This is a genomic window from Streptomyces sp. NPDC043680, assembly GCF_056436685.1.
The window spans coordinates 168,663-284,005 of the sequence record NZ_JBWKCE010000008.1 but is presented as its reverse complement, the minus strand read 5'-3'; the positions used below and the strand labels follow the sequence as shown (position 1 = coordinate 284,005).

The following is a 115,343-nucleotide window of genomic DNA, read 5'->3' as shown; positions in this document are numbered from 1 at the left end:
CAGCGCGTGCAGGCAGAGGCGCAGGATGCGGGATACGGGCGTGAGGGGGCGCGGAGCGGGGGAATCCGGAAGAGCCATGGCCCGACCAGCGTACGTGCGAGCCCGCGGGCACCGGTCAATCGAAAGTTTGATGTCGGGATGCGTCCTTCGATACCGGGTTCGCCACCGTGGCGCGATGCCCCGCACCCCCGGCGAAGACCAAGGTGGGGGCATGTTCGTCGCATGGAGAGATCTACGGTTCGCGAAGGGCCGCTTCGCCCTCATGGGTTCGGTGGTCCTGCTCATCACCCTGCTGGTGGGCCTGTTGTCGGGGCTCACGGCGGGGCTGGCCCGGGAGAACACCTCGGCCGTCACCGGCCTGCCCGCCTCGCACCTGGCCTTCGCCGCACCTGCCGGGGGCCGGGAGGTGTCCTTCACCCGGTCCCAGGTGCCCGAGAAGGCCTGGCAGGCCTGGCGGGCGCAGCCGGGCGTACGGTCGGCGGAGCCGCTCGCCATCCGGACCACCGATGCCGCGGCGGGCGGGCGGACGGCCGCCGTCTCCGTCTTCGGCGTCGACCCGGCCGGCCCCCTGGCACCGCGCGGGGCCGGCCTCGCCCGGGGGCGGGTCGTCCTCACGGAGAAGGCCGCGAAGGAGCTCGGCGGCCTCACCACGGGCGCGCGGCTGAGGATCGGGCCGCTCGACCTGACCGTGGCGGCCGTCTCCGGCACCGCCGCCTACAGCCACACGCCCGTCGTGTGGACGGACCTGGGCGACTGGCAGCGCCTCGGCAACCCCGCCGCCGCGGACACCCTCGCCACCGTGGTCGCCCTCGACGCGCCGGACGCGTCCGGCGCCGCCCTCGCCGCCGGCGACCGGGCGGCGGGCACCGCGGCCCGGACCGTCGACGAGGCGCTCGGCGCCATGGGGTCCTACCAGGCCGAGAACGGCTCGCTCCAGCTGATGCGCGGCTTCCTCTTCGCCATCTCCGCCCTGGTCATAGGGGCCTTCTTCACCGTGTGGACCATCCAGCGCAGTGCGGACGTCGCCGTGCTGAAGGCCCTCGGCGCCTCCACCCCGTACCTGCTGAAGGACGCCCTCGGCCAAGCGGTCGTGATGCTCGCGATCGGCACCGGGCTCGGTACGGCGCTCGCCGCCGGGTTCGGCGCGCTGATCAGCGGCGGCGACGTGCCCTTCGTCCTCGCCACCGCGACCGTGCTGGCACCCGCCGGGATCATGATCGTGCTCGGTGCCCTCGGCGCGGCCCTGTCCATCCGGCGGATCACCGCCGTCGACCCGCTGACCGCCCTCGGGAGCGCCCGATGACCCTGCTCGTGCACGACGTCACGCTCACCTACCCGGACGGCGAGGGCCGGCTCACCGCCCTCGACCGGGTCCGGCTGGAGGTGCCCGCGGGCACCCTGACGGCGGTGATCGGGCCGTCCGGCTCCGGCAAGTCCAGCCTGCTCGCCGTCGCCGCCACCCTGGTCACCCCCGACTCGGGGCAGGTGGTGGTGGCGGGCCGGGACACGGCCCGGCTCAGCGCCGCCGAGAAGTCGGCCCTGCGCCGCGAGGAGATCGGCATCGTCTTCCAGCAGCCGAACCTGCTGGCCTCGCTCACGGCGGCCGAGCAGCTCCAGGTGATGGCGCACCTCTGCGGCCGCCCGGCGCGGGCGCTGCGCCGCCGGGCCCTGGAACTGCTCGACGCGGTGGGCCTGGCCGACAAGGCCGACAAGCGCCCCCACCAGCTCTCCGGGGGCCAGCGCCAGCGGATCAACATCGCCCGCGCCCTGATGAACGAGCCGGCGGTGCTGCTGGTCGACGAGCCCACCAGCGCCCTGGACCACGAGCGCGGAGCGGCGGTGCTCGACCTGCTCGTCACCCTCACCCGGGAGCGCTCCACGGCCACGGTCCTGGTGACCCACGACCACGCCCACCTGGACCGCATGGACCGCACCGCGACGATGGCGGACGGCCGCCTCACGCTGCCGGACAGGCAGCCGGCCCCGGCGTCCTGAGCCGCCCCCGCGGACCCCGTACGCCGCCCGGCCCGCCCGCGGCTGCGCACGCATCGGCCCCGGCGCCCCTCGAAGCGGAGGGCGCCGGGGCCGGAGTACGTCCGCAAGCCTTCAGGCGGGGCTCTGGCTCTGCAGGGCCACGGAGAGCTCGGCCGCCACGTTCTGGAGGATCGGCACGATCGAGTCCGTCAGCGCCTCGGTCACCCGGCCCGCCGGACCGGAGATCGAGATGGCGGCGGCGGTCGGCGAGTTGGGTACGGAGACCGCGAGGCAGCGGACCCCTATCTCCTGCTCGTTGTCGTCGACGGCGTACCCCACCTTGCGGACCTGCTCCAGCGCGTCGAGGAAGCCCTCGGGCGTGGTGATGGTCTTCTCGGTCGCGGCGGGCATGCCGGTGCGCGCGAGCAGGGCCCGCACCTCGTCGGCGGGCGTGTACGCGAGCAGCGCCTTGCCGACACCGGTGGAGTGCGGCAGCACCCGGCGGCCCACCTCGGTGAACATGCGCATGGAGTGCTTGGACGGCACCTGCGCCACGTAGACGATCTCGTCGCCGTCGAGCAGGGCCATGTTCGCCGTCTCGCCGGTCTCCTCGACCAGGCGGGCGAGGTAGGGCCGCGCCCAGGTGCCGAGCAGCCGCGCCGCGGACTCGCCGAGGCGGATCAGCCGGGGGCCGAGGGAGTACCGTCGATTGGGCTGCTGGCGGACGTAGCCGCACGCCACGAGGGTGCGCATCAGGCGGTGGATGGTCGGCAGGGGCAGACCGCTGGCCGCGGACAGCTCGCTGAGGCCGACCTCGCCCCCGGCGTCGGCCATCCGTTCGAGCAGGTCGAAGGCGCGCTCAAGGGACTGGACGCCACCGCCGCCGGCGGTGGTCTTGGCGGAAGCGTCGGTGGTGCTGGCGCTGGACGTCGGCACGGCGCGGTCCTTTCGGTGCTGGCAGGCAAGGAAGCAGCCTACCGGTCGGTCGGCGTCGGCCCTAGGGCCGGGGCAATACCGTCCCCGCCGGTCAGAGGCGGTTTGTCCGGGTGGCGGACGTCCTCGGGAAGTTACCCGGCCGACCCCGGGTGGTGATAGCTACATTCTGAATAGTGAAATCCTAATTCCATGCTGTGGAAACATCCAATTGCGGGGAAGCCGTGTCGGTGCTCTGTCCGGCCGCTCTTGACTGGCCCTGGATCGCGGTGAAGACTCCGTCAACAGAACGTTGAATTTCGCTCTGTGGAAGTAGATGGGGAGGTTCCGGCGTGTCCGACGACGTGGAACTGGTACTGCGCTCGACTCGCGTCATCACCCCCGAGGGGACGCGCGCCGCTTCGGTCGCCGTCGCCGCCGGGAAGATCGTCGCCGTACTGCCGCACGAGGCCGAGGTGCCCGCCGGCGCCCGCCTGGAGGACTTCGGCGACGACGTCCTGCTCCCCGGCCTGGTCGACACCCACGTGCACGTGAACGACCCGGGCCGAACCGAGTGGGAGGGCTTCTGGACCGCCACCCGCGCCGCCGCGGCCGGGGGCGTCACCACGATCCTCGACATGCCCCTCAACTCCCTTCCGCCCACCACCACCGTGGACCACCTGCGCGTCAAGCAGGAGGTCGCCCGCACCAAGGCGCACGTGGACGTCGGCTTCTGGGGCGGCGCCCTCCCGGACAACGTCAAGGACCTGCGCCCCCTGCACGACGCCGGCGTCTTCGGCTTCAAGTGCTTCCTGTCCCCGTCCGGCGTCGACGAGTTCCCCCAGCTCGACCAGGAGCAGCTGGCCACCTCGCTCGCCGAGATCACCGGCTTCGGCGGCCTGCTGATCGTGCACGCCGAAGACCCGCACCACCTGGAGTCCGCCCCGCAGACGCCCGGCCCCAAGTACACCGACTTCCTCGCCTCCCGCCCCAAGGACGCCGAGAACACCGCGATCGAGAACCTGATCGCCCAGGCAAAGCGGCTGAACGCCCGCGTGCACGTGCTGCACCTGTCCTCCTCCGACGCACTGCCGCTGATCGCCGCCGCCAAGGCCGAGGGCGTGCAGATCACCGTCGAGTCCTGCCCGCACTACCTGACCCTGACGGCCGAGGAAGTGCCGGACGGCGCCAGCGAGTTCAAGTGCTGCCCGCCCATCCGCGAGGCCGCCAACCAGGACCTCCTGTGGGACGCGCTCGCCGACGGCACCATCGACTGCATCGTCTCGGACCACTCGCCTTCCACGGCGGACCTGAAGACCGACGACTTCCTCACCGCCTGGGGCGGCATCTCCTCCCTCCAGCTCGGACTGCCGGCGATCTGGACGGAGGCGCGCCGCCGCGGCCGCACCCTGGAGGACGTGGTCCGCTGGATGTCCGCCGCCCCCGCGAACCTCGCGGGCCTGGCCCAGAAGGGCGCCATCGAGGCCGGCCGGGACGCCGACTTCGCCGTCCTGGCCCCCGAAGAGACCTTCACCGTGGACCCGGCCGAGCTGCACCACCGCAACCAGGTCACGGCGTACGCGGGCAAGACCCTGCACGGCGTCGTGAAGTCCACCTGGCTGCGCGGTGAGCGGATCGCCGACCACGGCACCCCGACCGAGCCCACCGGCCGACTCCTTGAAAGGCAGAACTGACAGTGGCACAGCGTTCGACTCCTTTGGCTTCCTTCACCGGTAACGCGAACCCCTACGGAGGCGGAGACCCGTACGCCGACTACCGCACCGCGGAGTTCCCGTTCACGCAGTTCGCCAACCTGGCCGACCGTCAGCTCGGCGCCGGTGTCATCGCCGCCAACGACGAGTTCTTCGCCCAGCGCGAGAACCTGCTGATCTCCGAGGCCGCCCACTTCGACCCCGAGGACTTCGGTCACAAGGGCAAGGTCATGGACGGCTGGGAGACCCGCCGCCGCCGCGGCGTCTCCGCCGAGCAGCCCTGGCCGACCTCCGAGGACCACGACTGGGCGCTCGTACGCCTGGGCGCCCCCGGCGTCATCCGCGGCATCGTCGTCGACACCGCCCACTTCCGCGGCAACATGCCGCAGGCCGTCTCCATCGAGGGCACCTCGGTCGAGGGCGCGCCGACCCCCGAGGAGCTCCTCGGCGACGACGTGAAGTGGACGACCCTGGTCCCGCGCACGCCCGTCGGCGGCCACGCGGCCAACGGCTTCGAGGTCGACGTCGAGCAGCGCTTCACGCACCTGCGCGTCAACCAGCACCCCGACGGCGGCATCGCCCGCCTGCGCGTCTACGGCGAGGTCCTGCCGGACCCGAAGTGGCTCGACGCGCTCGGCTCCTTCGACGTGGTCGCCCTGGAGAACGGCGGTGCCGTCCAGGACGCCTCCAACCGCTTCTACTCCCCGCCGACCAACACCATCAACCCGGGCCGCTCCCGGAAGATGGACGACGGCTGGGAGACCGCGCGCCGCCGGGACAACGGCAACGACTGGATCCGTTACCAGCTCGTCGCCGAGTCGGAGATCCGCGCCGTCGAGATCGACACCGCCTACCTCAAGGGCAACTCGGCCGGCTGGGCCTCCCTGTCCGTCAAGACGGGCGAGGAGGGGGAGTGGACCGAGTTCCTGCCGCGCACCCGCCTGCAGCCCGACACCAACCACCGGTTCGTGTTGGACACCCCGGCGGTCGGCACGCACGTGCGGATCGACATCTTCCCGGACGGCGGCTTCTCCCGCCTGCGGCTGTTCGGTTCGCTCACCGAGCAGGGCGCGGCCGCGCTGACGGCCCGCCACCAGGAGCTGGGCGGCTGACGCCGCCCGTATGACCGCCCCGGGGGCCGACACCCCCGGGGCTCGTCCGTTTCGGCCGCGCTTCCTGCGTTCATGATTGCGCGCTGCGGTTCCTGCCTGCGGTTCCTGCGTTGGGGTTCCGGTGCTGCGGTTCCTGCTCCGGGCTCCCCGCGTTGCGGTTTCCGCGGGAATCCGGCCGTGCGTCCGTGCGCGCCGCACCGGTGGGATCCGCGCCGCCCGGGAGTCTGAGCACGAGCAGCAGCAGACGACACCGCGGCGACAGCGGAACCGGACGCAAGGAGCGCACAGCCATGGGCAAGCTGACCCTCACCACCTTCCTGACCCTCGACGGCGTGATGCAGGCCCCCGGAGGCCCGGACGAGGACCGCAGCGACGGGTTCGAGTACGGCGGCTGGCTGGTGCCGTTCGCCGACCACGGGATGGAGGCCTTCGTCAAGGAGGTCTTCGACCGGGCCGGGGCCTTCCTGCTCGGCCGGCGGACGTACGAGATCTTCGCCGGGTACTGGCCGCAGGTCACCGACCCCACCGACCCGGTCGCGAGCCGTCTGAACGGCCTGCCGAAGTACGTCGCCTCGACCACGCTGACGAGCCCGGCCTGGCCCGGGACCACCGTCGTCGACGGGGAGCACCTGCAGAGCGAGATCGTGCGGGTCAAGGACGCACTGGAGGGGGAGCGGGAGCTCCAGGTGCACGGCAGCGGGCGGCTGGCGCAGTGGCTGCTGGCGCGGGACCTGGTGGACGAGCTGAACCTGCTGGTGTTCCCGGTCTTCCTGGGCGCGGGCCGCCGGCTCTTCCCGAGGGGCGGGCTGCCGACGGCCTGCGAACTGACCGGCTCGCGCACCACGCCGAACGGCACGGCGATCAACACCTACCGCCCCACGGGCCGCGCCACCTTCGGCAGCTTCTGAGCGGGCTCCGGCGCACGCGGGCTCCGGCGCACGCAGGGCCGGGCGGACGGGACCGGGTTGACGGGTCGACCCGGATGGCCGGATCGGATAGTTTCAGCGTGCATCCGTGTGAGCCGCCGAAGTCTCCACCCGCCACACGCCGTTGGAGAGCCCGGTGACCTCGTACACCCTCGTCGGACGACCCGCCGTCCCCCGCCGGGCCTGGCTCGGCGATCTGCCGGTGCTCGCCGTCGCCGTCGTATGGGGCGCGAGCTACCTCGCCGCCAAGGGGATCACCACCACGCACACGGTGGTCGCCGTGCTCGTGCTGCGCTTCTCGCTGGTGCTGCCCGTCCTCGCCGTCGCCGGCCGGCGACGCCTGCGCGCGCTCACCGGCCGGCAGCTGTGCGGGGCGGGGCTGCTCGGGCTGGTGCTCGGCGCCATCTTCCTGCTGGAGACCTACGGGGTCGTCCACACCTCCGCCACCAACGCCGGGCTGATCATCAGTCTGACCATGATCTTCACACCGCTGGCCGAGGCGGCCGTGCAGCGCAAGGCGCCGCCGGCCGCGTTCCTCGGCGCGGCCGCCGTCTCCGTCGCCGGGGTGGTGCTGCTCACCCAGCAGGGCGGATTCACCGTTCCCGGCCTCGGGGACCTGCTGATGCTCGCCGCCGCGCTCGTCCGGACCCTGAACGTGCTGCTGACCGCCCGTACCGAGGCCGTCCAGAGCGCCGACGCGCTGTCCCTGACGACCGTGCAGCTCGGCGGCGCCGTGCTCGTCTTCGCCGTACTGGCCGCCCTGCCCGGCACCGGTGAAAGCCCCTGGGCCGTCGCCCTCTCCTTCGGTCCCGGGCAATGGGCCGGACTCGTCTTCCTCTCCGTCTTCTGCACCCTGTTCGCCTTCTTCGTGCAGACCTGGGCCCTGCGCCGCACCTCGCCCTCCCGGGTCAGCCTCCTCCTCGGCACCGAACCCCTCTGGGCGGCCGTGGCCGGCATCGCCCTCGGCGGCGAACACCTGGGTGCGGCCGGCCTCGCGGGCGCTGCGCTCGTCCTCGGCGGCACCGCCTGGGGCCGCCGGGCCGTGGCCGGATGACCTGCGGCGACTGACCGGAAATCGCCGGGTCCAGCACGGAACCGCCGCCGTAATGTAGCTGCATGCCACAGCCGGACATCAGCGTGAACGACGCGCACTTCCACGCCGACCCCTACCCCTTCTACGCCCGGCTGCGCGCCGAGGGACCGGTGCACCAGGTCGAGGTCACGGCCGCCGAGTACACGCCCACCTTCCTGGTCGTCGGCTACGAGGAGGCCCGCCGGGCCCTCAACCACCCCGGCCTGTCGAAGAACTGGGCCGGCAGCGGGGTCCTGCCGGGCGTCGCGACCACCGTGGCCAACAGCAACATGCTGGAGACCGACCCGCCGCAGCACACCCGGCTGCGCCGCCTGGTCGCCCGCGAGTTCACCGCCCGCCGCGTGCAGGCCATGCGCCCGCGCGTCCAGCAGATCACCGACGAACTCCTCGACGCGATGGCCGCGCGCCCGCAGCGCACCGCCGACCTGATCAAGGCCCTGGCCTTCCCGCTGCCCATGACCGTCATCGGGGAGCTCCTCGGCGTCCCCGACCTGGACCGCGAGCGCTTCAGTTACTGGTCCAAGGAGGTCCTCGCGCCCACCTCCGTCAGGCCGAGCACCAAGGCGCACCAGAAGCTCAGCGACTACCTCGCCGAGCTCGTCGAGGCCAAGGCCAAGGAGCCCGGCGAGGACCTGCTCAGCGCCCTCATCCGGACCAGGGACGAGGACGGCGACGCGCTGTCCTCCGCCGAGCTGATCGGGATGGCCTTCCTGCTGCTGATCGCGGGCCACGAGACCACCGTCAACCTGATCTCCAACGGCACCCGCGCCCTGCTGGCCCACCCGGACCAGCTGGCCGCCCTGCGCGCCGACTACGACGGCCTCCTCGACGGCGCCGTCGAGGAGATGCTCCGCTACGACGGCCCGGTGCAGAACACCACCTACCGCTACGCCCGCGAGGCCATGGAGCTCGGCGGCACCGCCATCCCGGCCGGGGCCACCGTCCTCGTGTCGCTGGCCGGCGCGGACCGCGACCCCGACCGGTACGAAAGCCCCGACACCTTCGACATCCGGCGGGCCCCGCAGGGCCACCTCGCCTTCGGGCACGGGCTGCACTTCTGCATCGGCGCCCCGCTCGCCCGGATGGAGGGCCGCATCGCGATCCGCGGCCTGCTGGAGCGGTTCCCGGACCTGGCCGAGGACCTGTCGGGGGACCCGTTCGCGGATCCGTCGAGCTGGATCGGGGGCAGCCTGATCAGAGGCGTGACCCGGCTGCCGGTGCGCTGGTAGCCGTAACCGGTGGCCAGGAACGACACGCCGGCCTCACAGGTCCGGCAACTCCGCCATCCGGACCCGGCGCCCCTCCCGCCGCGACAGCTCGCACGCCTCCGCGATCCGCAGCGCGGCCAGCGCCTCCCGGCCGTCGCACGCATTGGGGCCCTCCCCGCGCACCAGGTGGACGAAGGCCGCCAGCTCCGCCTCGTAGGCAGGGCCGAACCGCTCCAGGAACCCCGTCCAGGGCTTGCTCGCGGGCGGCGGGCCGTGCGGTTCGGTGGAGGCGATCGGCGTCCGGTCGTCCAGCCCGGCCGAGACCTGGTCGAGCTCCCCGGCGAGCTCCATCCGCACGTCGTACCCGGCCCCGTTGCACCGCGTCCCGGTGCACGTGGCCAGGGTGCCGTCGTCCAGGGCCAGCAGGGCCGCGGCCGTGTCCACGTCGCCCAGTTCCCGGAAGCACGCCGGGCCGGCGTCCGAACCGGTGGCGTACACCTCGGCCACCTCGTGCCCGGTCACCCAGCGGACCATGTCGAAGTCGTGCACCAGGCAGTCCCGGTACAGGCCCCCGGACGTCGCCAGGTACGCGGCGGGCGGCGGCGCGGGATCCGCGGTCATCGTCCGTACGGTGTGCAGCCTCCCCAGCACCCCCGAGCGCACCAGCTCCCGGGCGGTGCGGTAGCCCGCGTCGAAGCGGCGCATGAACCCCACCTGCAGCACCCCGCGCGCGGCTTCCACCTCGCGCAGCACCGCCAGGGTCCGGGCCAGGTCCGTGGCCAGCGGCTTCTCGCAGAACACCGGCAGCCCGCCGCGCACCGCCCGGACCACCAGCTCCGCGTGCCCGTCGGTGGCGCAGGCCACGACCAGCGCGTCCACACCCCAGGTGAAGACCTGTTCCACGGAAGGGGCGGCGGTGGCGCCCAGCCGGTCGGCGACCCGTACCGCCCGCGCCGGATCCGCGTCGGCGAGCAGCAGGGAGCCGGCGTCCGGGTGGCGGGCCAGTGCCGCCGCGTGGAAGGAGCCGATACGGCCCGTTCCGATCAGCCCGATGCGCATGCACTCAACGTGACCCGCTCGGCAGGAGCTGTCAATCGGCCGGGCGGGGCCGACGGGGTCACAGGTGGCCCGGATCGCCGGGAAGCCCCCGATGACCTCACATGGTCCACTGTGGCGGATACTGAGCGGCTGGAACCGGAATGACCGCTTTGGCGGCAGCCGACCGCAGTAGCCGAGCGCAGCAGTCGACCGCAGCAGGCAGACACCGCAGGACGAGGGAAGGGCACGCAGACGTGGCTAGGGTTCGGACAGGGGTACGCGTCGTGGGCGCCGTGCTCGCGACGGTACTGGGAGCCTCCCTCGTGGGCTGCAGCAGTACGGGCGGCAAGCGCGCCGAGGACCGGGCGAAGGCCGCCGCGGCGGGCCGGCCCGCCGTCTCCACCCCGCGCTGGACCTTCGCGATGGTCACCCACGCGGGCGATGGCGACACCTTCTGGGACATCGTCCAGAAGGGCGCCAAGGAGGCCGCGGCCAAGGACAACATCAACTTCGTCTACTCCCACGACGACCAGGCACAGCAGCAGGCCCAGTTCGTGCAGAACGCCATCGACCAGAAGGTCGACGGGATCGTGGTCAGCCTGGCCAAGCCCGAGGCGCTCAAGGACGTCATCGCCAAGGCGGTCAAGGCCGGCATCCCCGTGGTCACCGTCAACTCCGGCTCCGCCCAGTCGGCCGCGTACGGCGCCCTCACCCACATCGGCCAGGACGAGGAGATCGCCGGCGAGGCGGTCGGCACCGAGCTGACCAAGCGGGGCCGCAAGAAGGCCGTCTGCGTCCTGCACGAGCAGGGCAACGTGGGGCACGAGCAGCGCTGCGCCGGGGCGAAGAAGACGTTCGCCGGGTCCGGCGGGGTCATGGAGAACCTGTACGTCGAGGGCACCAACATGCCCTCCGTCCAGGCGGCCGTCCAGGCGAAGCTCCAGGCCGACCCGTCGGTCGACGCCGTCGTCACCCTCGGCGCCCCCTTCGCCCCCACCGCCGTCAAGGCCAAGGACGCGGCGGGCAGCAAGGCCGAGGTGGACACCTTCGACCTCAACGAGGCCGTCGCCCGCGACCTGAAGTCGGGCGTGCTCGGCTTCGCCGTCGACCAGCAGCCCTACCTCCAGGGGTACGAGGCCATCGACCTGCTCTGGCTCTACCGCTACAACGCGGACGTGCTCGGCGGCGGCCGTCCGGTGCTCACCGGACCCCAGATCGTCACCGCCGCGGAATCGGCAAAGCTGGAGGAGTTCATCAAGCGGGGCAGCCGATGAGCGCGCCCGCCCTCGCCGACGAGCGCCTCGCCCCCACCTCGCTGGTGCGCCGCCTGCTGGGCCGGCCCGAGCTGGGCGCGGTGGTGGGCGCCGCCGCGGTCTTCGTCTTCTTCTGCTTCGCCGCGGACAGCTTCCTGCGGGCCGCCAGCCTGAGCACGGTCCTGTACTCGGCCTCCACCATCGGGATCATGGCGGTCCCGGTGGCCCTGCTGATGATCGGCGGCGAGTTCGACCTCTCCGCCGGCGTCATGGTCACCACGTCGGCGCTGGTCAGCTCGATGTTCAGCTACCAGATGACCGCCAACGTGTGGGTGGGCGTCGGGGTGTCCCTGCTGGTCACGCTGGCCCTCGGCTTCTTCAACGGGTTCATGCTGACCCGTACGAAGCTGCCCAGCTTCATCATCACCCTCGGCACCTTCCTGATGCTGACCGGCCTCAACCTCGGCTTCACCAAGCTGATCAGCGGCTCCGTCTCCACCAAGACCATCGCGGACATGGAGGGCTTCTCCTCCGCCCGCGCGCTGTTCGCCTCGCAGTGGAACATCGGCTCGGTCACCTTGAAGGTCACCATCCTGTGGTGGCTGGCCCTGGTCGCCGTCGCCACCTGGATCCTGCTGCGCACCCGCGCCGGAAACTGGATCTTCGCGGTCGGCGGCGGGGCGGACGCGGCCCGCGCGACGGGCGTCCCGGTCGTCAAGACCCGGATCGGCCTCTACATGGGCGTCGCCCTGTGCGCCTGGATCTCCGGCCAGCACATCCTCTTCTCGTTCGACGTCGTCCAGTCGGGCGAGGGCGTCGGCAACGAGTTCCTCTACATCATCGCGGCCGTCATCGGCGGCTGCCTGATGACCGGCGGCTACGGCTCGGCCATCGGCTCGGCCGTCGGCGCCTTCATCTTCGGCATGACCAGCAACGGCATCGTGTACGCGCAGTGGAACCCCGACTGGTTCAAGTTCTTCCTCGGCGGGATGCTCCTGCTGGCGACACTGCTCAACGCGTGGGTGCGCAAGCGGGCGGAGGCCACCAAGTGACGGCCCTGGTGAAGCTGACCGGCGTCAGCAAGTACTACGGCAACATCCGTGCGCTCCAGGGCGTCTCCCTGGAGGTCTCCGCCGGAGAGATCACCTGCGTCCTCGGGGACAACGGCGCGGGCAAGTCCACCCTCATCAAGATCATCGCGGGCCTGCACCAGCACGACGCCGGCACCTTCGAGATCGAGGGGGAGGAGACCGCCCTCGCCAACCCGCGCGCCGCCCTCGACCGCGGCATCGCGACCGTCTACCAGGACCTCGCGGTCGTCCCGCTCATGCCGGTCTGGCGCAACTTCTTCCTGGGCTCCGAGCCCACCCGGGGCCGCGGCCCCTTCCGCCGCCTCGACGTGGAGTTCATGCGCGAGACCACCCGCTCCGAACTGCTGCGCATGGGCATCGACCTGCGCGACGTCGACCAGCCCATCGGGACCCTGTCCGGCGGCGAGCGCCAGTGCGTGGCCATCGCCCGCGCCGTCTATTTCGGGGCGAAGGTCCTCGTCCTCGACGAGCCCACCGCCGCCCTCGGCGTGAAGCAGTCGGGCGTGGTCCTCAAGTACGTGGCCGCCGCCCGCGACGCGGGTCTCGGCGTGGTCCTCATCACCCACAACCCGCACCACGCCTACCTGGTCGGGAACCGCTTCGTGCTGCTCAAGCGCGGTGCGATGGCGGGCAGTCACACCCGCGACTCGATCTCCCTGGACGAGCTCACCCGGCAGATGGCGGGCGGCTCGGAGCTGGAGGAGCTGAGCCACGAACTGGAGCGGGTGGCAGAATCAGGTCCTGACCGCGCATCCGGCCCCACCCACCGCACCCCGAGGGACGACACGACTCGATGAGCACGTACCGGGACTTCACGCTCACCCACCGGTCTGCGCGAGGCACCGTCCTGCGGACCATCGGGACCCGTGAGCGCCGGTCGCACCTGACCGCCCCGCGCGTCCCGACCGTCGGCATCGACATCGGCGGCACGAAGGTGATGGCCGGCGTCGTCGACGCCGACGGGGTCATCCTGGAGAAGATCCGCGCCGAGACCCCCGACAAGTCCAAGAGCCCCAAGGTCGTCGAGGACACCATCGTCGAGCTGGTGCTCGACCTCTCCGACCGGCACGACGTCCACGCCGTGGGCATCGGCGCGGCCGGCTGGGTCGACGCCGACCGCTCCCGCGTCCTGTTCGCCCCCCACCTGGCCTGGCGCGACGAGCCGCTGCGCGACGCCCTCCAGTCCCGCCTCGCCGTCCCGGTCATGGTCGACAACGATGCCAACACCGCTGCCTGGGCCGAATGGCGCTTCGGCGCCGGCCGCGGCGAGGACCACCTCGTCATGATCACCCTGGGCACCGGCATCGGCGGTGCCATCCTGGAGGGCGGCCAGGTCAAGCGCGGCCGCTACGGGGTGGCCGGCGAGTTCGGCCACATGCAGGTCGTGCCCGGCGGCCACCGCTGCCCCTGCGGCAACCGCGGCTGCTGGGAGCAGTACAGCTCCGGGAACGCACTGGTGCGCGAGGCCCGCGAGCTGGCCGCGGCCGACTCCCCGGTCGCGTACAACATCATCGCCAGGGTCGGCGGGAACGTCCAGGAGATCACCGGGCCGCTCATCACCGAGCTGGCCCGTGAGGGCGACGCCATGTGCGTCGAGCTCTTCCAGGACATCGGCCAGTGGCTCGGGGTCGGCATCGCCAACCTCGCCGCCGCCCTCGACCCGTCCTGCTTCGTGATCGGCGGCGGCGTCAGCGCTGCCGACGACCTGCTGATCGGCCCCGCCCGGGAAGCCTTCCGGCGCCACCTCACCGGCCGCGGCTACCGGCCCGAGGCCCGGATCGCCAAGGCCCAGCTCGGCCCCGAGGCGGGTATGGTCGGCGCGGCCGACCTCGCCCGGCTCGTCGCCCGGCGCTTCCGCCGCGCCACGCGCCGGCGCGTCGAGCGCTACGAGCGCTACGCGCAGCTCGGCCGGCGCGAGGCCCCCGCCTCCCCGGACCCCGACCACCAGGACCAGCAGTGACCCCGCCCCCCGCCCCGCCCCGCCAGGCCCCCGCTCCCGAGGGGGGCGGTACGCCGCAGGCCCCCGCAGAAGACCGCAGGCACGTGGTCCGGCGCCGCTGGATCACCGCGATCATCATCCTGCTGCTCGTCGGCGTGCCCGCGGGCTACCTCGCCGTCTCGGCCCAGCAGAGCCGCGAGAGCGGCCGGGACAAGGCCGCCAAGGTCGGCGCGGCCAAGGTCCGCCCGGGCTGGCCCTCCAAGGTGCAGCGCAGCATCTACGAGGTGCCGATCCCGCCGAAGGCCTGGCGGGTGGGCTTCCTGGAGACCAACAACTGGCGCACCAGCCGCCTGTACGTGCAGTTCGCGCTCACCCCCGCCGACCTGGACACCTTCCTCGCCGACGTCGGCACCGACCGCGGGGCGCTCACCCGCGGCGTGTCGATCGGCGCCCATGACGCCGAGGTCGCCGGCTGGAGCTGGGGACCGCGGAACGCCTGGTACGGCATCACCCTGGAGCAGCCGGACCCGCGCCCCACCCGTGACGTCACCGTCGACCTCACCGACCCGCAGAAGCCGCGGGTCTACGTGGTCTCCACGGCGACTCCGTAAGCCCGCGCGGCCGGCAAGGGCCCTCAGCTCCCCGTCACGGCCTAGCCTGGGATCATGAAGCTCACCAAGCGGCTGCACTCCTGTGTCCAACTGGAGAAGGACGGGCGCGTGCTCGTCATCGACCCGGGCGCCTTCAGCGAGCCCGACGCCGGGCTCGGGGCGGACGCCCTGCTCGTCACGCACGAGCATCCCGACCACTTCGACGAGGGCCGGCTGCGGGCGGCTCTCGACGCGAACCCGGCCGCCGCACTGTGGACCCTGCGCAGCGTCGCGGAGCAGCTGGCCCCGGCCTATCCGGGCCGGGTGCACACCGTCGGCCACGGGGACGCCTTCACCGCCGCGGGCTTCGACGTCCAGGTCCACGGCGAGCTGCACGCCGTGATCCACCCGGACATGCCGCGGGTCACCAATGTCGGCTACCTCGTGGACGCCTCCCTCTTCCACCCCGGCGACGCGCTCACGGTGCCCGACGTGCCCGTCGAGACCCTGATGCTGCCGGTGCACGCCCCCTGGAACAAGGTCTCCGAGGTGATCGACTACCTCCGCGAGGTCAAGCCGCGCCGGGCCGTCGACATCCACGACGCCTACCTCGCCGACATCGCCCGGCCGATCTACGACCGGGCCCTGGACCTGCTGGGCGGCACCGACCACGGCCGCCTGGCCGCCGGGGACGCCACCGACCTCTGAGCCGCTGTCGGTGCCGGGCGGTAGGTTGGTGGGCATGCGTATCGCCACGTTCAACGTCAACTCGATCACCGCCCGGCTGCCCCGGCTGCTGGCCTGGCTGGAGAGCTCCGGCACGGATGTCCTGTGCGTCCAGGAGACCAAGTGCTCCGCCGAGCAGTTCCCGCACGACGCGCTGCGCGAGCTGGGCTACGAGTCGGCCGTCAACGCCACCGGCCGGTGGAACGGGGTGGCCCTGATCTCGCGGGTCGGCCTGGAGGACGTGGTCCCCGGGCTGCTGGGCGGCCCGGGTTACGAGGGCGTCGAGGAGCCCCGCGCGATCTCCGCCACCTGCGGCGGGGTCCGCCTGTGGTCGGTGTACGTGCCGAACGGCCGCGAGGTCGCGCACGACCACTACGGCTACAAGCTGGAATGGCTGCGCTGCCTGGCCGAGGTGGTCGCCGAAGACGCGGCCGGTCCGCGCCCGTTCGCCGTGCTCGGCGACTTCAACATCGCGCCGACCGACGAGGACGTCTTCGACCCGGCGGTCTTCGAGGGCCTCACCCACGTCACCCCCGCCGAGCGGGCCGCCCTGGAGACCCTGCGCGCCGCCGGACTGGCCGACGTGGTGCCGCGCCCCCTCAAGTACGACCGCCCGTACACGTACTGGGACTACCGCCAGCTCGCCTTCCCGAAGAACCGGGGCATGCGCATCGACCTGGTCTACGGGAACGAGGCCTTCGGCAAGGCGGTCACCGACGCCTACGTCGACCGCGAGGAGCGCAAGGGCAAGGGCGCCTCCGACCACGCCCCGGTCGTCGTGGACCTGGAGCTGGGCGCCTAGTGCTGTGACCGGAAAGGTCCACCGGGTCGCGCCGCCCGGCACGGCACCTCGCTGCGTTGTCGGACCGCGCAAGTACGTCCAGTACGAGCCGCGGGCCTCCGCCTTGCGATGCACCGCACCGGACAACGCGACCCGGCAAACCTTCCCGGCCACAGCACTAGGGGGTGCGCGCCGGCGGCGGGAGCCGGCGGAAGAAGGGTCCGCGCGCCCTGTGGCCAGCGGGGAGTCCTGGTGCCAGGCTGGGTGGCATGAACATCCCTTTCCTGGACAACTGGCTGAACCGGCGTGGAACGGAACGGGGTACCGGACTCGCGGCCGCCCTCGCCGACGACCCCGAGGGCATCACCGAGTTGTTCTCGGAATGCGAGATGCTGCGCGTCCAGGCTCGGGCGGCGGGGCTCGAACTCGACGAGAGCCCCCGCTCATTGGAGGCCCTGGACCAGCTGATGCCGCGCTGGCGGCGTGATCCCGAGCTCGTCCCCTGGCTCGGCAACGACGCGGGCTTCTACCTCGGAACCGTGATCATCCGCTCCCGGCACGGCGCCTGCTGGCAGGTGTGGCCGAACGGCCAGCCGGTGATCCGGCTGGCCTCGGGCCGCGAGCTGAACGTGGTGGAGTGGGGAGTCTCCTGGGCGATGACGGGCTCACCCGAACTCTCCCAGGCCTACGCCGAAGCCTCCGAGGCCTGACCCCCGCCCCCCTCAGGCCGGCACACCGTCCCGGTGCGCGGGCAGCACCCCTTGCCCGGGGGGACTCACCGGCGGCTCGGCCCTGGTGGAGTAGGTGATCTGCGTCAGGCTCAGGGAGGACGGGCCGCCGAACTCGTTGCGTTCGAGGATGTACGGCTTGCCCTCCGCTGCCACGGATTCCGTGATGACGCCGCCCCCGGCCCCGGGCGTCTTGAAGACGGCCACCGGACGCGTGTCCACGTGCGACGCGGAGTCCAGGACGGTGGCCGAGCGGTCGAGCGAGAACGGAGCCATCGGACGGGCCGCCTCGCACACGGCGGTGACCGGCCGCACCAACGGATCCGAAGCCCCGAAGCCGACCCAGCTGCCTCGCAGCCGGTCCCGCTCGCCGGGGTCGGCGAACAGGCTCTCCAGGTAGCCTTCATCGGCCTTCACGTACACCCGGTCCCCGACCACGAGCGCATGGGCCGTCCCCGCCCTGGGGAAGACCAGCTCTCCCTCGCAGTTGCCCCGAACGTCGATCCGCAGGCCGCCCGACACCGAGCGCCCGTCGTCCAGGGTCAGGTGCGCCGTCACCCCCGTCTCCCGCACCCGCTCGGTCGCCTTGCGGGCTTTTGCGAAGACGTCGGCGGCGGTGGGTGTGGAGGATCCGCACGCCGTGAGGACGAGCGACGTGGCGCATGCGAGTGCGGGCAGGGCGAAGCGGTCGGTGCGGATGATGTCCCCCGGTGTTGACGTGTACCGGGAGGGTACACAGCCGCCGGAGCCGGGGCTCACCGGGATGTTTCATCACCACGTGGGCTTTATACCGTCTTTAGGCGTGTCGAGGCGAAGTGCCTTTCTCCGGCTGGATAGTTTGCGCTGACCTTGAGACACCGACACGTGGGCAGGGCAGCGTATGGCCGTCGAGCCGTTGATCGAGCTGCGGGACGTCAACAAGTACTTCGGGGACCTCCACGTCCTCCAGGACATCAACCTCACCGTCGGCCGCGGGGAGGTGGTGGTGATCATCGGCCCGTCCGGTTCGGGCAAGTCCACCCTGTGCCGGGCCGTCAACGGACTGGAGCCCGTCGAATCCGGCACCATCACCCTGGAAGGCCGGCCGCTGCCGGCCGAGGGCAAGGAGCTGGCCGCACTGCGCGCCGACGTCGGCATGGTCTTCCAGTCCTTCAACCTCTTCGCCCACAAGACCGTCCTCGCCAACGTCTCGCTCGCGCAGACCAAGGTCCGGAAACGGAAGAAGGAGGAGGCGGACGAGCGCTCCCGGGAGCTGCTGGAGCGCGTCGGGCTCGCCGACCAGGCGCCGAAGTACCCCGCCCAGCTCTCCGGCGGGCAGCAGCAGCGCGTCGCCATCGCCCGCGCCCTGGCCATGAACCCCAAGGCGCTCCTGTTCGACGAACCCACCTCCGCCCTCGACCCGGAGATGATCAATGAGGTGCTGGAGGTCATGCAGCAGCTGGCCGCCGAGGGCATGACCATGGTCGTGGTGACCCACGAGATGGGCTTCGCCCGTTCCGCCGCCAACCGCGTGGTGTTCATGGCCGACGGGAGGATCGTCGAGGACCGCGTCCCGGAGGCCTTCTTCACCGCTCCCGAGAGCGACCGGGCCAAGGACTTCCTCTCCAAGATCCTCAAGCACTGAGGGGCCGGCCGATGAGCGCGCCCGCCCGGCGGCGCAGCCCGACGGCCGGGGCGGTCGGTGTCGCCGCGGCCGAACCCGGAACGGTGCTGCCGGGCGCACGCCAGTAGCTCCGAAGAGCCGCCCCGCCCGGCAGCAGCCGCAGATCACTTCTCGCGCAGAGGTACCGAGACGTACGAGGGATCGGTGCGCGGCGAGGAGAAGGTCAGCTGCGCGCCGGTGGGGTTGTGCTCGATGTAGAGGGGGTCGACGGTGTCGACGACGAGGGCGAGCCGGTGGCCCGCGGGGACGTCGTAGGCGGTCGAGAACAGCTCCAGGTCCACGCCGAAGGCCTGGCCGGGCGCCTCGTCGTGGAAGGTGTACGGGGCGTTGCCGACCAGCTTGCCGATGCCGAGCGGACCGACGTCGTACAGGTAGGCGACGAAGGTGCCGCCCGCCTTGGTGGGGGTGACGGTGGTGTGGAGCTTCACCGTGCCGCGGATGCGGCGTTCGGTGGCGTGGCGCTCCGACTGCCAGACGGCGGCGAACGCGCGGGGCGGCAGCGGGATCGAGGCGACCGGGGGAGCCTGGGCGAACTGGTCGAGGATGCTGGAGAGGAAGAGGATCCCGCCGTCGGCGCCGGAGTCCAGGTTGGCGAAGACGTGCTCGCTGTCGGAGAGCGCGAGCTTCTCGCTGCCGCCGGAGCCGACCGACTTCCAGTCGGCGTATCCCTCACAGCCGTCGCTGCTGCGGGATTTGGTCTGCACCGGGGCTTCGGTGTCGACGCCGTTGCGCTCGCCCTTGAGGTGGCGGTCGAACCACCGGTGGGCGTTGGTCCAGGTGTCGTCGGGCAGGCCGAGCAGGCCGGTGCCCTCGGCGGTGGCGTGGTCGCCGGGGCGGAACTCCAGCCGCTTGGGCCCGGTCAGCTTCTCGAAGAAGGAGGCGTACTGGTTGGGTGGGAAGATGGTGTCGCCCCACGCGTTGCCCAGCATGATCGCGGCGCCGTTGGCGTTGATCCGGTCCAGTTGCGCGGCGGCCGAGCGCTTGCGGCCCCACTCGATCATCTGCTGCTCCCGGTCGAGCCGGGAGCCGAGGAAGTCGCCGAGGACCTGCTGGAGTTCGGGGCCGGGGCGGCCGGTGAGGTATCCGGCGGCGCCGAGCATCCCGGCGGCCTGGAGGTGCTGGGTGCGGCCCGAGTAGATGGACTCGATGAGGTCGGCCCAGCCGCTGAGCGCGACCACGGCCTTGATCCGGGGATCGTGCGCGGAGGCGAGCAGGCTGATGCCCGCGCCGTACGAGACCCCGCCCACGCCGATGCGGCCGGCGTCGGCGGGGGTGTGGGCCAGGGCCCAGTCGATGACGGCCGAGACGTCCGCGATGTCCGGCGGGCCGGCCACCTCGATCTGTCCGCCGGAGAGCCAGAAGCCCCGGGAGGTGTAACCGACCACCACGTAGCCCTCGTCGGCGAGCGCCTTGGCCTGGGCGAGGTATTCGATCTGCGGCATGCCCCAGCTGGTGGGGAGCACGATCAGCGGGTACGTCCGGCCGGCCTGGGCGCCGGCCGGGGTGAAGACGTTGCCCATGAGGGTGATGCCGCCGGAGCCGGGGATGTCGTGGAAGGACGGCCCCGACGGGGCGTCGGCGGAGGCCGTGACGGTGGCTGCGGGCGCCGCCTGGGCCTGGTGGGGGGCCAGGCCCAGGGCGGTTGCCGCCAAGACGACTGCCACGGCAGCCGCGGTGCTGGGGACCATCAATCGCTCCCGGTGCGCCGGTGTCAAAGTGACCCGACGGTAACCGGGACGCGTTACCGGAGGTAACCCATGGGTGAGTCACGCACTGGTAATGACGGCTGATGGTCAAGGGCGCGGATCAGCCGTTCTGGGACGTGGTGCCGGTGCCGCCGCCGTTCCCGGCGAGGGCGCTCTTCGCCTTCCACTCGTCCCAGGACAGGTTCCACTCGCCGTAGCCGTTGCCGAGGTCGGCCTTGCCCTTGGAGCCGTCCCCGGTGACCTCGACCAGGTCGCCGACCTGGGCCTGGGCGAAGAGGGCCTTCGCGTCGGAGTCGCTCATCCCCACGCAGCCGGAGCTGACGTTGGCGCGGCCGAAGTTGCCGGCGTTCCACGGAGCGGCGTGGATGTACATGCCCGACCAGGTCACCCGCATCGAGTAGTCGACCATCTTGTCGTAGGAGTCGCCCAGCCCCACCGTCTGGGAGTCCATCCGGATGGTGCCCTCCTTGGTCATCAGCACCATCTTCCCGGACCAGGAGGCCTTCTTGCCGCCGGGCGTGCCCGCCGAGACGGGGATGGTCTTCACCGCCTGGCCGTCCTCGGTCACCGTCATCTGGCGGGTGTCGAGGTCGACCTGCAGGCGCCGGTCCTTGCCGATCTTGAACTCGGTGTTGTAGTCCTTGACGAACATGCCGCCGCCCTGGCCCGAGTCCACCCCGTTGAGGTTCATCTCGACCTTGACGTCGGTGCCGGACTTCCAGTATTCCTTCGGCCGCCAGTCCACCCGGTCGTTGCCCGTGTAGTCCTTGAACCAGCCCCAGGAGCCCTCGGTGTTGTTCGAGGTGGTGACCTTCAGGTGCTTCTCGACCTCGGCCTTGTTCTTCACCGGGTTGTCGAAGACGATCGAGATGGGCTGGGCGATGCCCACCACCGGCGTGGCCTTGCCCGGGTTGATCGTCACCTTGTTCACCTTGTCCGCGGCGGCCGTCTTGAACTGGGCGCTCGCGCTCTGGCTGTCGGTGTTCTGCGCCTCGACCTTGTAGTCCGTGCCCGGCGAGGCATTGCGCTCGGAGGTCCACGTCCTGCCGTCATCGGCTATTTTGCCGGGCAGTTCGCCGCCCTTGCCGTCGGACACCTTCACCAGGGACAGCTTGCCCTCGGCGAGGGTCACCTTCACCGGCTCGCCGGGCTTCGCCTGATCGCCCGTGAGGTTCACGGATATCGCCATGTCCGGCTTCTTCTTCATCTCCGCCTCGCCGGACCCGCTCCCACTGTCGCCCGAGCCGCCCCCGCAGGCGGTCAGCGCGGCGGCCATGAGTGCGGTCCCGGCCAGCATGGCGTGGCGACTGCGTGCGGTGCGGCGTGTGCGGCTCAACGAAAACCCCTCCAAGTGATGACCGTGCGCAAAAGGAGATGCGAACGGCACGACTGTAGGTTGCGCAATCAGCCGAAAAGATCCGACTTTCGGTTGTGACGTGGACCGCAGTGAAACGGTCATCGTCCGGTCACAATCGCCGCGCACATCGGTCACGGGCGCCTGTGAGAGTCCTGTGCACCCGCTTCCCCGGACGTACAGGAAGGCCGATCAGCCGTGTGCGCACTGCTCGTGACACCCGCCCAGCGACACTCGTCCCCGGACCGGGAGCTGAGTGTGCGTCCGCTGTCCGTCCCGGAATACCGGCGCTTCCTTTCGCAGAACCGGAACGCGAGCTTTCTCCAGTACCCGTCCTGGGCCGAGGTAAAGGACCTCTGGCGCTCGGAAAGGATCGGATGGCACCACCCGGACGGGGAAATAGCCGGTGCCGGACTGGTTCTCCTCCGCCAATTCCCGGGCATCCGCAAATACTTCGCCTATCTCCCCGAGGGCCCCGTCGCCGACTGGTCCGACCCCCACATCGACCGGTGGCTGGAGCCCCTCAAACGCCACCTGCGCGCGGCCGGCGCCTTCGCCGTCCGGATCGGCCCCGCGCCCGCCTACCGCCGCTGGGACGCGGCCACCGTCAAGTCCGCCACCGGACCCGGCCGGCAGATGTCCGACGTGCTCGCCACCGAGGTCGACCCGGTCGGCGCGGCCCTCGCCGACCGGCTGCGCACCCGCGGCTGGAAACGCTGCGGCGGCGAGGACGACGGCGACGCCCAGCCGCGCCACGTCTTCCGCGTGCCGCTCGTCGGCCGCTCCCTCGACGAGCTGTGGTCCGGCCTCAACCAGGAATGGCGGCGCAACGTGCGCAAGGCCGGGAAGTCGGGTGTGGAGACGGTCCTCGGCACCGCCGCCGACCTTCCCGAGTTCTACCGGCTGCTGCGCATCACCGAGGAGCGCGACGGCTTCCGGCTCGGCCGCTCGCTCGCGTACTACCAGCAGCAGTACGCGGCCCTCAACGCCGAGGCGCCCGGCCGGATGCGCCTCTACCTGGGCACGCACCGGGGCGAGGTCCTGGCCGCGCACACCATGATCGTGGCCGGGAAGCGCGTCTGGTACCAGACCGGCGCCTCCGCCGACCACCGCCGCGAAGTCCGCCCCAGCAACGCCCTGCAGTGGCGCATGATGCAGGACGCACATGCCCTCGGAGCGGACGAATACGACATGCGCGGGGTACCCTCCACCCTTGACCCCGACGAACGTTCTTTCGGGCTGCTGCGCTGGAAGCTCGGCACCGGCGGGCAGGTCGTCGAAACGCTCGGCGAATGGGAGACCCCGATGGACGGATACGGCAACGCGGCGCTGTACAAGGCCTTCCAGGCCTACCTGGCCCGCCGGTGACCACCACGGACACCAGAACGGCCCCCGGCCGGTCCGCCGGCGGCGCGGCCCGCCCGGCACCGGCGAAGTCCTCGGTGCTGCGCAGCGGCGCACTCATGGCAGCCGGCTCGATCGTCTCCCGCGCCACCGGCTTCGTCCGCTCCGCCGTCGTCGTGGCCGCGCTCGGCACCGGGCTGCTCGGCGACGGCTACGCCGTCTCCAACACCGTCCCGAACATCCTGTACATGCTGCTCGTCGGGGGCGCGCTCAACGCCGTCTTCGTCCCCGAGCTGGTCCGGGCCGCCAAGGAGCACGAGGACGGCGGAGTCGCCTACACCGACCGGCTGCTGACCGCCTGCACCGCCGCGCTCCTGGTCCTCACCGCCGTCGCCGTCCTCGCGGCGCCGCTGATCGTCTCGGCGTACACCCCGTACACCGGGACCCAGGCGAGCACCACCGTGGCCCTGGCCCGGTACTGCCTCCCCCAGATACTCTTCTACGGGCTGTTCACCCTGCTCGGCCAAGTGCTGAACGCCCGTGGGCGTTTCGGCGCGATGATGTGGACCCCGGTCCTCAACAACCTCGTGATCATCGGCGTGTTCGGGCTGTTCCTCTACGTCTCCCACGGCGCGGCGGACGGTCTGACGGCCGGCGAGACCCGGCTCCTCGGCCTCGGCACCACCGCCGGCATCGTCGTCCAGGCCCTCGCCCTGGTCCCCTCCCTGCGCGCCGCCCGCTTCCGCTGGCGCCCCCGCTTCGACTGGCGCGGCCAGGGCCTCGCCCGCCCGCTGCGCAACGCGAGCTGGCTGGTCATGCTCGTCCTCACCAACCAGATCGCGTACTGGGTCGTCACCCGCCTCTCCACCGCCACCGGACGGCACGCCGTGGAGGCCGGCCTCGCGGGCGGCGCCGGGTACACCGCCTACAGCAACGCCTACCAGCTGTGGGTCGTCCCGCAGGGCATCATCACCGTCTCCCTCGTCACCGCCCTGATGCCCCGGATGAGTTCGGCGGCGGCCGAGGGCGACCTCGCCGCAGTCCGCCGCGACGTGTCGTACGCGCTGCGCTCCAGCGCCGCCCTCGTCGTCCCCGCCGCCGCGCTGTTCGCCGCGCTCGCCCCCTGGGTCATGGGCAGCGTCTTCGGGTACGGGCGCACCGGAGCCGCCGACGTCGAGGTCATGGCCGGCATGCTCGTGGCCTTCGCCCCCGGGCTGATCGCCTTCTCCGGGCAGTACGTCCTCGCGCGCGCCTTCTACGCCCTCTCCGACACCCGGACCCCGTTCTTCCTGAACCTGGTCATCGCCGGCCTGTGGGCCGCGCTGTCGGCCGCCGCTTACCTCTGGCTGCCGCCCCGCTGGGCGGTCACCGGCATGGCCGGCGCCTACTCCGTCGCGCTGTTCGCGGGCCTCGCCGTGACCGCGTACACCCTCGCCCGGCGGCTCGGTCCGCGCACCGGAACCCGCACCGAGCGGCGCACCACCGCGGTCCGCACCCACCTGCGGCTGCTGACCGCCTGCCTGCCGGGCGCCGCCGCCGGGTACGCGGCCGCCCGGGCCGCCGACGGCTTCGGCGACTTCGCCGCGGTCGGCGCGGGAACCGCGGCCATCGCGCTCGTCGTCGTCCTCCTCGCCGGGCCGCTGCGCCTCACGGAGATCACCGACCTGCTGGACTCCCTGCGGCGGAAGACCGGCCGCTAGCAGGAGCCCCGAACCACCTTGGACGATGACCGGATGCCACGCGTACTGTTGATCGAGGACGACCCTTCCATCAGGGAAGGAGTGGGCCTGGGCCTGCGCCGCCGCGGCCACGAGGTGAGCGCCGCCGAGACCGGCGAGGCGGGCCTCGCGCTCATGGGGAGCTTCCTGCCCGAGCTGGTGCTGCTCGACCTCATGCTGCCCGGGATGAACGGCGTGCAGGTCTGCCGCCGCATCCGCGAGACCAGCCAGCTCCCGATCATCATGCTGACCGCCCGCGGCGACGACTTCGACATAGTCGTCGGCCTGGAGGCCGGCGCCGACGACTACATCGTCAAGCCCGCCCGTACCGAGGTCATCGAGGCCCGCATCAAGGCCGTGCTGCGCCGCCTCGGCGCCCCGGCGGGCAGCCGCCCCGAGATCGAGTTCCACGGAGAGCTCGCCATCGACCGCGCCGGGCTGACCGTCGCCAAGAACGGCGAACGCCTTCCCCTCGCCCCCAGCGAGATCAAGCTCCTGCTGCACCTCTCCGCCTCGCCCGAGCAGGTCTTCTCCCGCCAGCAGCTCCTCGAATGCGTGTGGGACCACAGCTACCACGCCGACGCCCGGCTCGTGGACGCCTGCGTACGCCGCCTGCGCACCAAGGTCGAGGAGCCCGCCGGCGCGCCCCGCTACATCCAGACGGTGCGCGGCTTCGGCTACCGCTTCGGTCCGCTGTGAGGCGGCGGATAGCACCGCTCGGGCTGCGCACCCGGCTGATCGCGGCCTTCCTGCTGGTCGCCGCGATCAGCGCGGTGACCACGGCCACGCTGACCTACCAGCAGGCCCGCACCGCGGTCCTCAAACAGAGCCAGGACACCGCGGTCAGTGCCCTGCGCGACCAGATCGAGACCCAGCCCCTCCAGCTGCCGCTGGACCAGGCACAGCTCCAGCGCATCGTCAACGAACTGGGCAAAAGGGGCAAACCGCATCCGTGGAGCGTCTTCGGCGAGTACGGCACCCTGCGGGCCTCCAACACCAGCGCGCCCACCTCCACCGTGGTCACCGAGCAGCTCCGCCGCCAGGTGACGGCCCATCCGCACGGTGCCTTCCAGCGGGTGACCGACGCCTCCGGCAGCCCGTACCTCGCCGTCGGCATGCCGGCCGTCTGGCTCCACAACGACCTCCGGGAGCCCACCGGCCTGGTCGTCTTCGTGACGATGCCCCTGGCCGCCGAGGGCAAGACGGTCGAGGCCATGGTCGAAGCCGCCAAACGCGGCGCCGTCCCCGGCCTGGCCATCGCCGTCGTCCCCGCCCTGCTCGCCGCGCGCAGCGTGCTGCGCCCCGTCCGGGACATGCGCCGCGCCGCCCAGCGCCTCGGCCGCGGCCGCCTCGACACCCGGATAGAGGTCCGCGGCGCCGACGAGCTCGCCGGACTCGCCCGCACCTTCAACGAAACCGCCCGCGCCCTCGAACAGTCGGTGAACGAACTGCGGGACGCCGAGACCCGGGCCCGCCGCTTCGCCTCCGATGTCTCCCACGAACTGCGCACCCCGCTCTCCGGGATGCTCGCCGTCACCGAGGTCCTGGACGAGGACGCCGAGCGCCTCGATCCCGACACGGCCGCCGCCCTGCGGCTGGTCAGCGCCGAGACCGGCAAGCTCGCCGTCCTCGTCGAGGACCTCATGGAGATCTCCCGCTTCGACGCCCGCGCGGCCGAGCTCAACCTCGACGACGTGGACGTGGCCGAGGCCGTGCGCAAGACCCTCGAACGCCGCCACTGGGACGACCAGCGGGTGGTCACCGACCTGCCCTCGCAGGTCCGCGCCCGGCTCGACCCGCGCCGCTTCGACGTGGTCCTCGCCAACCTCGTCGGCAACGCCCTCCGCCACGGCGGCGCTCCCGTCTTCGTCACCGTGCGCTGCGAACCCCGGCCCGGCGGCCCCCGGCTGCTGATCGACGTGGCCGACAGCGGGCCCGGCATCGCCCCCGAGGTGCTGCCGCACATCTTCGACCGGTTCTTCAAGGCCGACGCCGCCCGCACCCGCTCCGCGGGCAGCGGCCTCGGCCTCGCCATCACCCTGGAGAACGTCCGGCTGCACGGCGGCACCCTGCGCGCCGCCAACGGGCCGGCCGCGGGAGCCGTGTTCACGCTCGACATGCCTCTGGAGGCCGGCGCATGACCCGGGTCCGGACGGCAGCGGCCGCCACCGCCGCCCTGCTGCTGGGCGCGCCGCTGCTCACCGGCTGCGGGATCAAGCCCACCGATGTCATCGAGAGCGGAGCCGCGGCGAAGGTCGTCGTACCCGGCCCCGGCACCAAGGGGACGGTGTACTTCGTGACGTCCGACGGGCGGCTCGCCCCCGTACCCGAGACGGAGCAGCCCGCGGTGTCGACGAGCGCCGTCCTCCTGAGGCTGTTGAGCGGCCCCACCGAACAGGAGCGGGCCGCGGGCCTGGAGACCCGGCTGCCCGAGCTGGACATCAAGAAACAGGGCGCCAGTGCCGGCACGAGCGTCGTGTCGCCGGACACCATCCAGGTCGGGCTGCCGTTCAAGGTCGGCGGCCTGTCCGAGACGGCCCGCCGCCAGTTGGTGTGCACGGTGGCCTCCACCGAACCGCGGTACCAGGTGGTCCTGAGCGGCCCGGACACGGATCTCGAACCCGCCCGCTGCGACCTCGGCCGCTGACCGCACCCTTGCGGGACGGCCGGTGCTCCCGCCACCGTGGCCCCATGGACCCCGCCGCGGACGTCCCCGACGTCTTCGACCCCCGCCTCTACGCCGAGGGCATCCCGTACGAGCGCTACCGGCTGCTGCGCGAGCACCACCCGGTGGCCTGGCAGGAGGAGCCCGAGGTCCTCGGCTGGCCCGCGGGGCCCGGCTTCTGGGCGGTGACCCGGCACGCCGACGTGGTCCGGGTGCTGCGCGACCACGCCACCTACTCCTCCTGGCTCGGCGCCACCCAGATTCGCGACCCCGACCCGGCCGACCTGCCCTTCCTGCGGCGCACCATGCTCAACCAGGACCCGGGCGGGAACGCCGGCGACCACGGGCGGCTGCGCCGGCTGGTCTCCCGCGCCTTCACCCCCGCCCGGGTCGACGCCTTCGCGGGCCGGGTCCGCGAGCGGGCCCGTACGCTGCTCGCCGGCGCCCGGGACCGGGCCGAGGACGGCGCCGCCGACGTGGTCGCCTCCGTCACCGACGAGTACGCGCTGCTCAACCTCACCGACCTGCTGGGCGTCCCGGCCGCCGACCGCGCCCTGCTGCTGGAGTGGACCGTACGGATCATCGGCTACCAGGATCCCGAGGACGCCCCCCCGCCCGTGCTCGGACCGGACGGCAAACCGCTCAACCCGCGTGCGCCCGCACTGCTGGGCGAGATGTTCGGGTACGCCCGCGAACTCGCCGCCCACAAGCGGAGCCACCCGGGCGACGACGTGATGACCGCCCTCGCCGGCGCCGGACTGGAACCGGCCGAGCTGGAGATGTTCTTCTTCCTGCTCACCGTCGCGGGCAACGACACCGTGCGCAGCGCCGCCCCCGGCGCCCTCCTCGCCCTCGCCCGCCATCCCGCCGCGTACCGCGAACTGGCCGGCGGCCGCGCCCCGGTGGAACGGGCCGTGGAGGAACTGCTGCGCGTCCACCCGCCGGTGCTCAGCTTCCGCCGCACCGCCGCCGCCGACACCGAACTGGCCGGGCAGCCGATCCGCGCCGGCGACAAGGTGGTGGTCTTCCACGCCTCCGCCAACCACGACGAGCGCGTCTTCCCCGACCCCGGCCGCCTCGACCTCGGCCGGACGCCCAACCCGCACGTCTCCTTCGGGGACGGGCCGCACGTCTGCCTCGGCGCGCACTTCGCCCGGCTCCAGCTGCGGGTGTTCTACGAGGAGTGGCTCGCCGCCATGCCCGCCCCCGAGCTCGCCGGCCCGCCGCGCCGGCTGGTCTCGAACTTCATCAACGGGATCACGCGGCTGCCGCTGCGGGTGTCCGGGCCTGCCGGGTGACGTCCGCCAGCAGCTCGACCACGTCCGGGCCGTAGGCATCGGAGTTGTTCACCTTCAGCACCACGCAGAAGGAGTCCCTGCCGTAGCGGCGCGCCAGGTCCTTGTGGTGACGGGCCAGGAACCGGGCGCCCGCCTGGTTGCTGATCGCGGTCTGCCCGGAGATCAGGAACACCGGCCGGCTCCCCGCCCCGGTCGTCAGCCGCGCCAGCAGCACGTGGTCGACCTGGCCCTTCTGCCAGCGGTACGCCTCCCCGCCGACCCGGATGGCACCGCGGTCGGGGCCCGGCTCGCGGGAGACGTCGACCTGCACGCCCGGCAGCATGGAGGCCAGATGGGCCGCCGTCCGGGCGTTGGAGACGGGCCCTCCGACACAGAACTCGGCGCGCTCCCCGAAGCCCTGGCGCACCGAGTCGTGGGAGACGATCTGCAGATTGGCCCCGCAGTCCTTGATCAGGGCGGATATCTCCAGCAGCGCGAAGGCGTCGTTGCGGTGCACCGACCCCTCGGTGCCGCCCATCTGCCGGTTGACCACGAACAGGCAGTCCGAGCCGGTCGGCAGTCCGAAGAAGGCCTGCTTGCGGCGCAGCGTACGGCGCCACAGATAAGTCCGGGAGAACCAGCCGAAACCGCCGCTGATCGCGGTGGCCACCACCCCGAGCACGATGTTGCGCACGTCGTCGTTCATGCGCGGGATGCTAGCCCGCACGACGTGTTCCTGACGCGGAGGGTGCGGTGAAGTTACAGTGCCGCCTCCAGGCCTGTCCGGTGGGGTCCGACAGGCCGTCGACTGGAGGTACGGATGCGTCGTTCCGCCACACGTCAGTTAACGCTCCTCGCCCTTGCCGCAGCCCTGGTGTCCACCGGCGCCGCGGCTCCGCCGTCACCGGCGGCGGCCGCCGCGCCCGCCAAGGTACCCGTCGCCGCGGGATACGGAGGAGCCGTCGCCAGCGTCGACGCCGACGCCTCCGCGGCCGGGATCGCCGTCCTGCGCGCCGGCGGGAACGCGGTCGACGCCGCCGTCGCGACGGCGGCCGCCCTCGGCGTCACCGAGCCGTACTCCGCCGGCATCGGAGGCGGCGGCTACCTCGTCTACTACGACGCGAAGTCGCGCCGCGTGCAGACCATCGACGGCCGCGAGACCGCGCCTGCCACCGCCACCGCCGGCCTCTTCCAGGAGAACGGCGTCCCCATCCCCTTCGCCGAGGGCCAGACCAGCGGCCGCGGAGTCGGCGTGCCGGGTACCCCCGCCACCTGGAAGAGCGCCCTGGACGCCTGGGGCACCCGCCCGCTGTCCCAACTCCTCAAGTCCGCCGAGAAACTGGCCCGTGACGGCTTCACCGTGGACGCCACCTTCCGCGCCCAGACGGAGCTCAACCAGGACCGCTTCAAGGACTTCCCCGACACCCGGAAGCTCTTCCTGCCGGGCGGCGCCCTGCCGGTGGTCGGCTCCACCTTCAAGAACCCCGACCTGGCGGACACGTACGCCGAACTCGGCCGCAAGGGCACCGGCGCGCTCTACCGGGGCCCGCTCGCCGAGGACATCGTCCGCGCCGTCCGCAAGCCTCCCGTGGACCCGGCCGCCACCCGGATCGTCCGGCCCGGCGACCTGACCACCGGGGACCTGCGCGCGTACGCGACCAAGCGGCAGGACCCGACCCAGGTGAGCTACCACGGGCTCGACGTCTACAGCATGGCGCCCTCCTCCTCCGGCGGCACCACCGTCGGCGAGGCCCTCAACATCCTGGAGCACACCGACCTCGGCTCCCTCTCCGAGGCGCAGTACCTGCACCGCTTCATCGAGGCCTCGCGGATCTCCTTCGCCGACCGCGGCCGCTGGGTCGGCGACCCGGCCTTCGAACGGGTGCCCACGCGCGAACTGCTCTCCCAGCGGTACGCGGACACCCGCGGCTGCCTCATCACCCCGGACAAGGCACTGACCAGCCCCCTGGCCCCGGGCGACCCGCGCCACCCGGTGCCGTGCGGCGGCGCCGGCCAGGCCGCCCCCACCACCTACGAGGGGGAGAACACCACGCACCTGACGGTCGCCGACCGCTGGGGCAACGTGGTCTCCTACACCCTGACCATCGAGTCCACCGGCGGCAGCGCCATCACCGTCCCGGGACGCGGCTTCCTCCTCAACAACGAGCTGACCGACTTCTCCTTCGCCCCGGCGGCCCCCGGCGTCCCCGACCCGAACCTGCCCGGACCCGGCAAGCGGCCCCGTTCGTCCATGTCCCCGACCATCGTCCTGCAGCACGGACGCCCCCTGCTCGCCGTGGGCTCCCCGGGCGGCGCCACCATCATCACCACCGTCCTGCAGATCCTGATCGGCCACCTGGACCGGGGCCTGCCGCTGGTCGACGCCATCGCCGCGCCCCGCGCCAGCCAGCGCAACCAGACCACCACCGAACTGGAACCGGGCCTGTGGAACAGCCCGGTCCGCACCGAACTGGAGGCACTGGGGCAGGGCTTCCGGCAGAATCCGGAGATCGGCGCCGCCACCGGCGTCCAGCGGCTCCCGGACGGGCGCTGGCTGGCCGCCGCCGAAACCAGCCGCCGCGGCGGCGGCTCGGCGATGGTGGTCCACCCGCACGGCAGGCCGTAGGGCCGGCGCGAAGCCACGGCCCGGGGCACGGATCCGTGTCCCCGGGCCCGGCCGGCCCGGCGTTCGGGCGGAACCGGCGGCTGAACGGCCCAACCGGGGGTGTGGGAGCGGCGTCGGGCGGGGCAAGCGTGAAGGCGTGTCAGCCACGAACGCACCCCAGCGCCTTGGCCTTGCCCTCCTCGGCGCCCTCCTCGCGGCCGCTCTGCTGCTCGCGGCCCGCGCCGCGCCCGAGGGCCGGGCCCCGACCACATCGGCCCCGAGCGGCGGATCCTCCGCCACCAGGGCCTCGTCGCCGGCCACCCCCGGCTGCGGGCCGCAGCACCGCCCGGACGACCTGGGGGGAGGGCGGGCCCGTACAGTCGGAGCATGACCCTTGAGGAGCTGAACCGCGGCAAGTACGTCAGCCTCACCACCTTCCGCAAGGACGGCACGGCGGTGGCCACGCCGGTATGGGCGGTGGCCGACGGTGACGAGCTGTACGTCTGGACGCGCAGCGATTCGTGGAAGGTGAAGCGGATCCGCAACAACGGGCGGGTCACGGTGAGCGCGTGCGACGTACGGGGGCGGGTGCCGCAGGGGGCACGCGTGCTGGAAGGGGAGGCGCGGCTGCTGGACGAGGCCGGGGTGAAGCGGGTGCGCGCGCTGATGGCGCGGAAGTACACCTGGCAGTTCTGGGCGGTGGACCTGCCCGCGGCGGTGGCCCGGCGGGGCAAGCGGCCGCACACCGGGATCGCGGTCGCCCTCAAGCTTTGAGACTCCCGTAGCCCGCCCGTAACACGGGTGGGATGCAATGCGGGGATGGAGACCGCGATTTCACTGGCGATCGGGCAACTCTCTGACTACTTACGGGGGTTGACGCAGCGGCTGGACCCCCGGTCGGGCTGGTACGGGGAGTTCCTGCGGCGGGATCCGGAGGGCGTGCGGGCCTGTCTGGAGGGGGCCGCGATGCCGCCGTGGGACGTGGTGGAGTCGCTGCTCGGTGATCTGGCGCGGGACCGGGGAGCGGAGTTCGCGGAGCGGGAGCGGCAGTACGCGGCGCGGCTGCGGACGGCGGCCGTCAGCGCGTGGGACCGGCTGCCGGGCGGGGCGGAGGAGCTGCGGACCCTGCTCGCGGCGGCCGCCGAGCAGCGGGCGGCTGCGGAGGCGGCGATCCGGGCCCTGGCGGAGCGCCTGGCCGCGCTGCCGGCCGGGGCGGAGGCGGAGGCCCTGTCCCGGGAGCTGACCTGGACCCGCGACGACGCCTCCAGGGCCATCTCCCGCGAAGCAGACCTGGCATCCCGCCTGACCGCCCTCCACCCCGGCTCGGCCCCGCAGGCCCCGCCCGGGCAGGGCCCCGGCCCCGGCCTGCGGGGCGCCCCCACCGGCCCCGCACGGCCCCGCCCCGCCCCTGCCGGTCCGGCTGCCCCCGCCGCTGCGCCGGATCCGGAGCAGCCCTGGCCCGGCCCGGGGGATCTGCCCCCGGAGGACCGGGAGCAGCCCCGGCCCGGGCCGGCTTTCGCGGGGGCCGCGCCGGTCCGGCCGGAGCCGGAGCCCGGCGGGTCCGGGGCCTTGGCAGCGCCGGAGCCGGGCCGGGCCGACGAGGGGACGGCGGCCGGGGAACCCGGGCCCGAGGCGTTGCCGGGGGTGCCGCGGCAGCGCTCCGGGGACGCCGGGGACCGTGCGCCGGAGCCGCCCGTACGGCGGGCCGAGGGGCGGTGGTTGCGCGGGGCGCGGCGGTCCGGCGGGGCCCGGTACGCGGGGGCCGCAGCCCCCGAAGCCCCGGTCTTCACCCCGCCACCGGGCTACCCGGCCGAGTCCGCCGCGCCCCGCGGCGCCCGCTTCGGCCGCCCGGCCCGCACCCCGGAACCCCCGCACCCCGAGCCCCCTTCCCCGACCACCCCCGCAGACCCCGGCCCGGCCCCCGCCTGGGCCGCCGCGGCCGCTTCCGCCGGCCCGGGTGCCGAGACTGCCTGGCCGACCGCACCCGGCACCCCCGACACGGCTTGGCCGGGCCGGACCGCCGCCCCGGGCTCCGGTACGACTTGGCCGGACGGGGCCGTCGAGCCGGGCTCCGGTACGGCTTGGTCGGACGGGAGCATCGGCGGTCCGGGATCAGGTGTCGCCTCCGGCTCGGGGCGGGCCGTCGGCGGCGTGGTCGGGGAGTTGTCGGCCCTGCGGGGGCAGGGGCGTGGCGGGGAGGCGCACGCCCTGCTCTGCGAGGCCGCCGCCTGGCCCGCCGAGCGGCTGCCCGGCCTCGCCGACGCGCTGGCCCGCGCCGGGCTCGGCGCGGACTGGGCCACCCTCCTGTGGGAGGCGGCCTCGCTCCCGCCCGAGCGGCTCGCCGCGGCCGCCGCCGCCCTCGCCGAGGCCGGCCGCACCGCCGACTGCGAGACGCTGCTGCGCCAGGGCGTCGCCCGGCCCACCGCCGAGATCGCCGACGCGGCCCTGGCCCTGGCGGAGGCCGGCCGGTCCCGCGAGGCCGACGCCCTGCTCGGAGCCTTCGTCCTGGTCCGCACCCCGCAGGAGGCGGCCGACCTCGCCCGCCGGGCCCCGCAGTGGTTCGGCCCCCGGCTGCTCCGGGCCGCCGAGGCCCTCTCCGACGGCCGCCGCCGCGACCTCGTACACGCCCTGCGGGTCGCGAAACTGCCCGCCTCTTGACCGTAATCGACCAGGATGCGGCGTAACGTGATCGACTACTCCAACCGCGCACGGCGCTCTTGCCCCACGCAGTGACGAGGCCTACGTTCTACATCCCTACGTACATCGCGTACCTCACCGTCTACGTGCGTAGAAGCCGGCGTTCCCGTCGCGAGGAGCAGCTCATGGCCCAAGTCGTCCGCGCCGCACTCGTCCAGGCCACCTGGACCGGCGACACCGAGTCGATGATCGCCAAACACGAGGAGCACGCCCGCCGGGCCGCCGCCCAGGGCGCGAAGATCATCGGCTTCCAGGAGGTGTTCAACGCCCCCTACTTCTGCCAGGTCCAGGAGCCCGAGCACTACCGCTGGGCCGAGCCCGTCCCCGACGGCCCCACCGTCCGCCGTATGCAGGCACTCGCCCGTGAGACCGGCATGGTGATCGTCGTGCCCGTCTTCGAGCAGGAGGACGCCGGCTTCTACTACAACACCGCCGCCGTCATCGACGCCGACGGCAGTTACCTCGGCAAGTACCGCAAGCACCACATCCCCCAGGTCAAGGGCTTCTGGGAGAAGTACTACTTCCGCCCGGGCAACCTCGGCTGGCCGGTGTTCGACACCGCCGTCGGCCGCGTCGGCGTCTACATCTGCTACGACCGCCACTTCCCCGAGGGCTGGCGCGCCCTGGGCCTGGCCGGAGCGCAGCTGGTCTACAACCCCTCCGCCACCCACCGAGGCCTCTCCGCCTACCTGTGGCAGCTGGAGCAGCCGGCGGCGGCCGTCGCCAACGAGTACTTCGTGGCCGCGATCAACCGCATCGGCCAGGAGGAGTACGGCGACAACGACTTCTACGGCACCAGCTACTTCGTCGACCCGCGCGGCCAGTTCGTCGGGGAGGCCGCCAGCGACAAGGAGGAGGAGCTCCTCGTCCGCGACCTCGACTTCGACCTGATCAAACAGGTCCGCGACCAGTGGGCCTTCTACCGCGACCGCCGCCCCGACGCCTACGGAGGGCTCGTACAGCCGTGACCAACCCGATTCCCCTGCACAGCCGCCACCGGGCCGTCCTGCCCGACTGGCTCACGCTCTACTACGACCGCCCCATCGAGCTCACCCACGGCGAGGGCCGCCACGTCTGGGACGCCGACGGCAACCGCTACCTCGACTTCTTCGGCGGCATCCTCACCACGATGACCGCCCACGCCCTGCCCGAGGTCACCAAGGCCGTCTCCGAGCAGGCCGGGCGGCTCATCCACTCCTCCACGCTCTACCTCAACCGGCCGATGATCGAGCTGGCCGAGCGGATCGCCGCCCTGTCCGGCATCCCCGACGCCCGGGTCTTCTTCACCACCTCCGGCACCGAGGCCAACGACACCGCGCTGCTGCTCGCGACCGCGTACCGCCGCTCCAACCAGATCCTGGCGATGCGCAACAGCTACCACGGCCGGTCCTTCTCCACCGTCTCGATCACCGGCAACCGCGGCTGGTCCCCGACCAGCCTCTCGCCGCTGCAGACGTACTACGTGCACGGCGGCGTCCGCACCCGCGGTCCCTTCGCGCACCTGTCCGACGCCGAGTTCACCGCCGCCGCCGTCGCCGACCTGGAAGACGTGCTCGGCCAGGCCCGCGGCGGCGTGGCGGCCCTGATCGCCGAACCCATCCAGGGCGTCGGCGGGTTCACCTCCCCGCCCGACGGCCTGTACGGGGCCTTCCGCGAGGTCCTGGACCGGCACGGCATCCTGTGGATCAGCGACGAGGTGCAGACCGGCTGGGGCCGTACCGGCGACCACTTCTGGGGCTGGCAGGCCCATGCGCAGAGCGGCCCGCCGGACATCCTCACCTTCGCCAAGGGCATCGGCAACGGCATGGCCATCGGCGGTGTCGTCGCCCGCGCCGAGGTGATGAACTGCATCGACACCAACTCCATCTCCACCTTCGGCGGCTCCCCGGTCACCATGGCCGCCGGCGTGGCGAACCTCGGCTACCTGCTGGAGCACGACCTCCAGGGCAACGCCCGCCGCGTCGGCGGCCTGCTCCTGGAGCGGCTGCGCGCGATCTCCGCCACGGTGCCCGCCGTACGGGAGGTACGCGGCAGGGGCCTGATGGCCGGGCTGGAGCTGACGAGGCCCGGCTCCGACGAAGCCGACCCGCAGGCGGCCGCCGCCGTCCTGGAGGCCGCCCGCGAGGGAGGCCTGCTGCTCGGCAAGGGCGGCGGCCACAACACCAGCGTGCTGCGCATCGCGCCGCCCCTCTCGCTCACCGTCGCCGAGGCGGAAGAGGGAGCCGAGATCCTCGCCCGGGCACTCCGCAGCGTGCACGGCAACTGACACCGGGGGAGACGTACATGAGCACCCGCACCCTGATCCGCGGCGGTCTCGTCCTGACCGCTGCCGACGAACTCCACGCCGACGTGCTGATCGAGGACGGCCGGGTGGCGGCCCTCGCGGCGCACGGCTCGGCGGCCGCCGAAGCATGGACGGCAGACCGGACGATCGACGCGAGCGGGAAGTACGTCATCCCCGGCGGGGTCGACGCACACACCCACATGGAGCTCCCCTTCGGCGGGACCGCCGCCTCGGACACCTTTGAGACCGGAACCCGGGCCGCCGCCTGGGGCGGCACCACCACCATCGTCGACTTCGCCGTGCAGAGCATGGGCCGCTCCCTGCGCGAGGGGCTCGACACCTGGTACGACAAGGCCGACGGCAAGTGCGCCGTCGACTACGCCTTCCACATGATCCTCTCGGACGTCAACGAGGGGACCCTGAAGGAGATGGACCGCCTGATCGGGGAGGGCGTCACCTCCTTCAAGCTGTTCATGGCCTACCCCGGCGTCTTCTACAGCGACGACGGGCAGATCCTGCGCGCCATGCAGCGGGCCGCCGGCAACGGCGGGCTGATCATGATGCACGCCGAGAACGGCATCGCGATCGACGTCCTCGTCGAACAGGCCCTGGCCCGCGGGGAGACCGACCCCCGCCACCACGGCGAGGTCCGCAAGGTGCTGCTGGAGGCCGAGGCCACCCACCGGGCGATCCAGCTCGCCCGAGTGGCCGGCTCCCCGCTCTACGTCGTCCACGTCTCGGCCGAGGAGGCGGTGGCCGAGCTGGCCGCCGCCCGCGACAAGGGCCTGCCCGTCTTCGGGGAGACCTGCCCGCAGTACCTGTTCCTGTCCACCGACAACCTCGCGGAGCCCGACTTCCAGGGCGCCAAGTACGTCTGCTCCACCCCGCTGCGCCCCCGCGAGCACCAGGCGGCGCTGTGGCGGGGGCTGCGCACCGACGACCTGCAGGTGGTCTCCACCGACCACTGCCCCTTCTGCTTCAAAGGCCAGAAGGAGCTAGGCCGCGACGACTTCTCCAAGATCCCCAACGGGCTGCCGGGCGTCGAGAACCGGATGGACCTCCTGCACCAGGCCGTCCTGGACGGGCACATCACCCGTCGCCGCTGGATCGAGATCGCCTGCGCGGCCCCCGCCCGGATGTTCGGCCTCTACCCCCAGAAGGGCACCATCACGCCGGGCTCCGACGCCGACATCGTCCTCTACGATCCGCACGCCGAGCAGGTCATCTCCGCCGAGACGCACCACATGAACGTGGACTACTCGGCGTACGAGGGCAAGCGGATCACCGGACGCGTCGACACCGTGCTCTCGCGCGGCGAACTCGTCATCGACCGGCGCACCTACACGGGCCGGGCCGGCCACGGCGTGTTCATCCCCCGCTCCACCTGCCAGTACCTCTAAGGAGCTGTGGTCCCTTGGACTTCGGACTCGTCCTGCAGACCGACCCGCCCGCCTCCCAGGTCGTCAGCCTCATGCGGCGCGCCGAGCGCAACGGCTTCCGCTACGGTTGGACCTTCGACTCCGCCGTGCTGTGGCAGGAGCCCTTCGTCATCTACAGCCAGATCCTGGAGCACACCCGGCTGATGCACGTCGGCCCGATGGTCACCAACCCGGGCACCCGCACCTGGGAGGTCACCGCCTCCACCTTCGCCACCCTCAACGACATGTTCGGCAACCGCACGGTCTGCGGGATCGGCCGCGGCGACTCCGCGATGCGCGTCGCCGGACGCAAGCCGAACACCCTTGCCCGGCTCGGGGAGGCCATCGAGGCCATCCGGGACCTGGCCGAGGGACGCGAGGCGGAGGTCGACGGCAGCCCGATCCGCCTCCCGTGGGTGCGTGAGGGCAAACTCCCCGTATGGATGGCGGCGTACGGGCCGAAGGCCCTGGCCCTGGCCGGCCAGAAGGCCGACGGCTTCATCCTCCAGCTCGCCGACCCCTACCTCACCGAATGGATGGTCAAGGCGGTCCGCGACGCCGCCGCCTCGGCCGGCCGGGACCCGGACGCGATCACCGTCTGCGTCGCGGCCCCCGCCTACGTCGGCGAGGACCTCGCCCACGCCCGCGACCAGTGCCGCTGGTTCGGCGGAATGGTCGGCAACCACGTCGCCGACCTGGTCGGCCGGTACGGAGAGCACTCCGGCATGGTCCCGGAGGAGCTCACCGAATACATCAAGGCCCGCCAGGGCTACGACTACAGCCACCACGGCCGCGCCGGGAACCCGTCCACGGACTTCGTGCCGGACGAGATCGTCGACCGCTTCTGCCTGCTGGGCCCGCCCGAGGCGCACATCCGGAAGCTGGAGGCCCTGCGCGACCTGGGCGTCGACCAGTTCGCGGTCTATGCCATGCACGACGCGCGGGAGTCCGTGATCGAGGCGTACGGACAGCACGTCATCCCGGTGTTCAGAGCCTGACGCACACCTCCTGACCCGAAGGGACGCGCGCTCATGCCGAACCACCCGACGACCGACGCCGCCGAAGACCGCGTGGAGCTCGCCCCCGGCGAGGTCCCGTCCGACGGCCGCTTCGCCAACACCGACCTGCTGCCCGTGCCGGTGGAGGCCAGGCGCTGGACGACGTACAACTTCGCGGCCCTGTGGGTCGGCATGGCGCACAACATCCCCTCCTGGCTGCTCGCCTCGGGCCTGGTGGCCCTGGGGATGGACTGGAAGCAGGCCGTCTTCACCATCGCCCTGGCCAACCTGATCGTGCTGGTGCCGATGCTGCTCACCGGGCACGCCGGCCCCAAGTACGGCATCCCCTTCCCGGTCCTGGCGCGGGCCTCGTTCGGAGTGCGCGGGGCCAACCTGGCCGCGATGATCCGGGCGGCCGTGGCCTGCTGCTGGTTCGGGATCCAGACATGGATCGGCGGCTCCGGGATCTTCGTGCTGCTCGGGAAGATCTTCGGAGGCTGGGCGGACGCGGAGGAGATCGCCGGCCAGCCCTGGACGCTGTGGCTGTGCTTCATCCTCTTCTGGGCCCTCGAACTGGCCATCATCTACCGGGGGATGGACACGCTGCGGCGCTTCGAGAACTGGGCCGCGCCCTTCGTCATCGTCGGGGCCCTCGTCCTCCTGGTGTGGATCGGCCTCAAGGCGGGCGGCTTCGGCCACCTGCTCGACCAGCCCTCCCGGCTCGGCTGGGGCGCGGAGTTCTGGCCGGTCTTCTTCCCCTCGCTCATGGGGATGATCGCCTTCTGGTCCACCCTCTCGCTCAACATCCCCGACTTCACCCGGTTCGGCGCCGGACAGCGCTCCCAGATCATCGGGCAGACGCTGGGGCTGCCGACGACGATGACCCTCTTCGCGCTGCTGTCGGTCTTCGTCACCTCCGGCTCCGAGGCGGTGTACGGCACCCCGATCTGGGACCCCGTGGTGCTGGTCTCCAAGACCGACAGCGTCTTCGGGCTGCTGTACGCCCTGGTGACGGTGCTCGTCGCGACGATCTCGGTGAACATCGCGGCGAACGTCGTCTCTCCGGCCTACGACCTGGCCAACCTGGCACCGCGCCTGATCAACTTCCGCAGGGGGGCGCTGATCACCGGCGTGGTGGGCGTGCTGATCATGCCGTGGAAGCTGACCTCCACCCCCGAGCTCTACATCTTCACCTGGCTGGGCCTGGTCGGCGGCCTGCTCGGCACGGTCGCCGGCATTCTCATCGCCGACTACTGGATCGTGCGGCGCACCCACCTCTCGCTGCCCGACCTCTACCGCGACGCGGGCCCGTACTGGTACAGCGGCGGCTGGAACCCGCGGGCCCTGGCCGCCTTCCTGGTCGGCGGGGTCCTGGCCGTCGGCGGCTCCCACTCGGCGCCCGGCCAGGGGCCCTTCCCCCAGGACGGGCTGATCCCCTTCCTGCGGCCCCTCGCGGACTACGGCTGGGCGGTCGGCCTGGCCTCGTCCCTGCTGCTGTACGCGGCCCTCACCCGCCGGGAGCACCCGTCCGCGCAGCCGCCCGGATGAGGCGGGGATCCACGGCCGGTTCACCCGGGGGCCACCTGGTGTGCGCCCGTCCGCCGGGACCGCGGGTGGGGTTTGTCAGCCGGGCGTGGTGTGATGGAGACATGATCGAACAGTTCCTGGCCCGTGACCTGTCCGCGGTGGAAGAAGCCGTCCGCAAGGCGGCGGCCGTCGAGATCATGCCGAGATTCCGGCAGCTCGCCGAACACGAGGTGGACCAGAAGAGCGGCCCCCACGACCTGGTGACCATTGCCGATCGCAAGGCCGAGGAGCACCTGACGGCCTCGCTCACCCGGCTGCTGCCCGGCTCCGCCGTCGTCGGCGAGGAGGCCGTGCACGCCGACCCGATGGTGTACGGGGCGCTGCGGGACGAGGCCCCGGTGTGGATCGTGGACCCGGTCGACGGTACGCGGCAGTTCGTGAACGGCGACCCCGCCTTCTGCACCCTGGTCGCCCTGGCCCTGCGCGGGGAGATCCTCGCGTCCTGGACCTTCGCCCCGGCGCTGGACGAGCTGGCGACGGCCGTGCGCGGCCAGGGTGCGTACGTCAACGGCGAGCGGATCCACAGCGGTTCGCCGGACCCTGGCAGCGACCTGCGGATCGCCATGGCCCACCCGCTCTACACCTCCGACGAGCACAAGCGGATCCTGGCCCGGCTGGACGTGCCGGGCGTCGCGGCCCGGCCCTGCGGATCGGCGGGCCTGGAGTACCTGAAGGTGGCGCGCGGCGAGGTGGACGGCCTCGCCTTCACCTGGCCCTCGGCGTGGGACCACGCGGCCGGGCTGCTGCTGGTCGCCGAGGCGGGCGGCGCGCAGAGCACCGTCGCCGGGGTGCCCTTCCGGGTGGACCGGGACAACGAGCTGCCGTTCGCGGTGGGCCGCGACGAGCCCACGGCGCACCGCATCCGCGACCTGTTGCGCGGATAGCCCCATATCCTGGAACAGAGCCGCCGTCGCCGCCGTACGAAGGAGTCGCAAGTGCCGTCGATCCTCGATGCGGTCGTGGTGGGGGCGGGGCCGAACGGGCTGACCGCCGCCGTCGAACTGGCCCGGCGCGGCTTCTCCGTGGCCGTCTTCGAAGCCGCCGGGTCGGTCGGCGGCGGGGCCCGGACGGAGGAGCTCACCCTCCCGGGTTTCCGGCACGACCCCTGCTCGGCGGTGCACCCGCTCGGAGCGGGCTCCCCGGTGTTCGCCACGATGCCGCTGAAGCGGTACGGGCTGGAGTGGCTGCACGCCCCGCTGGCCATGGCGCACCCCTTCGACGACGGCACCGCCGCGGTGCTCTCCCGGTCCGTCGCCGAGACGGCGGCCTCCCTGGGGCCGCGCGACGCGGGCACCTACCGGCGGCTGGTGCAGCCGTTCCTGGGCAAGTGGGACACCCTGGCCCGGGACTTCATGTCCCTGCCGTCGACGGCCCTGCCCCGCGACCCGGTCACCCTGGCCCGCTTCGGCCTCACCGGCCTGCCGCCGTCGACCTGGCTGATGCGCCGCTTCCAGGACGAGCGGGCGCGGGCGCTGTTCGCCGGGCTCGTCGCGCACGTCATCGCCCCGCTGGGCGGGATCGCCACCGGCGCCGTGGGCCTGGTCTTCGCCCTCGCCGCGCACGCGGGCGGCTGGCCGATGGCGCGCGGCGGCTCGCAGTCCCTCTCGGACGCCCTCGCCGGCTACCTGCGCGACCTGGGCGCCGCGGTGCACACCGGCTTCGATGTCAAACGCCTCGACGACCTGCCGCCGGCCCGCGCGTACGTCTTCGACACCTCGCCGACCGCGCTGGCCCGGATCGCCCGCCTGGGCCACGTCTACGACCACTACCGGTACGGCGCCGCCGTGTTCAAGATCGACTACGCGCTGTCGGGCCCGGTGCCGTGGACCGCCGAGGCACCCCGCCGCGCCGGCACCGTCCAGATCGGCCCGCGTGCCCGGGACATCGACGCCGCCCTGCAACTGGCCGCCGGCGGGCGCGCCCCGCGCAACCCCTTCCTGATCACCGCCCAGCCCAGCCTGGTCGACCCGAGCAGGGCGCCCGAGGGCAAGCACGTGTTCTGGGCGTACGGGCACGTCCCCGCGGGCTGGGGCGGCGACCTCACCGAGGCCGTGGAGCGCCAACTGGAGCGCTTCGCACCCGGCTTCCGCGACCTGGTGCTCGCCCGCGCCACCGCAGGGCCGCCAGAGCTCGCCGCCCGCAACCCCAACTACGTCGGCGGGGACATCGCCTGCGGCGCCGCCTCCGGACTCCAACTGCTGCTGCGCCCCCGGCTCTCCCTGTCCCCCTACACCACCCCCCACCCCGCCGTCTTCCTCTGCTCCTCCGCCACCCCGCCCGGCCCGGGCGTGCACGGCATGTCGGGCCACAACGCGGCCAAGGCCGTCTGGCGCCACCTGCGAAAGGCCACCTGATGGTCCGGATCACCCTCGTCCGCGGCGACATCACCGCCGAGCACGCCGACGCGCTGGTCAACGCCGCGAACTCCTCGCTGCTCGGCGGCGGAGGCGTGGACGGCGCCATCCACCGGCGCGGCGGCCCGGAGATCCTGGAGGCATGCCGGGCCCTGCGCGCCTCCCACTACGGCAAGGGCCTGCCCACGGGCCGGGCGGTGGCCACCACGGCGGGCCGGCTCCCGGCCCGGTGGGTGATCCACACGGTCGGCCCGGTCTGGTCCGCCGGCGAGGACCGCTCCGAGCTCCTGGCCTCCTGCTACCGCGAATCCCTGCGCGTCGCCGACGAGCTGGGCGCCCGTACGGTGGCCTTCCCGGCGGTCTCCACCGGCATCTACGGCTGGCCGATGGACGACGGGGCCCGGATCGCCGTCGAAACGGTCCGCGCCTGCGACACCGGGGTCGAGGAGGTCCGCTTCGTCCTCTTCGACGAGAAGGCGTACGCGGCCTTCGAGGCGGCCGTGGCCTGAGCGGTGGCCCGAACCGCGCTGGGGCGTGAACCCCGCAGCGGCTTGAACCCCGCAGGGGCCGGCGGTCGTCGGATGACGGGCCCGGCCCCTGCGGGTCGGCGGCCGGCGGTCGCTCAGACGCGGTCGGCTGCGATCAGGACGTACTGGAAGGACCCGTCCTTGTAGGAGTTGATGAACGCCTCCTCGATCCCGGTGACCAGGGAGGACGTGGCCCGCAGCTCCCAGTAGGGCAGGGTCGCGGGAGTCAGGTCGATGACGGCCTGCGGTACGAGGCGGTTGTCGGCCATGGCGCGCAGGTACTCCCGGCGGGAGTGGATGTTGCACTCGAAGTGCGCGTTGATCTGGGAGACCCACTTCGAGGGCTGGCCGTAACGCGGGTTCCAGCAGCCGGTGATGGTCACGTACCGGCCGCCGACCGCGAGGACCCGGGAGTGCTCGGCGAAGAGGTCGTGCAGGTCCACGTACATGCTCGACTCGTTGTTCCACGAGGCCGCGGCCTGCCCGGTCTCGAAGGGCGTGCCGAGCATGTTGCAGACGCGGGCGTGGACGTGGTCCTCGATGCCGAGTTCGCGGGCGCGCTGGTTGGCGAAGTCGGCCTGCTTGGCCGAAAGGGTGACGCCCTCGACCTTGCATCCGAAGCGCTGGTGGGCCATGACCATCGAGCCGCCGCGGCCGCAGCCGGCGTCGACGAGCGTGTCGTCGCGCCCGATGGGGCCGAGGTGGTCGAGGAGGAGCTCGGCCTGCGCCGACTCCAGGCGGTGGAGCTCGGCGATCAGCTTCTTCTCGTAGCTGCTGTCGCCGGGGTCGCCGAGGGCGGCGTGGTCGACGTCGCCGATGCCGTAGTGGTGGTGGTAAAGGCCGTCGACGTCGCCGAGGCGCAGGTTCACGGGCCTCGCCTCGTGGTCCCAGTAGCGGGCGATGTCGCCCTGGTAGGGCGTCGCCGGGCCGGGGATGAACAGGGAGGCGTCGGCCGGGGTGGCGGTGGCGGTGGTGAGATCGGTGCTAGTCACGGACAAGTCCCATCGTTACCAGAAATCGGGCAGGCTGTAGCGGTAGGTATTGGTCTGGTGCCAGTAGTGGTTGCCGTCGACCCACACGGCCACTCCCCGCAGGAAGCGCAGGACGCTCGGTACCGGGCAGGCCGCGGCCAGTTGTGCCGCTTCGGCCTCGAAGGCGTGCATGAGGTCGTTGTGGACCTCGATCGCCTTCAGGTAGGCGTCCTTGTCGGAGAGGCCCTCGCGCTCGGCGATCACCACGGGCAGGTTCAAGTGCTTGCCGGAGGCGTCGAGTTCCTTGGTGTACGAGTACAGGTCGTTGGCGATGGTCGTGGCGTTCCCCGCCAGCGCGATGACCCGCTGCATGGCCGGCTGCGCGTGCAGGTCCGCCGGGAGTTCGTAGCCGCCGACGGTGTCGGTGATGGTGGGGCAGGGCCGGAAGTTGTTGAACTGGCGCATCGCCAGGTACTCGGACACCTCCGGGACGTACTCCGTCTGGGCCCAGGCGGCTTCGGCGAGGTACCCCAGGTGCAGCCGGGCCATGTCGTGCCGGTACCGGTCGGCCTGGGAGGGGGTGGCCGCCCGGACGAAGTACTCCATGGCCGAGCGGTAGGACCGTCGCGGCGCGTCCGAGAGGAGCGACTCCGCCCACGCGGGCGCGTACTCCGGGGTGGTGTGGACCGGGTCGAGGGCCGTGTGCGCCAGCAGAAGCCTTCCGCCAAGACCGACGGGCGAGCCGCCGTGGTCCTCGCAGTAGACGTCGTCCACCACGTTCTCGGCGACCATCAGCCGGGTGGCGATCATGAGGTGGTCCACGGTCGGGGCGTCCGGATGGCAGGCGACCATGTAGCGGCCCACGGAGAAGCCGTCGAACTGATCCTCCCACTCCGGGGGGTACGCCTGGACCTCGTCCACCGCCCATCGCTTGATCCGGCGGCTGACCTCCTCCACCCGCACCGGGTCCGGCTCCGGCACCGGGTGGTGGTAGAGGCCCGGGATGGGCCGGCCCGCAACCGGTCCCCCCGCCGGGCCCGCGGCCGGCGGCGGCGCCTCGGGCCGGGCGAAATGGAGTGCGGTCGTGCCCAGGCCGCCGGGCCCGCGCAGGATCCGCTCCAGGGCGGGGCTCGCCCGCCTCACCTCGGCGGCGCCCTCCACGGGTGCGGGCACGTCTCCCGCGGCGGGGGCGGTACCGAAGGGCAGGACGGGCGCGGTCGGCAGGGCGCGCCGGACGACGGCGGCGTCACCGGCGGCGGGGGCCCCGGCCGCTGCGGGGGCCTGGGCGCCGGCGAGGACATGGGCCCCGAAACGGGCGGCAGCGGCAGGCAGGCTCGATTGCACAGGGGAAAGCCCGGGATCGGGCATCCGTGGCTCCTTGGTGAGATGGGTGGGCTGTCCCGAACCCCGGGCATGCTCGGTGGGCCCGGGTCGGCTCCGGGCCGTCGTGGCTGTCGGGCAGGTCCGTCGGGCCTGATCGGGAGGAGGGGCCTAGTCGTTCCTGCGGGCGATCTGCACGTTCTCCAGCACGCCGAGTGCGTCGGGCACCAGGACCGCGGCGGAGTAGTAGGTGGTGACCAGGTAGGAGATGATCGACCTCTCGTCGATGCCCATGAAGCGCACCGACAGCCCCGGCTCGTACTCCTCCGGCAGACCGGTCTGGCGCAGGCCGATGACGCCCTGGTTGTCCTCGCCGGTGCGCATGGCCAGGATCGAGCTGGTGTTCTCCTTGCTGATGGGGATCTTGTTGCAGGGCAGGATCGGCACCCCGCGCCAGGCCGGCACCTGCTGGCCGCCGACGTCGACGTGGTCCGGGTAGAGCCCGCGGGCGTTGAACTCGCGCCCGATCGCCGCGATCGTCCTGGGGTGGGCGAGCATCAGCTTGGTGCCGCGGCGGCGGCAGAGGAGCTCGTCGAGGTCGTCCGGGGTGGGCGGGCCGGAGTGGGTCTGGATCCGCTGCTTGAAGGCGGCGTTGTGGAGCAGGCCGAACTCCCGGTTGTTGACCAGCTCGTGCTCCTGGCGCTCCCGCAGCGCCTCGATGGTGAGCCTGAGCTGCTCCTCGGTCTGGTTCATCGGCCCGTTGTAGAGGTCGGCGACCCTCGTGTGGATCCGCAGCACGGTCTGCGCGATCGAGAGCTCGTACTCGCGGGGCTTCAGCTCGTAGTCGACGAAGGTGCCGGGCAGCTCCGCTTCGCCGGTGTGGCCGGCCGACATCGCGATCTCGGCTTCGCCGTGGCGGTTCTGCCGCTGCTGGGGGAGGGCGCTGAACTGCCGGATGTGGTCCTGGAGCTGCGGCGCCCCGGACAGCACGGCGGCGAAGTCGGCACGGGACAGGGTGAGCAGGGTGCCGCCGGTCTCGGCGGTGGCGGTGTAGTCCCAGTTGCCGCCGCCGTCGAGCAGGGCGTGCTCGCCGAACCGGTCGCCGTCGGCGAGGACCGCGACGGCGACCTCGTCGCCGTACTTGCCGACGGAGGTCTGCCTGATCCGGCCGTGGGCGATCAAGTGGATCTGCTCGGCGGGGGTGCCGCGCTCGACCAGCACCTCGCCGGCCCGGAAGTCGCGCTGGACGCACCGGCCGGCGACCGCGGTCAGCACCTCCAGGTCGTCGAAGCCGCGCAGCAGCGCGAGTTCGCCGAGTTCGCGGGGGATCACCTGGACGTTGGCACCGTCTTGGACGAACTCGATGCGCCCGTCGCCGACGGTGTAGCTCAGCCGGCGGTTCACCCGGTAGGCGCCGCCCTTGGTCTCCACCCAGGGGAGCATCCGCAGCAGCCAGCGGGAGGTGATCTCCTGCATCTGCGGGGCGGACTTGGTCGTGGTGGCAAGGTTGCGGGCGGCCGCCGTGCTCAGGCTGGACTGCCGCGGGGGCTCCAGCTGGGCTTCCGGGCTGGTGTCAACGGTCATCGGGCGAGTCTCCTTCGCAAGGGCGGCGAGCGGCATACGGGTGCGTCACCGGTGAAAGAGGAAAAAGAGGGTGAATGTCTGGGAATCCGTCCAGATCACGGGGAACGTTAATAGCCGGTACAGCCACTCGACCCTGGAGCTGTTCGTTTTACCTCGATGCAGTGATCTTGTCCGGCATGGTGTTTATCGGGGTGGCCGACGGTATTCGGCCCCCGTCGCGGGCGCGCCCGGACACGGCGGGGCCACCGGCCCGGTCCGGGACGGCGTCCCGGCCGGCTGAGGCCCCCGTTCCGCTTCGGCGGGAAGGCGCACGAGGCGCACGAGGTGTTCCGGGAGGCCGCTAGGCTTTTGGGATGACCCTTCCGGACGCGTCCACCGAGATCCCCGATGCCCTCCAGGTGCTCCACCGCGTCTTCGGGTACGACTCCTTCCGCGGCGAGCAGCAGCAGGTCATCGACCATGTCGTGGCGGGCGGCGACGCGCTGGTGCTGATGCCGACCGGTGGCGGCAAATCGCTCTGCTACCAGATCCCGGCCCTGGTCAGAGAGGGCACGGGAGTGGTGATCTCGCCGCTGATCGCCCTCATGCAGGACCAGGTGGACGCGCTCACCGCGCTCGGGGTGCGGGCCGGGTTCCTGAACTCCACGCAGGACCCGGACGAGCGGCGCGCCGTCGAGCACGCCTTCCTGGACGGCCGGCTGGACCTGCTCTACCTGGCGCCCGAGCGGCTGCGCACCGAGGGGACGCAGCGGCTGCTCGACCGCGGCACGGTGTCGCTCTTCGCGATCGACGAGGCGCACTGCGTGGCGCAGTGGGGCCACGACTTCCGCCCGGACTACCTCGCGCTGTCCATGCTGCACGAGCGCTGGCCGAAGGTGCCGCGGATCGCGCTGACCGCGACGGCAACCGAGGCCACGCACGGCGAGATCGCGGCACGGCTGGGCCTGGAGGGCGCCCGGCACTTCGTCGCCAGCTTCGACCGGCCGAACATCCAGTACCGGATCGTCCCCAAGAACAACCCGCTCAAGCAGCTGCTGGAACTGATCCGCACCGAGCACGACGGGGACGCCGGAGTCGTCTACTGCCTCTCGCGCGCGTCGGTGGAGAAGACGGCCGCCTTCCTGGCGGAGCAGGGCATCGACGCGGTGGCCTACCACGCGGGGATGGACGCCCGCACGCGCGCCGCGAACCAGGCGCGCTTCCTGCGCGAGGACGGGGTCGTGGTGGTGGCCACGATCGCGTTCGGCATGGGCATCGACAAGCCGGACGTACGGTTCGTGGCCCACCTGGACCTGCCGAAGTCCGTCGAGGGCTACTACCAGGAGACCGGCCGGGCCGGCCGCGACGGCGAACCGGCCACGGCCTGGCTGGCGTACGGGCTGCAGGACGTGGTCCAGCAGCGCAAGATGATCGAGGGCTCCGAGGGCGACGAGACGCACCGGCGCTCGCTCGCCATGCACCTGGACGCGATGCTCGCCCTGTGCGAGACGGTCGGCTGCCGCCGGGTGCGGCTGCTGGCGTACTTCGGCCAGCCGGGCGAGCCCTGCGGCAACTGCGACACCTGCCTGACACCCGCCGAGTCCTGGGACGGCACGGTCGCGGCGCAGAAGCTGCTGTCCACCGTGTGGCGGCTGGCCCGGGAGCGGCGGCAGAAGTTCGGCGCCGGCCAGATCATCGACATCCTGCAGGGAAAGAAGACGGCCAAGGTCATCCAGTTCGACCACGACGCGCTGTCGGTGTTCGGCGTCGGCGCGGACCTGAGCACCGCGGAGTGGCGCAGCGTCGTCCGGCAGCTCCTCGCGCTGGGTCTGCTGGCCGTCGAGGGCGAGTACGGCACGCTGGTGCTGACGGACGCCAGCGGCGAGGTGCTCGGCGGCCGCCGGACCGTCTCGATGCGCAAGGAGAAGGCGCCGGCCGCGGCGCCGGCCCGCAAGGAGTCCGGCTCGCGCTCCGGGAAGGGCCCGCGGGTACCGGTCGACCTGCCGGAGACGGCCCTGCCGGTCTTCGAGGCGCTGCGCGCCTGGCGGGCCGCGACCGCGCGCGAGCAGGGCGTGCCGGCGTACGTCGTCTTCCACGACGCGACGCTGCGCGAGATCGCGACGCGACTGCCCGCCACCGTCGAGGAGTTGGGCACCGTCAACGGCGTCGGCGAGGCCAAGCTCGCCAAGTACGCCGAGGGCATCCTGGAGACGCTGTCCGAGGCCGGCGCGCCCGGATCCCCGGCGCCCGCAGCCGAGCCCTCCGAGGCAGCACCCCTGCCCCGGCAGGCGGCCCCGTACGAGGACGAACCGCCCTTCGACCCGGACGACACGGACCCGCCCTGGGACGACTGGGAGTAGCCCGCACCCGGCGGGGGCCAACCGGTCCCGGCCGGCCCGTCCCCTCGCCTTCCGGCCCGAATCCCCGCGCCCGTACGGGACTTCGGTAACCCGGCCCCCGCCCCCGGCGGGCCCCGCCGCCCGGGTGCGACCCGCCTGGTCCGGGCCCAAGCTGGAGGCATGAGCGACGACCGGCCGGCCCCGCGCAGCACGGAACTGCGCCTGGCCCTCGCGATGCGCGGCGGCCTCGGCCTCGCCGTCTGGACGGGCGGAGCCTGCTGCGAGACCGCGGCGTTGCGGGCGGCGGCCGGACGGGCACCCGGTCCGGACACGGGTCTCTACGCAGCACTGCTCAAGGCCTGCGGATACGAGGACGTCGACGTCGACGTCCTCGTCGGCACCAGCGCCGGCGGCCTCAACGGGGTGCTGCTGGCCTGCCACCTCGTGTACGGAATGCCCTTCGGCCGGGGCGTGCGCGACCTCTGGGTGCGCCTGGGCGATCTCGAAGGCCTGCTGCGCCGCCCGACGCCCCTCCACGCACCGGCTTCGCTGATGCGCGGGGACGAGGTCCTCTACAAGGAGCTGCGCAGCGCGCTCGGCACCCTCGTGGACGAGGCGCCGCCCGGCCGGCGCGCGCCCGCCTCGCTGCGGCTGATCCTCACCGCGACCCGGCTGCGGCCCCGCCCGGACCGGGTGCGCCCCACCCTCGGCAGGCCGCTGCCGGTGGGGCGGTCCAACGCCACGTTCCGCTTCCGGCACCGCGGCGCCCTGACCGACTTCCCGCACGAGTCGACGGGTACCGCCCGGGAGACCGCCCTGGACCGGCTGGCCTACGCGGCCCGCACCTCCGCCTCGCTCCCGGGAGCCTTCGAACCGGGCCGGATCTACGTCGGCAACCGCTCCCGGCCCGTCCGGGACCCGCTGCCGGTGGACATGCGCGGAGTCAGCAGCGAGACCGGCTACCCGGACGAGGACCTGGACGGCTGCGCCGAGCTCATGGACGGCGGCGTCCTGGACCACCTCCCCGTCGCCTGGGCGCTGCGGGCCGTCGCGGAGGCCCCGGTGCTCCGCAAGGCCGACCGCAGGCTGCTCCTTTTGCAGCCCGTACCGCCCTTCCCGCCGGCTCCCGGTCCGGCCGGCGGCCGTCGGGCCGCCCGGCTGGTGCGCAGCGCGGCGAGGACCGTGGCCGCGAAGGCCGGCGCGGAGTCCCTGCGCGACGACGCGCTCGAACTCCGGGCCGCCGAAGCCGCGGCCCGGCAGCGGCCGGCCGTCACCGGAGTGCTGCCGCCGACCCTCGCCGGCCTGTACGACGCGGGGTGGGCCCGGCTGGGGACGTACCGCCGCACGGTCGGCGGGGCGGAGGCGCTCCGGCTGATGCGGCTGCTCGCGGACCCGGCGGAGGTGACGGGCCCGGACGTGCTGCCGCTGCCCGCCGGACCGGGGCCGCTGGACGCGCTGGACGAGAGCGCGGGCTCGGCGACCCTCTTCGCCCGGCTGCGCGCGGCGGGCGGAGAGCTGGCCGTCGCGCCCGACACCCTGCCGGCCCCCGGGTACTCACCGCTGGCACCGGCCCGCACCGTGCGGCTGCTCATGGACTGGGTGGAGGCGTACGAATCGGGCGGCGCACCGGTGGACACGGAGCTGGTGAAGGAGCTCCGCGAGCGGCTGTACGCCTGCCGCTTCGCCGTCGCCACGCTGATCGCGGCCCGGGACCGGCTGCTGCTGGCCACCTACCGGACCTCGCTGCTCCACGGCCTCGTCCCCGCCGACGTCACCGCCCCCTACACCGCGGCGAGGCGATGGCTGGAGGCTTTCGACCCGCCCCCGTCCGGCGCGGCGCCCGCCCGGTGGGAAGCCTGGGCGGTGAGCCTGGCGCAGGCCGTCACCGGCGGCCCCGCCCCCGTGGCTCCCGCACGCCCCGCGGGCGCGTCCGCCGACTGCTTCCACGAGCTCTGGGAGCGCCTGGCGGAGCTGGCCGAGGACATCGGCGCCCGGCTGCCTCCCGGCACCGCGGGCTTCGAGGCCCTCCACGAGGCCGCCGCCGGCACCGGTCCGCCGATGGCCGACGCCCTGGCGTTCGCCGAGGTACTGCTCGGCCCGCTGCGCCCGGATCCGCTGGCCGAGGCCGCCGACATCGGTCTCCACACCGTCTCGGCGGCCGACACCAGCTGGGCCACCCGCGCGGTGCTGCGGGGCGCTTCCCCCGACTCCCCGCACGAGCTGGTCAGGGCGAAGCTCAGCGGCAGCCGGCTCCACGACTGCGCGTCGTTCCTGAGCGCACGCCGGCGCGCGAGCGACTGGACCTGGGGCCGGCTCGACGGCGCCGCGTCCCTGGTCTCCGTCGTCGCCTCCGACGAGCGGCTCGCCGCCGCGTTCGGTGAGGACAGCGACCTCGTGACCCTCGGAGAGGACATCGCCGCCGCACTGGCGCCCGGCCCCCGCTTCACCGAACTCTGGGCGGCCGACGTCAACGGGAATCCGGGCGCGGCCCGCTGGGACAGGGTCCGGGGCGTGCTCACCGCCGTCCGCCAGCACGAGATCCTCGGCGAGGAACTGCCGTTCATCGCCGCCCTGCACGCCCGGGGCTTCCGCGGTGGGAACAGACCGCCCGACCCGCTGCCCGACCCGCCGCCCCTGAGGACGCCCGCCGCCTTCGACGCGGCGATGGACTCCTTCCGGGCCATCGGCGCCGAGGACGTCGGGCTGCTGCTGCGCGCGCGTGACCCGCGCCGGGCGGTCCTGCGCGCCGGACTGCTGGCCTGGCCGGCGCTCCAGCCCACCGGCAGGGCCGCCCGGGCCCGCGGGCTGCAAGGGCTGCTCGGGGTGCTGAAGCCGCTGGTCTGCCTACCGGCCCTGTGCGGTGTGGTGGCCCCCGTGGCCACCCTGGCCGCGGCGGTGCTGATGTGGACCGGCGTCGCCTTCAGCACCGGGCAGTGGTCCTCGCTGCCCGCCCACGTCCCGCTCTGCCTCTACGCGATGACCGCCCTCGCGGCGGCCCCGCACCGGTGGAGCGCCCCCGCCCGGCCGCGCAGCCTCGCGTACGTGCTCCTGGCCGGACCGCCGGTCGCGCTGTGGCAGCTGCGCGGCCTGACCACCCCCGGGCTCGCCCCCTGGGCCTGCACCCTGGTCGTCGGCGCCGCGTTCGCCCTCGCCGCCGCGGCCGTGCTGTACACGGCCACCGACCGCCTGCTGCTGCTCCCCGCCGCCGCGCTCGCCGCGGGCGTGATCGCGGCGCTGGTCCAGGCAGGCCGGTGCGGGCTCGGCGGATGGTGGGCCGCCCTCATCCTCTACGCCGTCCTGTCCTGGGTCACCTTCGTCCTCCCCTGGCTGTACGCGCGTCCGAAGCTCCGGTAGTGGGAGCCGGGCGTCGGCGCCGACGCAGCGCCCCGTCCCGGCGGCTCGGCTAGGGTGATTCGGTAGGAATCAGGCCCCCCGGGGTGAGGTCGGTGCGGTGGACACTTACCAGTCGACGAGCGAGGTGCCGGATCAGCCGGCCGCGACTGTCGGATACGCCGGTGTCCTGCGCGAGCTGCTGCCCATCGCCCTGTGGCGGGAGGACGCCGACGGCCGCATCGTGGAATGGTCGCTGGCCGCCCAGGACCTGCTGGGCCACCGCCCCGAGGACATCCTGGGCCGGCCCGGGACGGCCGTGCTGGTCCCCGAGGCCAACCGGGAACTCGCCGACGACCTGACCCGGCGCGTCCAGTCGGGGGAGACGGTGGTGGGGACGCTGCCCGTACGCCACCGCGACGGCCACCGCGTCACCATGGAGATGTGGATCGTCCCCGCCGTCGATCCGCAGGGGCGCACGGGCGCCATGCTGATCGCCGTGGAGACCTCCGAGGTCCTGCGCATGCGGGACTCCCTCGCCGCGCTCCAGAGCCTGTTCACCCAGTCGCCCATCGGCCTCGCCACCCTCGGCCCCGATCTGCGCTTCCTGCGGGTCAACGACGCGCTCGCCCGGATGAACGGCGTCTCGGCCGCAGCCCACCTGGGCAAACGCCTCACCGAGGTGGTGCCCGGCGTCAACGCCGTCGCACTGGAGGCCACGATGCAGCAGGTGCTGGACCGGGGCACCGCCGTCGTCGACGTCCGCCGCACCGGCCGCACCCCCGCCGATCCCCGGCACGACCGCACCTGGTCCTGCTCGTACGCCCCGCTGCTCGACGGCTCCGGCCGCCGGCTCGGCCTGATCGCCTCCCTCATCGACATCACCGAGGGCCAGCACGCGCAGAGCGAGGCCGAACGGGCCCGGGCGCGGTTCGCCGTCCTCGCCGAGGCCGGCACGCGGATCGGCACCACCCTGGACCTCACCCGGACCGCCGAGGAGATCATCGACGTCCTCGTGCCGCAGCTCGCGGACTCGGCCGACGTACAGCTGCTGGAGGCCGTCCTCGAACCGGACGACGCCGCGTCCTCGCACAAGGGCGTGCTGCGCCGGATGGCCGTCCGCTTCCCCGACCCGACCGCCCCCACCTCGCGCCTCGCCGCCGGGCAGACCCTCAGGATCCCCTCCGGGACGGTGTACGAGCGCGTGATCGCCGAGGGCCGGCCCATGAGCCTGTACGTGTCCGACATTCCGGCGCTGATCACCGACCCGCGCGCCGAGCCGCTGCGCGCCTACCTGGCCACCCTCGGCTCGGCCCGCCTGATCCCGCTGGTCGCCCGCGGCACCGTGCTCGGCGCGGTCACCGTGACCCGGCTGCGCGAACGGGAGCCGTTCGACGCCCCCGACTGCGTCCTCCTCGACGAGGTCGTCGCCCGCGGCGCGCTCAACATCGACAACGCCCGCATGTACACCAACCAGCGGCGCGCCGCCCTGACCCTCCAGCGCAGCCTCAGCAACAGCGCCCTGCCCGAGGTCACCGGCCTGGAACTCACCGGACGCTACCTGCCCGCCAGCGACCACGACGTCGGCGGGGACTGGTTCGACGTGATCCAGCTGCCGGGCGGGCGCACCGGCCTGGTCATCGGGGACGTCATGGGCCACGGCATCCACGCCGCGGCCGTCATGGGACAGCTGCGCACGGCCGTACGGACCCTCGCCCGCCATGACGTGCCCCCCACGCAGCTGCTGCGCTCGCTCGACGCCGCGGTCGCCGACCTCGGCGAGGACGAGATGGCGACCTGCGTCTACGCGGTCCACGATCCGGCCACCGGCGGCTGCGTCGTCGCCCGCGCCGGCCACCCGCCGCCGGCCGTCGTGACGGCCGCCGGGGAGGTCACCTTCCTGGACGGTCCGCCCGGCACCCCGCTCGGCACGGGCGGGCGCGACTTCCGCACCGAGGAGGTGGCCCTGCCCCCCGGCAGCCTGCTCGTCCTCTACACCGACGGCCTCATCGAGGCCCGGGACCGGGACCTCGACCAGGGCCTGGCGCTGCTCGCCGTGGCGCTGCAGGAGCCGGGGCAGCAGCTGGACCTGCTGTGCGACGGGATCCTGTCGCGGCTGCTCCAGGGCGCCCCCCAGGACGACGTGGCAGTGCTGCTGGCCCGTACGGCGGCGCGGCCCTGAGGGCGAGGGCCTGCTCGCGGACCGGGCCGCCTCACCAGGCCATGTCCTCCAGGCTCTCCAGGTCCACCACCGGGACGGCGGGCTCCTTGCCGCCGGTCAGCGGCAGCTCGGCCCAGATGACCTTGCCCCGCTCGGTGTAGCGGGTGCCCCAGCGGTCGGCGTATTGGGCCACCAGGAACAGTCCGCGGCCGCCCTCGTCGGTGGTGGCCGCGTAGCGCAGGTGCGGGGAGGTGCTGCTGCTGTCGGAGACCTCGCAGATCAGGGTGCGGTCGCGCAGCATCCGGACCCGGATGGGGGCGCTCCCGTACCGGATGGCGTTCGTGACGAGCTCGCTGAGGATGAGCTCCGTGGTGAACGCGATGTCCTCCAGCCCCCACGCGCTGAGCTGCGCGGAGCTCGCTCCCCGGACGCGCGAGACGGCGGCCGGGTTCGCGGGCACCTCCCACTCGGCGATCCGGTCGGGTTCCAGCCGCCGCGTGTCCGCGATCAGCAGGGCGATGTCGTCGCTCGGGGAGGGGAACAGCAGTGCCGCCAGGACGTCCGAGCAGGCCTGGTCCGGGCTGCGGTCGGTCCGTGCGAGCGTCTGGGCGAGCAGCCCGAGGCCGGTGTCGAAGTCCCGGTCGCGGTCCTCCAGCAGGCCGTCCGTGAAGAGCACCAGCCGGCTCGCCTCGGGCAGCCGCAGCTCGGTGGTCTCGAAGGGCATGCCGCCCACGCCGAGGGGGAGCCCCGCGGGCAGTTCCGGGAACTCCACCCGCCCGTCGGGCCAGACCAGCGCGGGTCCCGGATGGCCGGCGCTGGCCATCGTGCACCGCCCGGACACCGGGTCGTAGACGGCGTACAGGCAGGTGGCGCCGGTGATGCCGGCCGGCTCCTCCGCCCCGTCCTCGGCGGCCGGGGAGAGCGCGGCGTCGTTCTGGTCGATCCGGCTGATCAGCTCGTCCAGATGGCCCAGCAGCTCGTCGGGCGGCATGTCCAGCGTCGAGAAGTTGTGCACGGCGGTCCGCAGCCGGCCCATGGTCGCCGCCGCGTGCACCCCGTGGCCGACGACGTCGCCGACGATCAGCGCCACCCGGGCCCCGGCGAGCGGGATCACGTCGAACCAGTCCCCGCCCACCCCCGCCTTGGCGGGCAGGTACCGGAAGGCCACGTCCACGGCGCTCTGGTCGGGCAGCACCCGCGGCAGCAGGCTGCGCTGGAGGGTCACCGCCGTCGCGTGCTCACGGGTGAAGCGGCGGGCGTTGTCGATGCAGACGGCCGCCCGCGCCCCGAGCTCCTCCGCGAACGACAGGTCCTCCTCGTCGAAGGCGTCCGGGGTGTCGGCCGCCCGCCAGAAGTTGGCCATGCCCAGGACGACCCCGCGCGCCTGGAGGGGCACGGAGATCAAGGAGTGCAGCCCGTAGTCCAGGGCCTGGCGGGTACCGGCCTCGTCCTGGGCCCGCCAGCCCATCGCGGCGTGCAGATCGGGCGCGAGCACCGCATGGCCGGCGTCCAGGGCCGCCGCCATCGGGGCGGTCGGCACGACGAAGCGGATGGTGTCGCCGACGGGCTGCAGCGGCTGGTCCGTGCGGACCCCGCTCATCGCGGCCCGGCGCATCTCGGTGTACGTCCCTCCGGCGGCCGAGGGCTCCTCGCCGTGCAGCACCGGCTCCAGCAGCTCCACCGTGACGAAGTCCGCGAAGCGGGGGACGGCGACCTCCGAGAGCTCCTCGGCGGTTCGCACCACGTCCAGGGTGGTCCCGATGCGCACCCCGGCGTCGTAGAGCATCTGGAGGCGCTCCCGGGCCACTTCGGCGCGGCCGGAGAGCGAGGCGAGCTCGGTGGTGTCGCGCAGGGTCATGACACTGCCGGAGGGATGGCCCCCGTACGGTTTGGTGGGGCGCACGTTGACCGCGAGGAGCCGGTCGCCCGCCAGGTGCACCTCGTCCGTCGCGACCCGCCCCGACACCAGCAGGTCGGTGGTGCGCGGGTCGAGCCCCAGCTCGGTGACGGGCCGCTGCTCGGCGTCGGCGGGGAGGTTCAGCAGCCGCCGGGCCTCGTCGTTGGCGAGCAGCAGCCGGTGGTCGGCGCTGAGGATGAGCACGCCCTCGCGGACGGCGTGCAGGACCGCCTCGTGGTGCTCGTTCATCCGGGCCATCTCCGCCTCGCCCAGGCCTCGCGTCTGGCGCCGCAGCCGCCGGCTGACCAGCGCCGCGCCGCCCGTCCCGAGCAGCAGAGCGCCCGCGGCGGCGCCGAGGAGCAGCGGCAGCTGGCTCTCCACCACGTCGGAGACGTTCGCCACCTCGATCCCGGTCCCGATCAGGCCGACCACGGTCCCGTTCGCATCCCGGACGGGGACCACCGCGCGGACCGCGTCGCTCGGCGCGCCCTTGAACACCTCGGTGAAGGGGTGCCCGGCGGCGGCCCGTGACAGGTCGCCGGTGGCGCGCTCGCCGATCAGATCAGGCCGGGAGTCGGTGTAGCGGACCCCGTCGCGGCTCATCACGGCGATGAAGTCGACACCCGAGGCGCGGCGTGCGGCATCGGCCAGGGGCTGCAGCACGGCGGTCGGATCGGGGGACGCCAGCGCCGCCGGAAGGCCCGGGGCGTGGGCGAAGGCCTCCGCGGCGGCGAGCGAGCGGTGGCGGGCGTCCTGCTCGCTGTGGGACCGCTCCTGGAGGACGAGGGCCAGGGCGGCCGCGGCGATCAGCAGCAGCACGATCACGGCCTGGAGCGCGAAGACCTGACCGGCGACGCTGTGCGTACCCGGGGACAGGCGCGACAGCAGGCCCGGGTCCCGCCCGGTCGGCTGCCGGGGCGGCGATCCCCTGGGTCGACCCAAACGTCCGGTCATGAGCCATTTCTAACACTGCCGACGGGATTTGGGCGCTGCCCGTGCGGTGATTGCCGCCGCACGGTACGCGCGCGGACCGAGGCCGACGTGCGCGGTGAAGTGCTGGCGGAAGGTGACCTCGCTGGCGAAGCCCGCGCGCCGGGCCACTTCCGGGACCGGGTGGTCGGTGACCTCCAGCAGCCTGCGGGCCTCGTCCAGGCGGTGGGTGAGCAGCCACCGGTGGGGCGTGGTGCCGGTGGCGGCGGCGAAGTGGCGGGCGAAGGAGCGCGGGGACATGCCGGCCCATCGGGCCAGCGTGGCGACCGACAGCGGCTCGTGCAGATGGCGCAGGGCCCGCTCCCGTACGGCGGACAGGGCCTCGGCGGTGCGGTCCGCGGGTGGGACGGGCCGGTCCAGGTACTGGGCGTGCTCGCCGGTGCGGAAGGGGCCCGTCACCATGGAGCGGGCGATGGCCGCGGCGGCCTCCGCGCCGTGCGCCGCCCGCACCAGGTGCAGGCAGAGGTCGATCCCGGAGGCCACCCCGGCGGAGGTCCACAGGCCGCCGTCCTCCACGAACAGCGGGGCGTCCTCGACCAGGACCGCGGGGTGGCGGGCGGCGAGCTGCGGGGCCAGCGACCAGTGCGTCACCGCCCGGCGGCCCGCCAGCAGCCCCGCCTCGGCCAGGATGAACGCCCCGGCGCAGAGCGCGGCGACCGGCACGCCCCGGGCGTGCGCCTCCCGCAGGGCCGCGAGGACCGGCTCGGGCGTCGGGTCGGCGGGGTCGGCCAGGGCCGGTACGACGACCAGGTCGGCCGTGCCGAGCCAGTCGAGCCCCCGGTCGGGGGCCAGGGTCAGCCCGCCGGGCAGCGGGATCGGGGCGGTGCCGACGGCGCACCGGCGCAGCTCGAACCGCGGGACGCCGAGGCGGCTGCGGTCGGGGCCCCAGACCTCGGTGATGACGGCGAGGTCGAAGCTGCGGATGCCGGGCTGGACGACGACGGCGACACGGTGCATACGGCCATCCTGCCAGCCTGGCAGGATCCCATCGTTTCGGGTCCCGGCCGGCGCTGTCGGTCCCGCCGCGGGCCGACCAGCATGGAGGCATGACGAAGAACGCGCCCGAGAACACCCAAGAGAACGCGAACGAGAACGTGCACGAGAACGCGCACCAGACCGAGATTGCTCACCAGACCCAGAACGCGCACGAGAACGAGGACAAGACCCGGATCGAGATCGCTCCGGAGAGCGCCCTGCTGGTCATCGACGTGCAGAAGGGCTTCGACGACGCCTCCTTCTGGGGCCCCCGCAACAACCCGGCCGCCGAGGCCAACATCGCCGCCCTGATGGACGCCTGGCAGCAGTCCGGCCGTCCGGTGGTGCTCGTCCGGCACACCTCCCGCGTCCCCGGCTCCGTCCTCGGTGCGGGGGAGCCCGGACACGCCTTCAAGGACTTCGTGGCCCAGCGGCAGGGCGGGGAGGCCCTGCTGGTCACGAAGACCGTGAACTCCTCCTTCTACGGCACCCCCGACCTGGGCGCATGGCTCACCGCTCAGGGCATCGGCCAGCTGGTGGTGACCGGGATCCAGACCAACATGTGCGTCGAGACCACCGCCCGGATGGCCGGCAACCTGGGTTACGACGTGCTGCTCCCGCTCGACGCCACCCACACCTTCGACCTGGAGGGCCCCGACGGGCTGAGCCTGACGGCCGACCAGCTCGCCACCGCCACTGCGGTCAACCTCCAGGGCGGCGGCTTCGCCCGGGTGGTGACGACGGCTCAGCTGTTGGCCGCGTCCGGGGCGGCCCAGCTCACCGCGTAGTGGCGCAGCAGCTCGTCCTCGCGGACGAGTTGCATCCCGGCCGCGGCCATGACCCGCTGGGAGGCGGTGTTCTCCCGGTCGGCGTCACCGGTCACCCCCCGGGCCCCGTGCTCGCGCGCGTGGCCCAGCAGCGCCCGCAGGGCCTCGGTGGCGTAGCCGCGGCCGCGCGCGGCGGGGACCAGGCCGTAGCCGATGGTCACCATCCCGTCCGCGTCCGCCGGGCCGTGGAAGCCCGCGCCGCCGATGGCCACGCCGTCGTCCCGCCGCCGGATCTCGTACGCCCCGAAGGGTCCGGGGTCCCCGCCCTCGGCGAGCACCCGCAGGTACCGCAGGGCCCCCGCCCGATCCCCCTCGTCGGGATACCCGGGCCCCCACCGGTCCTCGGCCCCGGGCGCCTCCGCGGCCACCGCGCGGGCCCGCTCGGCGTCCAGGGGTACGAGTACGAGTCGCTCGGTCGCCAGCTGGTCCATGGCTCCCGGCATACCAGCTGCCCCCGCCGCTCCGCAGGCGAACGGCGAAGGCCCGGCCCCCTCACGGGTGCCGGGCCTCGGCGTCGGAACGCCAGGACGTCGTACGGGTCAGCGGACGTCGTACCGGTCAGCGGACGCCGTACGGCTCGGAGAACGTCGTACGGCTCAGAGGACGTCGGCGGCGATGTTCGCCGCGACCTGCTCCAGCAGCGGACCCGCGTTCGGAATGGACTTGGCCGGGTCGGGCTCCAGGTCCGTCAGCGGGTAGGCCTTGCGGATGCCGGCCGCCTCCAGGGCCTCCTGGCCCAGCAGCAGACGGCCGCAGACCGCCACGACCGGCTTGCCCGCCTCGCGCGCCGCCGCCGCGACACCGGCCGGAGCCTTGCCGTGCAGCGTCTGCTCGTCCAGCGAGCCCTCACCGGTGATCACCAGCGTCGCCCGCTCCAGGGCCGGGGCGAAGCCCAGCACCTCCAGCATCAGTTCGATGCCGGGCCGGAAGCTCGCGCCGAGCAGCAGGGCGCCGTACCCGATGCCGCCCGCGCCGCCCGCGCCCGGGGAGGCCGCGAGCTCGGCGGCCTTCGGACCGATCGACTTCTCCAGCACCTGCGCGTAGTGCGCCAGCGCCGCGTCCAGCGCCGCCACGTCCTCCGGCGCAGCGCCCTTCTGCGGGCCGTAGACCGCCGCGCAGCCCTTCGGGCCGGTCAGCGGGTTGTCCACATCGCTGGCCAGGACGAAGTCGACCTCCGCGAAGCGCGGGTCGATGCCCGACAGGTCGGCCGAGGCCAGATCGGCCAGCGCCCCGCCGCCCGGGCCGACCGGTTCGCCGTTCGCATCCAGGAACACCGCGCCGAGGGCGGCCAGCATGCCCGCACCGCCGTCGGTGGTGGCGCTGCCGCCCACGCCGAACACGATCGAGCGCGCGCCCGCGTCCAGTGCGGCCTTCAGCAGCTCGCCGGAGCCGTACGTGGTCGCCGTCAGCGGGGCGAAGACGCCCGCCGGCAGCAGCTGCAGGCCGGAGGCTTCCGCCATCTCGACCACGGCGGTACCGTCGCGCAGCGCGAAGGAGGCCGTGACCTGCTCGCCGAGCGGTCCGGTGACCCGTACCTCCCGGCGTTCGAAACCGGCCGCAACAGCGGCCGCGACCGTGCCGTCGCCGCCGTCCGCAACCGGGAGGGTCTCGACCTCCACGCCCGGTACGGCCCTGCGAAGACCCGCCGTCACCCGCTCCGCGACCTGAACGGCCGTGAGCGAGCCCTTGAATTTGTCCGCGGCGATGAGCACGCGCGCGGCCTCAGTTACTGCTCCGTCCGTCACCTTGCTAATCCCTTGCTATCGAACAGTGCAGTCGCGCCCCCATGAGCCTATCCGGAGGATCCTCCTATGCCCATGGGTGGCCTGGGCCACACCCGGCACACCATGCCCCTATATCGGTACATGTGCGTGCATAGTGTGGCCGGATGCAGGCCGATTCCCGGAAAGGGGCACGCCCGGACGCACCCGATGCCGGCTCCGGCAGGCCCGCCCGTCCGGCCCGGAGCAGTGACCGTACGGCCTCCTGCCGGGGCGGCGAGCGGGCTGGGTAGGGTTGCCCGGTGACCACCACGGATGACTACGCCACCTACATCGCGAGCCTGCCCCGGGTGTTGGCCGGGGCCGCCGTGCTCTACCGGGACGCCGCCGGGCGCGTGCTGCTCGTGGAGCCCAACTACCGCGCGGGGTGGGCGCTGCCCGGCGGGACCATCGAGTCCGACAGCGGGGAGTCTCCGCGGGCCGCGGCCCGGCGGGAGAGCGCCGAGGAGATCGGCCTCGACCTGCCGCTCGGGAGGCTGCTCGCCGTCGACTGGACCCTCGGGGCGGGCCGGCCGCCGCTGGTCGCCTACCTCTACGACGGCGGCGTCCTCGACGGGGAGCAGCTCGCCTCCATCAGGCTCCAGGAGGAGGAGCTGCTCTCCTGGCGGCTCGTGGAGCCCGCCGAGCTCACCGCCCACCTCCTCGGCTCGCTCGGCCTGCGCACCCTGGAGGCGTACCGGGTCCTGGAGTCGGGCGAGGGGACCGTGGAGCTGGAGAACGGCCGACGGCCGCTCACCCCGTAACACCAACACCGGGCTTACTCCGAGCAGGACAGAATCGGCTGATGATCACGATGTACGCCTGGCCCAGCACGGCCGACGGACCCGACGCCCTGCCCATGGTCCACTTCACCACCGACCAGCAGGCCGGCGGTGAGGTCACCCCGGACGGGGCGCCGGTGTGGCTGTTCGACACCGCGATCCGCGAGGGCGGCTGGGCCCGGTTCACCGACTTCGAGGGCTGGTCCGTGCCCGCAGCCGGCTGGCAGGCGTTCTACCGGCGCGAGGACGACCTCCTCGCCGTCACCGGCCCGGGCGCCTGCGAGGGCTGGTACCAGGGCAACCTCGGCGCCGACGCCGACTGGGTGGCGGCCGCCGCCGACCGGCAGAGCGTGGTCCTCTTGGCCGCCCCCGTGCAGCACCCCTCCCTCTACGGTTACGCCGTGAAGGCGGGGGCCGCCTTCGCGCTGCTGGTCCCGCTCGCCGTGATCTGAAGCGGCAGCGTCCCGGCCTCGAAGGCCAGGAGCTGCACCTTGCGCTCGATGCCGCCCCCGTAGCCGGTCATACCGCCCGAGGCGCCGATCACCCGGTGGCACGGCACGATGATCCCGATCGGGTTCTTGCCGTTGGCCAGGCCCACCGCGCGGGAGGCGTTCGGCTTGCCGAGCCGGGCCGCCAGCTCCCCGTACGACCACGTGCTGCCGTAGGGGATCCGTACGAGCTGCGCCCACACGCTGCGCTGGAACTCCGTGCCCTCCAGCCTGACGGGGAGGTCGAACTCGGTGAGCTCCCCGGTGAAGTACGCCGCCAGCTGCCGGGCCACCTCGGGGAAGGGCCCCTCGGACGCGGCGACCCGCTCGCCGAAGGACTCCTCCGCCGGCCGGTGCCGCTGTCCGCTCATGTAGAGGCCGCTGAGGATGCCTTCGGTGGCGACCAGGGTGAGCGGCCCGTACGGGCTGTCGACGACGGTGTGCTGCTTGCTGTTCATGACGGGGCGTACTCCTCAGACGGGCAGGTGGTTGATGGGGTGGGTGTCGGTGGCCCACAGGTACTGGACGGCGTACGCGCGCCAGGGCCGCCACTCGGCCGCCCGGGCGGTGAGCGCCGCGGGCGTGGACGGCAGCCCGAGCCCGGCGGCGGCCCGGCGGACGCCGAGGTCCGACGGGAGGAAGGCGTCCGGGTCGCCCAGCGCCCGCATCGCGATCACCTCGGTGGTCCACGGGCCGAAGCCCGGCAGGGCGTTCAGCTGCGCGCGGGCCGCCTCCCAGTCGCTGTCGATGCCAAGGGCGAGCGAACCGTCGGCCAGCGCCGCCACGAGGGTGGTGAGGGTGGTGCGCCGGCTGCGGGGCAGGGCCAGCGCCTCGGGGTCCAGCCCGGCGAGGGTCTGCGGGGAGGGGAAGAGGTGGGTCAGCCCCCCGTCCGGGTCGGGGTCGGCCACCGGTTCGCCGTACGCGGTGACCAGCCGGGCGGCGTGCGTACGGGCCGCGGCGGTGGACACCTGCTGGCCGAGGACCGCCCGTACCGCGAACTCCGCGGCGTCGACGGTACGCGGCACCCGGCGCCCCGGGGCCTTGTCCACGAGCGGTGCCAGCAGGGGGTCGGCGCGCAGCTGGTCGTCGACGGCCTCGGGGTCCGCGTCGAGGTCGAGCATCCAGCGGCACCGGCTGATGGCGATGGTGAGGTCGCGCAGGTCGGTGAGGGCGAGCTGGCAGCCGATGTGGCCGGGCTGCGGGCTCAACGCGACGACACCGGTGCCGTGCGGGAGCCTCAGCGTCCGCCGGTACGCCCCGGCCCGCCACTCCTCGACCCCGGGCACGGCGGTCGCGGCGAGGTGGCCGAAGAGGTTGTCGGGGTTGAGCGGGGCCCGGTAGGGCAGCCGCAGGCTGATCGTCCCGGGAATCCGGGGCTTCTGCCGGCCGGCCTTCCCGGCCCTGCTCCGCAGCTCGCTCGGCGCGAGGGCGAACACCTCGCGCACGGTGTCGTTGAAGGTCCGGATGGAGGAGAACCCGGCGGCGAAGGCGATGTCGCCCATGGGGAGCTCGGAAGTCTCGATGAGGAGCCGGGCCGTCTGCGCCCGCTGGGCCCGGGCGAGCGCGAGGGGCCCGGCGCCGAGCTCGGCGTTGAGCTGCCGTTCGACCTGGCGGGCGGAGTACCCGAGCCGTGCCGCGAGCCCCGGCACGCCCTCGCGGTCCACGACACCGTCCTGGATGAGCCGCATGGCGCGTGCCACGGCGTCGGCGCGGGCGTTCCACTCGGGGGAACCGGGGGAGGTGTCGGGCCGGCACCGCTTGCAGGCCCGGAACCCGGCCTGCTGGCAGGCGGCGGCGCTGGGCAGGAAGGTCATGTTCTCGACCTTCGGGGGCACGGCGGGGCAGCTGGGCCGGCAGTAGATCCGGGTGGTCAGGACGGCGGTGAAGAACCATCCGTCGAAACGGGCGTCCTTCGACTGCACTGCCCTGACGCAGCGGTCGGTGTCGGTGTACATGGCTCCAGCATCCTGGCCCCGCCCCGGCGAAGCTGGCGATTTTCCGACACCAAGCCTAAGCCCTGCCCGGTCCCGCCCCCGTCCCATCGCCTCGATCGCCGACGCGGCCGGAGTGCCCCGCCGGGTCCCCCGGGCACGGCGACGCCCCCTGGGGCCCCGACCCCCCGCGCCCCAAACGCCGGCGGGGCTGGAATGGCTGGCGGGGGTTGGACTTGGCGGGTTGGGCGGGGGTCAATGCCGGGGGAGTGACGGCGCGAGCCGGGGGGAGGTCCCAGGGCGGGGGCGGGTGGGGGGGGTGTTGTCCGGGGCGTAGAACGTGATTTGTTGGCGCCGGATCCGGATCGCCATCGTGGTCCCGATCGGGCGCCATAAATCATGAGCCCCGGACGACACCCCACCCCGCGCCCGTCCCCGCCCCCGCTTCGAAGCCACCGCCTCCGGCCGCGCCCGCCCGGGCCGCGCCCGCTCCCAACGGCACCGCCTCCGGCCGCGCCCGCCCGGGCCACGCCCGCCCAAACGGCACCGCCTCCGCGGCAGCGCCCCGGCCAAGCCCGCCCGCGGCAGCGCCCCCGGCAGCAAAGGGCCCCCGGTGCCAGTGGCACCGGGGGCCCTTCATGACGAGCAGCGGTCGGCGTCGGCGTTACGGGAGCTGGGCCGCCCGGGCCTCACGCCGGTTGTGGCGGAACGTGTTCGCACGGCGGGTCGTCGCGAACAGCGGGATCGTCGCCGCGAGAGCGATCTGCAGCGCGCATCCCGTCTGCAGCAGCAGCTGCCCGCCCGGCGCGTCGAACGCCCACGCCGCCAGCAGCCCCATCGCCCCGACGATCCAGCTGAGCATCGCCACCGCGAGGACACCCCGCGGCTTCGGGTACTCGACCCGGCTCACCATCAGCCACGCCACCCCGATGATCGCCAGCAGCGTCGGCACGAACGGCAGCTCCAGCAGGACGATCGACACGACCGTCAAGGCCCCGAAGGGGCTCGGCATGCCCTGGAACATGCCGTCCTTCATCGTCACGCAGCTGAATCTCGCCAGGCGCAGGACCACCGCCAGCAGCACCACGATCGCCGCCAGCGCCGACATCTTCTGGTGTGCGTCGTCCGCGACCATGCCGTACACCAGCACGAAGTACGCGGGCGCCAGCCCGAAGCTGATCAGGTCGGACAGGTTGTCCAGCTCCGCGCCCATCGGCGAGCTGCGCAGCTTGCGGGCCACGATGCCGTCGAAGAGGTCGAAGACCGCCGCGAGCAGCATCAGTATCACCGCGGTCGCCGCGCTGTGCCGGGCCATGCCGGACTCGCCGCTGCCGGTGAGGTGCGGGATGAGGATTCCGGTGGTGGTGAAGTACACCGCCATGAATCCGCAGGTGGCGTTGCCGAGGGTGAGCGTGTCCGCTATCGACAGCCGCAGGGACAGCGGCATGTCGTCTTCTGCGGACTCTTCCTCCGCGGCCTCCGGGATCCAGCCTGTGGCCGGGGTCTCAGGGTCAGTCACGGTCAATTCGGGTCACCCCCGCGGTGGTGGCCTGCCCGACCTCGACCGCAACCTCGACGCCCTCCGGGAGGTAGATGTCGACGCGGGAGCCGAAGCGGATCAGACCGATGCGTTCACCCTGCTCCACCTTGGTACCGGCCGGCAGGTACGGGACGATGCGACGCGCGACGGCGCCGGCGATCTGCACCATCTCAATGTCGCCGAGCTCGGTGTCGAAGTGCCAGACAACGCGCTCGTTGTTCTCGCTCTCCTTGTTGAACGCCGGGACGAAGCCGCCGGGGATGTGCTCCACGGACGTCACCGTGCCCGCGAGGGGCGCGCGGTTGACGTGGACGTTCAGCGGGCTCATGAAGATCGCGACGCGGGTGCGCCCGTCCTTCCACGGCATGATGCTCTGCACCACGCCGTCGGCGGGGGAGATGACACGACCCTGGGCGATCTCACGCTCGGGGTCGCGGAAGAACCACAGCATGCCCGCGGCGAGCGCGGTGGCGGGCACGGCCGCCGCGGCCCAGCGTCCGGACTTGCGGGCCCGGGTGAGGCTGAGCGCCGCGGTGGCGACGGTCGGCAGAAGCCACGGCGATGCTCCGCGTGCGAGACGTCCACCGAGGATGCCGACGCGAGGTGCAGAGGTTTGGCTGTGGGGCATGGATGACCTTCGTAGCGGGTGATTGCCGCGCCGCAAACAGGGGGACGGGACGGCGGCTTTACTGGAATGCTATCGGTTGCGCGCAACAACTGGGCAAGCCAGAAGCCGAGTCGATGGCCGTCGGCCAGTGACTGCAAGTGACACTTTTGCGGCGAACCCACGGAGGATTCGCCGCAAAAGGGACTTTCAGCCCTGGAGTCGGTACTCCTCAAGCAGGCGTCGCCCGATGATCATTTTCTGGATCTCGGCAGTACCTTCACCGATCAGCAGCATGGGGGCCTCGCGGTACAGGCGCTCGATCTCGTACTCCTTCGAGAATCCGTAGCCGCCGTGGATGCGGAAGGCGTCCTCCACCACCTCTTTGCAGTACTCGGAGGCGAGGTACTTCGCCATCCCCGCTTCGAGGTCGTTTCGTTCCCCAGAGTCCTTTTTGCGTGCTGCGTTCACCATCATTGCATGGGCGGCCTCGACCTTGGTAGCCATCTCGGCCAGCTTGAACTGGATGGCCTGGTGCTCGGCGATCGCCTTGCCGAAAGTGTGACGTTGCTGGGCATAAGAGACACCGAGCTCGAAAGCACGCTGAGCGACGCCACAGCCACGCGCCGCCACGTTGACGCGGCCGACCTCGACACCGTCCATCATTTGGTAAAACCCTCGGCCGGTCTGGCCTCCGAGCACCCGATTGGCCGGAATGCGCAGTCCGTCCATGATGAGCTCGGTGGTGTCGACCCCCTTGTAGCCCATCTTGTCGATCTTGCCGGGGATGGTCAGGCCCGGACGGACCTCACCGAAGCCCGGCTCCTTCTCGACGAGGAAGGTCGTCATCGACTTGTGGGGCGCCGTGCCCTCGGGGTGTCCTTCATCACTTCGCACGAGGACGGCCACCAGCGTGGAGCTGCCGCCGTTCGTCAGCCACATCTTCTGGCCGTTCAGGACGTACTCGTCCCCGTCCTTCACCGCCTTGGACGTGATGGCCGACACATCGGAGCCCAGCCCCGGCTCGGACATCGAGAACGCGCCGCGGACCTCGCCCAGCGCCATGCGCGGCAGGAAGTGGTCCTTCTGCTCCTGCGTGCCGTGCTGCTTGAGCATGTACGCCACGATGAAGTGGGTGTTGATGATGCCCGAGACGGACATCCAGCCGCGCGCTATCTCCTCCACGCACAGTGCGTAGGTGAGCAGCGACTCACCCAGGCCGCCGTACTCCTCCGGGATCATCAGCCCGAAGAGGCCGAGCTCCTTGAGGCCGTCGACGATCTGCTGCGGGTACTCGTCGCGGTGCTCCAGCTCGGTCGCGACCGGGATGATCTCCTTGTCGACGAACTCCCGGACGGTCTTGAGGATCTCCCGCTGGACGTCGTTGAGCCCGGCGGTCTGGGCGAGTCGGGCCATGGCTACTTCCCCTGTTCCTTCAGCTGGGGGCGGCCGGGCTGCTCGCCGCCGCGCTCCTTGATGTACGTCTCGGTCGGGACCATCACCTTGCGCCGGAAGACGCAGACGAGGGTGCCGTCCTGCTTGTAGCCCTTGGTCTCGACGTAGACGATCCCGCGGTCGTCCTTCGACTTCGACGGCGTCTTGTCGAGGACCGTGGTCTCTCCGTAGATGGTGTCGCCGTGGAAGGTCGGCGCCACGTGCCGCAGGGACTCGATCTCCAGGTTGGCGATGGCCTTCCCGGAGACGTCGGGCACCGACATGCCCAGCAGCAGCGAGTAGATGTAGTTGCCCACGACCACGTTCTTGCCGAAGTCGGTCGTGTTCTCGGCGTAGTTGCTGTCCATGTGGAGCGGGTGGTGGTTCATGGTCAGCAGACAGAAGAGGTGGTCGTCGTACTCGGTGACCGTCTTTCCGGGCCAGTGCTTGTAGACCGCCCCGACCTCGAACTCTTCGTACGTGCGTCCGAACTGCATGGCCCTACGCCTCCGGGATCTCGAACTTGGTGGTGCGCTGCATGCCGGCGGCGCGGCCCTTGCCCGCGATGACCAGGGCCATCTTGCGGCTGGCCTCGTCGATCATCTCGTCGCCGAGCATCGCCGAGCCCTTCTTGCCGCCGGCCTCGGAGGTGCACCAGTCGTACGCGTCCAGGATCAGCTCGGCGTGGTCGTAGTCCTCCTGCGAGGGGGAGAAGACCTCGTTGGCCGCCTCGACCTGGCCGGGGTGCAGCACCCACTTGCCGTCGAAGCCCAGGGCCGCCGCGCGCCCGGCGACCTCGCGGTACGCGTCCACGTCGCGGATCTGGAGGAAGGGTCCGTCGATCGCCTGGAGGTTGTGCATGCGGGCCGCCATCAGGATCCGCATCAGGATGTAGTGGTAGGCGTCCGCCGGGTAGCCGGGCGGCTGCATGCCCACGACCAGGGACTTCATGTTGATGGAGGCCATGAAGTCGGCCGGGCCGAAGATGATGGTCTCCAGCCGGGGCGAGGCGGCGGCGATCTCGTCGACGTTCACCAGGCCCTTGGCGTTCTCGATCTGCGCCTCGATGCCGATCTTGCCGACCTCGAAGCCCATCGTCTTCTCGATCTGGGTCAGCAGCAGGTCCAGCGCCACGACCTGCTGGGCGTCCTGGACCTTCGGCAGCATGATGCAGTCGAGGTTCTGGCCCGCGCCCTCGACGACCGTGATGACATCGCGGTACGTCCAGTGGGTGGTCCAGTCGTTGACGCGCACGACCCGGGTCTTGCCGGTCCAGTCGCCGTTGTTCAGCGCGTCCACGATCGTGTGCCGGGCGCCCTCCTTGGCGAGGGGGGCGCAGGCGTCCTCCAGGTCGAGGAAGACCTGGTCGGCCGGCAGGACCTGGGCCTTCTCCAGGAAGCGCGGGTTGGAACCCGGCACCGCGAGGCAGGAGCGGCGCGGACGCAGCCGGTTCACCGGCGCAGAGGGCGTGGTCATGCGGGGACCTCCAGAGGGTCGAGCTTGTTCGCTTTCCGGATCTCGTCGACGATACGGCCGATGATCTCCGTGATACCGAAGTCTTTGGGGGTGAACACGGCGGCGACTCCGGCCGCCTTCAGCGCCACGGCGTCGGCCTGGGGAATGATGCCGCCGAGCACGACGGGGATGTCACCCGCCCCCGCCGCCCGCAGCCGTTCCAGCACGTCGGGGACGAGCGCGCTGTGCGAGCCGGACAGGATGGACAGTCCCACGCAGTGCACGTCCTCGGCCAGCGCCGCCGCGGAGATCTCCTCGGGCGTGAGCCGGATGCCCTGGTAGACCACCTCGAAGCCGGCGTCGCGGGCCCGCACGGCGATCTGCTCGGCGCCGTTGGAGTGCCCGTCCAGGCCGGGCTTGCCGACCAGCAGCCGCAGCCGGCCGCTGCCCAGCTCCTCGGCCGTACGGGCGACCTTCTCGCGGACCAGGGCCATCGGGGTGCCCTCCTCGGCGGTGACGGCCACCGGGGCCGAGGAGACCCCGGTCGGGGCGCGGAACTCGCCGAACACCTCGCGCAGCGCGCTCGCCCATTCGCCGGTGGTGACACCGGCCCGGGCGCACTCCAAGGTGGCCTCCATCAGGTTCTCGGTCCCGGCCGCGGCCTCCTTCAGCCGGTCCAGGGCCTGCCCGACGGTGGGGAAGACGAACGGGTCGCCGCCGCCCTGCCGCTCCGAGGCCTCCTGCCGCTCGGCCCGCCAGCGGGCGATGCGCTCGACGGTGAGCGCCTCGACCGCACCGTCCACCGTCATGATCGCGGTGTCCAGGTCGGCGGTGAGCGGGTTCTCCTCGGTCTGCTGGAAGCAGTTCACCCCGACGATCTTGTCCTCGCCCGCCTCGATCCGGGCGCGGCGCTCGGCGTGCGAGGAGACGAGCTGGGACTTCAGGTACCCGGACTCGACGGCGGCCATCGCGCCGCCCATCTCCTGGATCCGGTCGATCTCGGCCAGGCAGTCGGCGACCAGGGAGTCGACTTTGGCCTCGATGACGTGGGAGCCGGCGAAGATGTCCTCGTACTCCAGCAGGTCGCTCTCGTGCGCGAGGACCTGCTGGATGCGCAGCGACCACTGCTGGTCCCAGGGCCGGGGCAGGCCCAGCGCCTCGTTCCAGGCGGGCAGCTGCACGGCGCGGGCCCGGGCGTCCTTGGACAGGGTGACCGCGAGCATCTCCAGCACGATCCGCTGGACGTTGTTCTCCGGCTGCGCCTCGGTCAGGCCCAGGGAGTTGACCTGGACGCCGTACCGGAAGCGGCGCTGCTTGGCGTCCTCGATGCCGTAGCGCTCGCGGGTGACCTTGTCCCAGATCCGCCCGAAGGCGCGCATCTTGCACATCTCCTCGATGAAGCGGACGCCCGCGTTCACGAAGAAGGAGATACGGGCGACCACCTCGCCGAAACGGTCCTCCGGAACCTGCCCGGAGTCGCGCACCGAGTCCAGCACGGCGATCGCCGTCGACATCGCGTACGAGATCTCCTGGACCGGGGTGGCCCCCGCCTCCTGGAGGTGGTACGAGCAGATGTTGATCGGGTTCCACTTCGGGATGTGGTTGACCGTGTAGGCGATCATGTCCGTCGTCAGGCGGAGCGAGGGCCCGGGCGGGAAGACGTGCGTCCCGCGCGAGAGGTACTCCTTGACGATGTCGTTCTGGGTGGTGCCCTGGAGCTTGGATATGTCCGCGCCCTGCTCCTCGGCGGCCACCTGGTAGAGCGCCAGCAGCCACATGGCGGTGGCATTGATCGTCATCGAGGTGTTCATCTGCTCCAGGGGGATGTCCTGGAACAGCCGCCGCATGTCGCCCAGATGGGAGACCGGGACCCCGACCCGGCCCACCTCGCCGCGGGCGAGGATGTGGTCGGGGTCGTAGCCGGTCTGCGTCGGCAGGTCGAACGCGACCGACAGGCCGGTCTGGCCCTTGGCGAGGTTGCGGCGGTACAGCTCGTTGGACGCCTCGGCCGTGGAGTGGCCGGCGTACGTCCGCATGAGCCACGGACGGTCTTTCTGGCGCTCTGTCATCTCAGGCTGTCCCTTTGGCCCTTGAACGGTCTCAGATGTTCCGGAAGCGGTTGATGGCGTCGAGGTGCTTCGCGCGCATCTCGTGGTCGCGCACGCCCAGGCCCTCCTCGGGGGCCAGCGCGAGGACGCCGACCTTGCCCTGGTGGAGGTTGCGGTGGACGTCGTACGCGGCCTGACCGGTCTCCTCCAGCGAGTAGACCTTCGACAGGGTGGGGTGGATCTTGCCCTTGGCGATGAGGCGGTTGGCCTCCCACGCCTCGCGGTAGTTCGCGAAGTGCGAGCCGATGATCCGCTTGAGGGACATCCACAGGTAGCGGTTGTCGTACTCGTGCATGTAGCCCGAGGTCGAGGCGCAGGTGGTGATGGTGCCGCCCTTGCGGGTGACGTAGACGCTCGCGCCGAAGGTCTCGCGGCCGGGGTGCTCGAAGACGATGTCGATGTCCTCGCCGCCGGTCAGCTCGCGGATGCGCTTGCCGAAGCGCTTCCACTCCTTCGGGTCCTGGGTGTGCTCGTCCTTCCAGAACTTGTAGCCCTCGGCGTTGCGGTCGATGACCGCCTCCGCGCCCATCGCGCGGCAGATGTCCGCCTTCTCGGGGCTGGAGACCACGCAGATCGGGTTGGCGCCGCCGGCCAGGGCGAACTGGGTGGCGTAGGAGCCGAGTCCGCCGCTCGCGCCCCAGATCAGGACGTTGTCGCCCTGCTTCATGCCGGCGCCGTTGCGGGAGACCAGCTGGCGGTAGGCGGTGGAGTTGACCAGGCCGGGGGAGGCGGCCTCCTCCCAGCTGAGGTGGTCCGGCTTCGGCATCAGCTGGTTCGACTTGACCAGGGCGATTTCCGCCAGGCCGCCGAAGTTGGTCTCGAAGCCCCAGATGCGCTGCTCGGGGTCGAGCATGGTGTCGTTGTGGCCGTCCGAGGACTCCAGCTCGACCGACAGGCAGTGCGCGACGACCTCGTCGCCCGGCTTCCAGGCGTTCACGCCGGGGCCGGTGCGCAGCACGACGCCCGCGAGGTCGGAGCCGATGATGTGGTACGGCAGGTCGTGGCGCTTGGTGAGCTCCGACAGGCGCCCGTAGCGCTCCAGGAAGCTGAAGGTGGACACCGGCTCGAAGATCGAGGTCCACACGGAGTTGTAGTTGACCGAGGAGGCCATGACGGCCACCAGTGCCTCGCCCGGACCGAGCTCCGGCAGCGGGACCTGGTCGAGGTGCAGGGACTTGCGCGGGTCCTTCTCGCGCGTCGTGAGCCCGGCGAACATCTCCGCCTCGTCCTTGTGCACGGTGACCGCGCGGTACGAGTCGGGGAGCGGCAGGGCCGCGAAGTCGGCGGCCGTAGCGGCCTGCGACTGGATCGCGTCCAGGATGTCCTTCACGGTGTTGCCTCCGGCTAAGCGCTGATGAGGGTGCGCTGAGGGGATACGCGGCTGCGTGGTACGGGTGGGGGTGGTGCGTGGTGCGTGGGCCGTCGGTTCGGCGAAGCGGTGGTGCTGCTCGACGCCTGTGGTGGGGCGCTTGCGGTGCCTGGTGACGCAGGCGTCCGGGGCGCGGTCCGTGCCGAGTGGGCGGGACCGCGGGGACATCCGGACGAGATTCAACGTATGGCACCCCGTGTCACTCAGCAAGGCACCGCGTGCCAAAACTTTCTCTCATTTGCCTACTGACCTGCGCAGATGAGCGATGATCGATCAGAGTTACCCGCGAGTAGGGGCAAGTCGGACAAACGAAAGCGGCCGCCCCCGGTGAGGGAGCGGCCGCTGTGACGCGGATGACTACGGCTTGTTCTTCAGTGCCTCTTCGATGGTGCGCATGACCTCGTCCAGTGGAGCGTCCGTCCGGGCCACCGCCACCAGCACCTCGCCCTGCGTACGCACCTCCGCGGGCGCCGTCGGTGCCGCGGCCGGCGGACCGCTCAGGGAGCGGCCCGCGCCGATCCCGGTGCCGAACGTCTTGCGCACGATCGCGAAGGCGTGGTCGAGCTGGGCCTCCACATCCCCCTGGCCGCCCGCCCGCAGCCAGCGCCGCAGCACGTGGTTGTGCGCGGTGACCACCGCCGACGCGGCCACCTCGGCCAGCAGCGGGTCGTCGTTGCCGTCGTGGGGCTCGTGCTCGTCGAAGTGGGCCAGCAGGTAGCGGGTGAACAGCCGCTCGTACCGGGCCACCGAGGCGATCTCCCGCTCGCGCAGCGCCGGAACCTCCCGGGTCAACCGGTAGCGCTCCACCGACACCGCCGGCGAGGCGGCGTACATCTTCATGACTTCCTTGATCCCGCGGCACACGGTGTCGAGCGGGTGCTCGTGCGCCGGAGCCACGTCCAGGACCGCCTCGGCCCTGGTCAGGGTGTCGTCGTGGTCCGGGAAGATCGCCTCTTCCTTGGACCGGAAGTGCCGGAAGAAGGTCCGGCGGGCCACCCCGGCGGTCGCGGCGATCTCGTCGACCGTCGTCGCCTCGTACCCCTTGGTCGCGAACAGCTCCATCGCGGCGGCGGCGAGCTCGCGCCGCATCTTGAGGCGCTGCGCGGCCGCCTTGGTGCCGGCCGCGCTTTCCGGGCTGTCGGACGCCGTGGTGGTGCGGGGTGGGGTCTTGGCGGGCTGGGACATAGAGCGAAAGTACTTCATTCGCCCGGGAGAGCGCGCCTGAGGGGGGTGAGGCGGGGGTGGATGCGGGGGAGAGCCCGCACTGGGCTCGGGAGGGTGTGTCCGCGGTGAGGGTCCGGCGGACCCGAGCAGCCCTCCCCACGCATCCGGTTCAGAGGCCCCGGGGGCGGGACGCGGCTTACCGGCGGGCGTACTCACGGAATCCGCGGCCGGTCTTCCGGCCCAGGCAGCCCGCCGCCACCAGGTGCTCCAGCAGCGGGGACGGGGCCAGGCCCGGGTCGCGGAACTCCTTGTGGAGCACCTTCTCGATGGCCAGCGAGACATCCAGGCCGACGACGTCCAGGAGCTCGAAGGGACCCATCGGGTAGCCGCCGCCCAGCTTCATCGCGGCGTCGATGTCGTCGAGGCTCGCGTAGTGCTGCTCGACCATCTTCACGGCGTTGTTCAGGTACGGGAACAGCAGCGCGTTCACGATGAACCCGGCCCGGTCGCCGCAGTCGACGGGGTGCTTGCGCACCTTCGTGCAGATCTCGCGGACCGTCGCGTGCACGTCGTCGGAGGTCAGGACGGTCCGGACCACCTCGACCAGCTTCATGGCCGGCGCCGGGTTGAAGAAGTGCATGCCGATCACGTCCTGCGGGCGCGAGGTCGCGCGGGCGCAGGCGATCACCGGGAGCGAGGAGGTCGTGGTGGCCAGCACCGCGCCCGGCTTGCAGATCTTGTCCAGGGCCGCGAACAGCTCCTGCTTGACCGCGAGGTCCTCGGCCACCGCCTCCACGGCCAGGTCCACCTGGGCGAAGGCCTCCAGGGAGCCGGCCGGGGTGACCCGGGCCAGCGTCCGGGCGGCGTCCTCCTCCGTCAGCCGGCCCTTGGAGACCGCCCGGCCCAGGGAGGTGCCGATCGCGGCCTTCGCCGCATCGGCCTTCTCCTGGCTGCGGGCGGCGAGCACCACGTCGAAGCCCGCCTGCGCGAAGACCTGGGCGATCCCGCTCGCCATGGTGCCCGAACCGGCCACGCCGACCGAGGAGACCGGACGGCCCTCGCCGAGCCGGGCCCCGTCCAGCGGGGTCTGCGCGTCCCGCACGATCGCGGAGCTGCCGGGCTCGGCGTACGTGTAGAAGCCGCGGCCGGACTTCTGCCCGGTCAGGCCCGCCTCGGCGAGGTGCCCGAGGATCGGGGCGGGGGCGTGCAGCCGGTCGCCGGAGGAGGCGTACATGGCCTCCAGGACGGTGCGCGCGGTGTCGACGCCGATCAGGTCGAGCAGGGCGAGCGGGCCCATGGGCAGACCGCAGCCGAGCCGCATGGCCGCGTCGATGTCCTCGCGGGAGGCGTACTTCGACTCGTACATGGCGGCGGCCTGGTTCAGGTAGCCGAAGAGCAGGCCGTCGGCCACGAAACCGGGGCGGTCGCCGACCGAGACGGGCTCCTTGCCGAGCTCACGGGCCAGCGCGGTGACCGCCTCGACGGCCGGCGGGGCGGTCAGGACGCTGGAGACGACCTCGACCAGCTTCATGGCCGGAGCCGGGTTGAAGAAGTGCAGGCCCAGGACCCGCTCGGGGCGCTGGGACTCGGCGGCGAGCCGGGTCACCGACAGGGCGTTCGTGCCGGTGGCCAGGATGGCGTCGGGCCGCACGATCGCGTCGAGCTCCCGGAACAGCCGCTGCTTGAGCTCGTAGTCCTCCGGGACGACCTCGATGACGAGATCGGCCTCGGCGGCGGCGGTCAGCTCGGTGAAGGTGCGGAACCGGGCGAGGACGCCCTCCCGCTCCTGCTCGGTGAGGCGCTCGCGGGTCACCGCGCGGGCCGTGGTGGCCGCCAGCGCGGAGCTCGCGCGGCGGGCGGCGGTCTCGCTGATGTCGATGCCGATGACCTCGCGGCCGGCCCGGGCGAGGACCTCGGCGATGCCGGTGCCCATCGTGCCGAGGCCGACGACGGCGATGGTCTGCAGGGTGGACTGACTGGACGTGGACGGAAGGTCCATCGCGGGACTCCAGTGGATGAGGGTGACGACTGAGGGGCGGCGCGCGGCGCACGAGCGCGGCCGGGGCTCCGGGGAGCCGGGGACCCGCAAGGCGGGGGACCGGAATCCGGACATCGGGAATGACCGCATGAGAAGCCCGGAGAGCGGGCGGGGCGGAGAGCGGCGGACCCTGTCCCGGGGCCCGCGCCGTAACACGAGGAGTACCTGAGGTACCGGACCGACTGGTACGGGGCGGCTGCGTCACCAGGCCGGCCTCGTACGTTGGAGGGAGCGTAACCCGCCGGTAACTGGCGCGCCAGAGCGCGGAGATGTGACCTGTACCGCCCAAATGTACCGATCATCGATCATCGATCAACCACTCGCTGCGGGGGGTGGGCCTGCGGGAAACCCGGCGTGGCGGCGGCGGTGTCCGCCTAGGGTGGCGGCGTGAACGACGTGCTGGAGCGCCTGCGGACGGAATCGGTCGGATCGCCGGAGTACGAGGCGCTGCTCGCCGCGGACCCGGATGCACTGGCGGACTCGCTGACCTCGGCGGGCCGGCCCCTGTGGGCCCGCGAACTGGCCGCCTACCGGCTGGGGCTGGCCGGGGACCGGCGGGCCTTCGAACCGCTGGTGCTGCTGCTGAACCACCGGGACCCACCGCGCTGTGCGGCCGCGGCGGAGGCGCTGGCGGTGCTGGGGGACCCGCGCACGGCCCGGGCGGCGGCGGCCCTGGCGACGAACGAACTGCGCACCGCGTACGCCCTCCAGCCGGTCCGCCTGCTCACCGCCCTGCGGGCCCCGGAATCCGCCCCGGCGCTGATCCGGACCCTGTCGCGGCTGCTCGCGCCGAACGACCCGTACTGGCGCGTCGCCCTGGCCTGCGTGGAGGGACTCGGAGCCCTGGCCGACCCCCGCGCCCGCGAGGTCCTCACCCGCGCCCAGTCCCATCCGCGGCTCGCGGTGGCGGCGACGGGCGCGCTGCGCGGGCTCGGCTGACAAGATCGTCCCCATGAGTGAACGCAACGACAGCCACATCGTGCGCGTGGCCGCGCCCGAAGGCGTCCACCCCGGTACGGGCTACAGCCATGTCACCTGGGGCACCGGGCGGTTCATCGCGGTCTCCGGTCAGTGCGCCTTCGACGAGCAGGGCCGGATCGTCGGTGAGGGCGACGCCGCTGCGCAGGCCCGCCAGGTGTTCGAGAACCTCCGGCGGTGTCTGGCCGCGGCCGGGGCGACGTTCGACGACGTCGTGAAGCTGACCTACTTCGTGACGGACACCGCCCACCTCCCGGCGGTACGGGAGGCGCGCGACGCGGTGATCCCGCCCGACCGGCTGCCCGCATCCTCGGCCGTCCAGGTCGTCGCCCTCTTCCGGCCCGAGCTCCTGCTGGAGGTGGAGGCCTTCGCGGTGCTGCCGGATCCGGCGCGGGCGATCCCCTCAGGCCCGGGACGCTGACGACGGTTCGACCGCCGCCGGGGCGCCCGCGGCGCCGAGGGCGACCCCCTCCGCCTGCCGGGGCCCAGCCGCACCGGCCCGCGGCGGCGCGGCGGCCGCGGCGGACGGCCCGCGGCGGTCCGCCGCCCGCTGGACCCGTCGGCCGAGGCGCTGCATCGGCAGCTCGACCAGGCGGTACATCAGGTGGCTCGCGGCCAGCAGCACGGCGAAGAAGATCGCCGTCCAGGCGACCCGGCCCGGCGTCGACGACGGCATGGGTGGAACCCCCACCAGCGGTCCGACGGTGCGCAGCAGCGGGAAGTGCAGCAGGTACAGCGAGAAGCTGATTGCGCCGAGCCAGGTCAGCACCTTCGGGAAGCGCCGCCCCCGCAGCAGGAAACCGAGCCCGAACAGCGCCCACGCGGCGAGGTAGGAGGCCGACCAGGCCCTCCAGCCGGAGGTCCAGGTGTGGGCCTCGACACCGCCGCGGTTGTACAGCCGGCCGACCAGCACGCCCGCGCCCACCACGAACCCGCAGGCGAGCACGACCGGCGCCCGCCGCAGGTCCCCGTGCTGCGCCCGGTACACCGCCGTGCCGGCGAACATGGTCGCGAAGATCGTCAAGCTCTCGAACAGGGGAGCCCGGCTGTTCAGCGTGATCAGCACGAGGCCGGTCCCGGCGAGCAGCAGGGCCCCCGCCGCAGTCGCCCTCCGGTGGCCGCTGAGCACGCAGGCGAAGCCCGCGAGCACGGTCGGGGTGACGATGAGCAGGAGCAGCCGGGTCGAGCCGAGCTCCGCCGTCAGCAGTTGTGTGCCGAGCGCCGTGCCGATCGCCAGGGCGGCGAGGGCGAAGACCGCCGCGATCACGCCGCCGTGCCGGTGCAGGCCCCGGGTGAACAGGGCGGTGACGAAGAAGTAGAAGACCATCTCGTAGCAGAGCGTCCAGGTGACGTTCATGCCGTTGACGACGCCGAGCAGGTCCTGGAGCATCAGGCCGTTCGCGACGAGCGAAGCCGGGTTGTCGCCGGTGCGCAGCAGCGCGACCGTTCCGTCACCGGCGGGCAGCATCAGGATCGAGACGGCCACGGCGACGATCAGGGCCGGGTGGATCCGGAAGAACCGGCCGATCCAGAAGGCCCGGACGTCCCCGCGGCGCTCCAGCGAGGCCGGGATGATGTAGCCGCTGACGATGAAGAAGAGCATGACGCCGAACAGGCCCAGGTCGAAATTGCGCCGGACCGCCTCCCCGAAGGGCAGCATCCGCAGCACCTCGAAGTGGTGCAGTGCCACGACCAGGGCGGCGAAGCCGCGCAGCGCGTCCAGCCAGCCGAGCCGGGCGCCGGCGGAGGCGGCTGGTGCTCGGCGGGTACGCCGTCGGGCGAGGGGGGACGTCAGCGTCTGCACGGACGGACCCTAGCCGACGTTCCGGCCGGTGCGCCGTGACGTACCGAACGCTCCGGCCGGACCGCACCGCAACCGAACCGCCACCCGCCGGACCCCGGGACGCCGCCCGGCCGACACCCGGACGGTGCCCCGTCGCGTCCCGCCGACGCCCGGAGGCCGCGTCCGGGCGGTGCCGCCCCGATGGCCCGGCGACACCCGGCCGGCGCCGGGCGGCCCCTAGCCGCGGAAGCCCAGCAGGCCGTGCAGGGCCGCTCCGCCCGCCGAGGGGGGTACCGCGCGGGTGGCCGTGGTCGGCTTCGGGGCCGGCTGGGCGGGGCAGGTGGCGTCCGCCGCCGTGCCCGTCCGCAGGTACGCCGCCACCTTCTCGTCCAGGCACTTGTTGCCGCTCATCGAGATCCCGTGGTTGCCGCCGCCCTCCTCCACCACGAGGGCCGATCCCTTCAGCCGCTCCTTCATGCCGAGCGCGCCCCCGAACGGCGTCGCCGCGTCCTCCGTCGCCTGGAGCAGCAGCGCCGGCGGGAGGTCGGCGTTGGTGACGTCCGGCGCCTTCAGCGGCTCGGTCTTCCAGAACGCGCACGGGGCGTTGTACCAGGCATTGTTCCAGGTCATGAACGGGGCCCGGGCGTGGGTCCGCCACATGTCCGCGCGCCACTGGTTCCAGTCCTGCGGCCACGCCGAGTCCCGGCACTGCACCGCCGTGTAGACGCTGTACCCGTTGCCCGCCGAGGGTTCCACCGCCCCGAACCGCTCGTACGCCGCGACCAGCGGCCTGGCGTCCTGGTCCACCGCGTACGCGGAGAAGGCCTCGGCCAGGCTCGGCCAGTAGCCGTTGTAGTAGCCGCCGGGCATGTAGGTGTCCTCCAGCTCCGCCGGGCCCACCTTGCCCCCGGCCGGCGTCTCGCGCAGGGCGGCGCGCATCGCGTACCAGCGCCTCTCGACCGCCGCCGGATCGCTGCCGAGCCGGTACTTCCCGTCGTACTGGGCCACCCAGGCGAGGAACGCCTTGTGGCGGGCGTCGAAGGCCAGGTCCTGCGCGAGGTTGTCCTCGTACCAGACGCCGCCCGGGTCGACCACGGAGTCCAGGACCAGGCGGTGCACCCGGCCCGGGTGGAGTTTCGCGTACACGGCGCCCAGGTAGGTCCCGTACGAGTAGCCGAAGTAGCTCACCTTCGGCGCGCCGAGGGCGATGCGCACCGCCTCGATGTCCCGGGCGGCGGACACGGTGCCGATGTAGGGGAGCACGTCCGCGTGCTTGGTCTGGCAGGACTCGGCGAAGGCCTTGACCCGGTCCAGGTTGGCCCGCTCGGTCTGCGGCTCCAGCGGTACGGAGTCCGGCCGCACCGGTGCGAAGTGGCTGCCCCCGCAGTCGAGGACCGGCTCGCTCTTGCCCACCCCCCGCGGGTCGAAGCCGATCACGTCGTACTGGGCGGCCACGTCCTTGGGGAGCGCGGAGGCGATGAACCCGGCCAGCGCGCGCCCGCTGCCCCCGGGGCCGCCGGGGTTGACCAGCAGCGGGCCCTGGGAGGTGGCGGCGGTGTGCGCGACACGGGTCAGGGCCAGCGTGATCTGGCGCCCGGCGGGCCGGTCGTGGTCGAGGGGGACCTTGAGGGAGGCGCACTGAAGCGTCGGATAGCGGGTCGTCGCGCAGCCGGTCCAGCGCAGGGCCGCGGCCGCGGCCGTCTGCGCGGTGCCCTGCGCCGTGCCCTGTGCCGTGCCCTGTGCGGGGCCCTGCGCGGCCGTGACCGGGCCGGTCGCGGCGGTGGCGGCGACGGTGGCGATCGACAGCAGGACGGCGGCACGCTTCTTCAAAGGACCGCGCTTCTTCAAGGGGTGGAGCATGGAGGCCTCCCAGCCGAGGGTTCTGGGCGGAATCGTCCCGGAAACCACGTCTGGAAGTCGGGATTGGGCTGTTTATTGGCCCGATCTGGTGATCCCCGGGCGGCCGTCCGAGGTCACAGGAGGCTGAGCTGGGTCGGCCCGGCCGCCGCCGACTCCGCGGGCCGCTCGGGCACCACGGTCCGCCGGGCCGCGCCCCGCCGGGCGGGGCCGATGCCGAATTCCGCCGCCAGCTGGTGGACTTGGCGGGTGATCCGGCGCTGGTACCAGGTCGGCGCGTACGACCCGCCCGCGTACATCCGTTCGTACCGCTCGACCAGGTGCGGGTGGTGTGCGGCCAGCCAGGCGGTGAACCACTCGCGCGCCCCGGGCCGCAGATGGAGTACGAGGGGTGTCACGGAGGTCGCGCCGGAATCGGCGATGGCCCGGACGGTCTGGCGCAACTGCTCCGGGGAGTCTCCGAGGAAGGGGATCACCGGGGCCATCAGCACCCCGCACTCGATGCCGGCGTCGGTGAGGGTCCGTACGGCGCCCAGCCGGGCGGCGGGGGAGGGCGTTCCGGGTTCCACGGTCCGCCACAGGGCGGTGTCGGTGAAGCCGACGGAGACGGAGATGCCGACCTCGGTGACCTCCGCGGCCTCCTGGAGGAGGGGGAGGTCGCGCAGGATCAGCGTCCCCTTGGTCAGGATGGAGAAGGGGTTGGCGCGGTCCCGCAGGGCCTCGATGATCCCCGGCATCAGCCGGTAGCGGCCCTCGGCGCGCTGGTAGCAGTCCACGTTGGTGCCCATGGCGACGTGCGCACCGGTCCAGCGCCGTGAGCCGAGCTCCCGGCGCAGCAGCTCCGGGGCGTTGGTCTTGACGACGATCTGGCTGTCGAAGCCGATGCCGGTGTCGAGGTCGAGGTAGCTGTGGGTCTTGCGGGCGAAGCAGTACACGCAGGCGTGGCTGCATCCGCGGTACGGGTTCACCGTCCACTCGAACGGCATCCGCGAGGCTCCCGGCACCCGGTTGAGGATCGAGCGGGCGCGTACCTCGTGGAAGGTGATCCCGCGGAACTCGGGGGTGTCGAAGGTCCGCGTGACGACGGAATCCGCCTCGAACAGTGCCCGCGTCCGTTCCGGCGTCCCGGGCCCGTCGGTCAGATTGTCCCAGCGCATCGGCGCCTCCCTCGGTAGCTCGGACCCCGAGAATAGAACAGACGTTCCCATGATCGTGCGGAACCGTTCCCTGTGGCCTCCCGGGCGCGTCCGCTGCCCGTCCGGCCGGATTTGGGGCGCCCGGGCCCGGAGTGGTTGGCTTGCCGCGACGAGCTGACACGATTGCTGGAGGAACAGGTATGGCGCAGGTCGAGGCCACCACGGAGCGGATCATCGCGGCCGACGCGGAGACCGTGTTCGACGCGCTGGCGGACTACAGCGGAACCCGGGGCAAGCTGCTGCCCGAGCACTTCAGCGAGTACGAGGTGCGCGAGGGCGGCGACGGCGAGGGCACCCTCGTCCACTGGAAGCTCCAGGCCACCAGCAAGCGCGTACGCGACTGCCTGCTGGAGGTCACCGAGCCCACCGACGGCCAGCTCGTGGAGAAGGACCGCAACTCCAGCATGGTCACCACCTGGGTCGTCACCCCGGCCGGCGAGGGCCGGTCCAAGGCCGTCGTCACCACCGTCTGGAACGGCGCGGGCGGCATCGGCGGCTTCTTCGAGCGCACCTTCGCCCCCAAGGGCCTCGGCCGCATCTACGACACCGTGCTGGCCAACCTCGCCGCCGAAGTCGAGCGCTGAGCAAGGGGGTTGACGGTGAGGCCGAGGGCGCGGCCTCACCGGTTCGGGTGAACTGACCGCCCGCGGCCGGTGAGGCGGCCGGGCGTCGGCGCTGCGCCTTCGGCGGCCGCCACTCGGGCGTGGCCCCCGGGCCGTGAGGGCCTGCGCGGTCTAGGGTGGGCAGAGCGCGGGCGGCGCCCGTCCGCGTCGTTCGCGCCGTGCGCCGTCGACCGCCCGGGGGCCCGATGAAGATCCTCATCTCCGCCGACATGGAAGGCGCCACCGGCGTCACCTGGCCCGCCGACGTGCTGCCCGGCACCCCGCAGTGGGAACGCTGCCGGCCCCTTTTCACCTCCGACGTGAACGCCGCTGCGCTCGGCTTCTACGACGGCGGCGCCGACCAGGTCCTCGTCAACGAGGCCCACTGGACGATGCGGAACCTGCTGCTGGAGCAGCTCGACGAGCGAGTCGAAATGCTCACCGGCCGCCACAAGTCCCTCTCCATGGTCGAGGGCGTGCAGCACGGAGACGTCGACGGCGTCGCCTTCGTCGGCTACCACACCGGCGCCGGCGCCGAGGGCGTCCTCGCCCACACCTACCTCGCCAACTCCATCACCGGCGTCTGGCTGAACGGGGTCCGCGCCGGCGAGGGACTGCTCAACGCGCATGTCGTCGCCGAATTCGGCGTCCCGGTCATCCTGGTCACCGGCGACGACCTGACCTGCGCCGACGCCGCCGGGTACGCCCCCGGCGCGGTGACCGTCGCCGTCAAGGACCACGTCTCCCGCTACGCCGCGGTGTGCCGCACCCCCGCCCGCACCGCCGCCGACATCAGGGCCGCCGCCAAGGAGGCGGCGGCCCTCGCCGTACGCCGCGAGCCCGTGCGCGGCGGTCCGTACGCCGTCGAGCTGGAGTTCGACGCCGAGCACCTGGCGATGGCCGCCACGGTCGTCCCGGGCGTCGAGCGGTCCGGGGAGCGCAGGGCCGCGTACAGCAGCGGGACCATGTACGAGGGGATCCGGACGTTCAAGGCGGTCACGACGGTCGTCTCGGCGGCCGTGGAGGAGCAGTATGGCTGACATGCCCGCAGTCACCCCCCACGACCCGGTCGACCAGGTTGCGCTCGACGAGGTCGTCGCGTTCACCTCCGACCTCATCCGGATCGACACCACCAACCGCGGCGGCGGCGACTGCCGCGAGCGCCCCGCCGCCGAGTACGCGGCGGAGCGGCTCGCCGCCGCCGGCCTGGAGCCGGTGCTGCTGGAACGCACCCCCGGCCGCACCAACGTCGTGGCCCGGATCGAGGGCAGCGACCCGTCCGCCGAGGCCCTCCTCGTCCACGGGCACCTCGACGTGGTCCCCGCCGAGGCCGCCGACTGGAGCACCGACCCCTTCTCCGGAGAGGTCCGCGACGGGGTGGTCTGGGGCCGCGGCGCCGTCGACATGAAGAACATGGACGCGATGGTGCTGGCCGTCGTACGGGCCTGGGCCCGGGCGGGGGTGAAGCCCCGCCGCGACATCGTGGTCGCCTACACCGCCGACGAGGAGGACAGCGCGGTCGACGGCTCCGGCTACCTCGCCGACCACCACGCGCGTCTCTTCGAGGGGTGCACGGAGGGTCTGAGCGAGTCCGGCGCCTTCACCCTGCACACCGGTCCCGGCCGGGCCGTCTACCCGATCGCCGCCGGTGAACGCGGAACCGCCTGGCTCAGGTTGACCGCGCACGGTACGACCGGCCACGGCTCCAAGCCCAACCGGGCCAACGCCGTCACCCGGCTCTCCGCCGCCGTGGCCCGGATCGGCGCGTACGAGTGGCCCGTGCGGCTCACCGACACCGTCACCGCCTGCATCACCGAACTCGCCGCCCTGGAAGGCGTGGCCGTGGATCCCCGCAGCCGCGGCTTCGACCTCGACACCGTCCTCCCCAAGCTCGGCCCGGCCGCCGCCCTGGTCGAGGCGACGGTCCGCAACAGTGCCAACCCGACCATGTTCAGCGCCGGTTACAAGCTCAACGTGGTCCCCGGACACGCCACCGCCTACATCGACGGCCGGACGCTCCCGGGCGGCGAGGCCGAGTTCCTGGCCACCCTGGACGAGCTCACCGGACCCGACGTCACCTGGGAGTTCCACCACCGCGAGGTGGCACTCGAAGCCCCCGTGGACGGGCGGACCTACGAGATCCTGCGCCGGTCCGTGGAGCGCTTCGACCCCGACGCGCACGTGGTGCCGTTCTGCATGGCGGGCGGCACCGACGCCAAGCAGTTCTCCCGCCTCGGGATCACCGGCTACGGCTTCTCCCCGCTGAAGCTGCCCCCCGGCTTCGACTACTGGTCCCTCTTCCACGGCGTGGACGAGCGGGTCCCCGTCGACGCCCTGCACTTCGGCGTCCGCGTCCTCGACCACGCCCTGCGGGCCCTGTGATGGGGAGCCGGTGATGGCGGTGCCGGCCGGGCCCTACGGCAGCTGGCCCTCGCCCCTCGACGCCGCCCTCGCCGCCTCCCACGACGGCAGGCCCGAGTACGTCGGCACCGTCGGCCCGGAGGTGTGGTGGACCGAACCCCGGCCGGCCGAGGGCGGCCGCCGCGCGCTGGTGCGCCGCCCCGCGGACGGCGGCCCCCCGGACTGCGTGCTGCCGCCGCCGTGGAACGTCCGCAGCCGGGTCACCGAGTACGGCGGCCGCCCCTGGGCCGGCGCCGAACGGCCGGCGGGCGGGCCGCTGCTGGTGTTCGTCCACTTCGCCGACCAGCGGCTGTACGCGTACGAGCCGGACGCGCCCGGCGGCCCCGCGCCGCGACCGCTGACCCCGCTCTCCGCGGTCGGCGGCGGGCTGCGCTGGGCGGACCCGGTGCTGCGGGACGGCGAAGTCTGGTGCGTCCTGGAGGAGTTCACCGGCCCGGCGCCCACCGACGTGCGGCGTGTGGCGGCCGCCGTACCGCTGGACGGATCGGCGGCCGAGGACCGCTCCCGGGTACGCGAACTCAGCGACGACCGAAACCGGTTCACCACCGGCCCCCGGCTGTCCCCCGACGGCCGGCGGGCCGCCCGGCTGGTGTGGGACCACCCCCGGATGCCGTGGGACGGCACCGAGGTGGAGGTCTCCGAGATCGCGCCCGACGGCACCCTGACCGGGGCCCGTACCGTGCTCGGCGGCCCCGCTGAGTCCGTGGCGCAGGTGGAGTGGACGGCCGACGGGAGCCTGCTCGCCGTGAGCGACCGCAGCGGCTGGTGGAACCCGTACCGGGTGGACCCCGACACCGGAGCCGCCGTCAACCTGTGTCCGCGCGAGGAGGAGTTCGGCGGCCCCCTGTGGAAGCCGGGGCTGAGCTGGCTGGCCCCGCTGTCCGACGGGCTCGTCGCCGTCCTGCACGGCCAGGGCTCCTGCGTGCTCGGAGTCCTCGACCCGGACAGCGGCGACCTGGTGGACGCCGCCGGGCCGTGGACCGCCTGGCAGCCCGCCCTCGCCGCCTACGGCACCCGGGTCTACGGGGTCGCCGCCAGCCCGCGCAGCGCCTACGAGGTGGTGGAGCTGAACACCGAGGACGGGCACGCCCGGGTGGTGGGCGCGGCCGGGACCGACCCGGTGGACCCGGCGTACTACCCCGAACCGCAGAGCCGGACCTTCCTCGGCCCCGGCGGCCGCGAGGTCCACGCGCACGTCTACCCGCCGCACCACCCCGCCCGCCGGGCCCCCGCCGACGAACTGCCGCCCTACGTGATCTGGGCGCACGGCGGCCCCACCGACCACGTGCCGCCCGTGCTCGACCTGCACATCGCCTACTTCACCTCGCGCGGCATCGGCGTGGCCGAGGTGAACTACGGCGGCTCCAGCGGGTACGGGCGGGCCTACCGGGAACGGCTGCGCGAGCAGTGGGGCGTCGTCGACGTCGAGGACTGCGCGGCGGTGGCCCGGGCGCTGGCGGCGGAGGGCACCGCGGACCCGGACCGGCTCGCCATCCGGGGTGCCAGCGCGGGCGGCTGGACGGCGGCGGCCTCGCTGGCCGCCACCGATCTGTACGCCTGCGCCGCGATCATCTACCCCGTGCTGGACCTGCTCGGCTTCGCCGAGGAGACCCACGACCTGGAGTCCCGCTACGTCGACGGCCTGGCCGGGCCGCCCCAGACCCTTCCCGTACGATGCCGGGAACGCTCCCCGCTGGCCCGCGCCGACCGGATCACCGCACCGTTCCTGCTGCTCCAGGGACTGGACGACCCGGTGTGCCCGCCGGCCCAGGCGGAGCGCTTCCTCGCCGCGATGCGGGGCCGCGCCGTGCCGCACGCGTACCTCGCCTTCGAGGGCGAGGGCCACGGCTTCCGGCGGGCGGACACCATGGTCCGGGCCCTGGAGGCCGAACTCTCGCTGTACACCCAGGTCTTCGGGATCGAGCGCACGGACGTCCCGCGGCTGCGGCTGGAGGCCTGACGGGTCAGGCGGTGTCCTGGCGGGAGGAGCTGTGCAGCCAGACCCGGAGCGGGCCGAGCACGGTGAAGCCGTGGCGCACCGCGGTGTCGAGGTCGTCGCCGGACTCGTAGCCGACCACGGGAAGGTCCGGCCACAGCTGCGCGGCGGCGGTGAGGCCGCCCCGCCAGGCCTCGTCCGCCGGGGTGCCCTCGGCGGTGAACACGTTGGAGAGGCCGACGACCCCGGCCGCGACGCTCGCGACGGCCCCGGCGACGACCATCCCGCCCGCCGAACCCGCCAGCAGGGCGATGTCCCCGGTCAGCAGCCCGGGGTGGAACAGGCCGGTGCACTCCCTGCCGTCCCAGGCGGTCTCCCATGCCTCCAGCTCCGCCACGGTGCGGACGCGCGACCACTCCAGGCCGGGAGCCGCCGGAACCGGGAGACCGGCCGGGCGGTGGATCCAGCGGGCCTCGAAGAGCACCTCGAACCCCGCAGGGCCCAGGTCGAGGTCGGCGAAGCTGTCCTTGACCGAGCAGCCGGGGGAGTCGGTGTCCGTCCCGGCCAGCAGCGCCGCGGCCGAGGCGTGGCGGGTGAGGGTCACGGCATCGGGGTACAGGGGCGGGGTCCGGCGGGCACTGCTCCAGGCATCGGCCGAGAACGCGCCGCCGCGGCAGACCGCGGCGCACCACTCGGCGTTGTTGCGTGCTGCCGCGGACAGGAGTTCTTCGGTGTTCGGGGTGGTGATCACGCGGGGCATCCTGGCACACGTCCTAACCTGGCCGGATGTCATTTTCCACGTACCTCAGCGAGGGGCCCCGGATCGGCCTGCGCCCCTTCCGGCTCGCCGACGGCCCCGAGTTCACCGCCCGCGCCCGCGAGAGCCGGGCGCTCCACCGCCCGTGGCTGGCGCCGCCGACGACACCCGGGGAGTACGAGCCGTACGCCCGGCGACTGATCGAGGGCGAGGAGGACGGGGCCCGGGCGGGCTACCTGGTGTGCGAGCGGGAGACCGGTGCCATCGGCGGCTTCGTCAACATCAACAACATCGTCCGCGGCGCCTTCCAGTGCGGGGCGCTCGGCTACGGCGCGTTCGCGCACACCGCCGGGCGCGGGCTGATGCGGGAGGCGCTCGGGCTGGTGGTGGACCACGCCTTCGCCCCCGCCGACGAGGGGGGCCTCGCCCTGCACCGCCTGGAGGCCAACATCCAGCCGGGCAACGCGGCGTCCCTCGCACTGGTGCGCGGGGCGGGCTTCCGGCTGGAGGGCTTCTCCCCGGAGTTCCTCTACGTGGAAGGGGCCTGGCGGGACCACGAGCGCTGGGCCCTGACCGCCGGAACGCCGCGCCCGCGGCCGGGGCCCGCGTAGCGCTCCGGCCAGGGCTTTGCGTAATCCTGACCGGTGGTGATCTGCGGAACCCCTGTGCACCGGCCGCCGTGGCGTGTTCCATTTCCTGCATGGCCACCACCGTCCGCCGCGCCGTACTGACCCTGCCCGCCGCCCCCTTGGGGCCCGAGAACCCGCTCCCGGCCCTCCGCGCGCCCGCCGAGGCCCACACCCTGGACGAGCGGTCCCGCGAAGGCCTCCCGCGCGACATGGCACGGCAGATCGGCTACGAGCCGCTGCGGTCGCTGCTGCCCGTCCGGCTCCGGGACGGGTACCAGCGCCGGCGCCAGGAGCGCGACTTCGAAGCCATCGTCATCGAGAACGCGCACCTGCGGGCCACCGTCCTGCCCGGCCTCGGCGGCCGGGTGCACTCGCTGGTGCACGTCCCCACCGGACGCGAACTGCTGTACCGCAACCCGGTGTTCCAGCCGGCCAACTTCGCCCTGAACGGTGCCTGGTTCTCCGGCGGCATCGAGTGGAACATCGGCGCCACCGGCCACACCACCCTCTCCTGCGCCCCGCTGCACGCCGCGCTCGTCCCGGCTCCGGACGGGGGCGTCATGGTACGGCTGTGGGAATGGGAACGGCTGCGCGACCTGCCCTTCCAGGTGGACCTGTGGCTGCCGCAGGACGCGGAGTTCCTCTACGTGGGCGTCCGCGTGCGCAACCCGCACGAGCGGCCCGCGCCCGTCTACTGGTGGTCCAACACCGCCGTCCCGGAGGACCCCGGCACCCGGGTGCTCGCCCCCGCCGACGAGGCCTGGCACTTCGGGTACGAGCGGTCCCTGCGCCGGATCCCCGTCCCGCAGTGGGAGGGCGCCGACCGCACCTACCCGCTGGACAGCTCCTACCCGGCCGACTTCTTCTACGAGGTCCAGGACGGGGCCCGGCCGTGGATCGCCTCCCTGGACGCCGACGGGCGCGGTCTCGTCCAGACCTCCACGTCCCGGCTGCGCGGGCGCAAGCTGTTCGTGTGGGGCGCGGGCGAGGGCGGCCGGCGCTGGCAGGAGTGGCTGACGGAGCCCGGCACCGGCGGCTACGCGGAGATCCAGGCGGGACTGGCCCGCACCCAGCTGGAGCACGTACGGCTGGAGCCCGGGGCGGAGTTCAGCTGGCTGGAGGCGTACGGGCCGCTGACCGCGGATCCCGCGGCGGTGCACGGGCCCGACTGGGCGGCGGCCCGCGGCGAGGCGCTGCGGGCCCTGGACGCCGCGCTGCCGGGCGAGCTGGTCGAGGAGGCGTACAAGGCGTGGCGCGGAGCGGCCGACACCGAACCGGGGGAACGCCTGGCGGTGGGCTCGGGGTGGGGGGCGCTGGAGGTGCTGTGTGCGGGCCACAAGCTGCCCGGCACCCCCTTCGAGGAAGCCGTACTCGGCGAGGAGCAGGCGCCCTGGCTGGAGCTGTGGCGCACCGGGGTCTTCCCGGCCCCGCGACGGGTGGCGCCGCCGGGGCCGAGCCTGGTGGCCCCGCACTGGCGGGACATGCTGGAGACGGCCCCGGCGGAGCCGCTGACCGAATACCACCTGGGCGTGGCGCAGTGGCATGCCGGCGATGTGGCCCAGGCGGTCCGCAGCTGGGAGCGGGGCCTCGCGCTGGCGCCCTCGCGCTGGCCGCTGCTGCGCTGCCTGGCGGTGGCCGACCTGCTGGCGGGTGACCGGAACCGGGCGGCCGAGCGCTACGCGGAGGCCTTCGACGACCTGATGGCGGAGAGCCGGGGCGGTGATCCGTGGACGGCCGCCGAGTGCGCGCTGGGCGGGGAGGCGATGGCGGCCCTGCTGGCGGCGGGCCGCCTGCCCGCGGCGCGTTCGGTGTGGGAGCGGATGCGGCCGGCCCTGCGGGAGCAGGGCCGGTTCCGGCTGCTCGCCGCCCGGCTGCTCGCGGCGGAGGGCCATGTGGGCGCGGCCCGGCGGGTGTTCGAGGACGGCTTCGAGCTGCCGGACCTGCGGGAGGGGGACGAGATCCTCTCCGAGGTCTGGTCCCGCCTGACGGACCGCCCCCTCCCGCCGTCCTACGACTTCCGCATGCGCCCGCCCGGCTGACGCGCCGCCCCAGGATCAGGCGCGGCAGAGGATTTCGCCGTGCAGGACCGAGAACCAGGCGTCCGGGGCCGCGGCCCAGCGGTGCCAGGAGTCCGCGATCGCGGTCAGGTCCGCGGGGGTGGTGTGACCGCCCCCGGTCGCGATCGCCGCGTACGACGAGGCCGTCGTCCGGTCCGCCCACAGTGCCGACCACCAGGCGACCTCCTCCGGCTCGGCGAAGCACCAGGCCGTCGCCGAGGAGGCCACCTCGGTGAAGCCCGCCGCCCTCGCCCACGCGAGCAGGCGGCGGCCGGCGTCCGGTTCGCCGCCGTTGGCGCGGGCCACCCGCCGGTACAGGCCCAGCCACTCCTCCAGGCCCGGTTCGGCCGGGTACCAGGTCATCGCCGCGTAGTCCGCGTCCCGCGCGGCGACCACCCCGCCCGGCCGGCACACGCGCCGCATCTCGCGCAGTGCCTGCACCGGGTCACCGACGTGCTGGAGCACCTGGTGCGCGTGGACCACGTCGAAGGAGTCGTCCGGGAAGTCCAGCGCGTGGACATCGGCCGTGGCGAAGGAGACGGCGCCGGCCAGGCCCTGCTCCTTCACGTACGCCGAAGCCTGTTCCACCACGTCCCGCGCGGCGTCCACCGCCGTGACGTGTCCGCCCGGGGAGACCAGTTCCGCCAGGTCCGCCGTGATGGTGCCCGGTCCGCAGCCCACGTCCAGGACCGACATCCCGGGGCGCAGCTCACCGATCAGGTACGCCGCCGAGTTGGCGGCCGTGCGCCAGCGGTGGGAGCGCAGCACCGACTCGTGGTGGCCGTGCGTGTAGACGGCCTTCTCGTGGGGGCTCATGGACGGATCCTCCTCGTCGAAGCGTTGTGGCCACCGTAAAGGATCAGCTCGTCATATGAGATCCGCGTTTTGACATGTGGACAGAAGTCTTGCGGCCACAGGGGAGGCGCCAGGTCGGTGGCAGGGCGAAGCAGGGGCGAGGACAGTGGGCTGAAGAGGCATGACCCCCCTGCGGAGGACGGTGACCCCATGCCGGACACGCTGCTCGAAACGAACGCCGAGGCGCTGCGGCTCTTCGGCGAGCGCGTGCGCGCCGTCAAGGACGACCAATGGGGGGCACCCACCCCCTGCACCGAGTGGACCGTGCGGGACCTGGTCAACCACGTCACCGGCGAGCAGCTCTGGATCCCGCCGCTGGTCGGTGAGGGCCGCACCGTCGAGGAGGTGGGCGACCGCTTCTCCGGTGATGTGCTCGGCGACGATCCGGTCGCCTCCTGGGAGCGGGCCGCGGCCGCCGCGCAGGCGGCCTTCTCGGCGCCCGGCGCCCTGGACCGCACGGTCACGCTCTCCTACGGGCCCTCGCGCGGCGCGGCGTACTGCTCGGAGCTGACCGCCGACTGCGTCGTGCACACCTGGGACCTGTCCCGGGCGCTCGGAGTCGAGGAGCGGCTGCCGGACGGGCTGGTCGAGTTCTCCCTCAAGGAGGTCATGCCCTACGCGGACGGGCTCGCGGCGAGCGGGATGTACGCCGAGCCGCTGGAGGTGCCCGCGGGCGCCGACGCCCAGACGCGGCTGCTGGCCCTGCTGGGCAGATGGACCTGATCCCGCCGCCCTGCCCGGGCCGTTCCCGGCCGCGGGCGAGGGGCGGCGGGCGATAACAGGCGTACCGCCGGGAACAACCGTATAAAGGGCTTGCGGTAGGCGGAGCACACGGCGAGTCGGCGACGGACGGGAAGGGCAGGGCGAGGTGTCGGGCACGGAGGGGCTGCAGCGGACGGCGGAGGGCCGCGGTCCGGTCCGGTACGGGCCGCTCGCGCCCCAGCCGGGCCTGCCCGTCCTGCCCGAGCTCACTGCCGTGATCGCCGCGGCCGCCGAGCGTTCCGCCCCCGAACCCCCGGGCGGCGGGGAGCCGGTACGCGCCGCCGCCTGCCGGCACTGGGAGCGGCGCGGCCTCGCCACCGAACCGGAGCACGTGGCCGCCGGACCCGGAGCACCCGCCGTCCTGCTCGCGCTGCTCGGCGCGTTCGGCGGCGACGTGATGCTCCCGCGGCCCTGCCCCGCCTGGTGGACCCCCCAGGTCCGGCTGCTGGGCCGGCGGGCCTACCACGTGCCGACCCCCGCCGAGTGCGGGGGCGTACCGGATCCGTACGCCCTGTTGGAGACCGTACGGCGGGTGCGCGCCGAGGGCGGGGACCCGCGGGTCCTGCTGCTCTCGGTCGCCGACGACCCCACCGCGACCGTGCCCCCGCCCGAGCTGCTGCGCGAGGCGTGCGAGGCCGCCGCGTCCGCAGGGCTGTTCGTCGTCAGCGACGAAAGCTGGCGCGACACCGTCCACCGGCCGCACGAGACCCTGGTGCTCAGCCCCGCCGAGATGCTCCCTGACGACGCCGCCGTCCTCCTCGACCTGTCCGGCGCACTGCTGCCGGCGGGCTGGCCCGCCGCCGTGGTCCGCTTCCCCGGCACCCCGCGCGGAACGTGGCTCCAGGCCCGCACCCTCGACATGCTCACCGCGACGGGCGCGATGGTGGCGGGCCCGGTCGCCGGCGCGGCCGCGCACGCCCTCGACGAGCCCGACGCCGTCTCCGGCCGCGCCCGGGCGGCCGCCGCGCTGCACGGGGCGGTCGCCGCCGCCGCGCACCGCCGGGTCCTGGCCGTCGGCGCGCTCGCCCTGCCCCCGCAGGCGGGCCGCCACCTGTACGCCGACCTGACCCCGCTGCGGGAGGGACTGGCCGGCCACGGGGTCCGCGACGCGATGGAACTGGAGGACTACCTCGGCGGCAGGCTCGGCGTACCCACACCCGGCGGCCAGCGGTTCGCCGACGAACTCGGTGCGTTGCGGGTCCGGTTGTCGACGGGGCCGCTGCTGGGTGCCACCCCCGAGGAGCGGCTCGCCGCGCTCACCGCGCGCGATCCCCTCGCACTGGACCACGTGCGGGGCGCCCTGGACCGCCTCGGATCGGTCCTGGCCGGGCTCGCCTCCTGAAACGACCTGCGGTGAAGGGAGACTTCGCGATGAGCGACCGGACTGACGCCCCGCCGGCCGACCCGCCGGGCGGCCGCGCGGCAGCGGTACGGACCGCCGTCCCCCCGGCCGCGCCGTCCGCACCCGCGCCGTCCGCACCTGCGCCACCACCTCCCGCACCGGCCACCGCACCGCGCCCGCTCGGCGAACTCCGCCGCTGGCCCGCCTCCTTCGCGGACCGGCTCACCACCCCGCTGCCCGGCGTCCGCGCCTTCGCCCGGCTGGCCCGCGAAGGCGCCTTCCGGCCAGGCCCCGAGGGCCTGCGCGGGATCCCCGACCTGCCGTACGCGCCCGGTCCGCTCCCTACCGTGGCCGCCGGCCGCATCGGAGCGACCTGGGCGGGCCACGCCAGCTGGGTGCTGCGGGTCGGCGGGCTGACCGTCCTCACCGACCCGGTCTGGTCCCGGCGGATCCTGGGAACCCCCGCCCGGATGACGCCCGTCGGCGTGCGCTGGGAGGAGCTGCCGCCGGTGGACGCGGTGGTGATCAGCCACAACCACTACGACCACCTCGACGCCCCCACCCTCAGGCGGCTGCCCCGGCACACCGCGCTCTTCGTCCCGGCGGGCCTCGCCCGCTGGTGCCGCCGCCGCGGCTTCACCCGGGTCACGGAGCTCGACTGGTGGGAGTCGGCCGAACTGGGCGGCGTACGCTTCGAGTTCGTACCGGCGCACCACTGGTCGAAGCGGTCCCTGATCGACACCTGCCGGACGCTGTGGGGCGGCTGGGTCCTCACCGACGTCCGCGCCGCCGGCGGGCCGGAACCGAGGAAGGTCTACTTCGCCGGCGACACGGGGTACGGCCACTGGTTCGGGCAGATCGGCCGGCGGCATCCGGGCATCGACCTGGCGCTGCTGCCGATCGGGGCCTACGCGCCCCGGTGGTGGCTGAGCGATGTCCACGCCGACCCGGAAGAGGCCGTACAGGCCTGTCGGGACGTCGGGGCGCGGCGGATGGCGCCCATGCACTGGGGCACGTTCGTCCTGTCGGCCGAGCCGGTGACGGAGCCGCTGGAGCGGGTACGGGCGGCCTGGTCCCGCGCCGGGCTCGCCCGCGAGGACCTGTGGGACCTGCCCATCGGCGCCTCCCGCACCTGCTGAGGGGGATCACGGCCGGACGCGGCGCCACAGCGCCGGACCCGCGCTGACCAGCAGCGCCAGGCCCACCGCCAGGGCCACGCCCTTCCACGGCTCGGAGAACAGCGAGCCGCCGAGGATGCCGATCAGCCCGTACGTCGCCGCCCACGCCAGGCACGCCGGTGCGTCGCCGCGGGCGAAGCGGCGCAGCGGGAGCTTCGCCAGCAGGCAGGCGAGTATCACCGGCACCCGGCCCGCCGGAACCAGCCGCGAGAGCACCAGCACCAGCACCCCGTGCCGCTCCAGCTTCGCCTGCGCCTGCGCGAGCCGCTCCGGGGTCGCCCGGCCGCGCAGTCCCTCCAGCCACCGCGAGCCGCCGCGGAAACGCACCCCGCGCATGCCCAGCCAGTACAGCGCCACGTCGCCGGTGAAGGCGGCCAGGGCGGACACCCCGAACACGAGCAACACCCCGAGGGGCAGCGGCTGCTGGTGGAAGGCCACCACCGCCGCCGAACTCACCAGCGCCCCCGTCGGGATCACCGGCACCAGCGCCCCCAGCGCCACCAGCACGAACAACGCCGGGTAGCCGACCGCCTGCCCGGTGGTCTCCGGCGGCACCTGACCGGCTGCCGCCACCACGGCGTGCCAGCTCACGGAAGCCGTACCCGTTCGCCGTGGTCCGGGACGCGGACGGCCACCTTCGGCGCGAGCTGCCCCGCCCGGCGCTCGAACTCGGCGCCCGGCGCATGGAATTCGTGCGGCCGCACCGCGTCCATCCCGATCGGCCAGTACGTCCCGTAGTGCACCGGCACCGCCGCGGCCGGCGCCAGCGCGGCCACCGCCTGCGCCGCCCGGCCCGCGTCCAGGTGCCCGGGCCCCAGGTAGGGGCCCCAGCCGCCCACCGGCAGCAGCGCCACGTCCACCGGGCCGACCTCCTGCGCCATCGTGTCGAACCACCCGGTGTCCCCGGCGAAGTACGTGCGCGCAGCCCCCTGCACCACGTACCCGAGCGCCGGCGCGAGCCGGGGCCCGAACGGCAGCCGCCGCCCGTCGTGACGCGCGCGCACCGCCCGTACCCGTACGCCCTCCCGTACGCCGACCTCGTCACCCGCGGTCACCTCCGTCACCGCCAGCCCGCGCGCCCCCGCCACCCGGACGAGCCCCGGCACGGCCCGGCGCGCCCCGCGCGGCACCAGCAGCCGGGTCCCGGGCGCCAGCCGCGTCAGCGACGGCAGATGCAGATGGTCCGCATGCAGATGCGACACCAGGACCACGTCCGCCTCCGCGGCCTCCAGCGGGGGCACCTTTCCGCGCCGCCGCCGCAGATGCGCCAGGCGCCGGGCGAACAGCGGGTCCGTCAGCAGCCGGACGCCGGAGTCCTCGACCGTGCACGTGGCGTGCCCCCACCAGGTGATCTCCACCGCACCCGGCCTCCTCCCGCTCCCCGTGCTCACGGTCGAGCCTAGATCCTGCCCCGCTCGGGAGCCCCGAACCGGAGGGGTCCGCCCCCTCCTCGCGGGCGGCCGATCGGAGTAGGGTCGGGCGGCATGGATGAGCTGCGCGTGGCCGCGATCGCCAGCCTGGCCCCGCTTGAGGATCTGGACGCCGACCCGTTCGCCGTGGACACCCGGAGCCAGCACGCCATGTGCGCGCGCTGGGCCGCCGACCGGGGCTACGTGGTGACGCGGGAACTGCTCTTCTACGGGCTGCGTGCCGACCACTGCGGCATCTGGTGCGACGTCGACTCCGGGCAGATCGACCTGTTCGTCGCCCCCAACCAGCGGGTCCTCGCGCGCGCCCTGCGCTCCGTCGAGGAGTTCACCGCCGAGTGCAGGCGCCGCGGCGTACGGCTGGAGACCGCCGGACTCGACGAGCCGCGGTACACCTCCGCGATGAAGGCCGAGGTCCACCGGCGGCTGTCCATGCCGACCGCCGGCTACGACGGGACATGACCCCCGCGCGCCCTCCCGCCCGACGCCCCACGAGGCGGCGGGGACCGGGTGTGCGGCGCGGGCCCGCGGGCATCTTCCCGGTGGGAAGACACGAGGCGGGTACGGCGTGCGGCGAGGACGGTGGCGGACCACGGGCAGCGCCCTGGCACGGGTGATCGTCGTCTGGGCGGTGTCCACCCTCACCCTCCTCGCACTGGCCGGACTCCTCCCGGACTTCCGGCTGCGCTCCGGCGACGACGACAGCCTCACGCAGATCGGGCTGACCGCGGCCTGGGGGGCGGGGGCCTTCGGCCTGTTGAGCGCCCTCGTATGGCCGCTGCTGGTGCGGGCCCTGCTGCTGGTGCCCGCCCTGGTGCTCGGCCTGCTGGTCTTCTTCCTCAACGGGTCGCTGCTGCTGATCGCGCTCAGTCTGATCCCCTCCGGGGGCGGGGAGGCGGCACCGGAGACCGCCGTCGTGGTGGCCGCGGTGATGTCCGCCGTCGCGTCGGCGACCTCGACGGCGCTCGCGGTGCGCGACGACGGGGCGTACCGGCGCAGGCTCTACCGGCTCGCCGCCCGCCGCCGCGGAAGGGGCGGCCGCGGCGGGCCCGGCACGGCCGCGCCCGGCGTGCTCATGCTCCAGCTGGACGGTGTCGGGTACGAGGCGCTGCGCCACGCCGCGGGCAGCGGGGTGATGCCCACCGTGGCCGGCTGGCTCGGGGGCAGCCACCGCCTCACCTCCTGGCGCACCGACTGGTCCAGCCAGACCGGAGCCAGCCAGCTCGGCATCCTGCACGGCTCCGCCTTCGACGTGCCGGCGTTCCGCTGGTACGAGAAGGACACCGGCGAGGTGGTGGTCTGCAACCGGCCGACCAGTGCCGCCGAGCTCCAGCGGCGTGCGATCGCCCGCACCGGGGACGGCGGACTGCTCACACTGGACGGGGCCGGACGCGGCAACCTGTTCAGCGGCGGCGCCGACCAGCTGGCGCTGGTGCTGTCGGTGTCGGCGCGGCGGGGCCGGGCGAACCGGTCCCGCGCGGGCTATTTCGCCTACTTCTCCGATCCGGCCAACGCCGTCCGGACCGCGCTGTCCTTCGTCGCGGAGGTGGTGCGGGAGGTCGGGCAGTCGTTGCGGGCGCGGCTGCGGGCGGAGCAGCCGAGGGTGGCGCGGGGCGGGCTGTACCCGCTGATCCGGGCCTTCGCCACGGTGGTCGAGCGGGACGTCGTCGTCGCGGCGGTGATCGGCGACATGCTGGCGGGACGTACGGCGATCTACGCCGACCTGGTCGGCTACGACGAGGTCGCCCACCACTCGGGGCCCCGCAGCCGGGACACCGACCAGGTGCTGGCCCGTATCGACCGCAGCCTCGCGCTCCTGGCCCGGGTCGCCGAGCACGCGCCGCGGGAGTACCGGATCGTGCTGCTGTCGGACCACGGCCAGAGCCCGGGGGAGACCTTCCTCGCCCGGTACGGGCTGACCCTGAAGGACCTGGTCCGGGCGGGCTGCGGGCTGCCGGTCTCCCGCCGGGCGCGCCGCACGCACAGTGGCGCCGAGGCCCGCGCCGCCGTCCTCGCCGCGCTCCACCGGCCGGTGGAGGAGGGGGAGCAGGCCCACCCGGTTCGGGGACCGGACCCGGTGGTGCTGGCCTCCGGGAACCTCGGACTGATCTCCTTCCCGGACGTCCCGGGCCGGGCCACCCGCGAGCAGATCGAGCAGGCGCACCCGGCTCTGCTGGCGACCCTGGCCAACCACCCGGGGGTGGGATTCCTGCTGGTGGACGGGGAGGTACTGGGGCCCGGCGGGGCCGTGGCCCGGCTGGACGAGCCGGGCACGGCGGAGGAACTGCTGGCGCCGTTCGGGCCGGGGGCGGTGGAGGCCGTCCGGCGGACCGACGGCTTCCCGCACGTGGCGGACATCATGGTGAACTCCGCGTACGACCCGCTCACGGGGACGGTGCACGCCTTCGAGGAGCAGATCGGCTCGCACGGCGGGCTGGGCGGGGAGCAGGGGCACGCCTTCCTGATGTGGCCGACGGTCCTGTCGCCTCCCTGCGCGGACGGCGCGGACGGCGGAGACGGCGGGGAGCTGGTCGGTGCGGAGGCGGTGCACCGGGTGCTGCGGCGCTGGCTGCGGGAGGGCGACGGCCCGCAGGTGCCGCTGCAGGATCCACGGCCGGAAGCCGCATCGAGCGGAGTCTTTCCGTCCGCAACCGTGCCCGGGCAGGACGAAAACCGCTGATTTGGCGCGGGTTTGTGCGTGGCCGACGATATGTCGACCTGTCCGGCATGTGAAACACCCGAGGCGTACCACCCGTGAGCACCACCCTGCACGCCCCCTCCCCGACTGCGGCCGCGACGACGGCCGGGAAGACGATCGAGGAGGCGGCCGCCGAGGCAGCGGGCCCGCACGCCCGGCGTTTCGGCCTCCCCGTCGCGACCTGCCTGGTCATGGGCAACATCATCGGCGGAGGGATCTTCGTGCTGCCCGCCTCGGTCGCACCGTTCGGCACGATCAGCCTGCTCGCGTTCGGGGTGCTCACCGTCGGGGCGATCGCCCTCGCCCTGGTCTTCGGCCGGCTCGCCGAACGCCTCCCGCAGACCGGCGGCCCCTACGTGTACGCCCGCGCCGCGTTCGGCGACTTCGCCGGCTTCCTCGCGGCCTGGAGCTACTGGATCACCACCTGGGTCTCCAACGCCGCCCTCGCGGTCGCGGCGGTCGGCTACCTGGCCGTGCTCTTCCCGGCCGTCGGGCAGCACAAGGCGGCGATGTGCCTGGCCGCGCTCACCGTCCAGTGGCTCCCCGCGCTGGCCAACCTGGCCGGCACCCGGTACGTGGGCGCGGTCCAACTGGTCTCCACCGTGCTGAAGTTCGCCCCGCTGCTGCTGGTGGCCGTGGGCGGCCTCTTCTTCTTCGACCCGGCGAACCTCGGCCCCTTCCGGGCCACCGGCCAGAGCCCGGTCGGCGCGGTCTCCGCCTGCGCGGCGATCCTGCTCTTCAGCTACCTCGGCGTGGAGTCGGCCGCCGTCAGCGCGGGCGAGGTCCGCGACCCGGCCCGCAACGTCGGCCGGGCCACCGTCCTCGGCACGGCCGGGGCGGCCCTCGTCTACCTGCTCGGCACCCTCGCCGTCTTCGGCCTGGTCGCCCACGACCGGCTGGTCGCCTCGCAGGCCCCGTTCACCGACGCCGTGAACGCCATGTTCGGCGGAACCTGGGGCGGCACCCTGGTGGCCTGCGCCGCGGTCGTCTCGATGGTCGGCGCGCTCAACGGCTGGACCCTGCTCAGTGCGCAGACCCCGTACGCCGCCGCCAAGGACGGGCTCTTCCCGAAGGTCTTCGAGAACAGGAAGCGGGGCGTTCCCGTGGCCGGCGTGCTCGTCACCGCCGCCTTGGCCTCCGGCCTGACCGTCTACAACTACGCCGTGGGCGCGGACGGCGTCTTCGAGGTCCTCGTCCTGGTCACCACCTTCACGGCGACCGTCCCGTACCTGCTCTCCACCGCCGCGCAGGTCTACTTCCTGCTGTCCGGGCAGTCCGTGCGCGTCCACCGCGGCCGACTGCTGCGCGACGGGATCCTCGCCGTCCTCGCCTTCGGCTTCTCGATGTGGCTGGTGGCGGGCTCGGGTTACGCGGCCGTCTACCAGGGCGTGCTGTTCCTGTTCGCAGGCGTCCTCGGCTACGCCGCGATGTCCGCGCGCAGGCAGCGCGCTGCCGCCTGACCTGCGGAGTAGCGTGGGATCCGGGCACAGACAGGGAGCAGACGGGGAGTAGCAGGGGGCAGTAAGGGGTCGCCATGTCCGCGATCAGACAGAGCATCGACATCGCGCGCCGTCCCGAAGAGGTCTACACCTACATCACGGATTTCGCGCACCTGCCGGAGTGGCAGGCGAGCGCGCTCTCCGCCCGCCCGCTCGACGACGCACCGCCGCACGTGGGACAGCGCGTCGCCGTCACACGCCGGATGGGCAGGCGGGACCTCCCGATGACCATGGAGGTCGTGGAGCTGGACCCACCGCGGAGCTGGCACCTCCACGGAGTCGACGGCCCCGTACGCGGCGATGTGCGCGGGACCATCGAACCGCTCGACGACGGCAGGCGCTCGCGCGTCACCCTGGCCCTCGACTTCGAGGGGCACGGCATCGGCAGGGTCCTCGCCCCCTTGGTGGTCAAGCCGTTCGCCCGCAAGGAGATGCCGCGCAGCGAGGAGAAGCTCAAGCACCTCCTCGAACACGCCTAGTGCTGTGGCCGGGAAGGTTTGCCGGGTCGCGTTGTCCGGTGCGGTGCATTGCAAGGCGGAGGCCCGCGGCTCGTACTGGACGTACTTGCGCGGTCCGACAACGCAGCGAGGTGCCGTGCCGGGCGGCGCGACCGGTGGACCTTTCCGGTCACAGCACTAGACACCGGCGGGCCGGCCTTTCGGCCGGCCCGGCGGGCTCAGTCCAGGTAGTCGCGCAGGACCTGCGAACGCGACGGGTGGCGCAGCTTCGACATCGTCTTGGACTCGATCTGGCGGATCCGCTCACGGGTGACCCCGTACACGCGGCCGATCTCGTCCAGGGTCTTCGGCTGGCCGTCGTTGAGGCCGTACCGCATGGAGACCACGCCCGCCTCGCGCTCGGAGAGCGTGCCCAGGATCGACTGGAGCTGCTCCTGGAGGAAGGTGAAGGAGACCGCGTCGGCCGGGACGACCGCCTCGGAGTCCTCGATGAGGTCACCGAACTCGCTGTCGCCCTCCTCACCCAGCGGGGTGTGCAGGGAGATCGGCTCACGGCCGTACTTCTGGACCTCGATGACCTTCTCGGGGGTCATGTCGAGCTCCTTGCCCAGCTCCTCCGGAGTGGGCTCCCGGCCGAGGTCCTGGAGCATCTGGCGCTGCACGCGGGCGAGCTTGTTGATGATCTCGACCATGTGCACGGGGATGCGGATGGTGCGCGACTGGTCGGCCATGGCACGCGTGATCGCCTGCCGGATCCACCAGGTCGCGTACGTGGAGAACTTGAAGCCCTTGGTGTAGTCGAACTTCTCCACGGCGCGGATCAGGCCGACGTTGCCCTCCTGGATCAGGTCCAGGAAGAGCATGCCGCGGCCGGTGTAGCGCTTGGCCAGGGAGACCACGAGGCGGAGGTTGGCCTCCAGCAGGTGGTTCTTGGCGCGTCGGCCGTCCTCGACCAGGATCTCCAGCTCGCGACGGTAGGCGGGCTTGTGGTCCTCCTCCTCTTCGAGCTTGTACTCGGAGAAGAGTCCGGCCTCGATCCGCTTGGCGAGCTCGACCTCCTGCTCGGCGTTGAGCAGCGGCACCTTGCCGATCAGCTTCAGGTAGTCCTTGACGGGGTCGGCGGTGGCACCGGCCACCATGACCGTCTGCGCCGGGGCGTCGTCCTCGTCGTCGTCGGACAGGACGAAGCCCTGGGCGCCGCCCGCCTTGGGCGCTTCCTCCTCGACGTCGTCGACGAGGTCCTCGGCGGCCCAGTCCTCGCCCTCGATGACCGGGGTCTCGCCCTCGTCGGCGTCCTTGGCGGTGGTCTTCTTGGCCGCGGCGGTCTTCTTGACCGCGGTCTTCTTCGCGGCGGTCTTCTTGACCGCCCGCTTCTTCGGCTCGGCGGCGGCCTCGGCCGTCACCTCTTCCGCGGCGGGCGCGGTCGCCGCAGCGGGTATCGCCGCCGCGGCGGAGGGGGCCGTGGCGGCGGCCGAGGCCTTGCGCGCGCCGATGGGGCGCGGCGCGGCGGCCGCCTTCTTGGTCACGGTGCGGGCAGGCGCAGCGGCCGCCTTGCGGGGCTTCTTGGCGGCAGCCTTCGTGGCGGGCGCGGCGCTGACGTGCAGCGCGACACCCTCCTCGTCCAGGACCTGGTTCAGGCTGCGCAGGACCCGCTTCCACTGGTCCACCGGGATGCGGCCGGCCTCGAAGGCCTGGCGCACGTCGTCACCGTTGATGTGACCCTGCTCGCGGCCGCGCTCGACGAGCGCGACGAGGGCCTCCGATTCGGCGATCTCCGGAGGGAACGTACGGGACGGGCTGAGCGACACAAGGAGCCTCTCGTTGCGAACAGATAGGGAGTGGGCGGGACATCATCGCGCGGACTCGGGAAAACAGACCCGGGGGGGTCTGTATTCCGGGGCCGCGCGAGGACACCTGTCGGTTCATCGCATGCCCGAGTCGATTCGTTACGCGCTGAATTGAGTGACCTGCGCCACGCTGTGGGCGGGCAACCGATCCGCCGTGGATCCGTCCGCGCCCCTTCCGCCCCTTCCGTCGGCCCGTTTTGCGGGCTTCTATGAGGAAACGGGCGGTGTGCGCCACGAACGAGCCTTCGCGTTCGATCCGTTCGTGGAGCTCTCGCAGCCGGTCCCGGTACTGCCCGACCGTGAAGCCGGGCACCATCCAGATCACCTTCCGGAGAAAGTAGATCACGGCTCCGATGCCGTGAACTCCGTACGCAGTCTTTCGGCGCGCAAATCCACCACTTCCAGGCCCGCCTTCCCGGCTCCGGCGACCGCGTCGTCCGGGCGCCGGGCGCGCCGCGCCTGCTCCGGCTGCGGCCCGAGAAAGTACTCGACCAGCTCGAAGACGCTCGTCGGCCCGACCTGGGTGCGTGTCATGGCCCCATCGTCCCAGCGGGAGCGCCGGTGATCCACCGGTTTGACCGCTTGTGGGTGGTCTCCCCGTCTTCCCCGGTGGACCGGCCGCCACGTCGATTACAGTGGGACCGGGCCGTGACTGGCGTTCGGGTGGATCACCACCGGGGAGCGGCCCGGCGCACCCCCGTGCGTCGACTGCCGCGCGCCTGGGCGAACCGCGATCCCGCAGCGACGCTCAGGAGACCCCATGACGACTGCCCCGTCCGTTCCGCAGGGCCCGACCGGTGAGCAGGCGCAGACCGCCCGGCTCATGGACGGCACCGCCCTCGCCCGCCGCATCTCGGAGCAGACCGCGGCCTACGCGGCGAAGCTCACCGAGCGCACCGGCACCGCGCCCTGCCTCGCGACCGTGCTGGTCGGCGAGGACCCCGCATCCGTCACGTACGTCCGCATGAAGCAGAACCGCTGTGCCAAGGCCGGGATCACCTCCCGCCACGTGGAGCTCCCCGCGGAGACCACCACCGAGGAGCTCGTCGCCGCGATCACCGCTCTCTCCGAGGACCCGGAGATCAGCGGCATCCTCCTCCAGCACCCCGTCCCGCACCACATCGACGAGCGCGCCGCCTTCGAGGCCATCGCCCCGGGCAAGGACGTCGACGGGGTCACCATGCACTCCTTCGCCGCCATGGGCTTCGGACTGCCGGGCTTCGTCTCCTGCACGCCCGGCGGCATCATGCGCCTGCTCGCCGAGTACGACGTCGACCTGACCGGCAAGCACGCCGTCGTGGTCGGCCGCAGCGCGATCCTCGGCAAGCCGGCCGGCATGCTGCTGCTGGAGCAGAACGCCACCGTCACCTACTGCCACTCCCGCACCCGGGACCTCCCCTCGATCGTGCGCCAGGCCGATGTGCTGGTCGCCGCCGTCGGCAAGGCCGAGTTCATCCGGGGCGAGGACATCAAGCCGGGCGCGGTGGTCCTGGACGCCGGTTACAACGAGGGCAACGTCGGCGACGTCCACTTCGAGTCGGCCGCCGCCCGGGCCTCGCTGATCACCCCGGTCCCCGGCGGTGTCGGCCCGATGACCATCGCCGTGCTCCTGGAGCAGACCGTGCAGGCGGCCGCCGCCCAGGCCGGCCTGGCGCTCGCCGAGCTCTGACACCGGGGCACACCGTCCCGCGGCACGCCCCGCGCCCCGGACCCGCCGGCCCGGGGCGCCGCCGTGCCGGGCCCCTGCCTACGGGCGGCCGCAGACGTCCCGGCGGGCGGCCGCCACGATCGGGGACCGGCGGAACTCCCACGCCAGCGCCGCCAGCGGCCGTGAGTCCAGGCGGTGCGGATCGGGAGGGCCCTGGGTGGCGGCGGCCCCCTCCCGGGCCGCCGCCAGATCCGCGACCTCCCGGCGCCGGCACGCCGCCGCCAGCATCGCCGCGTCGGCGACGATCGCGGCCCGCTGCTCGCCGAGGCCTTCCTCCCGCGCGGCCTCGTACGCGGCGCACCGCACGGCGGGGTCGAACCAGCTCGCCAGGGCCAGGATCCCGTCGTCGATCACCGATTCCCGGTGGATCAGCCGGATGCCGACCGGTGACCACCAGGTGAGCGGCACGGTCTGCGCGCTGGACGCCGCGAACCCGCGCAGCGCCTTCCACAGCGGGTACAGCCGCCGGTACCGGCTGAAGTCGCGCCAGGCCGCCGACCCGCCGATCAGCGGCACGATGAACCCGCTCCCCAGCAGCAGGGCCGCCGCGGCGCCGAGCGGCGGAGCCACGTAGGTGGACAGGTCGTCCCAGTCGCGGCCGCTCCAGCGGGCGCCCACCGCGGCCCATTTCGCGACCAGGAAGCCCACGTCCAGCGCCCCGCCGAGCATGACCAGCGCCAGCCCGGTGCGCAGCGGGCGCATCGAGGGGGACACCCGGCGCATCCACGTCCAGCACAGCAGGGTGAGCGTCGTGCTGCCCACGGTGTGCGCGAGGAGGTAGCAGGCGATCATCTCGCGCAGCCACGGGGTGTTGGCGTAGTACGTGTCCAGGTCGCGCACCCGCTCCACCGGCGCGTCCCCCATGGCGAAGAGCGAGACGATCAGCACCGCGACGGCGCCGTACGCGGCGATGGTCAGGCGCGTGGCCCGGCGCACGCCGGGGGTGGGGCGGCTGCCCCAGTGCAGGATCAGCACGATGCAGGCGCCCGAGAACGCGGTGAGCATGCTGTACACCAGTGGGGCCGAGAAGTTGACGATGCCGGTCAGCTTGTTGACCGCGACGATCGTCGGCGGCGCCGCGAGGAACATCACCAGGGTGCCGACCGCCAGCAGCGTGCAGACGGCGCGGACGGTGGGCTGCCCCCAACTGCGGCGCAGCGTCGGCGCCTTGACCAGCAGGGCCACGCCGATCACCACCCCCGGCACGTACAGGATGAGGCTGTCGCTCATCGGGCCTGGCCGACGGGGCCCACCGGTCCCACAGGGTCGGCGGGCTCGACCGCCTCCGCGGCGGCGTCCCGGTCGAGTCCCGCGACGGCCCGCTCGGCGGCGGTCAGCGGAGCCGCCTTCAGCGCCCCCCGGTCCGAGGCCCGCAGCACGTCCCACACCACGGACGGGCGGACCCAGTAGGTGGGGGAGCTGTTCATGGTGATCACCTGCAGCAGGGCGCGGGCCAGGGTCGGGCGGGTGGTGGCCCCGGTCATCAGCCGGTCGACGTACGCGGTGAGCAGTCCGGCGCCGGCCCGCGGCTTCATGCCGGTGGCGCCCGGGTAGAGGATGTCCTGCGAGGTGGCGAGGTCCCAGGCCGTGGACACCAGGGGGGCGAGCGCGCGCTGCGCCTCGCGGCCGATGGCCGGGTGGGCGAGCCCCTTGGCGCGCAGCAGGGCGCGTACGGCCAGCAGGCCTTGAGCTGCGACCGTCATGCCCTGCCCGTACAGCGGGTTGAAGGTGGCGACCGAGTCGCCTACCGCGAAGAAGCCGTCGGGCAGGTCGGCCTTCTCGAAGTAGAGCCGCCGGTTGGCGGTGCCCTGGGTGACGGTGACGTCCGTCAAGGGCTTGCGGTGTTCCAGGAGTTCGCCGACGATCGGGTCGCGGACGCCCTTCGCGAACGGGACGAAGGCATCGGGGTCGGAGGTGGGCTGGCCGCCGCGGGTGCCGGACAGCGTGGCCTGCCACTGCCCGTTCTCGATCGGCACGATCGTCGCCGTCTGCCCGGGTACGGGCACGCGCGGGTCGGACTGCACGTTGATGATCGGGAAGCCCATCGCGTGCGACCCGGCGGGTGCCTCGAAGACACGGGTCGCGTAGACCAGGCCGGAATCCACCTCGGCCTGCCGGATGCCGCTCAGGCCGAGCTCCTGGAGCCAGATCCGGGCCCGGGAGCCGCGCCCGCTCGCGTCGACCACCAGGTCCGCGGAGACCAGCCGGCCCTTCTCCTGCGGGGTGTCGACCCGTACGCCGGTGACCCGGTCGGCCGTGCCCTCCAGGGAGCGGACCCTGGCCTGCTGGAGGGTGCTCACGCCCTGCAGGCCGACCACACGGGCCCGGACCACCGAGTCGAGGAGGTCGCGGCTGCACGAGATGTTGAACTGCATTTCCCGGTGCCGCGGCAGCCAGCCCTGGGCGGTCTTCGTGACCAGATCGGTGGGCAGGCTGCGGCGCATCGCCCCCGCGGCCGTCCATTCCTCGGTGATGCCCGGCAGGATCGCCTCGATGGCGCGCGCCCCGCCCGACCACAGGAGGTGGACGTGCCGGGCCTGGGGCAGCCCGCGCCGCGGCTCCGGTCCCTCGGGCAGCGTGTCCGCGTCGATGACCGTGACCGTGGCGTGTTCCGCGAGGACGGCCGCCGCGAGCAGACCGGCCAGACTGCCGCCGATGACGACGGCATGGCGGGGCGGGGAAGACTGGTTCATCGTGAGGCGCTCTCTGTCAGGGCCGTGCTCGGCGCAGCGGCGGAGGAGGTGCTGGGCGGGGGAAGCAGGGACCAGGTGCCGGGGTGGCTTCACCGGTCTGCGCTCAACGTCCCCAGCCGAAGGAGGTCTTGATGCGTTCGATCGCCTCGGGGAACTGTTCTTCGCAGGGCGCCGGCAGGAAGGTCTTGAGGATCTTGCCGAGGTACAGTCCGAAGGTCTCGGCCTGGATCTCCGCCGGGTCCTCACCGGCGGCGCGGGCGGCCGCCTGCCGGACCACGCCGCCCAGGCCGGCGTCCTCGCCCAGCAGCCGTCCGAGGTCTCCGCCGGGGCCGGTCAGCCGGGCGGCCACGGCGGGTCCCGGTCCGTGGCGGTCGCAGGTGCCTTCCTCCACGTGCCATAACTCGTGGCAGGCGATGACGAGCTGGTGCTCGGGCCGGGTGTGCTCCTCGATGACGAGCAGGTCGCGGTCCGCCATCTGGAGCCACAGCCCGCTGGCCGTGTCGGGCGGGAACCCGGCGAACCGGAACGTCACCGGCCGCTGCCCGCCGCGCCGGCGGCCGTACGCGGCGCACAGCCCCGCGATGATCTCGCCGGCCTCGGCGGGCCGTGTCAGGCGCGCGTCCGCCAGCAGATCCTCGCCGAGCTTCCGCATGGTCCGTGTGGTCCTCATCGCGCTCCCCCCTCGGCAGCCAGTTCCCACTCGCGCACGGCGCGCGCCGGCTCCCCCCGGCCGGCGGGCGGACGTCCGAGCTGGCCCTCGCGGGCCAGCAGGTCGTCCAGATGGTCGGCCAGCGACTTCCAGCCCGCGGGCGAGAGGCGGCCGGCCCGCGTGACGATGCTGCGTACGTCGTGCGCGCGTAACACCGCGAGCATCGGGTTCTCCGCGTCCCGCTCGGCGGCTTCGAGCTCGCGTTCGATGCAGGTGAGCGCGCAGCCGACCGCCTCGGCGTCGTCGGCCAGCAGGAAGCCGCTCTCGACGCCGTAGAAGCGCTGGATACCGGCGGCGGCGGCGAGATTGGGCAGCCCCTCGCCGCGGACCAGGCGGGTCAGCGACTGCCCGGACGCGTCGAAGGACTGGGCGATGGCGGCGAGCGAGTGGGCCTGGCCGTCCTCGCGCGGGCGGGTGCGGCGCAGGTGCTCGAACCGCTGGCGGACCTGTTCCTTCAGCGGCAGCAGCGGCGGCCTGCCGTCGAGGGTGAGCCGGATCGCCTGCGGGGACATGCCCGTGAGGTACGAGAGGTGCTCCAGGTCGTCCGCACTGCCGGAGCCGGAGCCGGAGCCGGATCCGGAGCCGGAGGTGCCCGAGGCGGTGGCGAGGGCCCGTTCCACCGCGCTCTTGCTGTCCGCGAGCAGGAAACCGGCGTACACCCCGAAGAACCGCTGCACCCCCGCGGCATGGCCCAGCCGGGGCAGGCCGGTGCCCGCGTTGAGCGGGCCCAGCGAGGCGCCCGGCGCGTCGAACTCCTCGGCGATGGCGGCCAGTGACCACTCCCGGCCGTGTTTGTCGCGCCGGGTGGCGCGCAACCGCAGGAACCGCCGGTGCACCCGCGGGCACAGGCCCTCCTCGGGCGCCGTCCCGGCCACCACCCCGGGAATGAGGGCGGGTTCCACGCCGGAGAGGTGGCTCAGCCGCACCGGATCCAGCACGTCGGCCGGATCCCGGCCGCCCCGCTCCGCCAGCGCCGCGACACGGCCCCAGGCCGCGGCGAGGTCGGTTCGTGCGGCGGCTGGCACCGTGATGTCTCCACTGTCGAGAGGACGTTCGAGCGTTGCGGGCTGCGTGAAGCCTAGCCTCCCGCCTCGCGGCGGCACAGAAGAACCCCAACGTTTCTTGCGTCACGGGTCAAAGAAGGTTGGGTGCTCCGCCGGCCCGCGATCGGCATGACCTCACAGGTAATCGACCCGGTCGCGGGCCGGCGGCACAGTGGGGGCAGCGGGTTCCGGAGCCGCGCACTCGGTTCCGGGACCCGGCTCATCTCACCGCAATCCACCTCGACGGAGGCTGATCCGCCATGTCCGCAACCCTGCTCGGCAGCATCGCCCGCACCACCGCGCCGCAGGCCGCGCTGCGTCGCTTCCTCGCCCTCGACGCCGTGGTCACCACCGGGAACGGCCTCGCGTACGTCGCCTTCTCCGCGCCGCTCGGCCGCTTCCTCGGAGTCGGCCCGGCCACCCTGTTCGAACTGGGCCTGTTTCTGGTCCTCTTCGGCGCGGGCGTCGGCCGGCTGGCCTCGCGCCGCCGTCCTCCGGTCCTCCCGGTGCGGTGCGTGATCGGGGCCAACTACGCCTGGGCGGCCCTCAGCCTGGTCTCCCTGCTCCTGTGGAGCGCCCCCACCACGGCCGGGCTCGTGTGGATCCCGGTGCAGGCGGTCACCGTCGCCCTCTTCGGGTCGTGCCAGCAGCTCGCGCTGCGCACGGCCGCGGAGTCAGGGGCCCAGTGAGCGCAGGAACTTCGCCGTCGCCGGATCGGCCGGGAGGAAGGTCTCGATGGCCAGCTCGGCGACGGTCACGTCCATCGGCGTGTTGAAGGTGGCGATGGACGACACGAAGGAGAGCAGCCGGCCCGCGTGCTCGATGACCAGCGGGAGCGCGATGTAGGGGACGGCTTCGTCCGGCTCGGCGTCGCCCGGCAGGTCGGGAACCGGAAAGGCCGCGACCTCCTCGTACAGCGCCCGCAGCGGAGCGGAGCGGGCCAGGGCGATCTGGCGCTCCATCTGGGCCAGCAGGTGCCCGCGCCACTCCTTCAGATTGCGGATCCTCGGCGCAAGGCCCTCGGGGTGCAGGGTGATCCGCATGGCGTTGAGCGGCGGAGCCAGCAGGTGCTCCGGCAGGCCGTCCAGCAGCATGGCGATGCCCCGGTTGGCGGCGACGACGTGGTAGGTGGCGTCCACGACCAGCGCCGGGTAGGGCTCGTAGCCGGTCAGCAGGCGCTCCAGCCCCTCGCGCAGCGTCCCCATCGCCGGGTCGTCCAGCGGGGTCTGCGCGTAGTGCGGGGCGTAACCCGCGGCCAGCAACAGCGCGTTGCGTTCCCGGACGGGTACGTCCAGCCGGTCCGCGAGCCGCAGCACCATCTCCTCGCTGGGCCGGGACCGACCGGTCTCGATGAAGCTGATGTGACGCGAGGAGGAGTCGGCGCGGCCCGCCAACTCCAGCTGGCTGATGCCGCGCCGCTCCCGCCACGTGCGGAGCAGGGCGCCTACCGTGGGCGTCGTGGTGGTCATGCCCGCGACGGTAGTCGAGGGTGTCGGCCCAGGTCAGCCCACGTCGAAGACATTGCGCAGACCGAGACGGTAGCGCCACTGGTCGTGCCGCCTGAACGATTCCAGCTCCGGGGCCCGGTACATGGGCGCGACCAGGCACCGCGGCGCCGGGGAACCCTCCCGGTCCAGCAGGGAGTTGACGGCCGCACGGGCGGAGGCGTTGGCGCCCTCCATCGTCGCCAGGTCGATGTCCACGGCGACGTAGTCCCCGCTGAGGAAGAAGTTCGGGATGCGGGTGCCCGCGCTCGGCCGGTTGTGGAAGGTGCCCGTCGGGTGGATCAGCAGTTGGTCCTGATTGGTCGGGTCGGGGGTGCCGAGACCGTCCACGCCCGGGTCCAGGAACCAGGAGTGCAGGGCGCTGTCCTTCAGGAGCGTCTTTCCGGTGTCGTTGAGCGAGGCCTTCAGCTGCGCCCACACCTCCCGGGCGACCTCCTCACGGGTGCACTGCTTGGCCGTCTTCCCGTACAGGATCCCCGGCTTGTCCCAGTCCGAGATGTCCACGGACAGGCAGTCCACCGCCACCCCGTCGCCGTAGTCGGCGGGGAAGTCCCGGGCGGGCCAGTGCTCTGCCTGCTGGATCGCCGTCAACGACCAGGGCGAGTCGATGCAGTTGAGATGGCCGTGGACGAGCGGGGCGCGCTCGGTGAGATAGAACTGGATGCCCGTCATCCAGTCGGTCTCCAGCCGGTCGCAGCGCCCCAGCATCGGGTCGGCGACCCGCAGCGCGGCGCTCCAGGTGCGGCGGGCGTGCTCGACGGGCAGCGCGGACACGTAGTGGTCGGCGGTCACGGTCTGCCGGGCACCCGCCGGGTCCAGGACCGCGACCCCGGTCACCCGGCCGGCCCCGTACTGGACCTCCTGTACGGTCCAGCCGATCCTGAACTCCACGCCGAGCGTGCGCAGATGGGCCTCCCAGGGGTCGATCCACGCCTCGTTGGTGGGCAGGTTGAGGATCCGGTCCGGCGGCCCGTCGGCGCCGCGCCCCAGCGCGTTGAAGACGAAGGCCTCGCCGAGGGCGCCGACCGTACGGGTGGAGGCCTCCTCCGCCTTGGTCGCGACGATGTTGCGGGTGATGCCGACCGCGAGGATGCGCTGGTACTCGTTCGACATCCGGGCGGCGCGTACGAAGTCCCACCAGGGGGTGTGCTCCCACACCTCGGTGCGGCGCTCGTCGCAGCTGGTGAGGAAGACCAGCACGCGGTCGACGAAGTACGCGGTCTCGTGCAGGGGCAGCCGCACCAGGGACTGGAGGATGCCCGTGAGGGCGCGGCGGATCTCGTCCGGCGTGAGGACGGCCGTCGACTGGCCGGGCCAGGGGATCGGGGCGCGCAGGTCCTCGCGGCCCGCGGCCCGGGCGAACATCATCTCGGGCGGCGCCACCAGGTTGTCCCAGACGCCGTGGGCATTGCCGGGGAAGGGGATGCGCCGCATGGTGTCGGGCAGGTTGTGGTAGATCCCCGGGATGAAGCGGAAGCCGTGCTCGGCGGGCAGCGGGCGCCGTCCGCCGCGGGCGCTGCCGGGGACGTCCATGCTGCGGGCCTTGCCGCCCAGGGCGCGGCGCTCGTACACCGTGACGGCGAAGCCGCGTTCGGCCAGCTCGTGGGCCGCGGTAAGCCCGGCGACCCCGCCGCCCAGGACGGCGACCCGGCGCCCGTTCGGCGGGGCGGCCGGGGCCCCGGGCCGGTCCTGGGCGTGGGCAGAGGAGGGCAGCGCGCCGGAGGCCGCCACAGCCCCGGCGGTGGCCGCGGCCCCCGCGAGGAAGGTGCGCCTGGAACTGCCTGTGCGCGTCATGAAGAGGCCCCCTTGAGGTCCATTACCGGCGGTAACAGTCATGTCCGGCGCAGGAGCATAGGGGCGCCGCCCTGGGCCCGGAAGGCGCGGAACTACCCGCACGCACTATGGCGCGAAAGCTTCCCTCCGGCGCGCGCTGTGGGAGCCTTGACACCACGTCACGGGGAAAAGGAGCCGGCGCATGCCGAATGAACCGCTTTCGCAGAAGGAGATCGAGGACCGGTTGCGGGAACTGCCCGGCTGGTCATTCGAAGACGACCGGATCGTCCGCACCTACCGGCTGGGCACGCACTTCGCGGCCAGCGCTCTCATCGCCCACATCGCCTCCGTCCAGGAGGAGTTGAACCACCACTCGGACCTGACCCTCGGCTACAACACGGTCCGGCTGTCGGTGAACACGCACAGCGCCGGGGACACGGTGACGGAGGCCGACTTCGCGCTCGCCGAGCGCGTGGAGGCCCTCGCCCCCGCCCACGGCGCGAGCTGACGCCGCCCACCGGACCCCTGCTCGGCCACGACGCCACCCGCGGGCCGAGGCCGCCGCACAGGCGGTCCTCGCCCTGCTCCCCCCCACCGCGGGCACCCTCCTCGACCTCGGGTGCGGGACGGGCACGTCACCACGGCATGGCCACCGTGGCGGCGTGCCGCGGGGTCCCTATGGTGCTCGCCTCCGGGACCCGGTCGCTGGACGCCGCATACGGCGCGGGCAGCGGCATCGACGCGTTGCCCGCACCCGCCTCACCGTCTTGCCCGCCGACGCGGCCGGCACCGTGTCGGCGGCGTGCGCGGCCGAGGCGCTGCTCGCGGGACGGTACGCCTCCCGGGTCAGCCCGCGCGGGAGCCGGCAGAGGGCCGGCGCTGCCGACCGACCCGGGCGCCCCGAGGGCGGAGCCCGCGTACCGGATCCCCGGTTGCGTACGCGGCTGACGGTCCCGGGCCGGTAGCCGACTTCGGGCGGACCCCGACGGTCAGACGTCGAAGACGGCGGGATCCGGTCCGATCCGCCGGGCCGCGGGGCCACGGCCCAGGGCGTCCAGCGCGGCGAGGTCCTCGGCGTCCAGCGCGAAGTCGAAGACCCCGGTGTTCTCCCGGATCCGCGCCGGGGTCACCGACTTCGGAATGGCGATGGTGCCGAGCTGGAGGTGCCAGCGCAGCACCACCTGGGCGGCGGAGCGCCCGTGCTTGGCGGCGACGGCGCCGACCGTCGGAAGCGTCAGCAGCTCCTTGCCCTGGCCCAGGGGGGACCACGCCTCGGTGGCGATGCCGTGACGCGCGTGCAGGGCACGCAGTTCGGGCTGCGGGAACAGCGGGTGCAGCTCGATCTGGTTCACCGCCGGGACGAGGCCGCTCTCCGCCGCGAGCCGCTCCAGGTCCGCCGGGCGGAAGTTCGAGACGCCCACGGCCCGGGCCCGCCCGCTCGCCGCGATCTCCTCGAAGGTCTTCCAGATGCGGACGAAGTCGTCGCGCATCGGACGCGGCCAGTGGATCAGGTACAGGTCGATCCGGTCCAGGCCCAGCCTGGCCAGGGAGTCGTCGAAGGCCCGCAGGACCTGGTCGCGCCCCCAGCGCCGGGACGGCCCGTTCCACAGCTTGGTGGTGACGAACAGCTCCTCGCGCGGCACCCCGGCGGCGGCCAGTGCCCGGCCCGTGCCCGCTTCGTTGCCGTAGACGGAGGCCGTGTCGATGCTGCGGTAGCCCGCGGCGAGCGCGGTGGCGACCACCTGCTCGGCCTCCGCGTCCGGGACCTGCCAGACGCCGAAGCCGAGTTGGGGCATGAGGACGCCGTTGTTGAGCCGGACGGCGGGGATGGCGGGGACCTGGTTCACGTCGGGCTGTTACATCGGGTCGTCGTAGGAGGCCGTACGGCCGTGTCCGGACGCGGCAACAGGCCGCCCCCGGGAAACCGCCGCCCCCGCACTTTATGCCCGCCCCCGGCCCCCGTCCCCCGGACGGGTTGTCAGGAGCCACCCAGATAGGCCTCCCGTACCAGCGGATCGGCCCGGACCTCCGCCGCCGAGCCCTCGGCGAGGACCGTTCCGAGGTCCAGGACGACCACCCGGGCGCACAGCTCCATCACGAACGCCACGTTGTGCTCGACCAGCAGCACCGCGCACCCCTCCGCGGCCAGCCCCCGCACCACCGCCGCGAGCTGCTCGCGCTCGGGCGCGGACATCCCGGACGCCGGCTCGTCGAGGAGCAGGACCCGCGGCGGATCGGCTACCGCGCGGGCCAGTTCCACCATCCTGGCCTGCCCGACCGGCAGGCCGCCCGCGTACGCCGCCCCCAGCGCCCCGATACCGCACGACCGCAGGATCCCCTCGCCCTGCTCGCGCCGCGCCCGCTCCCGGCGGCGCCGGGTCGGCGAGCCGACCAGATCGGCGGCCCAACCACCGCCGCCGCCCCGCCACTCCTGCGCCACGAGCACGTTGTCGGCGACGCTGAGCTGCCCGAACAGCTGCCGGCGCTGGAAGGTCCGGCGCATCCCGTGCCGGGCCCGCCACACGGGGGAGCGGCGGGTGATGTCCACCCCGTCCAGCAGCAGCCGCCCCCGATCGGGGCGCCGGATCCCGGACAACACGTCGAACAGCGTCGTCTTCCCCGCGCCGTTCGGCCCGATCAGCCCGCACACCTCCCCGGCCCGTAGGACGAGGTCCACCCCCGTCAGGGCCCTGACCCCGCCGAAGCGGACGCTGATCCCCGACGCCTCCAGGACGCCCCCGCCGCTCACCGGCCCATCCCCAGGTAGGCCTCGGTGAGCCGGTCGGCCTCCACCTCGGCGCGCGGCCCGCACCAGGAGACCCGGCCCTGGGAGAGGTAGGCCACCGTGTCCGCGACCCCGAGGATCCCGGCGGCCTTCTCCTCCACCAGCAGCAGCGCCGTCCCGGCGTCGCGCAGCTCGGTGAGCAGCGCGTACACCTCCTCCACGACGCGCGGCGCGAGGCCGAGCGAGGGCTCGTCGGCAACCAGTACCGCGGGCGGCCGCTGGAGCAGCGCAGCGAGCGCCAGCAGCTGCTGTTCCCCGCCGGACAGCGCGCCCGCGGCGACCCCCCGCCGCTCGCGCAGCCCGGGGAAGCGCCCGTACACGGCGTCCCGCTCGCCGGCGTCCTTCAGGTACAGCGCCAGGTTCTCCTCGACGCTGAGCGAGGGGAAGACGCCCCGGCCCTCCGGCGCGAGCAGCACCCCGGCGCGCGCCCGCGCCACGGCCCCCCGGCGGGTCAGGTCCCGTCCGCCTACGTGGACACTCCCGCCGGTGACGCCCAGCAGCCCGGCGGCGACCCGGCAG

99 protein-coding genes, 1 pseudogene and 1 riboswitch (2 of these 101 cut by a window edge) are annotated in these 115,343 nt (G+C 73.1%); of the genes and pseudogenes, 57 read left to right on the top strand and 43 right to left on the bottom strand.

What is annotated here, in order from left to right:
- Positions 1–78, bottom strand: the 5' portion of a protein-coding gene (locus AC0666_RS19285; protein ID WP_468968618.1) for a sensor histidine kinase. Its footprint begins 1,143 nt before the window's first position; the window shows 78 of its 1,221 coding nt (coding positions 1–78); its start codon is at positions 76–78; its stop codon lies beyond the left edge, outside the window.
- 133 nt (positions 79–211) lie between these two features.
- Here AC0666_RS19285 and AC0666_RS19280 point away from each other — a divergent pair, with 133 nt between their 5' ends.
- Entirely contained in the window at positions 212–1,303 is a 1,092-nt protein-coding gene (locus AC0666_RS19280) for an ABC transporter permease (protein ID WP_468968621.1), read from the top strand.
- Positions 1,300–1,995, top strand: a complete 696-nt coding sequence (locus AC0666_RS19275) for an ABC transporter ATP-binding protein (RefSeq protein WP_468968622.1) — start codon at positions 1,300–1,302, stop codon at positions 1,993–1,995. Before AC0666_RS19280 ends, AC0666_RS19275 begins: the two co-directional genes overlap by 4 nt.
- Positions 1,996–2,106: 111 nt before the next feature.
- Here the strand turns inward: AC0666_RS19275 and AC0666_RS19270 are convergent, their stop codons facing one another.
- Positions 2,107–2,910 carry an IclR family transcriptional regulator gene (locus tag AC0666_RS19270; protein WP_468968625.1) on the bottom strand — a complete coding sequence of 268 codons (804 nt, stop codon included), beginning with the start codon at positions 2,908–2,910 and terminating at the stop codon, positions 2,107–2,109.
- A gap of 329 nt (positions 2,911–3,239) precedes the next feature.
- Between AC0666_RS19270 and allB the strand changes: the two genes are divergently transcribed.
- The 5 genes from allB to AC0666_RS19245 all read left to right on the top strand — a co-directional run bounded on the left by allB (position 3,240) and on the right by AC0666_RS19245 (position 8,958).
- Positions 3,240–4,580 (top strand): allantoinase AllB, encoded by a 1,341-nt coding sequence (gene allB / locus AC0666_RS19265; protein ID WP_468968628.1) that lies wholly within the window; start codon positions 3,240–3,242, stop codon positions 4,578–4,580.
- 2 nt (positions 4,581–4,582) lie between these two features.
- The gene (alc, locus tag AC0666_RS19260) at positions 4,583–5,710 is read left to right on the top strand and encodes an allantoicase (protein WP_468968631.1); all 1,128 of its coding nucleotides are present in this window, start codon (positions 4,583–4,585) and stop codon (positions 5,708–5,710) included.
- Positions 5,711–6,000: 290 nt separating this feature from the next.
- Positions 6,001–6,618 (top strand): dihydrofolate reductase family protein, encoded by a 618-nt coding sequence (locus AC0666_RS19255; RefSeq protein ID WP_468968633.1) that lies wholly within the window; start codon positions 6,001–6,003, stop codon positions 6,616–6,618.
- A gap of 154 nt (positions 6,619–6,772) precedes the next feature.
- Positions 6,773–7,690, top strand: coding sequence for a DMT family transporter (locus AC0666_RS19250; RefSeq protein ID WP_478707983.1), 918 nt, complete (start codon positions 6,773–6,775; stop codon positions 7,688–7,690).
- Between the two features lie 62 nt (positions 7,691–7,752).
- Positions 7,753–8,958, top strand: coding sequence for a cytochrome P450 family protein (locus tag AC0666_RS19245; RefSeq protein WP_468968638.1), 1,206 nt, complete (start codon positions 7,753–7,755; stop codon positions 8,956–8,958).
- Between the two features lie 33 nt (positions 8,959–8,991).
- Here the strand turns inward: AC0666_RS19245 and AC0666_RS19240 are convergent, their stop codons facing one another.
- Positions 8,992–9,996, bottom strand: a complete 1,005-nt coding sequence (locus AC0666_RS19240; RefSeq protein ID WP_468968641.1) for a Gfo/Idh/MocA family protein — start codon at positions 9,994–9,996, stop codon at positions 8,992–8,994.
- Positions 9,997–10,229: 233 nt separating this feature from the next.
- Between AC0666_RS19240 and AC0666_RS19235 the strand changes: the two genes are divergently transcribed.
- The 8 genes from AC0666_RS19235 to AC0666_RS19200 all read left to right on the top strand — a co-directional run bounded on the left by AC0666_RS19235 (position 10,230) and on the right by AC0666_RS19200 (position 17,065).
- Positions 10,230–11,249, top strand: a complete 1,020-nt coding sequence (locus tag AC0666_RS19235; RefSeq protein ID WP_468581015.1) for a sugar ABC transporter substrate-binding protein — start codon at positions 10,230–10,232, stop codon at positions 11,247–11,249.
- Positions 11,246–12,280, top strand: a complete 1,035-nt coding sequence (locus AC0666_RS19230; RefSeq protein WP_361711484.1) for an ABC transporter permease — start codon at positions 11,246–11,248, stop codon at positions 12,278–12,280. Before AC0666_RS19235 ends, AC0666_RS19230 begins: the two co-directional genes overlap by 4 nt.
- Entirely contained in the window at positions 12,277–13,116 is an 840-nt protein-coding gene (locus tag AC0666_RS19225) for an ATP-binding cassette domain-containing protein (RefSeq protein WP_469155567.1), read from the top strand. Before AC0666_RS19230 ends, AC0666_RS19225 begins: the two co-directional genes overlap by 4 nt.
- Entirely contained in the window at positions 13,113–14,279 is a 1,167-nt protein-coding gene (locus AC0666_RS19220) for an ROK family glucokinase (RefSeq protein ID WP_468968650.1), read from the top strand. Before AC0666_RS19225 ends, AC0666_RS19220 begins: the two co-directional genes overlap by 4 nt.
- On the top strand, positions 14,276–14,869 hold the full coding sequence (locus tag AC0666_RS19215) for a hypothetical protein (protein ID WP_468581012.1): 594 nt from the start codon (positions 14,276–14,278) through the stop codon (positions 14,867–14,869). The genes AC0666_RS19220 and AC0666_RS19215 overlap by 4 nt, the downstream gene beginning before the upstream one ends.
- A 54-nt stretch (positions 14,870–14,923) precedes the next feature.
- Entirely contained in the window at positions 14,924–15,556 is a 633-nt protein-coding gene (locus tag AC0666_RS19210) for an MBL fold metallo-hydrolase (RefSeq protein WP_361711477.1), read from the top strand.
- Between the two features lie 34 nt (positions 15,557–15,590).
- Positions 15,591–16,376, top strand: a complete 786-nt coding sequence (locus tag AC0666_RS19205; protein ID WP_361711475.1) for an exodeoxyribonuclease III — start codon at positions 15,591–15,593, stop codon at positions 16,374–16,376.
- Between the two features lie 248 nt (positions 16,377–16,624).
- Positions 16,625–17,065 (top strand): DUF6278 family protein, encoded by a 441-nt coding sequence (locus AC0666_RS19200; protein WP_468968655.1) that lies wholly within the window; start codon positions 16,625–16,627, stop codon positions 17,063–17,065.
- A 12-nt stretch (positions 17,066–17,077) separates the two neighbouring features.
- On the opposite strand, the gene AC0666_RS19195 is transcribed toward AC0666_RS19200, so the two are convergent.
- Complete coding sequence (locus AC0666_RS19195) at positions 17,078–17,842, bottom strand: hypothetical protein (protein ID WP_468968658.1); 765 nt, start codon at positions 17,840–17,842, stop codon at positions 17,078–17,080.
- 121 nt (positions 17,843–17,963) lie between these two features.
- Here AC0666_RS19195 and AC0666_RS19190 point away from each other — a divergent pair, with 121 nt between their 5' ends.
- Positions 17,964–18,707: an amino acid ABC transporter ATP-binding protein gene (locus AC0666_RS19190; RefSeq protein WP_478707982.1), complete on the top strand. Its 744-nt coding sequence runs from the start codon at positions 17,964–17,966 to the stop codon at positions 18,705–18,707.
- 143 nt (positions 18,708–18,850) lie between these two features.
- Here the strand turns inward: AC0666_RS19190 and AC0666_RS19185 are convergent, their stop codons facing one another.
- Together AC0666_RS19185 and AC0666_RS19180 are read right to left on the bottom strand one after the other, a co-directional pair.
- Entirely contained in the window at positions 18,851–20,434 is a 1,584-nt protein-coding gene (locus AC0666_RS19185) for a CocE/NonD family hydrolase (protein WP_478707981.1), read from the bottom strand.
- Between the two features lie 118 nt (positions 20,435–20,552).
- On the bottom strand, positions 20,553–21,788 hold the full coding sequence (locus AC0666_RS19180; protein ID WP_478707980.1) for a L,D-transpeptidase: 1,236 nt from the start codon (positions 21,786–21,788) through the stop codon (positions 20,553–20,555).
- Between the two features lie 270 nt (positions 21,789–22,058).
- Here AC0666_RS19180 and AC0666_RS19175 point away from each other — a divergent pair, with 270 nt between their 5' ends.
- The 6 genes from AC0666_RS19175 to AC0666_RS19150 are packed head-to-tail and all read left to right on the top strand — an operon-like array spanning position 22,059 to position 28,831.
- Positions 22,059–23,174: a lipid II:glycine glycyltransferase FemX gene (locus AC0666_RS19175; protein ID WP_478707998.1), complete on the top strand. Its 1,116-nt coding sequence runs from the start codon at positions 22,059–22,061 to the stop codon at positions 23,172–23,174.
- Complete coding sequence (gene murJ, locus AC0666_RS19170; protein WP_468968670.1) at positions 23,099–24,850, top strand: murein biosynthesis integral membrane protein MurJ; 1,752 nt, start codon at positions 23,099–23,101, stop codon at positions 24,848–24,850. Before AC0666_RS19175 ends, murJ begins: the two co-directional genes overlap by 76 nt.
- A 33-nt stretch (positions 24,851–24,883) precedes the next feature.
- Entirely contained in the window at positions 24,884–25,567 is a 684-nt protein-coding gene (locus AC0666_RS19165) for a response regulator (protein ID WP_478707979.1), read from the top strand.
- Complete coding sequence (locus AC0666_RS19160; protein WP_468968675.1) at positions 25,564–27,009, top strand: ATP-binding protein; 1,446 nt, start codon at positions 25,564–25,566, stop codon at positions 27,007–27,009. Before AC0666_RS19165 ends, AC0666_RS19160 begins: the two co-directional genes overlap by 4 nt.
- Positions 27,006–27,515 carry a hypothetical protein gene (locus AC0666_RS19155; RefSeq protein ID WP_468968678.1) on the top strand — a complete coding sequence of 170 codons (510 nt, stop codon included), beginning with the start codon at positions 27,006–27,008 and terminating at the stop codon, positions 27,513–27,515. The genes AC0666_RS19160 and AC0666_RS19155 overlap by 4 nt, the downstream gene beginning before the upstream one ends.
- Positions 27,516–27,559: 44 nt before the next feature.
- Positions 27,560–28,831: a cytochrome P450 gene (locus tag AC0666_RS19150; RefSeq protein ID WP_468968680.1), complete on the top strand. Its 1,272-nt coding sequence runs from the start codon at positions 27,560–27,562 to the stop codon at positions 28,829–28,831.
- Here the strand turns inward: AC0666_RS19150 and AC0666_RS19145 are convergent.
- Positions 28,791–29,516 (bottom strand): hypothetical protein, encoded by a 726-nt coding sequence (locus AC0666_RS19145; RefSeq protein WP_361711458.1) that lies wholly within the window; start codon positions 29,514–29,516, stop codon positions 28,791–28,793. The genes AC0666_RS19150 and AC0666_RS19145 overlap by 41 nt on opposite strands.
- A gap of 114 nt (positions 29,517–29,630) precedes the next feature.
- Here AC0666_RS19145 and ggt point away from each other — a divergent pair, with 114 nt between their 5' ends.
- The 11 genes from ggt to AC0666_RS19090 all read left to right on the top strand — a co-directional run bounded on the left by ggt (position 29,631) and on the right by AC0666_RS19090 (position 43,262).
- Positions 29,631–31,436: a gamma-glutamyltransferase gene (ggt, locus tag AC0666_RS19140; protein WP_478707978.1), complete on the top strand. Its 1,806-nt coding sequence runs from the start codon at positions 29,631–29,633 to the stop codon at positions 31,434–31,436.
- 366 nt (positions 31,437–31,802) lie between these two features.
- Positions 31,803–32,189 (top strand): PPOX class F420-dependent oxidoreductase, encoded by a 387-nt coding sequence (locus AC0666_RS19135; protein ID WP_468968686.1) that lies wholly within the window; start codon positions 31,803–31,805, stop codon positions 32,187–32,189.
- Positions 32,190–32,288: 99 nt separating this feature from the next.
- Positions 32,289–34,073, top strand: coding sequence for a hypothetical protein (locus AC0666_RS19130; RefSeq protein WP_478707977.1), 1,785 nt, complete (start codon positions 32,289–32,291; stop codon positions 34,071–34,073).
- A 164-nt stretch (positions 34,074–34,237) separates the two neighbouring features.
- Complete coding sequence (locus AC0666_RS19125; RefSeq protein WP_468968691.1) at positions 34,238–35,080, top strand: nitrilase-related carbon-nitrogen hydrolase; 843 nt, start codon at positions 34,238–34,240, stop codon at positions 35,078–35,080.
- Positions 35,077–36,378, top strand: a complete 1,302-nt coding sequence (locus tag AC0666_RS19120) for an aspartate aminotransferase family protein (protein ID WP_478707976.1) — start codon at positions 35,077–35,079, stop codon at positions 36,376–36,378. The genes AC0666_RS19125 and AC0666_RS19120 overlap by 4 nt, the downstream gene beginning before the upstream one ends.
- A gap of 17 nt (positions 36,379–36,395) precedes the next feature.
- Entirely contained in the window at positions 36,396–37,796 is a 1,401-nt protein-coding gene (gene hydA, locus AC0666_RS19115; RefSeq protein WP_468968697.1) for a dihydropyrimidinase, read from the top strand.
- A gap of 14 nt (positions 37,797–37,810) precedes the next feature.
- A complete protein-coding gene (locus tag AC0666_RS19110) occupies positions 37,811–38,812 on the top strand; it encodes a TIGR03842 family LLM class F420-dependent oxidoreductase (RefSeq protein WP_468968699.1) in 1,002 nt (333 codons plus the stop codon).
- Positions 38,813–38,845: 33 nt separating this feature from the next.
- Entirely contained in the window at positions 38,846–40,360 is a 1,515-nt protein-coding gene (locus AC0666_RS19105) for an NCS1 family nucleobase:cation symporter-1 (RefSeq protein ID WP_468968702.1), read from the top strand.
- Between the two features lie 101 nt (positions 40,361–40,461).
- The gene (locus tag AC0666_RS19100; protein ID WP_478707975.1) at positions 40,462–41,283 is read left to right on the top strand and encodes an inositol monophosphatase family protein; all 822 of its coding nucleotides are present in this window, start codon (positions 40,462–40,464) and stop codon (positions 41,281–41,283) included.
- Positions 41,284–41,334: 51 nt separating this feature from the next.
- Entirely contained in the window at positions 41,335–42,753 is a 1,419-nt protein-coding gene (locus AC0666_RS19095) for a phytoene desaturase family protein (protein ID WP_468968707.1), read from the top strand.
- Complete coding sequence (locus tag AC0666_RS19090) at positions 42,753–43,262, top strand: O-acetyl-ADP-ribose deacetylase (RefSeq protein ID WP_478707974.1); 510 nt, start codon at positions 42,753–42,755, stop codon at positions 43,260–43,262. The genes AC0666_RS19095 and AC0666_RS19090 overlap by 1 nt, the downstream gene beginning before the upstream one ends.
- Positions 43,263–43,375: 113 nt before the next feature.
- On the opposite strand, the gene AC0666_RS19085 is transcribed toward AC0666_RS19090, so the two are convergent.
- The 3 genes from AC0666_RS19085 to AC0666_RS19075 all read right to left on the bottom strand — a co-directional run bounded on the left by AC0666_RS19085 (position 43,376) and on the right by AC0666_RS19075 (position 47,155).
- Complete coding sequence (locus AC0666_RS19085; protein ID WP_468968713.1) at positions 43,376–44,272, bottom strand: geranyl diphosphate 2-C-methyltransferase; 897 nt, start codon at positions 44,270–44,272, stop codon at positions 43,376–43,378.
- A 15-nt stretch (positions 44,273–44,287) separates the two neighbouring features.
- Positions 44,288–45,619 carry a family 2 encapsulin nanocompartment cargo protein terpene cyclase gene (locus AC0666_RS19080; RefSeq protein ID WP_478707973.1) on the bottom strand — a complete coding sequence of 444 codons (1,332 nt, stop codon included), beginning with the start codon at positions 45,617–45,619 and terminating at the stop codon, positions 44,288–44,290.
- Between the two features lie 123 nt (positions 45,620–45,742).
- Positions 45,743–47,155, bottom strand: a complete 1,413-nt coding sequence (locus AC0666_RS19075; protein ID WP_468968717.1) for a family 2B encapsulin nanocompartment shell protein — start codon at positions 47,153–47,155, stop codon at positions 45,743–45,745.
- A 353-nt stretch (positions 47,156–47,508) separates the two neighbouring features.
- Here AC0666_RS19075 and recQ point away from each other — a divergent pair, with 353 nt between their 5' ends.
- The 3 genes from recQ to AC0666_RS19060 all read left to right on the top strand — a co-directional run bounded on the left by recQ (position 47,509) and on the right by AC0666_RS19060 (position 54,985).
- Complete coding sequence (recQ, locus tag AC0666_RS19070) at positions 47,509–49,494, top strand: DNA helicase RecQ (RefSeq protein WP_478707972.1); 1,986 nt, start codon at positions 47,509–47,511, stop codon at positions 49,492–49,494.
- A gap of 159 nt (positions 49,495–49,653) precedes the next feature.
- On the top strand, positions 49,654–52,827 hold the full coding sequence (locus AC0666_RS19065; protein WP_478707971.1) for a DUF3376 domain-containing protein: 3,174 nt from the start codon (positions 49,654–49,656) through the stop codon (positions 52,825–52,827).
- A 97-nt stretch (positions 52,828–52,924) separates the two neighbouring features.
- The gene (locus tag AC0666_RS19060) at positions 52,925–54,985 is read left to right on the top strand and encodes a SpoIIE family protein phosphatase (RefSeq protein WP_478707970.1); all 2,061 of its coding nucleotides are present in this window, start codon (positions 52,925–52,927) and stop codon (positions 54,983–54,985) included.
- Positions 54,986–55,016: 31 nt separating this feature from the next.
- On the opposite strand, the gene AC0666_RS19055 is transcribed toward AC0666_RS19060, so the two are convergent.
- Entirely contained in the window at positions 55,017–57,815 is a 2,799-nt protein-coding gene (locus tag AC0666_RS19055) for a SpoIIE family protein phosphatase (RefSeq protein ID WP_478707969.1), read from the bottom strand.
- Positions 57,816–57,824: 9 nt separating this feature from the next.
- Positions 57,825–58,808: a GlxA family transcriptional regulator gene (locus AC0666_RS19050; protein ID WP_478707968.1), complete on the bottom strand. Its 984-nt coding sequence runs from the start codon at positions 58,806–58,808 to the stop codon at positions 57,825–57,827.
- 212 nt (positions 58,809–59,020) lie between these two features.
- Here AC0666_RS19050 and AC0666_RS19045 point away from each other — a divergent pair, with 212 nt between their 5' ends.
- The gene (locus tag AC0666_RS19045; protein ID WP_468969576.1) at positions 59,021–59,614 is read left to right on the top strand and encodes a cysteine hydrolase family protein; all 594 of its coding nucleotides are present in this window, start codon (positions 59,021–59,023) and stop codon (positions 59,612–59,614) included.
- Here the strand turns inward: AC0666_RS19045 and AC0666_RS19040 are convergent.
- Together AC0666_RS19040 and AC0666_RS19035 are read right to left on the bottom strand one after the other, a co-directional pair.
- Entirely contained in the window at positions 59,572–60,084 is a 513-nt protein-coding gene (locus AC0666_RS19040) for a GNAT family N-acetyltransferase (RefSeq protein WP_478707967.1), read from the bottom strand. The two genes, AC0666_RS19045 and AC0666_RS19040, sit on opposite strands and share 43 nt — an antisense overlap.
- A gap of 165 nt (positions 60,085–60,249) precedes the next feature.
- A complete protein-coding gene (locus tag AC0666_RS19035) occupies positions 60,250–61,398 on the bottom strand; it encodes a glycerate kinase (RefSeq protein WP_478707966.1) in 1,149 nt (382 codons plus the stop codon).
- A gap of 278 nt (positions 61,399–61,676) precedes the next feature.
- Here AC0666_RS19035 and AC0666_RS19030 point away from each other — a divergent pair, with 278 nt between their 5' ends.
- Complete coding sequence (locus tag AC0666_RS19030) at positions 61,677–62,177, top strand: NUDIX domain-containing protein (protein WP_468968738.1); 501 nt, start codon at positions 61,677–61,679, stop codon at positions 62,175–62,177.
- A 41-nt stretch (positions 62,178–62,218) separates the two neighbouring features.
- On the top strand, positions 62,219–62,647 hold the full coding sequence (locus AC0666_RS19025; protein WP_478707965.1) for a hypothetical protein: 429 nt from the start codon (positions 62,219–62,221) through the stop codon (positions 62,645–62,647).
- Here AC0666_RS19025 and AC0666_RS19020 read toward each other — a convergent pair.
- The 11 genes from AC0666_RS19020 to AC0666_RS18970 all read right to left on the bottom strand — a co-directional run bounded on the left by AC0666_RS19020 (position 62,590) and on the right by AC0666_RS18970 (position 76,287).
- Positions 62,590–63,141: a methylated-DNA--[protein]-cysteine S-methyltransferase gene (locus AC0666_RS19020; RefSeq protein WP_478707964.1), complete on the bottom strand. Its 552-nt coding sequence runs from the start codon at positions 63,139–63,141 to the stop codon at positions 62,590–62,592. The two genes, AC0666_RS19025 and AC0666_RS19020, sit on opposite strands and share 58 nt — an antisense overlap.
- Positions 63,142–63,156: 15 nt before the next feature.
- Entirely contained in the window at positions 63,157–64,638 is a 1,482-nt protein-coding gene (locus tag AC0666_RS19015) for an AlkA N-terminal domain-containing protein (protein WP_468968746.1), read from the bottom strand.
- A 640-nt stretch (positions 64,639–65,278) separates the two neighbouring features.
- A complete protein-coding gene (gene pssA, locus AC0666_RS19010; protein ID WP_356846406.1) occupies positions 65,279–66,100 on the bottom strand; it encodes a CDP-diacylglycerol--serine O-phosphatidyltransferase in 822 nt (273 codons plus the stop codon).
- 25 nt (positions 66,101–66,125) lie between these two features.
- A complete protein-coding gene (locus AC0666_RS19005) occupies positions 66,126–66,782 on the bottom strand; it encodes a phosphatidylserine decarboxylase (RefSeq protein ID WP_361711415.1) in 657 nt (218 codons plus the stop codon).
- A 186-nt stretch (positions 66,783–66,968) separates the two neighbouring features.
- Entirely contained in the window at positions 66,969–68,174 is a 1,206-nt protein-coding gene (locus AC0666_RS19000; RefSeq protein ID WP_356846342.1) for an acyl-CoA dehydrogenase family protein, read from the bottom strand.
- Between the two features lie 2 nt (positions 68,175–68,176).
- Positions 68,177–68,689 (bottom strand): MaoC family dehydratase, encoded by a 513-nt coding sequence (locus AC0666_RS18995; protein ID WP_356846341.1) that lies wholly within the window; start codon positions 68,687–68,689, stop codon positions 68,177–68,179.
- Between the two features lie 4 nt (positions 68,690–68,693).
- Positions 68,694–69,668 carry an HpcH/HpaI aldolase/citrate lyase family protein gene (locus AC0666_RS18990; protein WP_478707963.1) on the bottom strand — a complete coding sequence of 325 codons (975 nt, stop codon included), beginning with the start codon at positions 69,666–69,668 and terminating at the stop codon, positions 68,694–68,696.
- Positions 69,665–71,716 (bottom strand): protein meaA, encoded by a 2,052-nt coding sequence (locus AC0666_RS18985; protein ID WP_468968751.1) that lies wholly within the window; start codon positions 71,714–71,716, stop codon positions 69,665–69,667. The genes AC0666_RS18990 and AC0666_RS18985 overlap by 4 nt, the downstream gene beginning before the upstream one ends.
- 31 nt (positions 71,717–71,747) lie before the next feature.
- Complete coding sequence (ccrA, locus tag AC0666_RS18980) at positions 71,748–73,085, bottom strand: crotonyl-CoA carboxylase/reductase (protein WP_468968754.1); 1,338 nt, start codon at positions 73,083–73,085, stop codon at positions 71,748–71,750.
- 396 nt (positions 73,086–73,481) lie between these two features.
- Positions 73,482–74,309, bottom strand: a complete 828-nt coding sequence (locus AC0666_RS18975; protein WP_468968757.1) for a TetR family transcriptional regulator — start codon at positions 74,307–74,309, stop codon at positions 73,482–73,484.
- Between the two features lie 175 nt (positions 74,310–74,484).
- On the bottom strand, positions 74,485–76,287 hold the full coding sequence (locus AC0666_RS18970; RefSeq protein WP_478707962.1) for a 3-hydroxyacyl-CoA dehydrogenase family protein: 1,803 nt from the start codon (positions 76,285–76,287) through the stop codon (positions 74,485–74,487).
- Positions 76,288–76,713: 426 nt separating this feature from the next.
- Here AC0666_RS18970 and AC0666_RS18965 point away from each other — a divergent pair, with 426 nt between their 5' ends.
- Both AC0666_RS18965 and AC0666_RS18960 read left to right on the top strand, forming a co-directional pair.
- Positions 76,714–77,265, top strand: coding sequence for a HEAT repeat domain-containing protein (locus tag AC0666_RS18965; RefSeq protein WP_468968763.1), 552 nt, complete (start codon positions 76,714–76,716; stop codon positions 77,263–77,265).
- A 13-nt stretch (positions 77,266–77,278) separates the two neighbouring features.
- Positions 77,279–77,725 (top strand): RidA family protein, encoded by a 447-nt coding sequence (locus AC0666_RS18960; RefSeq protein ID WP_478707961.1) that lies wholly within the window; start codon positions 77,279–77,281, stop codon positions 77,723–77,725.
- On the opposite strand, the gene AC0666_RS18955 is transcribed toward AC0666_RS18960, so the two are convergent.
- The 3 genes from AC0666_RS18955 to AC0666_RS18945 all read right to left on the bottom strand — a co-directional run bounded on the left by AC0666_RS18955 (position 77,708) and on the right by AC0666_RS18945 (position 82,101).
- On the bottom strand, positions 77,708–79,108 hold the full coding sequence (locus AC0666_RS18955; RefSeq protein ID WP_468968768.1) for an acyltransferase family protein: 1,401 nt from the start codon (positions 79,106–79,108) through the stop codon (positions 77,708–77,710). The genes AC0666_RS18960 and AC0666_RS18955 overlap by 18 nt on opposite strands.
- Positions 79,109–79,324: 216 nt before the next feature.
- Entirely contained in the window at positions 79,325–80,947 is a 1,623-nt protein-coding gene (locus tag AC0666_RS18950; RefSeq protein ID WP_478707960.1) for an alpha/beta hydrolase, read from the bottom strand.
- Between the two features lie 113 nt (positions 80,948–81,060).
- Complete coding sequence (locus AC0666_RS18945) at positions 81,061–82,101, bottom strand: Rv2578c family radical SAM protein (RefSeq protein WP_478707959.1); 1,041 nt, start codon at positions 82,099–82,101, stop codon at positions 81,061–81,063.
- 179 nt (positions 82,102–82,280) lie between these two features.
- On the opposite strand from AC0666_RS18945, the gene AC0666_RS18940 reads away from it, so the two are divergent.
- From AC0666_RS18940 to AC0666_RS18925, 4 genes are all read left to right on the top strand, one after another.
- Positions 82,281–82,724, top strand: coding sequence for an SRPBCC family protein (locus tag AC0666_RS18940; RefSeq protein WP_361711390.1), 444 nt, complete (start codon positions 82,281–82,283; stop codon positions 82,722–82,724).
- Between the two features lie 224 nt (positions 82,725–82,948).
- Positions 82,949–83,782, top strand: coding sequence for a M55 family metallopeptidase (locus AC0666_RS18935; RefSeq protein ID WP_468580957.1), 834 nt, complete (start codon positions 82,949–82,951; stop codon positions 83,780–83,782).
- Positions 83,775–85,124, top strand: coding sequence for a M20/M25/M40 family metallo-hydrolase (locus AC0666_RS18930; RefSeq protein ID WP_468968779.1), 1,350 nt, complete (start codon positions 83,775–83,777; stop codon positions 85,122–85,124). The genes AC0666_RS18935 and AC0666_RS18930 overlap by 8 nt, the downstream gene beginning before the upstream one ends.
- 13 nt (positions 85,125–85,137) lie before the next feature.
- Positions 85,138–87,123, top strand: coding sequence for a S9 family peptidase (locus AC0666_RS18925; protein WP_468968782.1), 1,986 nt, complete (start codon positions 85,138–85,140; stop codon positions 87,121–87,123).
- A 4-nt stretch (positions 87,124–87,127) separates the two neighbouring features.
- On the opposite strand, the gene AC0666_RS18920 is transcribed toward AC0666_RS18925, so the two are convergent.
- Positions 87,128–87,859, bottom strand: coding sequence for a hypothetical protein (locus AC0666_RS18920; protein ID WP_468968785.1), 732 nt, complete (start codon positions 87,857–87,859; stop codon positions 87,128–87,130).
- A gap of 26 nt (positions 87,860–87,885) precedes the next feature.
- On the opposite strand from AC0666_RS18920, the gene AC0666_RS18915 reads away from it, so the two are divergent.
- The gene (locus AC0666_RS18915; protein WP_478707958.1) at positions 87,886–88,467 is read left to right on the top strand and encodes a GNAT family N-acetyltransferase; all 582 of its coding nucleotides are present in this window, start codon (positions 87,886–87,888) and stop codon (positions 88,465–88,467) included.
- Between the two features lie 89 nt (positions 88,468–88,556).
- Positions 88,557–90,524: a DUF5107 domain-containing protein gene (locus AC0666_RS18910; protein ID WP_468968791.1), complete on the top strand. Its 1,968-nt coding sequence runs from the start codon at positions 88,557–88,559 to the stop codon at positions 90,522–90,524.
- 15 nt (positions 90,525–90,539) lie between these two features.
- On the opposite strand, the gene AC0666_RS18905 is transcribed toward AC0666_RS18910, so the two are convergent.
- A complete protein-coding gene (locus AC0666_RS18905) occupies positions 90,540–91,358 on the bottom strand; it encodes a methyltransferase domain-containing protein (protein WP_468968794.1) in 819 nt (272 codons plus the stop codon).
- Positions 91,359–91,547: 189 nt separating this feature from the next.
- Between AC0666_RS18905 and AC0666_RS18900 the strand changes: the two genes are divergently transcribed.
- From AC0666_RS18900 to AC0666_RS18890, 3 genes are all read left to right on the top strand, one after another.
- Positions 91,548–92,120, top strand: a complete 573-nt coding sequence (locus tag AC0666_RS18900; protein ID WP_478707957.1) for a TIGR03086 family metal-binding protein — start codon at positions 91,548–91,550, stop codon at positions 92,118–92,120.
- 145 nt (positions 92,121–92,265) lie between these two features.
- The gene (locus tag AC0666_RS18895) at positions 92,266–93,501 is read left to right on the top strand and encodes an aminotransferase class I/II-fold pyridoxal phosphate-dependent enzyme (protein ID WP_361711372.1); all 1,236 of its coding nucleotides are present in this window, start codon (positions 92,266–92,268) and stop codon (positions 93,499–93,501) included.
- Between the two features lie 29 nt (positions 93,502–93,530).
- Positions 93,531–94,640 (top strand): MBL fold metallo-hydrolase, encoded by a 1,110-nt coding sequence (locus AC0666_RS18890; protein ID WP_468968801.1) that lies wholly within the window; start codon positions 93,531–93,533, stop codon positions 94,638–94,640.
- Between the two features lie 6 nt (positions 94,641–94,646).
- Here the strand turns inward: AC0666_RS18890 and AC0666_RS18885 are convergent, their stop codons facing one another.
- Both AC0666_RS18885 and AC0666_RS18880 read right to left on the bottom strand, forming a co-directional pair.
- Positions 94,647–95,270, bottom strand: a complete 624-nt coding sequence (locus tag AC0666_RS18885) for a DedA family protein (RefSeq protein WP_478707956.1) — start codon at positions 95,268–95,270, stop codon at positions 94,647–94,649.
- Positions 95,267–96,037, bottom strand: a complete 771-nt coding sequence (locus tag AC0666_RS18880; RefSeq protein ID WP_468968807.1) for an MBL fold metallo-hydrolase — start codon at positions 96,035–96,037, stop codon at positions 95,267–95,269. The genes AC0666_RS18885 and AC0666_RS18880 overlap by 4 nt, the downstream gene beginning before the upstream one ends.
- 126 nt (positions 96,038–96,163) lie before the next feature.
- Here AC0666_RS18880 and AC0666_RS18875 point away from each other — a divergent pair, with 126 nt between their 5' ends.
- From AC0666_RS18875 to AC0666_RS18860, 4 genes are all read left to right on the top strand, one after another.
- Complete coding sequence (locus AC0666_RS18875; RefSeq protein WP_361711364.1) at positions 96,164–96,568, top strand: hypothetical protein; 405 nt, start codon at positions 96,164–96,166, stop codon at positions 96,566–96,568.
- Between the two features lie 106 nt (positions 96,569–96,674).
- Positions 96,675–98,786 (top strand): phage holin family protein, encoded by a 2,112-nt coding sequence (locus AC0666_RS18870; protein ID WP_468968810.1) that lies wholly within the window; start codon positions 96,675–96,677, stop codon positions 98,784–98,786.
- 134 nt (positions 98,787–98,920) lie between these two features.
- Positions 98,921–100,264 (top strand): amino acid permease, encoded by a 1,344-nt coding sequence (locus AC0666_RS18865; RefSeq protein WP_478707997.1) that lies wholly within the window; start codon positions 98,921–98,923, stop codon positions 100,262–100,264.
- Positions 100,265–100,338: 74 nt separating this feature from the next.
- Entirely contained in the window at positions 100,339–100,782 is a 444-nt protein-coding gene (locus AC0666_RS18860; protein ID WP_468580943.1) for an SRPBCC family protein, read from the top strand.
- A 197-nt stretch (positions 100,783–100,979) separates the two neighbouring features.
- Here the strand turns inward: AC0666_RS18860 and AC0666_RS18855 are convergent, their stop codons facing one another.
- Both AC0666_RS18855 and AC0666_RS18850 read right to left on the bottom strand, forming a co-directional pair.
- Positions 100,980–102,569 carry an RNA polymerase sigma factor gene (locus tag AC0666_RS18855; protein WP_468968816.1) on the bottom strand — a complete coding sequence of 530 codons (1,590 nt, stop codon included), beginning with the start codon at positions 102,567–102,569 and terminating at the stop codon, positions 100,980–100,982.
- A gap of 235 nt (positions 102,570–102,804) precedes the next feature.
- Positions 102,805–103,133: pseudogene (locus tag AC0666_RS18850) on the bottom strand (SAM-dependent methyltransferase); the annotation flags it as partial.
- Positions 103,134–103,246: 113 nt separating this feature from the next.
- A riboswitch (ZMP/ZTP riboswitch) is annotated at positions 103,247–103,340 on the top strand.
- A 28-nt stretch (positions 103,341–103,368) separates the two neighbouring features.
- Here AC0666_RS18850 and AC0666_RS18845 point away from each other — a divergent pair.
- A complete protein-coding gene (locus AC0666_RS18845) occupies positions 103,369–104,277 on the top strand; it encodes a bifunctional 5,10-methylenetetrahydrofolate dehydrogenase/5,10-methenyltetrahydrofolate cyclohydrolase (RefSeq protein WP_478707955.1) in 909 nt (302 codons plus the stop codon).
- A gap of 78 nt (positions 104,278–104,355) precedes the next feature.
- On the opposite strand, the gene AC0666_RS18840 is transcribed toward AC0666_RS18845, so the two are convergent.
- The 4 genes from AC0666_RS18840 to AC0666_RS18825 form a co-directional block, all read right to left on the bottom strand.
- Positions 104,356–105,546, bottom strand: coding sequence for an MAB_1171c family putative transporter (locus AC0666_RS18840; RefSeq protein ID WP_468968822.1), 1,191 nt, complete (start codon positions 105,544–105,546; stop codon positions 104,356–104,358).
- Positions 105,543–107,009, bottom strand: a complete 1,467-nt coding sequence (locus tag AC0666_RS18835; RefSeq protein WP_468968825.1) for an NAD(P)/FAD-dependent oxidoreductase — start codon at positions 107,007–107,009, stop codon at positions 105,543–105,545. The genes AC0666_RS18840 and AC0666_RS18835 overlap by 4 nt, the downstream gene beginning before the upstream one ends.
- A 103-nt stretch (positions 107,010–107,112) precedes the next feature.
- A complete protein-coding gene (locus tag AC0666_RS18830; protein ID WP_478707954.1) occupies positions 107,113–107,679 on the bottom strand; it encodes a toxin-antitoxin system, toxin component in 567 nt (188 codons plus the stop codon).
- Positions 107,676–108,743, bottom strand: a complete 1,068-nt coding sequence (locus AC0666_RS18825) for a hypothetical protein (protein ID WP_478707953.1) — start codon at positions 108,741–108,743, stop codon at positions 107,676–107,678. Before AC0666_RS18825 ends, AC0666_RS18830 begins: the two co-directional genes overlap by 4 nt.
- Before the next feature lie 278 nt (positions 108,744–109,021).
- Here AC0666_RS18825 and AC0666_RS18820 point away from each other — a divergent pair, with 278 nt between their 5' ends.
- Complete coding sequence (locus AC0666_RS18820) at positions 109,022–109,450, top strand: hypothetical protein (protein ID WP_468968834.1); 429 nt, start codon at positions 109,022–109,024, stop codon at positions 109,448–109,450.
- Here the strand turns inward: AC0666_RS18820 and AC0666_RS18815 are convergent.
- Positions 109,436–110,230 carry a helix-turn-helix domain-containing protein gene (locus AC0666_RS18815; RefSeq protein ID WP_468968837.1) on the bottom strand — a complete coding sequence of 265 codons (795 nt, stop codon included), beginning with the start codon at positions 110,228–110,230 and terminating at the stop codon, positions 109,436–109,438. The genes AC0666_RS18820 and AC0666_RS18815 overlap by 15 nt on opposite strands.
- A gap of 33 nt (positions 110,231–110,263) precedes the next feature.
- Complete coding sequence (locus AC0666_RS18810; RefSeq protein ID WP_468968840.1) at positions 110,264–112,060, bottom strand: hydroxysqualene dehydroxylase; 1,797 nt, start codon at positions 112,058–112,060, stop codon at positions 110,264–110,266.
- Positions 112,061–112,241: 181 nt separating this feature from the next.
- Here AC0666_RS18810 and AC0666_RS18805 point away from each other — a divergent pair, with 181 nt between their 5' ends.
- Positions 112,242–112,547: a 4a-hydroxytetrahydrobiopterin dehydratase gene (locus tag AC0666_RS18805; RefSeq protein ID WP_468968843.1), complete on the top strand. Its 306-nt coding sequence runs from the start codon at positions 112,242–112,244 to the stop codon at positions 112,545–112,547.
- A gap of 481 nt (positions 112,548–113,028) precedes the next feature.
- Here AC0666_RS18805 and AC0666_RS18800 read toward each other — a convergent pair whose 3' ends face one another.
- From AC0666_RS18800 to AC0666_RS18790, 3 genes are all read right to left on the bottom strand, one after another.
- On the bottom strand, positions 113,029–113,835 hold the full coding sequence (locus AC0666_RS18800; protein ID WP_468969579.1) for an aldo/keto reductase: 807 nt from the start codon (positions 113,833–113,835) through the stop codon (positions 113,029–113,031).
- 182 nt (positions 113,836–114,017) lie between these two features.
- Entirely contained in the window at positions 114,018–114,788 is a 771-nt protein-coding gene (locus AC0666_RS18795) for an ABC transporter ATP-binding protein (RefSeq protein ID WP_468968845.1), read from the bottom strand.
- Positions 114,785–115,343, bottom strand: the final stretch of a protein-coding gene (locus tag AC0666_RS18790) for an ABC transporter permease subunit (protein ID WP_468968848.1). Its footprint extends 1,112 nt past the window's final position; only the last 559 of its 1,671 coding nucleotides appear in the window; its start codon lies beyond the right edge, outside the window — the gene reads right to left on this strand; it ends in the stop codon at positions 114,785–114,787. The genes AC0666_RS18795 and AC0666_RS18790 overlap by 4 nt, the downstream gene beginning before the upstream one ends.

Coding starts and splice junctions, on each gene's coding strand:
- AC0666_RS19105 (WP_468968702.1), top strand. CDS start 38,846: ATGCCGAACCACCCGACGACCGACGCCGCCGAAGACCGCGTGGAGCTC.
- AC0666_RS19245 (WP_468968638.1), top strand. CDS start 7,753: ATGCCACAGCCGGACATCAGCGTGAACGACGCGCACTTCCACGCCGAC.
- AC0666_RS19150 (WP_468968680.1), top strand. CDS start 27,560: ATGGACCCCGCCGCGGACGTCCCCGACGTCTTCGACCCCCGCCTCTAC.
- AC0666_RS18875 (WP_361711364.1), top strand. CDS start 96,164: ATGGATGAGCTGCGCGTGGCCGCGATCGCCAGCCTGGCCCCGCTTGAG.
- AC0666_RS19075 (WP_468968717.1), bottom strand. CDS start 47,155: ATGACCGTTGACACCAGCCCGGAAGCCCAGCTGGAGCCCCCGCGGCAG.
- AC0666_RS19275 (WP_468968622.1), top strand. CDS start 1,300: ATGACCCTGCTCGTGCACGACGTCACGCTCACCTACCCGGACGGCGAG.
- AC0666_RS18960 (WP_478707961.1), top strand. CDS start 77,279: ATGAGTGAACGCAACGACAGCCACATCGTGCGCGTGGCCGCGCCCGAA.
- AC0666_RS19020 (WP_478707964.1), bottom strand. CDS start 63,141: ATGAACAGCAAGCAGCACACCGTCGTCGACAGCCCGTACGGGCCGCTC.
- hydA (WP_468968697.1), top strand. CDS start 36,396: ATGAGCACCCGCACCCTGATCCGCGGCGGTCTCGTCCTGACCGCTGCC.
- ggt (WP_478707978.1), top strand. CDS start 29,631: ATGCGTCGTTCCGCCACACGTCAGTTAACGCTCCTCGCCCTTGCCGCA.
- AC0666_RS18830 (WP_478707954.1), bottom strand. CDS start 107,679: ATGAGGACCACACGGACCATGCGGAAGCTCGGCGAGGATCTGCTGGCG.
- AC0666_RS19065 (WP_478707971.1), top strand. CDS start 49,654: ATGAGCGACGACCGGCCGGCCCCGCGCAGCACGGAACTGCGCCTGGCC.
- AC0666_RS19200 (WP_468968655.1), top strand. CDS start 16,625: ATGAACATCCCTTTCCTGGACAACTGGCTGAACCGGCGTGGAACGGAA.
- AC0666_RS19125 (WP_468968691.1), top strand. CDS start 34,238: ATGGCCCAAGTCGTCCGCGCCGCACTCGTCCAGGCCACCTGGACCGGC.
- AC0666_RS19135 (WP_468968686.1), top strand. CDS start 31,803: ATGACCCTTGAGGAGCTGAACCGCGGCAAGTACGTCAGCCTCACCACC.
- AC0666_RS18910 (WP_468968791.1), top strand. CDS start 88,557: ATGGCCACCACCGTCCGCCGCGCCGTACTGACCCTGCCCGCCGCCCCC.
- AC0666_RS18860 (WP_468580943.1), top strand. CDS start 100,339: ATGTCCGCGATCAGACAGAGCATCGACATCGCGCGCCGTCCCGAAGAG.
- AC0666_RS18945 (WP_478707959.1), bottom strand. CDS start 82,101: ATGCGCTGGGACAATCTGACCGACGGGCCCGGGACGCCGGAACGGACG.
- AC0666_RS19080 (WP_478707973.1), bottom strand. CDS start 45,619: ATGCCCGATCCCGGGCTTTCCCCTGTGCAATCGAGCCTGCCTGCCGCT.
- AC0666_RS19015 (WP_468968746.1), bottom strand. CDS start 64,638: ATGTACACCGACACCGACCGCTGCGTCAGGGCAGTGCAGTCGAAGGAC.
- AC0666_RS18890 (WP_468968801.1), top strand. CDS start 93,531: ATGAGCGACCGGACTGACGCCCCGCCGGCCGACCCGCCGGGCGGCCGC.
- AC0666_RS18900 (WP_478707957.1), top strand. CDS start 91,548: ATGCCGGACACGCTGCTCGAAACGAACGCCGAGGCGCTGCGGCTCTTC.
- AC0666_RS18840 (WP_468968822.1), bottom strand. CDS start 105,546: ATGAGCGACAGCCTCATCCTGTACGTGCCGGGGGTGGTGATCGGCGTG.
- AC0666_RS18985 (WP_468968751.1), bottom strand. CDS start 71,716: ATGACAGAGCGCCAGAAAGACCGTCCGTGGCTCATGCGGACGTACGCC.
- AC0666_RS19240 (WP_468968641.1), bottom strand. CDS start 9,996: ATGCGCATCGGGCTGATCGGAACGGGCCGTATCGGCTCCTTCCACGCG.
- AC0666_RS18935 (WP_468580957.1), top strand. CDS start 82,949: ATGAAGATCCTCATCTCCGCCGACATGGAAGGCGCCACCGGCGTCACC.
- AC0666_RS19280 (WP_468968621.1), top strand. CDS start 212: ATGTTCGTCGCATGGAGAGATCTACGGTTCGCGAAGGGCCGCTTCGCC.
- AC0666_RS18905 (WP_468968794.1), bottom strand. CDS start 91,358: ATGAGCCCCCACGAGAAGGCCGTCTACACGCACGGCCACCACGAGTCG.
- AC0666_RS18920 (WP_468968785.1), bottom strand. CDS start 87,859: ATGCCCCGCGTGATCACCACCCCGAACACCGAAGAACTCCTGTCCGCG.
- AC0666_RS18800 (WP_468969579.1), bottom strand. CDS start 113,835: ATGCCCCAACTCGGCTTCGGCGTCTGGCAGGTCCCGGACGCGGAGGCC.
- AC0666_RS18975 (WP_468968757.1), bottom strand. CDS start 74,309: ATGTCCCAGCCCGCCAAGACCCCACCCCGCACCACCACGGCGTCCGAC.
- AC0666_RS18970 (WP_478707962.1), bottom strand. CDS start 76,287: ATGGACCTTCCGTCCACGTCCAGTCAGTCCACCCTGCAGACCATCGCC.
- AC0666_RS18810 (WP_468968840.1), bottom strand. CDS start 112,060: ATGACGCGCACAGGCAGTTCCAGGCGCACCTTCCTCGCGGGGGCCGCG.
- AC0666_RS19230 (WP_361711484.1), top strand. CDS start 11,246: ATGAGCGCGCCCGCCCTCGCCGACGAGCGCCTCGCCCCCACCTCGCTG.
- AC0666_RS19255 (WP_468968633.1), top strand. CDS start 6,001: ATGGGCAAGCTGACCCTCACCACCTTCCTGACCCTCGACGGCGTGATG.
- AC0666_RS19155 (WP_468968678.1), top strand. CDS start 27,006: ATGACCCGGGTCCGGACGGCAGCGGCCGCCACCGCCGCCCTGCTGCTG.
- AC0666_RS19040 (WP_478707967.1), bottom strand. CDS start 60,084: ATGGACCAGCTGGCGACCGAGCGACTCGTACTCGTACCCCTGGACGCC.
- AC0666_RS19025 (WP_478707965.1), top strand. CDS start 62,219: ATGATCACGATGTACGCCTGGCCCAGCACGGCCGACGGACCCGACGCC.
- AC0666_RS19050 (WP_478707968.1), bottom strand. CDS start 58,808: ATGCACCGTGTCGCCGTCGTCGTCCAGCCCGGCATCCGCAGCTTCGAC.
- AC0666_RS19000 (WP_356846342.1), bottom strand. CDS start 68,174: ATGGCCCGACTCGCCCAGACCGCCGGGCTCAACGACGTCCAGCGGGAG.
- AC0666_RS18950 (WP_478707960.1), bottom strand. CDS start 80,947: ATGCTCCACCCCTTGAAGAAGCGCGGTCCTTTGAAGAAGCGTGCCGCC.
- AC0666_RS18990 (WP_478707963.1), bottom strand. CDS start 69,668: ATGACCACGCCCTCTGCGCCGGTGAACCGGCTGCGTCCGCGCCGCTCC.
- AC0666_RS18835 (WP_468968825.1), bottom strand. CDS start 107,009: ATGAACCAGTCTTCCCCGCCCCGCCATGCCGTCGTCATCGGCGGCAGT.
- AC0666_RS19220 (WP_468968650.1), top strand. CDS start 13,113: ATGAGCACGTACCGGGACTTCACGCTCACCCACCGGTCTGCGCGAGGC.
- AC0666_RS18995 (WP_356846341.1), bottom strand. CDS start 68,689: ATGCAGTTCGGACGCACGTACGAAGAGTTCGAGGTCGGGGCGGTCTAC.
- AC0666_RS18930 (WP_468968779.1), top strand. CDS start 83,775: ATGGCTGACATGCCCGCAGTCACCCCCCACGACCCGGTCGACCAGGTT.
- murJ (WP_468968670.1), top strand. CDS start 23,099: ATGGGAGACCCCGATGGACGGATACGGCAACGCGGCGCTGTACAAGGC.
- AC0666_RS19165 (WP_478707979.1), top strand. CDS start 24,884: ATGCCACGCGTACTGTTGATCGAGGACGACCCTTCCATCAGGGAAGGA.
- AC0666_RS19055 (WP_478707969.1), bottom strand. CDS start 57,815: ATGACCGGACGTTTGGGTCGACCCAGGGGATCGCCGCCCCGGCAGCCG.
- AC0666_RS19005 (WP_361711415.1), bottom strand. CDS start 66,782: ATGCCCCACAGCCAAACCTCTGCACCTCGCGTCGGCATCCTCGGTGGA.
- AC0666_RS18925 (WP_468968782.1), top strand. CDS start 85,138: ATGGCGGTGCCGGCCGGGCCCTACGGCAGCTGGCCCTCGCCCCTCGAC.
- AC0666_RS19210 (WP_361711477.1), top strand. CDS start 14,924: ATGAAGCTCACCAAGCGGCTGCACTCCTGTGTCCAACTGGAGAAGGAC.
- AC0666_RS18915 (WP_478707958.1), top strand. CDS start 87,886: ATGTCATTTTCCACGTACCTCAGCGAGGGGCCCCGGATCGGCCTGCGC.
- AC0666_RS19185 (WP_478707981.1), bottom strand. CDS start 20,434: ATGGTCCCCAGCACCGCGGCTGCCGTGGCAGTCGTCTTGGCGGCAACC.
- AC0666_RS18815 (WP_468968837.1), bottom strand. CDS start 110,230: ATGACCACCACGACGCCCACGGTAGGCGCCCTGCTCCGCACGTGGCGG.
- AC0666_RS18940 (WP_361711390.1), top strand. CDS start 82,281: ATGGCGCAGGTCGAGGCCACCACGGAGCGGATCATCGCGGCCGACGCG.
- AC0666_RS18845 (WP_478707955.1), top strand. CDS start 103,369: ATGACGACTGCCCCGTCCGTTCCGCAGGGCCCGACCGGTGAGCAGGCG.
- AC0666_RS18805 (WP_468968843.1), top strand. CDS start 112,242: ATGCCGAATGAACCGCTTTCGCAGAAGGAGATCGAGGACCGGTTGCGG.
- AC0666_RS19145 (WP_361711458.1), bottom strand. CDS start 29,516: ATGAACGACGACGTGCGCAACATCGTGCTCGGGGTGGTGGCCACCGCG.
- recQ (WP_478707972.1), top strand. CDS start 47,509: ATGACCCTTCCGGACGCGTCCACCGAGATCCCCGATGCCCTCCAGGTG.
- AC0666_RS19100 (WP_478707975.1), top strand. CDS start 40,462: ATGATCGAACAGTTCCTGGCCCGTGACCTGTCCGCGGTGGAAGAAGCC.
- AC0666_RS19090 (WP_478707974.1), top strand. CDS start 42,753: ATGGTCCGGATCACCCTCGTCCGCGGCGACATCACCGCCGAGCACGCC.
- AC0666_RS19205 (WP_361711475.1), top strand. CDS start 15,591: ATGCGTATCGCCACGTTCAACGTCAACTCGATCACCGCCCGGCTGCCC.
- AC0666_RS19190 (WP_478707982.1), top strand. CDS start 17,964: ATGGCCGTCGAGCCGTTGATCGAGCTGCGGGACGTCAACAAGTACTTC.
- AC0666_RS18820 (WP_468968834.1), top strand. CDS start 109,022: ATGTCCGCAACCCTGCTCGGCAGCATCGCCCGCACCACCGCGCCGCAG.